Here is a 115,343-nt window from a genome sequence, read left to right on the forward strand (position 1 = left end):
AACGCGGGACCAATGGATTAAAAGTCCACTGCTCTACCAACTGAGCTAACGGCCCGAAACCAACATTCAAGCATTGCCTGAATGCACAGTGTAAGAAAATAAGGAATTTCCAACACCACTTCGTTTTGATGGGCGTATTGTAGCAAGTTATTAAACGAGCGCAAGTAAAAATTAGCAAACTTGTTGATGTTTGATTATAAATGCAACAAATTTGCTATATCTACTCAAAAAACAGCCATTTTGAGCTAGAAACGGTATTGATAAGCTTGAATATTGTCGAATATTTCTGCTGTTAAGTCAGAGTATCCCGTGGCACTCGGCAGTAAAACCAGCAAGCGTTCGTCTGTTTTATGGGGATCAAAAGCTTGTTCTTTTAGCTTGTTCTTTTGGTATTTAAAAGTACCTGTGGTTTCCACCTGCGCTTGAACACGCAAGAACACCGGAACAGCATAAGCAGGCAAGCATTTTTTAAATTCGGTTACCATCTGCTGTAAATCTTCTGCAGTTAATTGTGCACCCTCTGCCAAGGTAATTGCTGCCATACCTGCACGACCATTGGTATTTGGGATTTCTACTCCGTATACCACGGCTTCAGCAATTTTCTCATATTCACTAACTGTATTTTCAACTTCAGTGGTCGATACATTTTCACCTTTCCAGCGGAAAGTGTCACCTAAGCGGTCTACAAATTGGGCATGACGGAAGCCAATATCACGGACCAGATCGCCAGTATTAAAGAATGCATCACCGCGTTTAAACACATCTTTCATAATGACCGATTTGTTCTTTTCAGGATCGGTGTAGCCGTCAAAGGGTGAACGACGGGTAATCTTGCCAATCAATAAGCCGACTTCACCTTTTTTAACTTTCTTACACCAGCCTTTGGCGTCTTTTACCGGTGCATTGGTTTCTTTATCAAACTCAACAATTGCATAAGGGGTAGGGGAGAAACCCACGGTATTGTCAAAATTAAACACGTTACTGAAACCGACATTACCCTCACTGGATGCATAGAGTTCAAGAATTTCTTCCACTCCAAAACGTGCCTTGAATTTATCCCAGATATTGGGGCGCATGCCATTGCCAATCATTTTTTTAACACGATGGCCCTGTTCAAGTTCAGAAACCGGAGCATCCATCAGATAACGGCACAATTCACCGACATAACCAATTACCGAGACATCAAATTTCTGCACATCTTTCCAGAAAGAAGAAGTGGAATATTTGCGTCGTAAGGCCAGTGTGGCATTGCCGGCAATGACACCGCACCAGCAGACCACGATACCGGTTGCATGATATAGCGGCAAGGTCACGTACATGACGTCCTCTTTATTCAGATTTAACACATGTCCATAGGTGCCATAGGCCAAAGTCCAGCGGCTATGCGTGAAAATGACTGCTTTAGGCAGACCGGTCGTACCTGAGGTATAGATATAAAATAAGCCATCTTTACCTTGAATGGTGTGCGTGGTTGGTGTGTTGAATTTGGGAAAGTTATCGATTTTATTTGCAAGATTTGCCCAGCCTTTCGGGGCTTGACCTGCATCAATTTGAGTGGCTTGATCAGCAAACCAGTGAAAACGATCTGCTGCGAGCGCTAAGTCTTGACGTACTTCTTCTACAGCAGGACGGCATTCTTCTCCGGCAATAAGGGCGATTGGCTTAACCAAATTAATACTATGCGTGAGTGCTTTACCTGTTTGTGAGGTATTGACTAAAGCGGCCGTCACGCCAATTTTCGCTAAAGCAACAACAGTCGCCACCAGTTCAGGACGGTTTTCCACCATCACCGCGATGACATCGCCTTTACGGGCGCCAAGGGACAGATAAAAGTGCCCGATTTGGTTAGCCCATTCATTTAGTTCTTGATAGCTGAATTTTTGATCTTCGAATAATAATGCTATACCGCGAGGATTACGCTTGACCGCTTTTTCAAAGGCAATACCTAATCCTGCAGGGGTGTCGGATGTGCGTAAATAGGCTTGCTTGAGACCACTCAATAGGTGGGGGACTTTGCTCATAAATTTAGGTAGTTTTGCTGCAACATCAGCAATGCCAATAAGATCGCTCTGTGGGGTGTGGTTCATAAGAATCCTATTTATTTTTCATAATCCAATATGTCTATTTGTTTGCGACTATCTGTACAGGTGTCTTTTTAATCGTTTAATCCTAGTGCAATCAACCTAATTTGACAAAAGTAACAAAAAAAACCTAGTCACCGAAATGACTAGGTTTTTTTTATTCGCTGCATTAGAGCTAATTATGACTCATTGGCAGGAGTTGCTTTCTTCGGTGGACGACCACGAGGACGACGAGGACGGACAGGTTTGTCAGCATCATCATCAGCATCTGGGTTGTCTAGATCAGCTTTTGGATCAGCCTGTGCTGGTGCATTTTGAACACTCTCTACCGCTAACTCAGGTTGAACCGGTTTTGGCTTTACTGCCTTTTGAGCAGGAGGAGCTTGAACAGCTTCAGCTTGTTTGATCGGTTCAGCAACCACTTCAGGAGCTGTGACCACATCAGGCTTTTCAGTCACTGCCGCTTCTTCGATCACAGTTTCTGGTGCTGTAGCCGGAGCAACTTCAGCAGTTGTTGTTTCCACTACTTCCTTGGTGGCTTCAGGTTCGCTATGTGCTTGCTTAGCTTGCTCTAAAGCCTGTTCCGCAGCAAGTTTTGCCAAACGACGACGTTCACGTGGATCATTAGCAACACGGTTATCCGAAACAGCAGGAGGTGGGGTTAAGTCCAGCACGGGTGCAGGTTCAGCCTCATGCGCAGCTTTGGTTACAGCAACATCACGGGTAACCGGCTGTGCTGGTACTTCCGCTTCAGTTGTGTGATGCACGAGAGTTGCCGCATATTGCTCGGTAAATTTCACCAATGCACGGTTGAAGGTTGGGATTAAACCAAATTGTTCAATCAGCACTGAACAGTCTTCACCATACACATGGCGAATGAGGCTGCCCACGGTATATTGACCCAAAGTTGGAACCTGAGATGGATTCAATTTTGGAGCTTGAGCCTGTTTTACTTGTGCTTCACGCTTTTGGCGACGGCGCATACGCGGATCATTGCTCGCACGTTGGTCAGCAGAACGCGGTTGGTGTGGCTCGCGAGTTTCAGTTGCTGGTGCAGGTTTTTCTTCCTTCGCAACCACTGGTTTTTCGATTACAGGCGCTTTGGTTTCTGCAACAGCCACAGGTGCGGTTTGAGCGATCGGTGCTTCAACAACAGCTGCTGATGCATTTAACGCAACAATTTCACTTTTCGCCTGATCGACATTCACGACCAATGCAGTTGGAATCACATCCTGGCGAGGCGTATCAATCACTTCGACTTTAGGCTGTTGTTCGTTAACTACCGGAGCAGCAATGGCTTGCTGAGGAACAGCTTGTTCGTTCAATACACTTTGATCGCGGTGACGATTTGGGCGGTTTGGACGTTGTGGGCTATTACGGTCACGACGTGGAACAGCATTTTGCTCTGTTTGAGCTTCAGAAGCCTGTTGTTCAACGTGGTGACGTCGAGTCGGGCGCTTGTTGTCACGTTGATCTTGGCGCTGTTCATGGCGCTGATCTTGACGTGGTTCTGGGCGCTGTTCCTGACGTGCTTCTTGACGCTGCTCATGACGCGGAACTTGAACAATTTCCTCATGCACTTGATTTTGTTGATTGTCGTGCTGAACTTGTTCACGTTGTTCTTTAGGCTTATTACGCTTTTTATTGTGACGTTGCGCTTTTTCTTCTCGATCAGAGTATTTGTCCGCAACTTCACCCTGTTCCTGTTTTGGTGTTACAGGCACAGTTGGCGATAAGTAAGCATTGTTGTTTGTAGTTGCAACAGGTGGTGCACTCTGAGCAGGTGCAGAGGTTGCAACCTGACCGAATTGACCACGGCTTACTGCACCGCCATTCACCATTTGCTCAATCGCAGCAGCAGCATTGTTTGCAGTACGGGATTGATCAACAGTTTTGGCCTGCTTTTGTACAAACAGGTTTTCTAGCCATGCACATGGGCTTGCTGAAGCTTGAGCAACAGGCGCAACTTGAGTTGGCTGTGGTTGCTGTACTTCTTGAGCTGCTGGTTGTGAACCACGTGGTTGCTTGTTGTTTTGGTTTTTAGCTTGTTGCTGAACAGGCGCTTGCGCAGCAGCTTGAGCTTGTTGCTCGCCTTCTAAATGCCATTCAGAAGATTCGTAACCCAACTCTTTTTCACTTGAACGTGTTGCTTCAGTACGTTCATAGCTGGTTGGTGCAAAACCTTCAGCATTATAAGTGATTTCGTAATGCGGTGTTTCCAAGTGCGGATGAGGTAACACGGTTACACGTACATTTGAAGTTTGTTCTAAATATACCAAAGTATGACGCTTTTCATTCAATAAGAATGCTGCAATTTCAACAGGTACTTCAACCTGAACTTCACCATGACGTTCACGCAGTGCAATTTCTTCCACTTTACGCATGATTGAAAGTGATAAAGAGCGTAAGTCACGCACCATACCGGTACCATGACAGCGCGGGCAAACATAACCGGTTGCTTCTTCAAGCGATGGACGTAAACGTTGACGGCTCATTTCCATTAAGCCAAAACGTGACAATTGACCGAATTGGATGCGGGCACGGTCGCTTTGGGTTGCTTCACGAAGTTTTGCTTCAACCATACGTTGATTGCGGTCTTTAGTCATGTCGATGAAATCGATCACCACCAAACCACCGATATCCCGTAAACGCAGTTGACGTGCAATTTCTTCCGCCGCTTCCAAGTTGGTGTTTAGCGCTGTATCTTCAACATCGTGACCACGTGTTGATTTAGCCGAGTTAATGTCAATCGACACTAAAGCTTCAGTTTGATCGATCACGATTGAACCGCCGGAAGGAAGTTTTACTTCACGTTCATAAGCAGTTTGAATTTGGCTTTCAATTGCAAAATGAGCAAATAAAGGCTCATTTAAAGTATAAGTTTTAAGTTTTTCTAACTGACGTGGCATCACGGCTTTAACGAAGTTGTAAGCTTCGTTATAGGCTTGTTCAGAGTCAATTAAAATTTCTGCAACATCGTCACGTAAATAGTCACGAATGGCACGAGTGACCACACCCGCTTCCTGATGCACCAACATTGGTGATGGACCAGAACTTGCTGTAGTTTGAATTTGTGCCCAAAGATCCATCAAGTGTTGCAAGTCAAGTTGCAATTCTTCTTGTGAACGACCAATACCGGCAGTACGAACAATCACGCTCATGCCGCGTGGAATATTCAGTGACGACAACATTTCTTTCAACTCTTCACGAACTGAACCTGAAATTTGACGACTGATACCGCCACCTTTCGGGTTGTTTGGCATAAGCACCAAATAACGACCGGCAAGCGAGATAAAGGTAGAAAGCGCAGCTCCTTTATTGCCACGTTCTTCTTTTTCCACTTGAACCAGAAGTTCGGTGCCTTCAGTAATCAATTCGCGGATATTTGAAGTTTGGCGAGGGTCTGCCTTGTAGTATGAATTTGCGATTTCACGCATAGACAGGAAGCCTTGACGACCTGCACCATACTCAACAAAAACAGCTTCTAGAGAAGGTTCGACGCGAGTCACGTGACCTTTATAGATGTTGGATTTCTTCTGTTCACGGGTACGATTTTCTAAATCAAAATCGTAAAGACGCTGACCAGTGACAAGTGCAACGCGAATCTCTTCGGCATGTGTTGCATTAATCAACATACGTTTCATGGGTGTAACACCTAATAGTGATACACAGCAAAACATCGCTATTCACGTAGCGAACATCACACATTACGGATCAATACTCAGATCTCAAATAAACGCTTGTGGTCTGAGCTTTTTTACCGGCCTTTTTTTGGGCTTCGGTTTTTGATTCATGTATTGATGATGACCAATACGGCTTCAATCTTTAAACGATTAAAGTCACCTGAACAATTCACTGGCGGACAAACGGTGCATTAGATGTGAGTAACTTTCACTGTCACGTAGCTTGAAGATCATCCCTTCATTAAGATAGAGCGTCTTGATACGGAATTATCATCGTATCGTTGCTTTAGGTGCAGATCCAATGCATCAACGTTGTAGCCTGAATGCGACTTCAGGGTGCGACTAATCTGATGTGTATCAGTTTACGTTTAAAACCAACTTTAAGTTGGCGACATATTTTTTAGGGCAGACTGATTTATGTACCGAAGTACAATTAAACGCAACAGTTTGCTTTTTTGCCGATATAATAAGCCTTCGGCGTCGGCATATTCTTTAGGGACCTTTCCGTATTTAATGTGAATTATGAAATTTAATTTTGAGCTTCAAAAATATTGAAGGAATTAAATTTTTTCACACTAACGGTGGTATCCGTGCGCTGACTATATCAAACCTTGCAGCATCTGCCTATGGGTTAAGCTTATGTTTCTTGTGTAAAGCATAGCCTAAGTGATCAGTTTTTAATCAATTTTAGTATTTTTTTGGGTCATAGTAACTGTATGAATTCTACGCAAGAATGGCAAAGTGTCACTTGGTTTGAAGTGGACGAGCATCAATCAGGCCAACGCATTGATAATTTTTTATTTTCCCGACTTAAAGGCGTGCCTAAAAGTCGTATTTATCGTTTGATGCGTGAAGGGCAGGTTCGGGTCAATAAAAAGCGTATCAAAGCCGAAACCAAACTGAATATTGGTGACCAGATTCGCGTGGCACCAATTCGTTATGAGCCTAAAGATGAAACACCTGCACCGGTATCGGACAAAGTGGCTCAAAGCCTGCTCAGCCGCGTGATTTATGAAGATGAAGGCTTGATGGTGGTCAATAAACCTTCTGGCATTGCCGTACATGGCGGCAGCGGCGTGGCCTATGGTCTGATTGAAGGCTTGCGCGCAGCAACCGGCAAGAAATATCTTGAACTGATTCACCGTATTGACCGTGATACTTCCGGTCTGGTGATGATCAGTAAAAAACGCAGCACTTTAAAAACCCTGCAAGATTTACTGCGTGAACACAAAATTAAAAAAACCTATGCGGCAATTGTAAAAGGCAATGTCGTGATCGATCGTCAACTGATTGATGCACCATTGCATCGTTATGAGCTTGCCAATGGCGAGCGTCGTGTATGCGTATCTAAAGAAGGTAAAGAGTCTAAGACGCAATGGAATGTGGCGGAGCGCTTTATGCATGCAACGCTTGTCTATGCATCGCCGCTTTCAGGTCGTACTCACCAGATTCGTGTGCATGGTTTAAGTATTGGTCATCCTTTAATTGGCGATGAAAAATATGGTCATGAAACTGCCTACAAAGGTCCGAAAGCACGTCGTTTATGCTTACATGCACTGCGCCTGGAAATTCCGGGTTATGAAACCATTGAAGCACCATTGCCTGAAGATATGCAGAGTCTGGTGGCGCAGTTACGTGCGCAGAAGAAAGATAAGGAACCGGTTCTAACGGATCGTGACCAAGACTGAATTTTCTTCTCTCAAGCAGCGGGAGTATTCGATGAATAGTCCCGTCACCCAAGAGTAATTAAAAAATTTATGATGCGAAAACGATATGCATAAGGCGACATCCATGTCGCCATTGCATAGCAGATACTTGTTTTAAATTTTCTATGAAAATTTTATTCCTCTTTCATGGGTACAGAGGTAGGCCGAGAGATTTAAAGATAAATGCTAGGTTTTGCGTTGAATCAAATATTGGATTAATTCATGAAAAAAGCAGTAGAACTTGTCATTTTCGATTGGGATGGCACTTTATTTGATTCAGTCGGTCAGATTGTAAAAAGCTTGCAATTTGCTGCTCAAGAATATGAACAGCCTTTAACGGATGAAGCTGCGAAAAGCATCATTGGTTTAGGTCTGCCGGAAGTCGCGCAAGTGTTATTTCCGGATGTACCTGAATTGCACGCTGATATTTTGCAATGTTATGCGACTCACTATGTTGAAAACTCGAAAGGTGATGCATGGTTTGAGGGTGTGGCGGAATTGTTGAATGATCTAACGCAGCAGGGTGTAAAACTTGCGGTTGCCACAGGGAAAAGCCGTAAAGGTTTAGACCGTGTGTTAAGTCAGACCCAGAGTCATGAGCTTTTTGTCGTGACTCGTGCAGCAAGCGAAACCAAATCTAAACCTGATCCACTGATGCTTACAGAAATTTTGCACATTACTGGCGTAAACGCTGAAAATGCGATTATGGTCGGTGATACCTCTTATGACTTGGAAATGGCACAGAACATTGCCATGCCCCGTATTGGAGTGAGTTATGGGGTGCATACACCTGAGACGCTGGCACAATTTAATCCGTTGGCTATTGCAGAGGATGTCGCAAGTTTGCATCAGGTTCTCTTAAATCAGGTGAATTTAAAACAAGCAGTTTAAGATCTATCGGATGCTCAAAAGGGTGATTTCAAATCACCCTTTTTTATACGTAGTAAATTCTAAATTGACTTATTGAATTCTAAATTTTTTGCACATCAGGTTTGTGATTACCCCAACCGGTCCAGGAATTGACCACAATGACGGTTTTATTTTGGATACTCATAATTTTATAAAGATCATTACGCGGTGGTGAAATTTCATTGGGACGAATGACTTCAGTCATCATAAAAATCTTTGGTGTAATCCAGCTAATACGCCATGCATCGGTATTGGAGTAGCCACGACTACATTTCATTTCATTTTGCCAGGCCGCAGCGGTCGCTTGAGGATTAAATTTTAGTCCCGGACAACTTGCGCCGCTTAAAATTAAATATTTGTTTTTGTTTTGATAATTTTATGCAAGGGCTGTATGACATAAAGGGGTGAGTAAAGCCGTTAATAGCAGTGTCCTGATTTTCATTACTCATATTTTAAGTTCTTGTTTTTAATTATTTAAAAATATCATTTTGATAAAACAATGAATATGTCGTTTTTCTTCAAAATGGAGCAATAGTCTCATCTTTTAGTCGTAGGCGGGATTGATTGTTAAAATGAATCACCTGCATTGCAGAGCTGCTGACTCGGATATCATAGAATATCTAGGCTAACTGCTTTGTATCACTCAAAAAAGTAGAATTCCTTTTATAGGTAATAGCTATTGTAAAAAATAAAATAAGTATTGGCATAAAAAGCGCATTTTTCAGATTCTAAATTAGTTTATACATATACACGTTTTCCCAAGATGGGCAGCACCCATTTGCTGATGGGTTTGATCATTTGCATAGAATTTTTCTGATTGTTCATTCCATTTCCATCGATCACGGTATAAGTCCAATTTTTTGCAGTTTAAGGAAACATTGATGTCGAATTCTGCTGTTGTTGAATCAGTCGCCTTAGCGCTTAGAGAAGCTGAGTTGTCACAAACTGCGATTGCACCGATTCGCCCGCAACTGGGTGGTGAAAGTGCGGATGTAGATATTGCTTACGCAGTTCAAGAAGTAAATACCCAACGTGCCCTAAGCGAAGGACGTCGTTTAGTCGGCCGCAAAATCGGTTTGACTTCAAAAGTTGTACAAGCTCAACTCGGTGTAGATCAGCCTGACTTCGGGATGTTGTTTGCCGACATGTCGTATGGTGATGGCGAAGCAATCCCGGCAGGTCTCTTGATTCAGCCTAAAGTTGAAGCAGAAATCGCATTAATCATCAATAAAGATCTTACCAAAGAACATCATACCTATGCAGACATTATTAGTGCGACTGAATATGCCTTGCCAGCGGTAGAAGTGGTGGATAGCCGGATTGAAAACTGGAAAATTTCCTTGATTGATACCGTTGCCGATAACGCCTCTTCAGCTGCATTTGTTTTAGGTTCACGTCCAGTGAAACTTGAAAACCTGGACTTGGTGAACTGCAAAATGACCATGACCCGCGGGGATGAAGTGGTCTCTCAAGGTGTAGGTAAAGCCTGCCTTGCAAATCCACTCAATGCTGCGGTTTGGTTGGCTGATGAAATGGTTCGTCGTGGCCGTCCACTGTTGGCGGGTGACATCGTTTTAACCGGTGCATTAGGCCCGATGGTTGTTGCAAACCCAGGTGATGAATTTAAAGTTGAAATTGAAGGCTTTGGTTCAGTGACAGCAGCGTTTGCAGCTGAATAAGCATTGAGCTAAACACAGAATTTTTGAGAGTACACATTCATGAAAAAGATTAAATGTGCATTGATTGGTCCTGGGAACATTGGGACTGACTTGCTTTACAAACTTCAACGTAGCGAATGGTTAGAGCCAGTTTGGATGGTGGGGATTGACCCGACATCGGAAGGTTTGGCACGTGCTGCGAAAATGGGCATTAAAACCACTGCTGAGGGCGTAGACGGTTTATTGCCTCACGTTTTAACAGACAATATTCAAATTGCCTTTGATGCAACGTCTGCTTATGTCCATGCTGAAAACAGCCGCAAGTTAAACGAACTTGGCGTACAGATGATTGACTTGACGCCTGCAGCGATTGGTCCATTCTGCGTACCACCGGTCAACCTAGAAGCTTTGCTTGAACAAGGTGAATTGCCGAACGTAAATATGGTGACATGTGGCGGTCAGGCAACTATTCCTATGGTAGCAGCGATTTCACGTGTTCAACCTGTGAACTATGGTGAAATTATTGCCACTGTGTCAACGAAATCGGTTGGTCCAGGCACACGTAAAAACATTGATGAATTTACACGCACCACTGCCGGTGCAATTGAGCAAGTGGGCGGTGCGAAACAAGGTAAAGCCATCATCATTATCAACCCTGCTGAGCCACCGCTCATGATGCGTGACACGGTGCACTGTCTTGTTGAAGGTACGCCGGATCAAGCTGCAATCACAGCATCTGTGCATGCCATGATCAAGGAAGTTCAAAAATATGTACCAGGTTACAAACTTGTAAATGGTCCAGTCTTTGATGGCAACCGTGTATCAGTATTTATGGAAGTTGAAGGCTTAGGCGATTACTTACCTAAATATGCTGGCAACCTGGACATTATGACTGCAGCTGCTGCACGTACTGCAGAAATGTTTGCAGAACGTCTCATCGCTAACCAAGCAGCGCACGCTGAAGCAGAAGTTTAAGGAGCAGACTATGTCAAAAATTATTATTAATGATATGACGTTACGTGATGGTATGCACCCGATGCGCCATCAAACTACACCAGCTCAAATGGTTGCGATTGCAACTGCCCTTGATGATGCTGGGGTACCTTTAATCGAAGTAACCCATGGTGACGGCTTAGGCGGCAACTCTGTGAACTACGGTTTTGCAGCTGCAACGGATGAAGAATATTTAACTGCGGTAATTCCAAAGCTTAAACAAGCCAAAGTATCTGCACTTTTAATTCCGGGTATTGGTACGGTTGACCACTTAAAAATGGCACACGATGTAGGTGTAGCAACGATTCGTGTTGCAACACACTCTACAGAAGCTGACGTTTCTGAACAGCACATTACTGCTGCGCGCAAACTGGGTATGGACACTGTGGGCTTCCTGATGATGGCTCACATGGCATCACCTGAGCATCTTCTTGAAGAAGCGAAGAAGATGGTGTCTTACGGTGCAAACTGTATCTATGTGACGGATTCTGCCGGCTATATGTTACCGAATGATGTGACTGACCGCGTGGGTATCTTACGTGCCAACCTGGCTTCAGAGATCGAAATCGGTTTCCACGGTCACCATAACTTGGGTATGGGCGTTGCCAATTCTGTTTCAGCGGTTCAAGCCGGTGCAACGCGTGTCGATTTGGCTTCTGCCGGTTTAGGCGCAGGTGCAGGTAATACACCACTTGAATTGTTTGTTGCGGTTGCTAACCGTATGCAAATGGACACAGGTGTGGACCTGTTTAAAGTTCAGGATATTGCTGAAGAACTGATTGTTCCAATGATGCAGCAACCGATTCGTGCCGACCGTGATGCAGCAACTTTAGGTTATGCTGGTGTTTACTCTTCGTTCCTGTTATTCGCTAAACGTGCTGAAGCGAAATATGGTGTTTCCGCGCGTGAAATTCTGATGGAATTGGGTCGTCGTGGCACGGTAGGCGGTCAGGAAGACATGATTGAAGACCTTGCTTTGACCATGTCTAAAGCAAAAGAGCTTCAAGCTTAATTAAAGTATTAAGTTTCAAAGAAAAAGCACCCGAATATGGGTGCTTTTTAATTTTGAATAATTTGATTTAAAATTATTTAATTTAATCAAGTATTTGATTGGTGTTTTCGATGTGATTTAATCAATAATCCTGAATTGTTTTGCTCATTGCTTTATTGGAATGAGCGCTAGATTTACCTTTACTGTATTTTATTCTGAGTATCTAGCGTGTAAAACAGCTGAATAATTCAGCCGTTTTTATCATGGATTTTAAAATTTGAAGGTATACATGGTATAGACCCGATTCTCGTTATAATCTCGACCATACTTGGATTTATAATCAATATTGAGCCATGAGAAACTTAAACCTTGGAACAGACCGTCGTTAATGGTATAGCCAAAACGATAGTTAAACTCTGTTTCATTGTCGTCCTTGCCTTGGGTCTTAAAGTTTTCACCGCGAATATATTTGGTGTCTAATTGTAAACCGGGTATGAGGGCATCAAAATCATAACTTAAAGTTAGATGATATGATTCTTCATCTTTTTTAATGAACGAGCCTTGAGTCCAGTTAATAAAATCAAGTACAGGAATAGGACCATCAATTAAAGGATAATCATTGTCGCCAAATATTTTTTGGTAGCCGATACCTACTTTCAATTTTGGCAATACTTCTGCATAGTTGATAATGCCAATGTTGTTGCTGTCTACTGAACCTAGTTTTGCATCTCCAATATCTGTGTTATTAAAGTAACGCAGGTTGGTTTGCATTTTCGTGTCAAAAAATTGCCATTTATAATCTAACCCCAGCATACTTTGGTTATAAAGGTTTTCCAGATAACCATTGAACACATGTAATTTTAAATTAGGTGATATTGCATGCTGAATGTCTAAATAAGTTAAACCATCAGATTCAATATTTTTTACACTAATTTTTTTGAAATGTTCAGCACTACGACGTGAATACTTATCAATTAAACCTGCTGAAACGGTTGTATCCTTAAATTTCCCTGTATATACCGCACCATGAAATGATGGGAGTAATTGTCGAGATGGATCAACCACCAGCATTGGATTGTTAATCCATTGTTCACCATAACTTAGAGTATGATTTTGAAATGAAGCCTCAAAATTAATCCCTTGCTTGTGCTGATGTTGTTTTTGCTCTTGAGCGATTGGATCAAAAGGCAAAATAGTATCTGCAAGACCCTTATCATTACTCAGTCGGTAAGCATATTGAAAAGAAGGATTTAACGCGACATTCCAGTCCTGATTCAGTTTATAGCTAAATTTTCCTCGATAAATCAGCCCTTGTGTCCAACTGCCTAGGTCTGCATCACTCTGACTATAATCCCGCTCTGCATACAGGTTTTTTAAAGTAACGGTATTGCTTATTTTCAGGTCTTCTATTGCATGTGCATTTCCTAGGCACAAAAGTAACCCTGAAAAAATAAATTTTTTCATTAAAAATCAATCCTTGTAAATTTAAAGTTTATTTTCGTAGTACGGTTCTGAAGCCAACATGGGAAGTGGCAAGATCAAATTCTTGCGGGTGTCGTGCAGCAGCCCTGTAACGTGCACAATAATTATCTGCACATAAATAGGAACCGCCTTTGATGGTCATCGTCATGACCTGTTCTGAGTGGTGACGGGTCATTTGTGGATTGCCCATATGCATATCGGAATGAGGGCCTTTGTATGCAGAATTTGTCCATTCCCAAACATTTCCAATCATGTCATGTAGGCCAAAAGGATTGGCTTCAAAACAGCCGACAGGTGCTATACCTTTAAATCCATCTTGATTAGAGTTTGAATAAGGGAATTCACCCTGCCAATAATTAGCGGTAATTTTGCCATGCGATTTTGGGCCGATATCTTCCTGATCACTAAACCCTTTGGAGAGGTATTCATTTTCTAATTCGGTAGGCAGATCACGACCCAGCCATGTTGCATATGCCAATGCATCATTATAAGTCACATAACGAACTGGCTCATTCAGCGCAGGAAATTTCTCATCAATGTTTTTCCATGAAACATTTTTCAAAAATTTCCACCAGGACATCATGGCAACATTATCTGTTTCAGGCTTGATGAAAACAGCTGCGCCACCTTGTTTTTCAGCATCGGTAATATAGCCAGTTGCATCTACAAAACTTTTAAACTGGGCAACAGTAACTTCTGTCTGATCAGCCCAGAAAGCGTTTACTTTGAGTTTGTTTTGATAGAAAGGGCGTTCGTCTTCATAACCCGCGTTTGAGCCAAAAAGAATTTCACCTGCCGGAATTTCAACCATACCGGATGTTTTGGATTTTCCCCAAAGCGCAGGCAAGCCTGAATATTGCTTACATTGACTGACACTTCCAAGAGTGACAGTTTCTGTAGCTTGCTCAGATTTTGAAGAGTCGCATCCTGCAAGGCTGAACACGAGCAATACCAGACAACTCCCTTTCATCAAATTTGACATGGGGTATTACTCCGCGAAATCCTGTACACCTACACGTTGAGTATATTTCACATATTCTTGCTGGAGCTGTTTTACAATTTCAGGATGTTTTTTACTTAGGTCAGTGGTTTCTGTACGATCATTTTCTAGATCATATAACTTCCAGTCCGGACCACTCAGGTTTTTGGTAATGGTGCGCGTGAGTTTCCATTTCTTGTTACGCACATAGGCATCGCCATGCAATTCATCTGCATAGATAAAGTTTTCGCCATATACGGAATTGGTTTTACCCTTAAGATAACTGATCCACGATTTACCGGAAAGCTGGTTGAACTTGCTAGGATCCTGATAATCTGGTTTTAATGAAGATTGGGTAACTTCAAGAACAGTTGGGAAAACATCTTTTACATTAACAAAGCTATTACTGATTTTAGCTGTGGTGCTATTTGGAAGTTTAACAATTGCAGGCGCACTGACGCCGCCTTCAGCTGCAGTTCCCTTCCAAAGTGAAAATGGTGCACTGCTCACTTCAGTCCAACGCGGACCAATAAGTTCATAAGATTTAGTTTTACCTAAATTATTATAACTATTGTCATAACCTGGAAGTGGGCGATAAAACCCTTCTGCGCCATTATCTGACATAAAAATAAACAGAGTATTGTCGTATTGCTTAATATTTTTCAAATGTTTAATCAGTTTTCCGACATTGTCATCCATATTTTTAATCTGTGCCGCGTAAATTTCCATCTTACGCGCTTCGATTTTTTTCTGTTCAGCCGTTAGATTGTTCCAGGTATCTAAATTCATTGGAGCAAGTTCTTTACTAACGACATTGGCTGTTTTTGTAGAATTAATTAGCTTTAGCTTAAGCATTTTTTCTAAACGCTTTTGTTTGATTGCATCGTAACCCTGGTCATAGTGGCCCTTATAAATATTCAAATAATTTGTCGGTACCTGAAGCGGCCAATGTGGGGCGGTGAGAGCAACATACGCAAAGAAAGGTTGGCTTGGCTTCTTATCATTACCAATATATTCAATCACTTTTTGAGTAAAGAAATCTGTTGAATAAAAATTATCTGGTAATTCGACCTTCTGACCATTTTCAGTGTAAATGGTTTTACGTTCGATACCATTAGGCAGGGTTTTGAAATGTGAGTCTGCACCATTTAATAATGCATAAGAAAAATCAAAACCTCTCTTTGCCGGATTGGTTTCGGGGGTATAACCAAGATGCCATTTACCTGCCATCAGTGTTTTATAACCATTGTCTTTTAATACTTGAGGCAAGGTCATTGAGCGAGTATTTAAATAACCTTCATAACCAGGTTTACCTAAAAATTGTGGACGGGGCATTAAATCAAATTTTGCTGCATCTTCCCGCATAGTCTCCGCCATTGCACCTAACCCAGCTTGATGATGATCTGTACCGGACATCAACTCGGAACGCGTGGGAGAACACGTGCTAGGGGTATGGTAATTGGTAAAGCGGGTTCCTTGATGAGCAAGACTATCAATATTGGGAGTCTTGATTTCACTACCAAATGAACCTAGATCAGAATATCCCAAATCATCTGCCAGAATGATGACCACATTCGGCTTTTGAGCGAATAGCTGAGTAGAAACTAATAATGATGTAATTAAGGCCAATTTGTTTAATTTCATTTCACTCATCCTTGATTATGATTTACAACTATTAGAGTAGTGTAAATGGTTTAAGGTCAACTGATATTAGACAAAACGTTATTTTTATAAAAATCAAATATATAGGGTGTAATTGGATGGGGTATTGGTGATAATTAATACATTTTAAATATTAAGTCATACTATTTATGTATTTATATATTAATTTTTTAATTGAGTTCAATTATTGGATATTTATTATAAATACCGCTTATAGATTTAAGATCTTATGAGACTGCTTAATTAAAAAAACACTTAATAAATCGATATTAATTCATTTCTAAAAAAAAAGAATTTAATTAACAGTATTTTAAATGGATCGTAATAGCAGTAAGCAAAAATCAGTTATTGTTAAAACATATTAAAATTTTGAATTAAATGTTAGAAAAAAGAAAAATAAAGTTATATAAGTCGCTCTTTAATACTCTGGTCTGATTTTTTTTAGCGGCATGGTTGAGCATGATGGTGGCATAGCTTAATTTGATTACAGGAATAAGCCATGCGTCGTCAAACTTTATGGAAAGCCATCTGTGCTGCGACTCTAGCATTAGGTACAACTGCAACGAATGCAGATTTTATCGACGATAGCCAAGTCCAATTAAAATTCAAAAATTTCTATCTTGATCGCCAGATTGCAGAAACACCAGACAGAAACTGGGGTTCATGGTCACAAGGCATTACCCTGGATGCAAAATCCGGTTATCAGGATATTGGCGTTGGCATTCAAGTGGGTGCAGATCTTTTGGTACAGCACGCATTTAAATTGAAGGGCCGTGATAAAAATCCGGACTTTGTGTTGCCACATGATGGTAAAGAGTCCAAAGATAACTTCGGTAAAGTCGGCGCGACCTTAAAAGCCAAGGTTTCACAAACCGAATTAAAAGTAGGGGAGTTATTACCGGTATCTCCAGTATTGGTCTTCGATCCATCGCGTCAGTTGCTGACTACTTTTAGCGGTGCATGGTTGGAATCGAAAGACATTAAAGATACCAAGTTAACTCTTGCGTATATTGATGGCATTAACAACCGTTATGACAACCAATTTCGTGACTTAACCAAATTTGCTCCGCCTGCATATGATAATGGTGCAACAGCAGACGGTATGTATATTGCAGGTGTGGATCATCAATTTAATAAAGAGCTGGGTGCAAGCTACTGGTATGCAGATGTAAAAGATATCTACCAACAGCATTATGTAGGTATGAATTACAAAACTACCTTAGGGGAAAAGGCCAAACTGGATAGCCATATCCGTTATTTCGATAACTCGGATTCAGGCAACAAACTGTATGGCCGAATTGATAATCAGGCATTATCTGCCGGTGCAAAAGTTAATTACGGCGCGCACACCGTCGGTTTGGGCTATCAGCAAATGTTTGGGGACAGTGCTTTCCCGACATTAGGCGGCTGGGTGCCACAGCCTTATTTAGTTAACTGGGGTGTTGCGACCTTCACTGCAATCGATGAGAAATCCGTAGGTTTAACTTATGGTTATGACTTCTCTGAACTGGGCGCAAAAGGCTTGAATGCTACTGCGGTCTATATGATGGGTTTTGATGCTGAAGCAAATGGTAAGAAAAACCAGGATTCGGATGAGCTTAATTTAATCTTGAACTACACAGTGCCTGAAGGTCAGTTGAAAGGTTTAGGCTTCCAGGCGATGTATATCGATGCTGACTTCGATTATAAATCTGACCTTAAAGAGTATCGTGTAGCAACGACCTATACTTATAAGTTCTAAATCGTTTAATTTAAAAAGAGCGGCTGCTGAGCAGTCGCTCTTTTTTGTCTTTAGAATAGTTTGGTTTTAAATACCTTAAGTAAATTATGGGTATAATTTTATTTTTATTATATAAAAAACAAATACTTAAATAATAGTTTTTTTATAGGGTTTGATCGTAAATTTGTATCAGTTTGCAGGTCTTGAACGGTTAATATAAAGATGTAAAAAGTCATTTTAATGAGTCAACTTGACGTCGAATTCTTGTAATAGAGGGACACGCAAGCTAAAGACTGTAAGAGGAATCAATATGAGCACTGTTCAAATCCCTGACTATCAAACAGATCCATTCTTTGGCTTAGAAGACAAATGGATTGAAACCGCGGAAGGCGAGTTGACGCATTACCACGAAATTGGTGAAGGTACACCTATTCTATTTTTACACGGTTCAGGTACAGGCGTATCTGCTGCTGCAAACTGGTGGTTAAACTTGCCACAAATTGGTGAGCAAGCGCGTTGTATCGCAATTGACACCATCGGTTATGGTCAAAGTGTGGTTGCACCAAAAACTGCTTACGGTATCCGTGCCTGGGTAGATCATGCAGTCCGTACTTTAGATGCTTTGGGTATCGAAAAGACCTGGGTAGTAGGCAACTCTTTGGGTGGCTGGTTAGCTTTCCAGATGGCACTTGATTACCCTGAGCGTGTTCTCGGGATCGTTTCTATGGGTACTGGCGGTGCGAAACAGACTGCTGCACTTAAAGCGCATGCTAATCCAGTGCTTACTGAAGAAGGAATCAAGAAAACCCTGTCTATGTTTGTGGTGAACAAAGACTTGATCACTGATGAATTGGTGAAAGTACGTTTTGATTCTGCGAAAAACGATTACGCCTCTGACCGTCTAATGGACGTGGTTGGCGCACGTGACCGTGACCGTTTCGAATTCCCGCTAGACTTCGAAAAAATGAAAGAAATCAAAGTTCCTGTGCTGTTGATTCATGGTGTACAAGACGTGGTGATTCCTGTGTCTCGTTCATGGGATATCTTGAATATAGTTCCGCATGCTGATGCACACATCTTCAGCCAATGTGGTCACTGGTCTCAAGTTGAAAAATCTGAAGAATTTAATACTGTGATCAAAAACTATTTAACAGCTCGTGGTGTTTAATCGCGCTGTATGAATAAAATGAAAAAGGATGACTGAGGTCATCCTTTTTTATACCGTTAATTAAGGACTCATAATTAAGTGTCAATAATTAAGTGCTAATAAAGTTAGCCGTAACATTGATACTGATCGCCAGAATAGTGGTATTGAATCCATAGGCCAACAGCAGGTGCAAGGTATTTAATACCCGCATGGAGCGTGAAGTGACGGATACATCTGCGGTTTGCGCTGAGGTTCCGACCACATAACTGAAATAAATAAAATCTGGGTAAGTTGGGCGTGGTGTCTTGGGAAAATCCAGGCCGCCATCTGCGTGTTTTTCTAATGCCAGATAAAAGTCATGGGTATAATGAATGGCAAAAATGGTATGCATAAAAAACCATGCAGAAACAAGGGTGAGAACCGATAAGGTTAAGTGTCCTATGCGAATGGTGGTACCTGGGGGTAAATGATTAATTTCAATAACGATGGCAATGAAACACATGATTAAAGTCAGGATCACCAACAGTAAAATCAGCCATTTACTGGCATCTTGTTGTTGTGCGCGCTGTAAAATATTTTCATGTTCTGTACGCCATAATTTCTTCAGGGTTAAGAGCAAATAGCTATAGATCGCGCTATTCCAGCTGATTAAAAGACAGGTAGACCACCCCCATTGGGTCAGCCAGTGTAGAAAATAATAAAACACCGCAATAGCAGGAAAAGTAAAAAAGAAATAAGGATGGTATTGAAGAGCTGTTTTTATTCGATGCAATGGGTGTATTTTCATTATCTTCTCTACAGTGGTGTTTATTTTTTACAAGCATTTTAAAAATATTGTGATCAGCTTATTAGACTTAAGTTGTAATTTAATCATTATGAGATATTTTTATAAATTAGATAAGAAAAAGTTATACGTTATTTCCCATCAAGACGGGATTTAAAATGGTGAATTTTTATAAGACTTCAGTCTAATCTGAGGGAGAAATAACCAAAAAGGTGCATAAAAAGCCACCACTATTTATCAGGAAAATAATGAGGGCCGAATTGAGAGAACGTGTGGGTAAAAATTAATCAATCACGATTGATATTCAGATAAAAAACCCGAGTCAGTAATTCAATAAATTTCTTCACCACCATAGAACTGCTGTTTTTATGGTAACTGACATACAAGTCGAGGTAAGGAAGCTCAACGTCTAAAGGACGAATGACAGTATTGTTCATGGTCAAGGGTGCTACATAGCCCGGTAAAATCGTACAACCTAAACCCATACCAATCGAGTTGATATTGAACAAGATATTGTCGGCTTTCTGCACAATATTGAATTCAATGGCATTAGATTTGGCAAAATCCAGAATGGCATTATGTAATGTCAGGGACTGTTCAGCAGCAGGAATAATAAAATCTATTCCATTCAACGCCTTAACAGGGATACGTTCATACTTCGCCAAAGGATGATTTTCGGGCAAAATAAAAATCAGCGGTTCGCGTAAAACAAATAAACTTTCGATGTCTTCACTATTCGAATTATGCCGGGTAAACGTGACATCCAGTTCACCTTTTTTCAACAGTTTCATTTGCTCATTGTTATTGAGGCTGAGCAATTCAATTTTTACATCAGGGTTTTGCACACGTAAATTTGGCAAGACATAAGGGAAAATCTTCATTTCCGCGACCGGAACGAAGCCAATACGCAGCATTTGCTGTTTCGCTTGCGAGACTTGACGTGCCATGGCAATGGCTTTGTCTGCTTGAGCCAGTGTTAAGCGTGCCTGTTCAAGAAATACAGCCCCTTCTTCCGTGAGTTCAACTTTTCGTTTGGTGCGATACAGCAGTTGTACGCCTACATCTTCTTCAAGGTCCTTGATTTGCTGACTTAAAGAAGGTTGGGCGGTATAAAGCTTTAACGCCGCTTTACTAAAGTTCAGTTCTTCTGCAACGGTGATAAAATATCGAAGGTGTCGTAATTCCATATAAGCAGTCCCATGAGTAATCCAAAAAATGTCTTACTATAATTTTGGGAGAGTATAATCTATAAACAACTATGCCGTGAAGATGATTCTTCCATTTAGAAAATAAATGGTCTCGCTTTTTTCATGACGAAATTAATATAGAAAATAATACTGCTAATAATCCATAAAATATCTTAATTGAAACAAAAAAAATATTTCACTAAAAGTCGCTATAAAACCATTATCCACTAAAAGTTGAGTCTATTTACTTTGTGACTGAGTCCGTCACAGGAGAGCTTCTCATGAGTGGAAAAATTGATGTGCGCGAAATCGATGCTTTGGTCGATGCACAAAATGGTCGTATCTCGCCATCGATCTATACAGATCCAGATTTATATGAATTAGAGCTTGAACGCGTTTTTGGCCGTACTTGGTTGTTCCTTTGTCATGAAAGCCAAATTCCTAAATCGGGCGACTTCTTCAATACCTATATGGGTGAAGATCCAATTATTGTGACACGTCAAAAAGACGGCTCAATCAAAGCATTCTTAAATCAATGCCGTCACCGTTCTATGCGTGTGAGCTTCGCAGACTGTGGTAATACGCGTGCATTTACTTGCCCATACCATGGCTGGTCTTACGGTATTGATGGTTCATTGAAAGATATTCCATTAGAAGAACGTGCTTTCCCGCAAGGCGCATGTAAAGAGAAATGGGGTCTGGTTGAAGTGAATCGGGTTGAGTCTTATAAAGGCCTGATCTTCGGCTGCTGGGATGAAACCACACCAGATTTAATCGAATACATGGGTGATATCGCATGGTATTTAGATGGTGTATTAGACCGTCGTCCAGGTGGTACTGAAATCATTGGTGGCGTGCACAAATGGGAAATTGAATGTAACTGGAAATTTGCAGCTGAACAGTTTGCATCTGACCAGTATCACGCACTGTTCTCTCACGCCTCTGCCATTCAAGTATTGGGTGCAAAACCAGATGATGAATCATCGAAAAAATTAGGCGCAGCGCAAACGGCTCGTCCAGTTTGGGAAACCGCGAAAGACGCGATCCAGTATGGCGCGCGCGGTCATGGTTCAGGTTTCTTCTTTACTGAAAAACCAGACGCTAACGTTTGGGTAGACGGTGAAGTTGCCAACTACTTCCGTGAAACTTTCGAGGAAGTAAAAGAACGTCTGGGTGAAACGCGTGCACTTCGTCTTGCGGGTCATAACAACATGTTCCCGACCATGTCCTGGTTAAACGGTACTGCAACACTTCGTGTTTGGCATCCACGTGGTCCAAATAAAACTGAAGTGTGGGCATTCTGTATTGCCGATGCTGAAGCATCGCAAGAAGTGAAAGAAGCATTCGAACGTTCTGCAACCCGTGCCTTCGGTCCTGCCGGTTTCTTAGAGCAAGATGACTCTGAGAACTGGATTGAGATTCAAAAAGTATTACGTGGTTATAAAGCACGTAATAACAAACTGATTATGGAAATGGGCTTGGGTAACGAGAAAAAACGTGAAGATGGTATCCCAGGGATTACCAACTACATTTTCTCTGAAACTGCTGCACGTGGCTTATACCGCCGTTGGGCAGACCTGTTGATCCATGAAAAATGGGAAGACGTAGAGAAAGCCGCTGACGAATACGAGAAGGAGCTAATGAAATGAGTCAGATCAGTTTAGAACTTCATCATCAAATCAGTCAGTTTCTGTATCGTGAAGGCAAAGCACTGGATGACTGGAAATTCCGCGATTGGCTGGACATGTTGGCAGAAGATATTTCTTATACGCTGCGTACCACGCCAAACGCTCAAACCCGTGACCGTCGCCGTTCAGTTGAACCACCGACAACTTGGGTATTTAACGACACCAAAGATTTGCTTGAACGCCGTGTTGCGCGTCTTGAAACTGGTATGGCTTGGGCTGAAGAGCCTCCATCACGTACCACTCACATGGTGAGCAACGTGATTGTAGAGCCGACTGAAGTGGAAGGCGAATACGACGTGTACGTAACTTATTTGTTATACCGTACCCAAAAAGAGAAAGACGTAACGATTTACTGTGGTAAGCGTCACGACAAGATCCGTAAAGTTGAAAGTGATTTGGGCTTCCAGATCTTCAACCGTAAAATTACGTTAGATCAAGTGACCTATAACTCACATAACCTGAGTGTATTCTTCTAATGAATAAGATTTTTGTTTGCCAAGTTGACGAATTAGACGAAGGCGAAGCGCTAAAAGTAGATTGCGGCGTGAATGGTATTGAAGCGCTTGCAGTGTTCAACAATGGCGGAGAATTCTTCGCAATGAATGACCGTTGTTCACATGGTAATGCGTCTATGTCTGAAGGTTATCTTGAAGATGATGGTACAGTTGAATGCCCACTGCATTCAGCACGTTTCTGCTTGAAAACAGGTGAAGCTTTATGTCTACCTGCAACTGATCCAATCAAAACTTTCCCAGTGATTGTTGAAGATGGTCAATTGTTTGTAGAGATGGCAGGAGAATAATCATGGGTTGGCTACAAGGCGAAGTTGCACTTATTACGGGTGGTGGTTCAGGTTTAGGCTGGGCTTTGGTTGAGCGGTTCTTGGAAGAGGGTGCACAAGTTGCGGTTCTTCAACGTTCAAAAACTAAAGTGGATGCATTGAACGAACACTTCGGTGGTAAAGTTCTTGCGATTGAAGGTGATGTAGCCAACTATGCAGATAATGTCCGTGCGGTAAATGCAACCGTTGAGCGTTTTGGCAAGCTGGATTGCTTTGTTGGTAATGCCGGCATTTGGGATCATTATGCCGATATCGTCAATACTTCAGGTGAGCAGCTGGAAAAAGCCTTTGATGAAATCATGGGCATTAACACCAAGTCACTCATTTTGGGTGCCAAAGCTGCGCTGGATGAATTGGTCAAATCTGAAGGTTCAATCATCTTCACCCTGTCTAATTCTGCGTTGTATTCAGCGGGTGGTGGTCCAGTTTATACCGCATCTAAACATGCGGGCGTGGGTATCATGAAAGAATTGGCCTATGAACTTGCACCGAAAGTGCGAGTCAACGCAGTTGCACCATCAGGCATGAACGTCAATATCAAAGGTGCGGCATCACTGGGTCAAGAAAACATAGGTCTGCTGGATGCACGTGATCCTGAGAAAATTGCCCGTGGCATGCCGTTAAATTTTTTACCAGAACCTGAAGATATGACCGGTTCGTATGTGTTGCTGGCGTCTCGTGCCAATAACCGTACGCTGACTGGTGTTTTAATTAATGCTGACTGTGGTCTGGGAATTCGTGGTTTACGTCAGCCACGTGCAGGTTTTTTTGAAGACTAAGTCTAAAGTCTTCATCAAACCTTATTCTGAAAAACTCAGAATCACACTCTGGCAGCCATTTGGCTGCCTTCGTTTAGGAGCGACTCATGTCCGTTAAACTGATTTGTGCGTCACATAGTCCACTTATGGAATTTGCTGCACCTCAAAATGCAGAACAAGAAAAAAGTGTTCGTGCTGCGTTTGAAAAAATGGCGGCTGAAGTCAAAGCCTTTGATCCAACTTTAATTATTACTTTTGGACCCGACCATTTCAACGGTTTCTTTTACGACTTGATGCCAAGTTTCTGCGTGGGCATTCGTGCTACAGCCGCAGGCGACTGGAATTATGGTGCAGAGAACAACAAGATTAATGTGCCGGAAGATACTGCGCTTGCTCTGGTGCGCCGCGTATTGGATGAAGGTGTGGATGTTGCTTATTCTTACCGCATGCAGGCTGACCATGGCGTGACTCAGCCTTTGCATTTCCTGTGCGATGGTCAACTTGATCGTTATCCAACCATTCCGGTGTTTATTAATGGTGCAGCAGCACCGATGCCAACCACCAAGCGTACCGTGGCTTTAGGTCGTGCGATTGGGCAGTTCATTAAATCTTTAAATCTTGAAAATGAACGGGTTCTTATTTTAGGTACGGGTGGTCTTTCGCATGATCCACCGACACCGCAAATGGGTTCTGTGCCACCTGAAGTGGAAGAATTCCTGATTTGTGGCCGTAATCCTAGTCCTGAAGCACGTGAAGTACGTCAGTCAAAAATTATTGCAGTCGGTCAAAAGCTGGCAGCAGGAGATACTTCTGTTGCCGTACCTTTAAATGCTGAATGGGATATCGCATTGCTTGAAACCTTCAAGAATGCCAATTTCGCAGCGATTGAAGCCATGACTGAAGCAGATATTCGCCGTGAAGGTGGCCGTGGTGGTCAGGAAGTTCGTTCATGGATTGCCGCATTTGCAGCACTGTCTGAATTGGGCGAATACGAAATGACCACGCAGGTCTATGAAGCAATCAGTGAATGGATTGCAGGCTTCGGCATTGTATCTGCAGAATTAAAAGGGTAAAGCACATGAGTAACATCGAAACCATCGTTATTGTAGGTGCAGGTCAAGCCGGTGCCAGCGCTATTTTAGAACTTCGTGGCAACAAGTACGAAGGCAAAATCATTCTTGTAGGCGATGAAACCCATCTTCCTTATGAACGTCCACCGTTATCTAAAGATGTGATTCTTAAACCTTCCGATACCAAAATTGAAATCCTGTCAGAACAAAAACTGGCTGATTTGAATGTTGAAGTAATTCGTGGCAATGGCGTGGTTACAATCAACGCTGAAGATCACAACGTGGTTCTGAAAAATGGTGATGTGATTGCCTACGACAAGTTGCTTCTTGCAACCGGTGGTGCAGCGCGTCGTTTGCCAAATTTCGATGCTTTAGGTAAACACATTTATACCTTGCGTAACCTAGAAGATTCTCAAGCGCTGGTTCCTGTGCTTCAAGCCGGTCGCCGTCTGATTCTGATCGGTGGTGGTGTGATTGGTTTAGAGCTTGCGTCATCTGCACGCTTCAAAGATTGTATCGTTACCGTGATTGAAATGGGGCCAATGGTGATGGGCCGTTGTTCACCACGCATCCTCAGCGAATTCTTGCTTGAACAGCACCGCGCGAAAGGTGTAGATGTTCGTCTTTCAACCTCTATCGCGAATTGCCGACTTGATGGTGAAGAAGTTGTGGTGACTCTTGCAGGTGGCGAAGAACTTCGTGCAGATGCGGTGGTTTACGGTATTGGGATCGTGCCCAATGCTCAGCTTGCAGTAGATGCTGGTCTGGATGTGGATGTGGCAATTAAAGTCAACGAAAACTGCCAGACTTCCAATGCTGATATTTATGCAGCAGGTGACGTAGCCACTCAAATTCGTGATTGTGGTCATCACCGCCGTGTGGAAACCTGGGAAAATGCCAACCTGCAAGCCGGTATTTTCGCGCGTCACGTAATGGGTGTTGAACATCCGAAAGCCAGTCCAGCCTGGTTCTGGACGGATCAACTGGACATCAATTTCCAGTTCGTGGGTGATATGGCAGCAGAGCAATGGCTGGTCCGCGGTGAAATGGATGCAGCCAAAGGTGCAGATAATTCATTCGTGATGTACGGTGTGACGGATGGTCAAATCGTTGCCGGTATTACCGTCAATGCGGCGAAAGAAATGCGTCATTTGAAAAAAATGATCAGCAAAAATACTGCTTTTGAAGCTGAAAAACATTTAGATTTGGCACAAGATTTACGCAAAATTGCTTAAATTTGATTGAGATATCTTTGGACAGACCTATGTTTTCATAGGTCTGTTTTTTTATGGTTGTTATATCATTGAGGCCATAGCCTCAAATTACATTATCAATTGAAATGTCTTTGCACAGGCATTTGTTAATTTTCAAAGATGAGCCAAATATGGCGCAAGGTAACAAGAATCTTTTGCTGATCTAGAGAAGTGTATCTCGCAAGATGTCCATATATCCGAAACGATCGGGCGACACCCATGCCGTCAGTCACGATACTCTCTACAGATCTGAATAACAGGTTTCAGGTTTACTATTTACAACAATCAGATTTGAGAATGATATGAAATCTTCATTGCCGGTCACGGCAAGTATTTACGCTTTACTGGTCCTAATCTGGGCGACTACGCCACTGGCAATTGTCTGGAGCGTGCAGGAAGTCCATCCGATGTGGGTGCTGATCATCCGTTACTTCGGGGCATCCATCATTGCGCTGTTTTTATTGAAGCTGATGCGTGATCCGTTGCCATTTGACCAGACTTCAATGAAAAGCTATCTGGCGGGGAGCTTAAATTTAATTGGTGCGCAGCTGTTTATTTACTTGGCCGCAAATTATTTAACTTCAGGATTAATGGCATTGATTTTCGGTTTCTCACCGTTAATTGCCGGTCTGATTGGGCATGTGATTCTAAAAACCCACAAATTGATCTGGCTACAGTGGTTGGGGATGGCGATTGCCGTCGCTGGTTTAAGTTTTGTTTTTGCCGATTCCGCCGATAGTAAAATTAACCCGATTGGTGTGGTATTGATGCTGATCAGTATCGTGTCTTATATCAGTTCGATCTTCTGGGTCAAACAGCTTAATGCGCCTTTAAGTCCAATGTCACAAGCCACAGGTTCACTGATTATTTCAGCGCTAGGCTCGTTGTGCTTATTGCCCTTTATCTGGCAGCACATGCCGACTCAAATGCCGGGTATGCACACCATGATTGGTTTTGTCTTTACCATGATCATGTCATCCATTGTGGCAATGCTGTGTTACTTCTGGCTGATTCGCCGTTTGACGGCTTCAACCGTATCGCTGAGTAACGTGATGACGCCCCTCATTGCTCTGGTACTGGGAGCAACCTTAAATCACGAGCATATCAGCCCAAATGCTTTTGTCGGTATTGCAGTGGTGATGTTCGGGATTGTGATGTATTTCTGGAAAGAATGGCGCGAGCAGTATTTTTCTAAACTTTGAATTCATCTCAGGAAGTATAAAACGAAGTTTAAGCCGCCTTTTTGTCATTGATTTGAGATGCAAAATCGAAAACGGATTCGTTTCAATTTTCGTTTCGGGCGGTTATGTAGTTTAAAGTTACTGGCAATTTCTAAAATCAGTGAGTGCTCTAAGGCATACAACAACAAAACGTAAAGAATTTATCCGCGTAGTTTGGTTAATATGAACTTGGATAAACAGAAAAATCAAATCAATCTATTTGAGAACAATAAATTTAGGACCAATTTGCATGTCTGATTCGAATAAAGTCGTGGTCTATGCTGCCTTATTGGGCAATCTGGCAATTGCTTTGGTCAAGTTTGTCGCGGCCTATATTACCAATAGTTCGGCCATGCTGAGTGAAGCCATTCACTCGGTCGTCGATACCCTGAATGAAATTTTATTGCTCTATGGCATGAAAAAATCGCAACAACCGGCCAATGTCAGGCATCCCTTTGGTTATGGACGTGAACTGTATTTCTGGGCGTTTATTGTTGCCTTGATGGTATTTGCTTTAGGTGCAGTTGTGTCAATCTATCAGGGGATTCAGCATGTGCGCCATCCCGAAGAAATGCTGAATCCTACCTTAAATTATATTGTTTTAACGATTGCGATTGTATGTGAAGGGATATCCTGGTTTGTGGCTTTAAAAGCCTTTCGGAAGATTAAAGGCCAGCAAGGTTATTTTGAAGCTTTTCGCCGTAGTAAAGATCCGACCACCTTTACCGTTCTGTTTGAAGATACCGCCGCGTTATGTGGTCTGTTTATTGCCTTGATCGGGATTTATCTGGCCCATGCCTTAAATATCCCGGAGTTAGATGGTGTAGCATCAATCTTAATTGGTGTGGTATTGGCCATCTCTGCTATTTTACTGGCGCGGGAAACCAAGGGTCTATTATTGGGGGAATCCGCAGATCCACAATTGCGCAATAATATCTTGATGATTGCGCAGGAAGACCACGCTGTACTTTCTGCCAATGGCGTACTGACTGAACAGATGGGGGCCCATCAAGTTCTGGCATCTTTAAGTCTTGAGTTTGAAGACAACTTGAGTTCTGATGACATCGAAGCCTGCGTCAACAGAATTGAAGCGAAAATCAAACAGATTCATCCTGAAATTGTGGCATTGTTTATTAAACCGCAAACTAAAAAGGTGTGGTTGGAACGTATGAAAGGACGTTTGGAATAAAAACGTGATATATATGGCGTAATATTCAAAATATCGGATTTTGAATGTTTAAGTCACACTAAGAAATTGAATGTACATGAAGCAAATGCCTGAGCAATTACACTTTCGACTCCCGACTAAAGAATGTTGGTCACATACCTGGCGTCAGCCTTCATTTCAATTTATGCATTCGAATCATCATGATGGTGAAAGATTCTTCAATGCACTACCACGTCCGGAAGGGCATGGCCGTGCAGATTTGTTTAAATGGCTGTTAACCCGTAAGTCATCGACCTGGAATGTGGATATTGATAAAGAATATGCAGAATTCCATGCGACTAAACGGGCACTTCCTCAAGATCGTCCAGAGGCTAGCATGGATGATTGGCAAGTGTGGTTTGTGGGACATGCCACCGTACTGTTACAGATTGGTCCGTATAACTTGCTCACCGATCCGGTATGGTGTGAACATGTCAGTCCGAAGCAGGGTAAAGGTCCGAAGCGGGTCATTCCTGCGGGAATTGCTTTAGAAGAGTTACCGACCATTCATGCGGTACTGCTCAGCCATAATCACTATGACCATATGGATTTAGCCAGTCTGGAATGGTTACATGATAAATTTGCCATGCCGATTTATACCGGATTGGGCAATTCATGGTATTTACCGAAAAATTTTCATGTGCTGGAAATGGAATGGTGGCAATCGTCTTTATTGCATGATTTAAAAATTATCTATACCCCGGCGCAGCATTTTTCAGGTCGAGGCTTACGCGATCACAACCGGGCGCTTTGGGGCGGTTTTTCAGTGTTTGCTGGAAAGGATCATTGTTTCTTTGCCGGCGATACTGGTTATTCACCGCATTTTAAGGAAATTCAAAACCGTTTGGGGGCACCGCGTATTTCATTGTTACCAATAGGTGCCTATGAGCCACGTGAGCTGATGAGCTATATGCATATGAATCCGCAGGAAGCTTTTCAGGCGCATCAGGATTTACATTCAAAATGTTCGCTGGCGATTCATTACCGAACCTTTCAACTGACCGATGAAAGTCGTGAACAACCGGAAATCGATTTAAAAGTGGCAATGAAGAACAGCTCAAAGCTGATGAATCCTTTTGTCTGTATTCGTGAAGGACGGCGTTTGGTGGTCTGATTTTGTTTAAGCTTGCTGTTGGTTAAGCTTGAAAAGTTGAATGGCAAGCATTGAAAAGGCGATCATGGCAATATTCATCACCACGGGATTAAATGCAGTGGTGAGTTGTAAAGGATCTGTGAGCATAATCAGCAGTAATAAACCACTCAAGCCCAGAATATTAAGCTGATGGATGAAGACCGTTCTTTGCCAAATCAGAAAAGTACAGCCAAACATCATCTCGATCAGGCCTGATAGGGTAACACAAATTTTTGCCAACTCTTGTTCGAAACCCATGCTCTGCCAAATGGCGATTTCCGCAGCCGACTGAAACAGTATTTTGGGTATCCATCCCTGATAAATCCAAAGTACAGCAAGCGTGATCTGAATAAGTTACAGTGGTCTTTCTAATTGAAGCTTATGATTCACGAATGCAATGTTCCAAAAAATGCTGCTTGTTTTCAGCAGACGGAATCAGGCAATCATGGGTTTGACCAAAGAGCCTATAACGGTTGAGTGCGACACGCCGGTAGAGAAAATCCCGGATTGGGCGAGGAATGAGATAGCCTGCATTCATTAGCGAGAAAGGTAGCCCCAAATGCTGCATGACTTTGAGTAAAGCTGTCGATTCGGTATACAGCTGTCCATTCAGGATCACTACCATGGTGGTATAATGCGTGGTGGACATGCCGTAATATTGCAGAATCTGTTCACCCAACGCAGATTGGGCGGAAGCCAGTTTGAATTTCGAGTTTTGATCATGCGTGATCAAAAAATTTGCCCAGCCATTACAGATCACACAGACGGCATCAAATAAGATAATGTCATGTTTTTGAATCATTGCGGCAATGTGATGTTTCATGACTTGATTTATTCTTGCTTGTTATAACGCCACTATAGCAAATTATTCTTGATAAGAAATATTGTCAAAAAATCAGATCATGCTTCTTTTTTCATGCAGTGAACATGTTGTTTTAAATTTTTATTTCATTATTTAAAAATATATTAATCCTATTTTTAAGCTGATCTTGAATAGGCTTTTTCGATCGTTCCCATTCATATAACTTGCTTTATATTGTCATAGAAAACAGCTATTTTGATTATGAATTAAATTTTTTAAACGGTTCCTCACAATAATCATTTGAACGTATTTTTGGGAGTTCAAACATGTCACAAGATCAACAAACTTCAGGTTGCCCATTTCATAAAGCCGGCGGCCATACAAGTTCCAGCGGAACTCAGAACTCAGACTGGTGGCCGAATGCACTTAATCTCGATATTCTTTCCCAGCATGATAAAAAAACCAATCCGATGGATCCTGACTTTGATTATGCCAAGGCATTTAATTCCCTGGATTTAGAAGCAGTCAAACAAGACCTACGTGAACTCATCAACAGCAGCCAAGACTGGTGGCCATCAGACTACGGCAGCTATATTGGCATGTTTGTACGTACCGCATGGCACTTGGCGGGTTCTTACCGTAAGCAGGACGGTCGCGGTGGTGCCAATACCGGTAACCAGCGTTTTGCACCATTGAACAGCTGGCCAGATAATGTCAACACCGATAAAGGCCGTCGTCTACTTTGGCCTGTTAAACGTAAATATGGTAATAAAATTTCATGGGGTGATTTGATTGTCCTTGCAGGTACAGTTGCCTATGCAGAAGCGGGTCTGAAAACCTTCGGTTTCGGCGGAGGACGTCAAGATGTCTGGCATCCTGAAAAAGACATTTACTGGGGTGAGGAGCGTGAATGGCTAGCACCGACTGAAAACCGTTATGACAATGACCAAGACCGTAAATCACTGGAAAATCCACTTGCTGCAGTGCAAATGGGCCTGATCTATGTGAACCCTGAAGGTGTGGATGGTGTGCAGGATCCGCTGCGTACTGCACAGGATATGCGTGTGACATTCGACCGTATGGGCATGAATGACGAGGAAACTGTTGCATTGACTGCGGGTGGTCACACCATTGGTAAAGCGCACGGTAACGGTAAAGCTGAATTGCTGGGTAAAGACGTTGAAGGTGCAGATGTTGAATTCCAGGGTCTAGGCTGGCATAACCCTGAAGGTACCGGTAATGGTGCCAATACTATGGTCAGTGGTCTGGAAGGTGCCTGGACTACCCATCCAACCCAATGGGACAACGAATTCTTTTATTTATTGTTCACCTACGAGTGGGAAAAAACCATCAGCCCGGCAGGCGCGAAACAGTGGGAACCGATCAACATCAAAGAGGAAGACAAACCTGTTGATGCACACAACCCGAATGTACGCCGTAACCCAATGATGACAGATGCCGATATGGCACTGAAAGTCGACCCTGAATACCGCAAAATTGCTGAGCGCTTCTATCAAGATCCTGCGTACTTCTCGGAAGTGTTTGCGCGTGCATGGTACAAGTTGACTCACCGTGACATGGGGCCAAAATCGCGTTACCTCGGTGCGGATGTGCCCGTTGAAGATTTAATCTGGCAAGACCCGATTCCATCTGTGAACTACGTTTTGTCCGAAGCAGAAATTGATGAACTTAAAGCGAAACTGTTAAACAGCGGTTTAACGTCTGCCGAGTTGATCAATACCGCATGGGACAGCGCGCGTACTTTCCGTGGTTCAGATTACCGCGGTGGTGCAAACGGTGCGCGTATCCGCTTGGCGCCGCAAAAAGACTGGGTAGGTAATGAACCTGAACGTCTGACTAAGGTGCTGGCGAAATTTGGAGAAATTCAGGCAGGTCTTGAGAAGAAAGTCAGCATTGCCGACTTGATTGTACTTGGTGGTACAGCTGCGGTGGAAAAGGCGGCTCAGGCTGCGGGTGTGGACATCAAGGTTCCATTTACACCGGGCAGGGGGGATGCAACGGAAGAACAAACCGATGCATATTCATTTGAAGATTTCGAGCCTAAAGCAGACGGTTTCCGTAACTGGTTGAAAGACGATTATGTGGTACAGCCTGAGGAAATGCTGTTAGACCGCGCTCAGTTATTGGGCTTAACTGCACCTGAAATGACGGTACTTGTTGGCGGTATGCGTGTGCTTGGTACTAACTACGATGGCGCGAAAGAAGGTGTGTTCACAGACCGGGAAGGCGTATTAAGCAATGACTTCTTTGTGAACTTGACCGACATGAAGTACAACTGGAAACCAGTGGGCAAGAACCGCTACCAGATTGTAGACCGTGCAACCGGTGTACCGAAATGGACTGCAACACGTGTGGACCTAGTGTTTGGTTCCAACTCGATTCTTCGTTCATATGCAGAAGTGTATGCACAAGATGATAATAAAGAAAAATTCGTGAAAGACTTTGTTGCCGCTTGGACCAAAGTAATGAATGCAGACCGTTTTGATGTGAAGAAATAATTTGCATTGAGAAGTAAAAAACCGCTCGAAAAGGCGGTTTTTTTAATGAAACGTTAAAATTTCATGCAAAACCTGAATTTTTAGCCCCTCAGGCTTTTTTACAGATTTCAAGGGATTGATATCATTTAACTTATATTGCATTTCGTATAAGGTGTATTATGGTAATTTCAAAAATACTTAATAATCATTGAAGTCTAACAAGCATTAACTTAGCTTCAGTATGTCCATTATTTGATGCTTTTTTTAGCCAATTCAGTGCTTGTCCTCGATTCTTTAGTAATCCATTATCACCATTTAAATATTTCTTCCCAATATTGAATTGTGCCATTGCATTACCATTATTAGCCGCCTTTAAATACCATTTATTTGATAGTGCTGTACTTTGTGCTATTCCATGACCATTTGCATACATTGATCCAAGATCATATTGCGCACCTGCATGTTCTTGAGCTGCTGCCTTACTAAACCATTCAAAGGCTTTGGTATAATTTTGACTTACACCCTGCCCATAGACATACATTAAACCAAGGTTATGTTGTGCAGATGCAAGCCCTTGAAGTGCTGCCTTGCTATACCACTCAAAAGCTTTGGCATAACTTTTGGTTACGCCCTGACCATTGTCATACATCCTACCAAGATTATATTGCGCAAATGCCTCTCCTTGAACCGCTGCCTTGCTATACCATTCAAAAGCTTTGACATCACTTTTAGTTACGCCCTGACCTTTTTCATACCTTACCCCAAGGTTATGTTGTGAAAGTGCATATCCTTGATTGGCTGCTTTGCTATACCATTCAAAAGCTTTGACATCATTTTTAGCTATACCCTCACCATAAGCATACATCATCCCAAGATCATGTTGTGCACCTGCATGCCCTTGCTGAGCTATTTTTTGAAGCTGTTGAAAATTATCTGTATTAGCAAATGTAGGATTCATAAATAGAGATAAAGTGAGTGGTAATAATATTTTTTTAGTGAATTTCATTATCAAATATCTATTTTATTAAAGTGAGAAAATTGTAGTGTAGCTTTGAATCTTTATTAAATAACATTACTAAATTAATTAAATCTCTACCCATTTAACATAAGGTTGCTTAAACGAAACACGGTTGCAATAATAATTTAATATCAATTGGTTATATTAAAATAGAAAACCTGAAAAACAGTAAAAGGCCAATTCTGAAACAAGTTGGTTTTTTATGAGCTAATTTTGTATGTGTTTCCCATTCCAAACGGATCTTTAACTTCAAAAAAGGAGATTTTTATTAAAAATCAAGTTGTTTAAATTATGAAAAATATCCCTTTCCAGTATTTTCCACTGGCCAAATTCAGGCTCCACTAGCAACGTCTGTGACACAAAGCCATAACAGATCCGTTGCACATTTAAACTCATCCGTTTGAGTTGCTCAGTATCCTGAATAAATGGCGCAAGAATGCTTTGCCACATCTGTAGCATCATTTCATAACTCTTGCGATAACTCTCAATATTGGAAATCTGCCGTTCCAGCAAAAACGTCTGCGCCCATAAGAACTGCTGAGCCTGAATCTGCTCAAGCTGATAATGAATCACTAGCTTTAAATAATTATCTAGAACCAGATTTGGGGATAACTTGATCAGACTGTGTGCATAAGTTTTTAAGTCCTCGGCATTGTTTTTCACATGTCTGTAAATGGTCAGCGCAATCAAATCTTCCTTTTTGGAAAAATACTCATAAAACGTGCCTAAACCCACGCCTGCAAGATCAGTGATTTCTCGAATGGGAATTTTATTCGCCGAACGTTCATGCAAAAGCCGAACAAAACTGTCCTGCAAGGCTTCCTGAGTCAGCTTGGCTCTGGACTGGCGTGGCTTGCGCCGTACTTGAATCTCGGGATTTTTCATAAAAATTTTGATCCAGTAAAGCCGAACATCCTGTGGCTATTTTTTCTTTATACTGGAATGAAAAGCCTAGAACAACAAGCAGGAAGTATACACAATGAATTCATGGATGACCCATCAGATCAGCAACCAGTTTGACGAACTGCAAGACTACAATCTGTTTGAAACCGATCAGGTCTTGCAGGAAATCCTGTTCCGTTATGGCAGTCAGGATCAGACAAGATTATCTGAGATGGGCAAAGTCGTAGGCTCGTCTGAATATTATCAATATGCCGATTTAGCCAATAGACACACGCCCATTTTGCATGCCTTCGATGCTCGCGGCTGCCGTAAAGACTGCATTGAGTTTCATCCTGCTTGGCACAAATGGATGGAACTAAATCGCAAGTTCGATAGCCATGCTTATCCATTTATTCATACAAAATTGTCTTCCAAATGGGTGGAATGGGCAGCGCGTTTTTACTTAAGCGGGCAGGTGGAATGCGGCAGTTTGTGCCCCACATCGATGACGTTGGGCAGCATTGCATTAATTCAGCGTGAACCTGAACTGTGGGCCAAGGTTGGCGAGAAACTGCTATCTACTGAATATGATGAACGTGACTTGCCGATTGCCCAGAAAAAATCGATCTGGTTGGGTATGGGCATGACCGAAAAGCAGGGCGGCTCAGACGTACGTGCCAATGAAACTTTTGCCATGCCTGTGGCTGAGTCAGGTCGTGGCAAGGCTTACTTGCTGACTGGGCATAAATGGTTTTTCTCGGCTCCGATGTGTGATGCGCATCTGGTGGTGGCAAAAACCGAGCAGGATGGCTTGGCCTGTTTCTTTGTCCCGCGTTGGCTAGAGGATGGCAGTAAGAACAATATTCATGTGCAACGCTTAAAAGAAAAAGTCGGCAACCGCAGCAACTCCAGTTCGGAAGTTGAATTCAAAGATGCTTGGGGCATCATGATGGGGGAAGCAGGACGTGGCATTCCCACCATTATTGAAATGGCGAATTACACCCGCCTGACCTGTTCAGTTGGCAGTACGGCGATGCTGCGCCAAGCATTGGTACAATGCGTCGCCTATACCCGCCAACGTAAAGCCTTTGGCAAGCATTTGGCCGAACAGCCTTTAATGCGTGCTGTACTGGCAGATTTAGCCTTGGAAACTGAAGCAGCATTGCACTTAAGTTTTCATCTGGCAAATTGTTATGAATCTGATGATGCTCTGTCTCTGGCGTGGAAAAGAATCATGACACCTGCCTCCAAGTTCTGGATTTGCAAGCGGGCAGTCGAGTTAACTGGTGAAATGATGGAAGTCTTTGGCGGTAATGGCTATGTCGACAACGGCATTATGGCGCGTATTTTTAAAGAAGCACCGGTGAATACCATTTGGGAAGGTTCGGGCAATGTGATGTGCCTCGATGTACTGCGTGCGATTGGGCGTGAACCTGAATCTATTGAACTACTCTTTAAAGATCTGGCATCCATTGCCACGCAAGATGAAAGGCTGAATCATGAATTACAGGCTTTGTTCAAATTATTTCATCAATCCGCAGAGGACTTGCAGTTTATGGGGCGTAGTCTGGTCAGTCGTTTGGTAATTTTAGCTCAAGCAGTCTTGTTAAAACGCTATTCGCCTGATTATGTGGCAAATGCTTTTATTCAAAGCCGTTATAGTCAGTTTTATGGCCGCGTGGTGGGTATGCTGGAAGCGAAGCAGGTGGAGGTAGATCGCTTGTTGGAGCGGGCCTTAGCTCATGTTAACTGATATTTTCAGGATAAAAGCAGTTTCTGCTTTCAGGATAAGAAATACATTTCGCAAGAGAGGGCGAATTAAATTATTAAATGTTAAAACCTCTCCCTTGCGCATTTAAAATATATTTTGAGAGTGCTCATCTGCTAACAGAAGGGAGAATTTTCATTTTGAATGGAAGATACAATTATAAATTAATCAGATGTCTTCTATTTTTTCTCAATTCTACTTGGCTAACGCTTCCACAAACATAAGGTTGAAACTGGAAAATTTATATTTATTTAAGAAAACTTATTTAATATGGTCTAGAAAGTTTTGATGATCGCGACCTGTATGTATCACCAAATTAAACAGTGGGCCAAAACACTTAAAAAAGATATTGTGGTCGTCTGGCTAGTGGCTAAAGATGAGCGAACACCTGTCTGGATCAAAATATTGGCACTGATTACTGCGGCATATGCGCTATCGCCCATTGATTTAATTCCTGATTTTATTCCAGTGCTGGGATATCTGGATGATATTATTATTGTGCCCTTGGGGCTGTTATTGGTGATTAAGCTTACGCCAAAAGAAATTATAGACGATTGCAGAATGCGTACTTCGCTATTGGCGGAACGGCCTGTCAATCGCTGGGCGGCAGGCGTGATTATTTTAATTTGGTTGCTTTTTCTGGGCTATTTAGCCCTGTATTTTATCAATAGACAGACATTGTAATAATGGGTTTATATAAAGATTGAAGATTTGAGATTAAGTTGTTGAAATAAATACTTTTTATATAGAATTGATTTCACCAGAAAAACCGCTTGAATTCTGTACAAAAAAGCGTAATATCACTTTGCTATCCACTCTGGATGGTGAATGAAAACAGGTGAGTAAAATGGCAAAGAAAAAAGCTCTGCCAGAGGTTGTGATTCACAACTTTGTGGCAAAACACATGCATGAGGTCAACAAAAGCCAAGTGTTTGTAGATCGAAAGAAAAATGCAAAACGTGGCTACGACAAGCACAAAAAAGGGAGATACTCAAATGACTATCTCCCTTTTTCTTTCCCGGTAGTTGCTATTCTATAAAGCTGTTTTAAGCGCCGACAATGCGTGTTGCAGATTTCACCATATCCGCCAGACCATGGGTCTTAAAGTAATACTCCATCCAGCTTTTTACGATCAATGGGTTATCCATTTTCAAGACATGTTCCAGTTGTTGCAGTGCCTCGGTCATCGGAACATGACAAATCGCTTTACGTACCCGCAGAATATTACTCGAACTCATCGACAGGGTATTGAAGCCCATCGCCATCAATAACACGGCAGCCAATGGATCACCGGCCATCTCGCCACAAATGCTGACCGGTTTATCGTACTTATGACACTCTTTAACCAAACGTGTTAAAGCACGTAAGACTGCAGGGTGGAAATGTGAATAGACGTTAGCAACACGTGGATTATTACGGTCAACCGCCAGTAAATATTGGGTTAAGTCATTTGAACCCACCGAGAAGAAATCGACTAATTCTGAAAATTCTTCAATTTGTAAAAGTACGCTGGGTACTTCGACCATAATGCCTATTTTCGGCTTGGTGATTTTAACCTGCTCTTCTTCCTGAACCGCTGTCCAGTCGCGCTCTAGCAAATATAAAGCTTCTTCAACTTCGCTGACGCTGGTCACCATCGGCAACAAAATGTGCAGGTTGTTTAAGCCGATACTGGCCTTAAGCATGGCACGAATTTGCGATGAGAAAATTTCCGGATGATCCAGTGTAAAGCGAATACCACGCCAGCCAAGTGCCGAATTCTCTTCTTCAATGGAGAAATAAGGCAGATCCTTATCTGCACCGATATCTAAAGTCCGCATCACCACCGGTTTATTGGCAAAGTGACTCAGCTGCTGACGGTAAATGGCGCGCTGTTCTTCTTCACCGGGAAAGCGGTCACGTAGCATAAATGGAATTTCAGAGCGATATAAACCGACTCCTTTGGCCCCACGTTGCACACCCCGAACCACATCAATCATTAGACCGGTATTCACAAAGAGTTTAACCGAAACGCCATCAGGGGTAATGGCATCTTTGGTTTCATATTGCTTTAAATCTTTGGCAATTTGCTCTTCTTCTTTTTGAATTTCTTTATAGCGGGTACGCAAGCGCCGCGGCGGGTTGATAAAGACCCGGCCTTGATGTGCATCGACAATCATCTCGACATCATCAAGTGTGTTAACCGGCAGTTCAGTTACACCCACTACGGTTGGAATGCCAAGTGCACGCGCTACAATCACCATGTGCGAATTCATCGCACCTTCAGTGGTAACAATGGCGGCAATTTTATCTACCGGCAATTCAACCAGCGCCGCAGTGGAAATTTCCTCACCAATCAGAATGCTTTCATCCGTTAATTCCCGATGACTGGCATCAGCTTCTTGCAAGAACGCTAAAATGCGCCGTCCAAGATCTTTAAGATCTGAAACACGTTCGCGCAAATAGTCATCTTCCATTTGAGAAAACAGGGCAATATGGGTATCAATCACGATACGAACCGCGCCTTGTGCCCAATTACCATCTCGAATTTCAGCCTTAATTTCGGCAGGCAGGGCATTTTCATCCAGCATACGCAAGAACACACTAAATAGTGCGCGTTCTTCTGCCATCAATGCATCTTGCATTTTGTCATCAAGCGATTGAATTTCCTGACGCACTGAACTGATGGCATGATCAAGCAATTGCAGCTCTTCGCTAATGTCATCGGCTTCACGATCAGGAACAGATGCTAAATCGGCAGGGGGATACAGGATGACTGCACGCCCTAGGGCAATGCCACCTGAACCCGATACACCTTGGAAGGTTTTATAAGCCGGCAAGCTGTTGGGTTTGCGAAAGACATCAATATTTCCGACCGCATGTGCATGAGCAATCACTCCAGAAAGCTGTGCACATAAGGTCACCAGAAAAGATTCTGCTGCTTCACTAAAGTCTTGAGATTCTTTATTTTGAACGACCAGTACACCCATCACCTTACGACGGTACATCACTGGAACGCCAAGAAAAGAGTTATAAATCTCTTCACCTGTTTCCGGCAGATATAAAAAGCGTTCATGTTTGGGTGCATTGTCTAAATTGACGATTTCTTCACGTTGCCCGACCAGACCGACCAAGCCTTCACCGGTATGCAGTGAAACGTGTCCTACAGCTTCTGCTTTTAAACCTTTAGAGGCCATCAGCAAGTAGCGCTGGTTACGTTCGTCCAGCAAATAAATAGAGCAGACATCAACGTGCATGGCATTTGCCACCTGATTGACCATAATGTCGAGCGATTCATGCAAACTGGTGGACGCATTGATTTCTTGTACAATACGTCTTAAGGTGTCCAGTTGCATATTCGACATAAAATCTGCTCCAAAAAAGTCTAAATTCGTTTTATTTATAACAATATGCTACTAAAAAATCTGCATTTTCATACGATTTTTTTATGCTTATATAGACGGTAACTGGTTACACAGTTCCACCATCGCTTTTCGGTATACATCGCGTTTAAAATTCACGACCTGTCCTAATGGATACCAGTAACTTACCCATTGCCATTGGTCAAATTCGGGTGGATCAGACAAATCCAGCTGAATGTTTTTTACGGATGCTGTGAGTTTGAGTAAAAACCACTTTTGTTTTTGGCCAATACACACGGGGTCTGAATCCGAGCGTATATACCGTTGTGGCAAACGATAACGCAGCCAGCCTTTTGTCTGCGCTATAACTTGAACATGTTCGGGCAATAAACCAATTTCTTCTCTCAGCTCTCGATAAAGTGCCTGTTCAGGGGTTTCTCCATACTGGATACCTCCTTGTGGAAATTGCCAAGCATTGTGTCCAATGCGTTTTGCCCATAAAACTTGTCCAACGTCGTTTGCCAAAATGATCCCGACATTCGGTCGGAAACCTTCTGAGTCGATCATTTGGCTACCTAAATCTTCTATAATGTATGGCTTTTTCTCCGGGGATTGTTATTTCTATATCCATCTCGAAAAAAAGCACAGCTTAAATGTTAAAAATTGCTATGATCTTAACGAATTTCTATCGACTAGCGGAGATAGATTTACAATTTTTTTCTTAAATTGCAGTTTTTACGAGTATTTTCATGAAATTGGCTTTATTTGACCTCGACCATACCCTCCTAAATACCGATTCAGATTATTCATGGGGTGAGTTTTTAGTTAACGAAGGTTTAGTCGATCCAATCCGACATCGTCGAATGAATGACAAGTTTTATGAAGACTATAAAGCAGGTCAACTTGACCCGATTGCCTATAACGAATTTGTATTTGAATTTTTAACCCAGCATGAAAATGAGTATTTGACTGAATTACATGAATTATTCATGAAAAAAGTGATTCGTCCACAAATGCGTCCAGCAGGTTTTGCTGCCATTCAAAAACATCGCGATGCCGGACATGAGCTGGTCGGCATTACTGCAACTTCTGATTTTATTACTGCACCGATTTTTCATGAGTTTGGCATTACTGAAATTATTGCTACCAATGCAGAAGTCATTGACGGGAAATATACCGGTAAAGTCATCAATACTGCCTGTTACCAAAAAGGTAAATTGATCCGTTTAGAACAGTGGCTTTCAGGACGCAATGTGGAAGAATCTTGGGCGTATTCGGACTCCATCAATGACCGTTTTTTGCTGGAACATGCCGACCATGCGATTGCGGTTAACCCAGATGACCGTTTAGCGGTTTTAGCCAAACAACAAAACTGGGAAATTCAGGACTGGTCTATTTAGTAAAATTTTAAATCTTTTTTAAATAAATGCTTAAGACCTGACTGATTGAAAGATGAGTCAGGTTTTTTTTTAAAACCTGCCGCCAGGTTATACATTTTAAAATCATCCAGGATGCTTTTAAAGTTTTTGAATGATGCTATGCTGATGCGATTAATTAATAATCAGTGGAGGGGGAGAATGATTACTGTAACACCAAGAATGACCAATCTTTTTGAGCAACTTGGACTCGAATCAAGTGATGAAGCCATTGCGCAGTTCATTGCCACACATCAACTCAGCGCTCATATTAAAATTAGCGAAGCGAGTTATTGGACAGAATCCCAACGCCAGTTTTTATCGGAAAAAATTAAGTCAGATGGTTCTTGGGCCATTATTGTCGATCAGCTGAACGAATCACTGCATGAAGACTCAGTTATGAAGTAAAGATCAAAGCCAATCAAATGATTGGCTTTTTAAGCTTGAAAGGATTATTTCACCCGTTTCCATAGCGTTACTTGCGATAAAGTATGTTGATATTTACGTGCGGTTTCACGAATGACAAAGGCAACCTCCTGAGGGTCAGCCAGCATTTCAAAATGCTCTTGTAACAGCTCAGTAATCCCATCTAGCGTGTTCAAGTTTTCCCCGTCTTTTTTAAAGCCACCCAGCCATTCACTATGTGCTGTATGTTCCTCTAACCAAGTATAAGGTGAGCTCAGCATTAAAATTCCGCCCAGAGTTAATCGGGTGTGAATCTCGGCTAAAAAATCTTTTGGATGATGCAGGCGATCAATCAGATTCGCTGCAAGAATAAAATCATAGCCGCTAAAATGCGCTTTCAAGTTGCAGGCATCGGCTTGAAAAAAATCTACACGATTGGCATAGGCATCCAACCCCAGTTCTTTTAAGTTGCAGGCTTTATAGTCGAGCAGTTCGCCTTCGACTGGAAGGGTATAACGTAACGTTTCACCTTGCGCCAACTGTACCGCTTGCTGAATAAAGCGCGCGGAAAAATCCAGTCCGTTGACCTGATCAAAATAGCGTGCCAGTTCAAAGCTGGCACGCCCCGTAGCGCAGCCGATATCCAAGGCTTTATGGGTTGCAAGATGCTTGAAATGAGGTTGGGCAAGCTCAACCAGGCTTTTGGCAAAATTGGGAACATTAAAATATTCGGCACCGTACTGAAATTCTAAATACTGAGAAATCAGCTGGTCAGTTTCATACTGGGAGTGGAACTGTTTCAATTCTTGTGCTGTAGAAACATAGCGGAACCCAGCATGCTGGAAGAAATGCCGCCGAAAGGCATAACGTGCACTATGCAAAGCCTCATTGCCGGCAGAAATCCAGGAGCCGCCTTTGATCAAATTATGTCGTTCATCAAAAGTGGGTGTACTGAAGTCATCATAAATGGCATGCACCTGAAAACCTTCAAAGGCATAAATCGGGGTTTCAGTCCATTGCCAGACATTGCCCTGAATATCGAAAAAATCCCCTTGTTGAAAATAGTCGACCGGATAGGGCTGTGCCCCATATTTCAGTTCAATATTGGCATGGTCAGGACTGGGCAGCTCAGCTTCTAAACCGGCAACATCATATAAACGGTACCATTCATCTTCGGTAGGCAAGCGAATACTTTGACCGGTTTGCTGTGCCTTCCAGTTGCAAAAAGCTTTGGCCTCATGGTAGTTGACTTCTACTGGCCAATCCCAGGGCATTGGAATTTCTTCCAGCATAATTCGGAGTGACCAGCCTGAAGCAGTTTTAAGCCAAAAACCGGGATGTTTGACTTGGGTAAACTGTAACCAGGCCAGTCCTTCTTCGGTCCAGTAGTTGTCAGTTGAATAGCCATTATCTTCAACAAAACTTAAGAACTCCTGATTGGACACCAGATATTGCGAGGCTGCAAAACTAGCTACTTCAGCTTGGTGCTGACCATATTCATTATCCCAGCCATAAAAGCAGCTATCTAAACGCTTGTTCAAGCTAACTTGCCCTTCGGTAACGGCAATTAGGGTGTTTTCTGGCGCAATACCGGTGATGATATTGGCACGCCATTGGGGATGATTTTGCACATGCTCCAGCTGCTGCTGACGAATCAGTACTGATGAGGTTTCAAGATGAATCCGTTCATGTTCAATACTCATGATGATGGACCACCATGGATTCTGCCAGTTGATGGGCAAGCTCAACGGCGCATGTTCAATCACATTTAGCACCTCTGAACGAACCCGATGCCGATAAGTACGAACCTGTTCTACGCTTGGCCACTCATAATGGGCATCATTCAAGTCATCCCAGCTCATTTCATCGACACCCACCGCAAAAATACTTTCTAGCTGCGGATTTACACGTTCACTCATCAGTTTGCTTAACAGCAGCTTGTTGATAAAAAAAGTTGCCGTATGACCAAAATAGAAAATCAGTGGATGTCGTAAATTAATGGGTCTGAGGGAATAAGCTTCCTGATCTTTCAGGCATTCAAACAACAGCTCATAGGTATCAAAAGTATTCAGGAAATATTCACGCAATGTACGTCGTGCAGCCGCTTCGTCTGGAAAATTTAAATTCGGGGTAGGCAGTAGGGAGACATGGGCAGTTTGCCAGAGACCAGGCTTGCGCTGTGAGCTTAAAGCTAGGTTTTTCTTGGAAGTTACAGATAATGAATCCATCAACATATGGCCATACTCCGTTGAGTTCTTTTTTTAGATTTGAAACTACATTCTTGATGTGCTCTGTCTAAAAGTACTCGAAAGCAAGCTGTCTGTTCTCAGGATTTAGGTAACAAAATGCTGCATCAGTTTAGATGCAGCAAGAGCAACTTAGATTTAAATCGATTGTTGCATCATGGCAACCAGTTCCTGTACTGCACGTGACTGGGTGCGTCCAGGATGCCAGACCATGCCCAATTGACGGTTCATCTGCAGGTTAATATCCAGTTGTTTTAAATCATGATTAACCAGCGTCTTGGGCAATACCGACCAGCCCAGTCCAATCGAAACCAGCATCCGAATGGATTCAAGCGGATTGTTACTCATGGTGATTTTCGGTTTAACGCCTTGCTTTTCAAATTCTGCCAGGGTGATTTGCGTGGTATAGGTTTGGGCCGCCGGCAATAGGCTCGGATATTGAATCAGATCTTGCAGTTGCAAATCTTTCTGATTGGCTAAGGGGTGAAAAGGTGCTGCCACAAAAACCAGAGGATCATCCCAGATGGTGACATAGCTGAGACGAGCATCACCTTGAGGAGGAAGTGTCAAAAATGCCAGTTCCAGGTCACCGGCTAGCACTTTTTCATGCGCCTGTTCAGAGTCAACAAAATGCACATCCAAAGTCACATTTGGAAATTCTTGCACATAATTACGCAAGTGACTGGGTAAATGATGCAAGCCAATGTGATGACTGGTGCCAATTTTGAGTTTACCCTGAACTTGTCCTTGTTCATGACTGAGGGTATGGTGAATATCGCCCAGTTCATTTAACCAGTTTTTCACTTTTGGTAGTAAGGAATGTGCGGCATGGGTGGCTTGAACGCCACGACCCGCAGATTCAAAAAGTTTCACACCAAAATATTCTTCTAAACTATGAATACGTTTGGTAACAGCCGGCTGGGTAATAAACAACAGATCGGCAGCCATTGAAATAGAGCCGGTTTCCATGACTTTAACAAACGCTTCAAAGGCAGCAAGATTCATAAGGGTAGTCTGGTTATGAAATATTGAAATAATTATAAAATATTTTTATATTAAAAGTGAATCAAATCATAAAAAATCTATACATAAAAATGTATAAAGATGTGAATTTAAGTCGTGGCCATAAAAAAATCACCCCCTATAATTGAAGTGATTTTGATCAAGAAGAGAACACCCAGACCCAAGATTTATAGGATTTAACCTACGTTGAGCTGTCCATATTCCTGCTGTTCGTTATTTTTTGAAGGTTTAGCTTCCCAAATTTTTTCATGGAAAAAGAAGGCAAAGGCCTGAATGGTTGGTTCAAGCAAGCTTAGGGTTAAGGCCATCCAGATACTTCCTGTCACGAAATAGCCCACCAACATGGCAATCGTGATGTGCATAATGTAATAGCTAAAAGTTTTCTTAAACATGCGTTGGTTGTTATCAACGAATTTTTGAATCTGAGCCATGGGTTAAGTCCTCAATCTTTAACAGGATATGGCTAAATGATAATCAGTCTTATTTGATTTGTAAAAGCGAATATTTTGAATTTTTTAATCGGTTTTATGAATTTTAAGGTGAGTCAATCACAAAAATAAATAAACAGTATCAACTACTGATGTGCGACTAAAAGGATGTAAATTATGGACATTAAACATATTAAATTCTTACTCGATATTTTCGAAGAAGCGGTCGAAAAGCGGATGGGTGTCTACGAGATTGCAGATGATGAAGGTGATGAAAACAGAGCCGCTGCTGAGTGTAATATTGCGAAAGCAGAATTAATCAGGGCCATTGAGCAACTAGCAGCAGACAAACCGAACTCTTCTAGTTAAAAAGCTGAGTCTCAAGAGTTCAATATTTTTGGGACTAAGTAAATTTGGGTAAATAAGGGTTGCGTGAGCAGCACAGATTCAGTTGTCTTATTAAAATCTAAACGTTCTATAGAGCCATCCTGAATATGGGGCTGTTCAAAAATGATGTAGAAATAGCAGGTTGGTCGAAAAAATTGAGCAGATAATTGAGTAAATATATCGGATTGTATCGACTAAAAACTAATTCCAAAAAGTTTTCAAACTAATAAAAATGATAAATTAGATTTATGCGAATACGTGGTTATAATCGAAGTTAATGAAAGCATTACCCAGTTCTATGGAGCGCGTCGACATGGCAGGCAATACCCAAAAAGCAAAGACTTTGTATGACAAATTGTGGGATGACCATTTAGTAAAACAACGAGATGATGGTTCAGCCTTACTTTATATTGATCGTCATTTATTACATGAAGTCACGTCGCCACAAGCTTTTGAGGGTTTACAGCTTGCAGGTCGTAAACCTTGGCGTTTAAGTGCCAATGTTGCAACTCCAGACCATAACGTACCGACCTCAAAAGCTGAACGTGATCAGGGGATTGCCGGTATTGAAGATGAAACTTCACGTATTCAGGTACAAACTTTGGATGATAACTGTGATGCTTTCAATATCGTTGAATTTAAAATCAATGATATTCGCCAAGGGATCGCGCATGTGGTCGGCCCTGAGCAAGGTTTGACTTTGCCGGGTATGACTGTGGTGTGTGGTGACTCACATACGGCAACGCATGGCGCATTTGGTTGTTTGGCACACGGGATTGGCACTTCAGAAGTTGAACATGTATTGGCAACCCAATGCTTGGTTCAAAAGAAAATGAAGAACATGTTGGTGCGTGTTGACGGCATATTAGGTCAAGGTGTCACTTCAAAAGATGTGGTGTTAGCGATCATTGGTAAAATTGGTACTGCTGGCGGTACAGGTCATGCGATTGAATTCGGTGGTCAAGTGTTCCGTGATATGTCGATTGAAGGGCGTATGACCGTGTGTAACATGGCGATTGAAGCTGGTGCACGTGTCGGTATGGTGGCTGTCGATGACAAAACGATTGAATATGTCAAAGGTCGTAACTACGCACCAAAAGGTCAAGACTGGGATCAAGCAGTTGAATACTGGAATACTTTGCATTCGGATGAAGGCGCACACTTTGACACTGTAGTCGTGTTAAAAGGCGAAGAGATTGAACCGCAAGTGTCTTGGGGAACTTCTCCTGAGATGGTAATTCCTGTTTCAGAGTCTGTACCAACTTTAGAACAGGCCAAAGATGACGTACAACGCAATGACTGGACACGTGCTTATCAATATATGGGTTTGAATGAGGGTCAGGCATTGGCAGATATTCCGTTAGACCGCGTATTTATTGGTTCGTGTACCAATTCTCGTATTGAAGATATTCGTGCTGCTGCTGAAGTGATTAAAGGACGGAAAGTTGCCGGTTCAATTAAACAGGCGATGGTGGTTCCGGGTTCCGGTTTGGTGAAACAGCAAGCTGAAGCTGAAGGCTTGGATCAAGTATTCTTGGAAGCTGGCTTTGAGTGGCGTGAACCAGGTTGTTCAATGTGTTTGGCGATGAATGCCGATAAATTGCAACCGGGTGAGCATTGTGCCTCAACCTCTAACCGTAACTTCGAAGGTCGTCAGGGTAATGGCGGTCGTACCCATTTGGTGAGTCCAGCTATGGCAGCTGCTGCTGCAATTGCAGGTCACTTTGTTGATGTTCGTTCATTCTAAGTTTAAGCCTTCATCCCCGCCTTCTTCCTGAGCCATGAATGGTGTAAGAGAAGGGGTTCCCTCTCCTGAGTGAGTTTTAAGCACTGCTTTAAAACGAAGCACAATTGAGGACTAGGGAGAGGTTACGGATTCATTGGGAAATAATCATGAAAAAATATACCGTTGAACAAGGTATCGTTGCACCATTAGACCGTGCCAATGTCGATACAGATTTAATTATTCCAAAACAGTTTTTGAAATCGATCAAACGTACCGGTTTTGGTGAAAACCTGTTTGATGAATTGCGTTATTTGGATGAAGGTTATTTGGGTTTAGATAATTCTAAACGTCCAAAAAATCCAGATTTTGCTTTGAACCAGCCGCGTTATCAAGGTGCTTCAATTTTGATTTCACGTGCCAACTTTGGTTGTGGTTCAAGCCGTGAGCATGCGCCGTGGGCACTTGAAGAATACGGTTTCCGTACCGTAATTGCGCCAAGCTATGCAGACATTTTCTTTAACAACAGCTTTAAAAACGGCATGTTGCCTGTGATTTTATCTGAACAGATTGTGGATCAGTTGTTTAAAGAATGTGCTGCAACTGAAGGTTATCAACTGACGATTGACTTGGACGCCCAAGAAGTACGCACACCATCGGGTGAAAGCTTTAAGTTTGAAGTTGATCCGTTTCGTAAACATTGTTTATTGAATGGTTTGGATGATATTGGTTTAACCCTTCAGGCCGCGGATGATATTCGTGCCTATGAAGAAAAAACCAAGCAATCGCGTCCTTGGGTGTTTCACGAAATTCGCGCTTAATTATTTGAATTTTCAGCCCTAGTAGTATCGGAGCCTAACTCTTGCTAATATCGAGTCCATAAAAATATCTCGTTGGCTTGAATTGGTGAGGGGGCTCGAACAATGGCAAAAGTTTATGGTCGGCTTGCTGTACTCAGTCTTATGGTCGCATCCTTAAGTGCATGCCAAAGCATTGATACAGTACGTATTAAACAGGTAAAAGAAACAGAATCGACGGAATTAAATGCGTTGATTTTCTGTGCCGGTACAGAACAATGTGAATTTGAGCGTTTCGATCAAATTCACATTGTCGATGCTAAAAGTCATCGGGTGAGTCGTGAAGCAATTCAACAAGGTCTGGTTCGTCTGCAAGCCAAGTCTTTAAATGATGCTAATCCTTTGTCTTTGTCGGTACCTGCCGGGCAGCATGAATTAGTGATTCGCTTCTATCCTGTGTCCAAGGACCGCGCTGAAACGCTGCATGTATTCCACAATTTTATTTCGCAAAAAACCTATACCTTTAAGATGTATCGTGACCGAAGCAATCATAAAGGTAATTTGTTGAACGCATCTGCACCAGATCCACTGTGTGTTGAACTTCATCAAGAACAAAAGACCATTCGGCGTTTCTGCAAACCGTATAATGTCCTGAATGGCTTAGGCGAGTTTGTAGAACAAAAAAATTTAAAATCCCCATCAGTCAAATGACTGAATTGAAAAATGGAAAAACTCATGTCTAAACATATTTTGATTTTAGCTGGTGACGGCATCGGTCCTGAAATTGTTAAAGCCGCAGAGCAAGTACTCACACGCGTAAATGAAAAATTCAATTTAGGTTTGACTTGGGAACAAGGTTTATTGGGTGGTGCCGCGATTGATGCACATGGTGCGCCATATCCGGAAGTGACGTCTGAACAGGCAAAAAAAGCAGATGCAATTTTACTCGGTGCGGTCGGTGGTCCTAAGTGGGATACGATTGAGCGTTCAATTCGCCCTGAACGCGGACTATTAAAATTGCGTAGCGAACTGAATTTGTTTGCTAACTTGCGTCCTGCGATTTTATATCCGCAATTGGCAGACGCTTCGAGCTTGAAACCGGAAATTGTATCCGGCCTAGATATTTTGATTGTGCGCGAATTGACAGGTGGCATTTATTTCGGTCAACCGCGCGGTATTCGTGAATTAGAGAATGGTGAGAAACAAGGTTTTAACACTGACGTTTATTCAGAATCTGAAATCAAGCGTATTGCTAAAGTGGCGTTTGAACTTGCTGGCTTACGTGGTGGTAAAGTCTGTTCTGTTGATAAAGCCAATGTCCTTGAAGTGACTGAGCTTTGGAAGCAAACGGTGACTGCAATGAAAGAAGCAGAATATCCTGAGATCAATTTGTCACACATGTATGTGGATAACGCAGCAATGCAGTTGGTCCGTGCACCAAAACAGTTTGACGTGATTGTAACTTCTAACTTGTTCGGTGACATTTTGTCTGATGAAGCGGCAATGTTGACTGGTTCAATCGGTATGTTGCCATCTGCATCACTCGATGAAAATGGTAAAGGTATGTATGAACCTTGCCACGGTTCTGCACCAGATATTGCAGGTCAAAACCTGGCAAACCCGCTTGCAACGATTCTTTCTGTTGCCATGATGCTTCGTTATACTTTCCGTGAAGAAACGGCCGCACAAGCCATTGAACAGGCTGTAGGTCAAGTTCTAGACCAAGGTTTGCGTACAGCAGATATTATGTCTGAAGGCATGAACAAAGTCGGTACAGTTGAAATGGGTCAAGCTGTGGTTACAGCTTTGAACTAAGTTTTAGTTAAATAAAAAAACGCAGCCAAAGTGCTGCGTTTTTTTATTCTGTTTAACAAGTACGACCTGTGTAATGAACAGATTTTGCAATGTTCTGCTCTAAATAATAGACAATTTTGCATTGCAAGTTCACATCATAGCTTTGTGCTCTAGGAGTGATTTGTATGGGGATAGCGCCCGAATCAATATCAGCAGGATTTTGTACCATGGGTACCGGAATGGTCATGGGACGAATCACTGTATAAGTGAGTGTCTGGTCATTTACGGTAGGCGATAATACTTGCTGATACCCAATACTTCCCAAATCTAGATTGGCTTGAATAGCTTGGCTGCTCTGTCCAATGAATTGCTGTAAATAGGCATCACGCTGTATAGTAGTTGTGGTAGGTGTGGTAGTACACGCAGTAACTAAACCAAAAGCGGTACAGCAGCCCAAAATCAGTGTGAATTTCATGAGTTATCCTCACACCAAATAAAATCAGTTTAAGCAAATTACAGGCAAAAATACTGTTGTAATTTGATACACGGTACAGATGGATAGTCATGATAAGATCCGATCTGATCCTTTAAAATTTGTTACCGGCTATTCTCGCTGTTTAACAAGCTCTACCGCTATAGCGAATGGATTGAACAATCTCATCTTTCAAATTAAACCAGACCTGACATTTCATCTCGATGTTATACCCACCATTTGAGGGGGTAGGCATGGGTGCACCCATCGAAATACTGTGACTAATATTGGGCGTGCCTATCGGAATATTCATATCACGAATAATAGTGTAGCTGAGCGATTCTACTGTTTGAATAGGCTCTTGAGTGGTTCTAAATCTCATTGCACGAAGGTCAAGTTGGCTGCGAACTTGTTCTGCAGTTTGACCTACATATTGTTGTAAAGACTTATTAAGACGATGATGACCACCTGTCGCGCAAGCTGCTAGGACTAAACTGCAAAGTAGGGCTAAATGCTTTAGTTTTATCATTTTTAAAGATATCAATTTAATTTTAATTCAATTGATAGTCGTGAATTTAAAGACTCCTGTCGAATTTATTTTACTGAATAATAAAAAATTAAGGGAATAAAAAAGCCACTTGAAAGTGGCTTTTGCTTTCGCTAAAACTTAGCGCGCACGATAAGTAATACGACCCTTGGTCAAATCATAAGGGGTCATTTCTACTTTAACACTGTCGCCAGTTAAAATACGAATATAATGTTTACGCATTTTACCAGAGATGTGGGCAATCACTTCATGACCGTTTTCTAAACGTACACGGAACATAGTATTAGGAAGCGTCTCGGTGACAACGCCTTCGAACTCGATGAGTTCCTCTTTATTGGCCATAGCCTACCTGAATGAATAAATTGGAAAGGCGCAAATTATAGTCAATTTTTTTGCATAAAACAAGGCACAATGCGGCTTTGCCCGATCATCTGTCAGTTAAATAAGCGAACCGCCGGTTTAAATTTTTTCTACAAAAAAGCGTATTGTTCTGTTGTCAGTTTGGTCAATCACAGTTAATCTAAAATTAATCTTTTTAAGTATAAATAAATAATATATAAGGAAGGTCTTTGCGTGGGTCAGTTAACTGATGCATCGGTTGTTTTGCGATTGGGCTACCAAGCCATTCGTCGTTCAGGTTTGCCAACTGAAGAAATTTTAACCAAAGCTGGTGTGGCCTTAAATCAGGTCGAAACGAATGATCGTACTCCGCTCAGTGCCCAATATGCGTTTTGGGTGGCTGCAGAGGAAGTAAGTAAAGATCCTGACATCGGTTTGCATTTAGGTGAACACCTGCCTTTATATCGCGGCCAGGTGATTGAACATCTGTTTATTTCGAGTGAAAACTTTGGTGAAGGGCTAAAACGGGCCTTGGCCTACCAACGACTGATCAGTGATGCCTTTCATGCCAAACTGATTATTGAAGATGATCGTTGTTATCTCACTAATGGTGAGCAGGGCGCCTGGGCGGACAATTTGGTCAATCGTCATTTTTCTGAATGTGCGATGTCTGGAGTATTGCGCTTCTTTAAATTTATTACTGAAGGCCGTTTTCAGCCCATTTATATCGATTTTAATTTTAACCAAGGTGCTTTTGACGAAGAGTATTTCCGGGTTTACGAATGCCCGGTGAGTTTAGGTCAAAAGGAAACCCGCTTATATTTTGATCCTGCTATTTTGGATTACCAGTTATGGCAAGCTGAACCGGAGCTATTGCAGTTGCATGAACAATTGGCGCTTGAAAAGCTGCAAGAGCTGGCGCGCTATGATTTGGTGGGTGAGGTTCGCCGTGCGATTGGTTCGACGCTAGAAAGTGGTGAAACCACTTTAGAAACTGTTGCGACGCATTTAAATATTACACCGCGCCGTTTACGCACACAGTTGAGTGAAGCCAATACCAGTTTTCAGCAAATTCTGTCCGACTATCGCTGTCGTTTGGCGAAAAAATTACTGGCCAATACTGCTGAAAGTGTAGAACGAATTGTATATCTCACCGGATTTTCTGAGCCGAGTACTTTCTATCGTGCCTTTAAGCGTTGGACCAATGAAACGCCTGTGGAATATCGCAAAAGAAAGCAGCGTTAAGTTTTATAAAAACCCCTTCCTAAGCCCCTCCTGAAGGAGGGGTTTTTTCTCATCCATTTTAAGTGACAGTAAAATTTCCCTTCTTTGAAAGGATAAGAAGCACAGCTTCGCAAAAGGGGATGATTATAGAAGTAAATTATTCCGGCATATTTAACCAATGTGGGCCAAGCGGTGCTTTGGGTAAATCAAATTGTTCTGGATAATCAGCGTGAATAAAATACAAGCCATCGGGTGGGGCTGTGATGCCCGCCGCTTTACGGTCTTCGGCTGCAAAAATTTTGTCAATATGGTCAATTTCATACATCCCCTGACCAATTTCAAGTAGACATCCCATGATGTTGCGCACCATATGATGTAAAAAACCATCTGCCTGAATGTCGAGCACCAAATAACAACCATGACGGATTAAACGGCAATGGCTGACATGACGAACCGGTTGATTCGATTGACAGGAGGAGGCGCGAAAACTTTCGAAATTATGTGTGCCTTCAAATTTCTTTGCAGCCTCAATCATCTTGTCGGCATCAAGCGGATAATATACATGGGTGACTTGTTTATAAAGTAACGCAGGACGCACCGGATTGTTATATACCACATAACGATAACGTCGTGCTTGTGCTTTGAAACGGGCATGGAATGCCATATCCATTTCTTTAATCCATTGTATTGAGATATCTTTAGGGAGTTGGCTGTTTGAGCCCATCAGCCAACCATCAATACTACGGATGGCTTGAGTATCAAAATGCGCCACCATATTGGTAGCATGCACGCCGGCATCGGTACGCCCTGCGCCATGTAACAAGATCGGTTCATTTGCTACTTTGGACAGTACTTTTTCGATGGTTTCCTGTACGCTACGCACGCCGCTTTGCTGAGTTTGCCAACCTCGATACTCAACCCCAGAAAACTCAATACCGACCGCAAAACGCTGCATATTTACCTCTATTTACAATGAATCATGCCAGTGAGCATGCCACTGGTCTACGCTGTCGTATTGTAAATACATTTTCAGTGCTTTTGCATAAAGATCTGCATGTCCCAGACAATCACTGATCAGGATGTTGGCATAGTGTATCCATTCGCTCACGGCATAGCGCTGGTCAATAATACCGAAAGGCACTTGAGTGGTGAGAATAATGGCACAGCCTTGTGCACGTATATCTTGAAGTGTGGCAATGAATTCCTGATTCACTGCCAGATTACCTATACCGAAACCCTGCAAGATCAGAACATGAGGAAGATGTTGCTGTAAGTTTTTTAAGTTTTTAATTTGTTGTTCTATGACTATGGGCTGTGTCATTAAACTTAAGCAGTTAAATGATTGTGCCTTTTCAATATCATGTTCATGTACGACGTAGCTTTGCTGATGGGTAACCAGGTTCTCTTGGGCGTTTAATCCAGCGAATGCATCTAATTCAGTCGTATGTTGTTTCAACGCTGTTTGGGCATGAATAAGCTGGTGATGAAAAGCTAAATATACACCGACGGAACTAGTTGCTACCGCATCAAGGGCAAAATTAAGATTATCGATGGCGTCGGTAAATTCACGGGTATTGGTTCCGCTTATATTGAGTAGTGGGTATTGGCTACCGGTCATGACCACATGTGCAGATTGTCCCAGAAATCGGGCAAGTGTAGCACTGGCATAGCTCAGGGTATCAGTGCCATGTATTACGACAAAATGTTGATAATTTTTAAGTTGTAAATTTTGAATTAACTGAATAAGTTGCAGCCAGTCAGTTGCTGTGCAGGCACTGCTGTCTTTTATACTGGGTGCGACAAAACATTCGATATGAAGATGTAAAGGAAGAACGCGTTGTAATTGGGGAATAAAGTTTTCAGCCGGCATAGGACTCAGTGGCTCGCGAATGCAACCAAATGTTCCCCCCATATAAATTAAAGCTATTTTTTTCATAATAAAAAAGCAGTCAATGATGACTGCTTTATAGTAGATCGAAATACCTTAAGAAGCTATCTGATTACGCAACTGATCCGCTTGTTGGCGTTGTTCAGCCGTATATTCAGCTTCTTGCTCTGCTAATAATTCCCGTGCCGATTCAAACGCACCCAATTGAATATATTGCTGTGCAAGATCTAAATTAAGACTGATTTCATTGACTTCAATCAGTTCAGGAAAGGATTGAGCCAGCGGATCATTTTGATCTGCTTTAGATGCAGATGAGCTGATATTGCTAATATCAAAATTCACACCTGAAACTGGTTCTGCAGGCAGTTGTTCAGTAACTGTTACTGGTTCTAAATTGAAGTCTAAATCTAGACTTGGTTTGGTTTCTTCAACCGCAATTTTTACTTCAGTCGGTGTAACAGTTTCTGTCGCTGAAAAATCAAAATTAAATTCAGGTTTCTCATCAAGCACAGGTTCAGCAGTATTCGCTATTTGCTCTGTTGCTGAGGTATCCAAACTAAAAGAGAAATCTAAAGGTTTGATTTCTTCTGCTAAAGGAATTGCTTCTTGCTTCGGAGTGACTGCTACAGGACTCGGATCTAAAGAAAGTGTACTGAAGTCTAAAGGTTTGATTTCTTCAACAGTAGGGGGTGGTACTTCTGCTTTTTTTGTATCGAGGGCAAAGGTATTGAAATCTAAGGGCTGGATTTCATCCACTGCTTCTGTCTTGGTCAAAAACGAGTCTTGCTGTAATTGATCGAAAGATTGATGAGGTACTGTCGCAGAAGCTGCAGTAGGACTCATCAATGCATCAAAATCAGCAATATTTTTTTGTTCAAGCGGTGCTGTATGAGCAGGTGTTGGAACTGTAGATTCTAATTTGAAATCAATGGTATCTCTAGAACCTTCTGCTTCTTTTTCATACGCGGCTTTTTTAGCGAGCGCTTGTTCTAAAAATTCATCCAGTTCTAATGAACGTAGATGATTAATCAGTTGGCTAATTGCAAACTCATCTTTTTGTAAGATGTGAATATCTAGCAACAGCAAATACAACTCATGCTGAGAATTGTCTTTATTTAAGGCTTGATTAATCTGTGCTTCAGCCGAGAAAAAGTTACGCTCACGGATGAGCGCTTCAATTTTATTGTGGACATCAACAGACAAAGGGGTGGTTTTTTTCTTCTCAACAACAGTACTTGCCACAATTTGAGTTTTTTGCGAGGGCTTTTTTGTTGAGCTTACTTTTTTAGCTTTAGCCTTCGATGCGGATGTTTGCTCTGCCTGTTTATTTGCGTCACGCTTTTTTAATACAACTGCGATCACTAATAATAATATAAACGGAATCACATAAAGCAGCATGTTGTTACCCCTTACAGGATTGAGTTTCTATCAATGAAACTCATCCAAAAAATCAAATTGTATAACACCTTAGTGTGTTGGCTTTTTCTCTACTTGTTGTGCTTCCAATTGTTGTTGCAATTGGGCAAGACGAGTATTTAATAGTTGAATTCTGTGATCCTTATGACGTAATGCAAATTCTAACTGTGTTACGTTTCTCTGTAATTTAACGGTTTTTTCACGCGATGTCATAACTTTTAATGATAACTCGTTCGATGTTTGATTTTTTTCTGTGTTCTTTTTAGCAGAACCGCTGGCTGAATCTTGTTCTTTCTCTGCAACCAGACTCATCTCTGCTTGATTTAGGCGATATTTGGCTTTACCCGATTGGTTGGACGGTGTATTTGCCAAGTTTGCAACACTGACCTTCTTATCTTCTTTTTGACTATTGGTGGTGTTTAAATTCAGTGCCGCGCCGCGCCGTAAACGATTCATATCACCTTGAATAAAAGCATGTTCATTATTCGCTTTGATCTGTTTCATGACCTCACCGACCGGGCGATTTTGCTCAGTTGCCACACGTGTAGCGATTGCCCAAAGAGATTCATTAGATTGCACCACATGTTTAGTGGTTGGTGCAGTAGCTACACTTTCATTTTGTTGTTTGGGTGGTTTAGGAGTAGGTTTAGGCGCTTCCGGTTTGGTTTTTGCAGTCGCTTGTTCTGCAGGTTTATTCGCTAGTTTATTTTCGGCTATTTTTTGAGTGGGGGAGGCTGCATATTTTTTCACTAAGGGGTCTGCAGAAAAAATTGCATTGGATGCCGTTTTGTTAGACGCAAGCGGAATGTCTTTGATCTCACTCTTTGTCGTAATTTGTTCTGGTATAGGTTTTTTTATTTCGGCTAAAGCAGTTTTATTCGGTTGAGCTGCTGGCATACTCATTGATGAGATGGCCATAGGTGCGGGACTCATGGTATTTAAGCGTGGTGGCGCTGCTTTTTTTACCATTAACGGAGCTTCAAAGGATTGATAAGCGGCTGGTGCTTTTGCAACCTGATATTGAGTGCTTTCAGGCAAGTGCAAGGCAATATCTTTTTCACTAACAATCGTGATAGGCGTTAAAGGTTTTTCATTGTTTGGAATACGGGCCTGAGTATTTGTGTTACCACGTGGTAGCGGTGTTTTAATATGTTTTAGATGCGTCCTATTGCCTTCTTGAATTTTAATAATAATATTCAGTTCTGCTTCAGTCAGTGGACGGGAAGAGGTAACAGTAATCACGCCATTACCAGAGCTATCACGACGGGTAAAAAAATTAAGATGTCCAGGTGGTTGATGGACTACGCCTAAAGTGGTGATATCTGATGCACTGGCTAAGCTGGCCTGTATTTGCGCATTAGCATCCGCCTGGCGGAAATTCATTTCTGCATAGAGTAATTCGCCCGGTGCAGATTGAATGTGAATAGGATCAATAGTAATCGCATGAATATTCTGTGAAGCAATAATAGCTAAAATGGCAATCTTTAATTTGTTATATGCAGTCATCTTAATTTTTAGCTCGGTCTTATATCGCATTGCGAAAGTTGTAGATTAACGAGATGTTGAATAATTGTAAAATACTAACATAAAGGATACATAAAAAAGCCGGTCAATTGTGACCGGCTTTTTGTTTTCTTGACTTAAAAAATTAAGAATTTTTATATTCAATAAGGATGCGAAGCATACGGCGTAAAGGTTCTGCAGCACCCCAAAGTAATTGGTCACCTACAGTAAAGGCACCGAGGTATTCTTTACCCATATTCAATTTACGCAAACGACCTACAGGAACAGTTAAGGTACCTGTTACCGCGACAGGAGTCAGATCAGTCATTGACGCTTCACGGGTATTTGGCACCACTTTCGCCCATGGGTTAGATTGACGAATCATATCTTCAATTTCATCAAGTGGTACGTCTTTCTTAAGCTTCAAAGTTAAGGCTTGAGAGTGACAACGCATTGCACCAATACGCACACAGTGACCATCAATCGGAACAATTTGTTGATTGCCCAAAATTTTGTTGGTTTCAACTTGCGCTTTCCACTCTTCTTTAGACTGACCATTATCAAGTTGTTTGTCGATATATGGAATCAAAGAACCAGCTAAAGGCACACCAAAGTTGGCAGCAGGGAAGCCTTCACCACGTTGCAAGTCCGCAATTTTAGAGTCGATATCTAGAATTGGGGAACGTGGATCATCTAGCAATTCTTTGGTATTGTTATATAAATAACCCATACCGGTGATCAGTTCACGCATATTTTGCGCCCCTGCACCAGATGCTGCCTGATACGTCATTGCAGTCATCCACTCAACCAAATTGTTTTGGTAAAGTGCGCCCATGCTCATCAACATCAAGGAAACGGTACAGTTACCGCCCACAAATGTTTTAGTCCCATTAACTAAGCCATCTTTAATCACGTTCATGTTTACTGGATCAAGTACAATGATCGCTTCATCATCCATACGCAGGGTAGATGCTGCATCAATCCAGTAACCGTTCCAGTTTTCTGCTTTTAATTTAGGGAAAACGTCCGAAGTATAATCACCACCTTGGCAGGTAATAATGACATCCATTTGCTTCAGACTGTTAATGTCTGATGCATCCATAAGTGCTGGGGCAGTCTTACCACCAAACGCAGGGGCTTCACCACCGGCATTACTGGTAGAAAAATAGAATGGCTCAAAGTGAGCAAAATCATTCTCTTCAACCATACGTTGCATGAGGACAGAACCAACCATCCCGCGCCAACCGACCAGACCTACTTTCATGTCATTTTGCCTCGGTGCGTAAAAAAATAAAAAGGGGGCTTGAGTGTATCAAAAGAGACCACAACTGCAAGTGCTACATAATCAAAACATCAATATTATTGAGGAGAATATCTTGTTTATGTTACATACAAAATTGATAAACTTTTTTAAATCTAAATAAATTAAAAACATACACAAGAGTAAATGGCTATGGTTTGGGTGGAAATAATCGCAGTCATTGTGGTTTGGCTGACTTTCTGGTCGCTGATCCCGCGTGATGAATGGTGGATTCGAGGGGCGGATTTTCCACGCTTGCAAATTTTGGTTTTGGGACTGATCGCTTTTGTCTTATTGGTGGTCTGGGATCAGCCGTGGGATCTATGGCGTGAAATTATCTTTATTGCCTTGATTGCGGCACTCGCATATCAACTGAAAATGGTACTGCCTTATACTTTTATTTGGAAAAAACAGGTCAAAAAAGTCCATAAGAATCAGCTCATCCCCGATAAGCAGATCTCTTTGATTGTTTGTAATGTATTGACTCCAAATCATAAATATCATTTGTTGATAGAGCAGATTCAAAAACATCAACCTGATGTGATATTGACATTAGAATCGGATCAGATCTGGCAAAATGCGCTTTCAGTGATTGAAAAAGATTATCCATACCGTGTGCCGGTACCGTTGGATAATTTATATGGCATGCATCTGTATAGTCGTCTTGAGTTGAAAGATACCGAAGTGAAATTCATTTTAAGTGATGAGATTCCTTCCATTCATACCACTATAATTTTACGCTCAGGCCAACCTGTACAACTCTATTGCTTGCACCCTAAACCGCCAAGCCCAACTGAAGCCAAAGATTCCACCCTGCGTGATGCGGAGCTTTTATTGGTGGGTGATCAAATTAAAGATTTGGATGAAAGCTGTATTGTGATGGGGGATTTGAATGACGTGGCTTGGTCAAGAACCACACGCTTATTTCAGCGGATTAGTGGACTGCTTGACCCACGTGTAGGGCGGCATTATATCAATACCTTCCATGCAGATTATCCGTTGTTACGCTGGTCACTGGATCATATATTTCATAGTACCGATTTTTCTCTGGTTCATATGGAACGATTGCCGCATATCGGTTCTGATCATTTTCCGGTATATGTGGTGCTACAAACTGGTCGTGTTTTCGAACAGGTTCAGGACGAGCTGGAACAAACTGATGCCGATGAACAAGAAGCTCAAGAGGCGATTCAGGAAGGTATTCAAAAAGCAGAAAAAGAAGAAAAATTAGTCACTGATGAAATTGCACAGGACTATAAAAATGGTGCGAAAGTACCTTAAGACAATTAGAGGAAAAGTGTACGAAATGGCTTACAAGGATAGAGGTTAATTGCGAATAGTTCTTTTTTCCATTTCCACTTAATCTAGACTCATCAGCCAAGGAGCTGGGAATGGAAAATCCCATTATGGAAGACGGTATAGGCTGATAGTGAGTCATCATGGATATGATGCAGCAATGGATAGCAACACTATAATAAAAATATGATTTGGAAAGCACAACCTTATATACCCGAGTTTTGCAGGATGCAGAACTCGGGTTCTACTTTTATAGCGGGTCTTAAAAATGGAAATTCAGCTACGGATTTATCCCAATTCCAAGCATTTAAAATATATCTTTAACTTTACTGATTTAACATGTGATGCTGTACATCTCTATAACTGTGCTATGACTTTTAAAATATCCACACATGATCAGGTTGCTGAAGCAGAAGTCTTAAAAATTTATCCAGTAAATCATTGGTCATGAGCGCAAAAGTCAGTTCAGCTGATGGCAGCATTACATCATTCGTATAGTCTGGTTACAGCCAGACGAGATGGAGTACTTATTCGTCTGGGAAATATAATCTCTGATGGACATCGAGTGGTGTATTTCCGCATTTATTGGTATCTCCCAATTTTCCTTTTATCTTTAACAAAGAGATTAAAAGCAGCTGGGAGAAAGAAACTTGGGTTTATTTCAAAACCTGTTTATACAAAGCAATGGTTTGATCACACATCTCTTTTAGACTAAACATTTCAACAGGTTTTACTGCTTGAGGCTGATCAATATGTTGCTTGACTGCATTTAATAGTGCAGATTGATCATCAACATCAATTAAACCTTGCGGATAAATCTTCGATAAAATCTCTGCGACACCGCCACGATTCCAGCCAATTACGGGTGTTCCCACCGATAATGCTTCTAATGCCGTACGGCCAAATGTTTCGGCCTGATTGGACAGCGAAAGCACCACATCGCTGAATGCTAGCCACTCTCGAATGTCAGAACGATGTCCAACAAAAGTGATTTTTTCTCTTAGATCCTGGGCTTGAATGCTGTTTTCTAATTCTTCCAAATAAGCCTGTTTTTTCGCATCTGCGCCACCCACCACTACAGCATGTACATGAGGGTACTGCTGCACGAGCTTGCCCATCAAATCAATCAAGGTTTCATGACCTTTTAAGCGAGTAATCCGTCCAGGAAGACAAACTAAAAACTTATTTTCCAGTTGAGGGAAATCTTTAAAGGTTTGATTAATCCATTGTGCAGAAGGTTGATAGCCGTGAGGAAACTCTTGCGGTGAAATACCGCGATAAATGCGCACAATATTTTCAGGCGGACAGTTTTTATAATGCTCGGTAATGTATTGCACCACGCTGTCCGAGACAGCAATGACTTTTTCAGCTTGCGTCATAATGGCACTATAACGATTGGTTGAATAAAAACCATGTACCGTTGAAATGAGATGTGGGCGTTTATCTGCCGGGATGCCTTTTAATGCAAAATGAGTTAGCCATGCAGGGACACGTGAACGAACATGTACGATGTCTGGTTGATGTTGCTCAATCAGTTTACGCAAAGGGCGTATTTGCCAAAGACTGGATAATGATTTTTTATGAATGGCTAAACTGAGATGCTGTGAACCTTCTGCTTCAAGTTGTGCGACCAAACGTCCACCATTTGAAACCACCAAAGATTCGTGACCATCTGCAATAAGCGCACGTGCAATTTCTAGTGTGCCACGTTCAACACCACCACTGTTCAATTCAGGAAGAAGCTGCATAATTTTCATCGGTATTATCTTCATTATTTTAAAGGGTGGGGGAATTGATTAATAAATCTCGTCATAGCCTTCAGGGCGAGTTTTAAAGCGGCGGTGAAACCACATATATTGAGTGGGTGCGATACGTAGCTGATTTTCAATAATCTTATTAACACGCGTCGCATCATCAACTTCATCTTCGCTCGGCAGATTTTCTACGGCAGCTTCAATCAGTACTTTATATTGTGGATTAGCAATATCACCAGCCCGATAAAAATACAGTGGAATTGCAGCAGCTTTGGTCATTTTAATCAAACGACGATGTGCGGTCATCGTTGCAGCAGGTGTACCAAAAAAGGGTGCCATCACGCCTTGTTTTAGACCGTAATCTTGGTCGGGACTGTACCAAATGGCACGCCCATTTTTTAAATGACGAATTAAACCACGCATATCATCATGATCAATTTGGTGGGTGTAAATAGTGGCTCGACAGCGGTAGATCAGCATATCCAGCAGTGGATTATTCTGCGGACGGTAAACCACATCTGGTTCAAAATACTGGGCACATAAATAACCACCGGCATCCAATAATGTTGAATGTGTGCCTAGCAATAAAACTCCTTTGCCTTCGGCTTGTGCTTTTTGCAGATGTTCTAAGCCTTCAATAGTGACACGCCCTTTAAACCATTGTGGACAATACCAGGCATTTAAGGTTTCAAAAATCCCAATCATTTGGTCCACAAAAACCTGACGTGCATGCACTTGTACCTGTTCAGGTGTCCATTCAGGAAAACAGACTTCCAGATTACGTACTGTAGTTTTACGGCGAGATTTCAGTTTGTTGAACGCCAGATTGCCAATAAAGGTGGCTAAACGGTGTTGAATGGCCCACGGTAAAATTGCCAGAATCATTAAAAAGATGATTCCAATCCAAATGCCCCAGTATTGAGGCAGCAGGAAAGACCATTGAAACTCGCCCGGTTTGTAGTCTGGCTTTTTACTCATAATGACTGTTTATACCAAAAATTATCTGCAGTTTAACATGAAGTTATTTTTTAAATAAAAAAGCACCTGCAAAATACTTTACAGGTGCTTTTATAACGCGGCTAAATTACTCGCCTTTACTAAGATTGTCTAATTCTTCCCAACGTTCTAATTTTTCAAGCAATTGCTCGTCAATTTCCGTCAGGCGATTAGAAAGTTTCATCGCTTGATCAGCATCTGAAGTAAATAAAGAACCATCGGCAAGTTGTGCATTGATGTGGGCTTGTTCTTTCTCAAGTGCTTCCATTTCAGCGGGTAACTGCTCTAAAGCACGCTGGTCTTTATAGCTGAGTTTTACTTTTTTAGGTGCTGCTGCGGCAGCCGCTGCTTCGGCTTTTGCCAAGGCTTTTTTCACATCACTTTTTTGATCTACAGCAGTTTGATCAGGACGTTGTTCCAGATAATCCTGATAACCGCCGATGTATTCGTCGATATGACCTTTACCATCAAATACCCAAGTTGACGTGACTACATTGTCCATAAATGCACGGTCATGCGAAATTAAAAGTAATGTACCGGTATATCCTCCCAACATTTCTTCTAATAGCTCTAGGGTCACCATATCCAAGTCATTGGTTGGCTCATCCATAACAATTAAATTCGATGGTTTAAGGAGTAGTTTTGCCAGCAGAATCCGGTTACGTTCACCACCCGACAATGCTTTGACTGGCGTACGAGCACGTTCAGGAGAGAACAGGAAATCCTGAAGATAACTGTAGATATGACGACGACCGCCGTTAACATCAACAAAGTCCGAACCTTCAGACACGTTGTCTTTAACCGATTTCTCCAGATCAAGTGCATTACGCAATTGATCGAAATAAGCGACTTCAAGCTGGGTACCGGTTTTTACTGTGCCGCCATGCTCAAGCTCACCCAAAATGGCTTTGATTAAGGTGGTTTTACCGACACCGTTATCACCGACCAACCCAATACGATCACCCCGAAGTACCAAAGCAGAGAAATCTTTGATGATCAGTTCCTGATTGCCGAAAGCAACACTTAAGTGTTCAATATCAAAGACAAGCTTACCAGAGCGATTGGCATCTTGCGTTGCCATGCTGACTTTGCCCTGTTGCGAGCGACGCGCTTTTGATTCTTCACGTAAATCTTTCAGCGCACGAACACGACCTTCGTTACGGGTACGGCGGGCTTTAATGCCTTGACGAATCCAGACTTCTTCTTCAGCTAAACGTTTATCGAACAACGCATTTTGCTTTTCTTCCGCTTCCATTTGCTGTGCTTTAAGGTCAAGGTAACGTGTGTAGTTGCCTTCATAGCTGCGCAAAGTACCGCGATCAAGTTCAACAATACGCGTGGCAATGCTGTCGACAAATGAACGGTCATGTGAAATAAATAATAAAGTTAAATTATTCTGATCGAGGAGGAATTTTTCTAACCATTCAATACTTTCAACGTCCAAGTGGTTGGTTGGTTCGTCAAGTAAAAGTACATCCGGTTGGGTCAGCAATGCGCGTGCCAATAGCACACGACGTTTACGACCCCCCGATAAATCGGCTAAATCAGCATCTGGGTCTAACCCCATCTTGCTTAAAATAGAATTTACTTTAGTTTCTAAAGCCCAACCATCTACTTGATCAAGTTTGTGCTGGAGTTCACCCATGCGGTCACAGGCGTCCATATCGCCCAAGACACATGCGTCACTGGCTTCATGATAAGCTCTGAGGACTGTAGCAGCTTCCCCTGCACCATCAGCTACAATATCAGCAACTTTACCGGAATCCATGGGTACATCTTGAGCCAGCATGGAAATGGTGATGCCATTTTGTATAGAAACTTCACCACGATCCGGCAGTAAACTTCCCTCAATGAGTTTAAGTAAAGTAGACTTACCTTCACCGTTACGGCCAATCAAACACACTCGTTCACCGCGTTCCAAATTGAAGTTCGCGCCGTCGAGCAGGGAAGGTCCGCCAAACGCGAGTTGGACATCCCTTAACGTAATATAGGCCATACTGTTTCCTGAAATCCAAAATGAGGACTTAAAATGACTAAACAAAAAAATCTTAATGATCAGGCGTCATTTTCCGCACCCATAGAAGATTTGCAAGTGCGAATTACATTTTTAGATGATTTAGTTGAACAATTAAATGAGCAGGTGTCTCTGCAACATGCCGAAATAGCTGATTTGAAAAAACAAATGCAGTTTTTGTATCAACGCATTGAGTCTTCCGATTTATCCGATGGAATTGCCAATTTTGATCCAATGACCAATCGACCACCGCATTATTGAGTCAATATTTATTGGTCTTTTTGCTGAATTGATTTGACCTTTTTATTCAGGCTCGCTCTAATGCGGGCTCAAAGTCTACTTACTTGTCTATTGAGATTATGTCCAACAAAGTCGTTCTTCTTGATCTTGAAAATAATATGCCGAGCGCTCAATTGCTGCGTAAGATTATTCAACACTACGCTGTAATTTACTTATTTAACTGCCAAGGAAAGTTTGAATACTCACTTGAAGATTTAACCGAGTTTTCAAGTTGGGTCAGTAGTGGACAAGTGGTGATTTTAGAAACCGCAGAAATCGATCAAAAAGAATTTGAATATGCAGTTGTAGTTGGACAATTGATTGCATTGTTAGACCCTGAAACGACGATTGAAGTCATTTCTGCCATGCCAAGCAGTGAAATTCTGCTTGAAATGATGCAATCCTCAGACATGAACTGTCACTGGATTCAAATTCAGCCAGAAAGCTCTTCTTTAAATTCAAAATATAAACTTCCAAGTGTTGAAACGATTAAGCAAAAACCAGAGTTGTTATTGATCAAAAAATATTGTGATGTTTTGGGTAAAATGAAGGGTAAACCTAACTCGATTGAGAAACTTAAAAACTCGATCAGTAATATTTTGCAAATTGAAAGTGATCAGGCTCAGCAGCTGATTGCTTTACTGATCAATCTAAAAATTGTGAAACGTTATGATGAGCAAATTAACTTCCGTAAAAAACTGTTGAAACAATGGGCGGAACTTAATTTAGAGCAAGCAATGCCTTTAGAAACAGCAGACAACATTTCCCCAATTTTTGCTCAACTACAAACAGAACTTCCTGTAGATGAAGAGCCGAAGCAGTCAAATCCCATTCATCAGGCACAAAAAGATTTATTTAAAAACTTCTCTAAAATTGATCCGGTGCAGGTCATTGTTGCGCGTAAATTGCGTGAATTAAAATCGGATAAACCTAAAGATATTTATGCTTTACGTGATTTGCTGGAGCAAATGTTTCCGAAATCGGATGTCAGATTATTGCTTAAAGAGTTGATTGAAAAGGGATATATCTACTGGAATGGCAGTGAAGTGCTGTATAGTCACGAGATGTTCTTGAATTAATTTCATCGTTGTAACTTGCGTTTTATATTCAGCTTATGCAACTCTAATAAAGGAACAGACAAGGTTGTACTATGGAAAATACCGGTATTTGGGTCATTGGCTTCATTATTGTATTTGTTTTGGGCTCAATTTTGGGTCTTCGCGTTAGTCCGCGAGAAAAAGCATTAGGGATAATGCGTGAGAAGGCACGCAAAATGGGGCTGCACCCACGTTTAGTGGCCGCTCCCGATTGGACCAAAATTCCTATGGCAACAGAAAGCCGTGCCAGTATGGTGGCTTATTACAGCATACTGATTCCAGATGCTCGCCTGCCTTTAATGCGTGCGCGTGTTGAAGATCAAAAGCTAAAAATTGTGCAGGGTGATGATAAGTTTAACGATTTGCCCATTGCATTAAAGGGCATTTATGCTATTGATATGCAGGCAAACTGTGTAGGACTCTATTGGGAAGAAGAATCTGACCTTCGAGCGACACAGTTAGATGACATCAAAACCTATTTACAGTCTTTAGCTGAAATTTAATTTATATACGAAACAAACAGGATTAACGGTTAACTATGGCGAACGCTCCTCGGTCTACATCCAAAAGCACCACAGCAAAATCACCGAGTGCTGCGAAAAAGCGTGCCTTAGTGATTGTGGAGTCGCCTGCAAAAGCGAAAACAATCAATAAATACCTAGGTTCGGATTATATTGTGAAATCATCCGTTGGTCATGTCCGTGATTTACCGACTGGTGGTTCTAAAAGTACAGAAAAAAAACCTGTATCACGTGCCAAACTGACCGATGAGCAAAAAGCTGAAAAAGCCCAATCAGCGTTGGTTAATCGTATGGGCGTCGATCCTGAACATGATTGGAAAGCTCACTATGAAGTGCTTCCGGGTAAGGAACATGTCGTTGCTGAACTGAAAAAGCTGGCATCACAAGTCGATGAAATCTATCTTGCAACGGATATGGACCGTGAAGGGGAAGCCATTGCCTGGCATTTAAAAGAAGTGATTGGTGGCGATGATTCACGTTATCAACGTGTAGTCTTTAACGAAATTACCAAAAATGCGATTCAGGAAGCTTTTAAACAGCCTTCACGTTTAGATATTGATAAGGTCAATGCCCAGCAAGCACGCCGTTTCTTGGACCGTGTGGTGGGCTTTATGATTTCGCCATTGCTGTGGGAAAAAATTGCCCGCGGTTTATCGGCAGGTCGTGTGCAATCAGTTGCCGTAAAACTGGTGGTGGAACGCGAACGTGAGATTCGCGCTTTTATTCCTGAAGAATACTGGCAAGTGTTTGCAGATACCAAATCTTCAAGCGATGACATTCGTCTGGAAGCAGTGAAACAAGGCGGAAAAACCTTAAAACTGCAAAATAAGGCACAAACGGATGCTTTATTAAAAGTCTTGAATAATGCCGAATATAAAGTGTCGACGCGTGAAGATAAGCCGACCAAGGTTAATCCAAGCGCACCTTATATCACCTCGACCTTGCAACAGGCAGCAAGCACACGTTTAGGTTTCTCTGTGAAGAAAACCATGACGATGGCGCAGCGTCTATATGAAGCAGGTTTTATTACCTATATGCGTACTGACTCAACCTTCTTAAGTGATGATGCAGTCAATATGGTTCGTAATCACATTGAACTTGAGTTCGGAGAAAAGTACTTACCTGCCAAGCCCAACCGTTATGGTAATAAAGCAGGCGCGCAAGAAGCCCATGAAGCAATTCGTCCTTCAAATGTGGCCCTGAAAGGTGATCAGTTGGTCGGTGTCGATCGTGATGCACAGCGCTTGTATGATCTGATCTGGCGTCAGTTTGTTGCCTGTCAGATGACATCGGCAGAATACCTGTCTTCAACCATTTTAGTTGATGCCAATGGGGTGGAACTTAAAGCCAAAGGTCGTACTTTAGTTTTTGACGGTTTTACCAAAGTCCGCGGTGCCAACAAAGCCGATGATGATATTTTGTTACCGGCAGTTAAAGTGGGGGAAATTCTCCAACTTGAGAAGCTTGATCCCTCTCAACATTTCACTAAGCCACCGGCTCGTTTTACCGAAGCTTCATTGGTTAAAGAACTAGAGAAAAAAGGCATCGGTCGTCCATCAACTTATGCAGCAATTATTTCAACCATTCAAGATCGTGGTTATGTAAAGCTCGACAATCGTCGTCTATATGCTGAGAAGATGGGTGAAATCGTGACGGATCGTCTCGATGAAAACTTTAACAATCTGATGAATTATGCTTTTACCGCAGATCTTGAAGGTCAGCTCGATAAAGTGGCTGACGGACAGCGCAACTGGAAGGAATTACTGGATAACTTCTACGGTGACTTTAAAAACCGCTTAACCACAGCACAGGGTGAAAACGGCATGCGTCGTAATCAGCCTGTTGAAGTTGAAGCAGTACATTGTCCTGAATGTTCCCGTCCAATGCAGATTCGTACCGGTACCACAGGCGTGTTCTTGGGGTGTTCAGGTTATAACTTGCCGCCAAAAGAGCGTTGCAAGGGAACCTTGAACCTGACTCCGGTTGAGTCACTTGCGGCCTTGTCTGACGATGATACAGCAGAAACAGCTGATCTCATGTCGAAAAAACGTTGCCCAATTTGTGAAACGGCAATGGACAGTTATGTGATTGATGGCGGGCGCAAACTGCATGTCTGTGGTAATAATCCAGATTGTGCCGGTTTTGAGCTTGAAGAAGGCGAGTTCAAGATTAAAGGATACGATGGTCCAACCATTCCATGTGACAAATGTGATGGTGAAATGCAACTTAAGACCGGTCGTTTTGGACCTTACTTTGCATGTACCAGCTGTGACAATACGCGTAAAGTATTAAAGAGTGGCCAGCCTGCACCTCCGCGTGTCGATCCAATCCGAATGGAACATTTACGTTCAACCAAACACGATGACTTCTTTGTCCTTCGTGATGGTGCAGCAGGCTTATTCCTGGCAGCCAGTAAATTCCCGAAAGTTCGTGAAACGCGTGCACCGAAAGTCGCTGAACTACGTTCTGTGGCTGAACAGCTTGACCCGAAATACCAGTTTATTTTACAAGCACCAGATACAGACCCTGAAGGTAATCCAGCATTGGTGAAATTCAGTCGTAAGAATCAAGTACAATATATTGGTTCTGAAAATGCTGAAGGCAAACAAACCAAGTGGAGCCTTGTTTACCAAGATGGAAAATGGGTTGAAGCCTAATTTTAAGAAGTGAAAATAAGAAGTAAAAAAATGCTGACGAAAGTCGGCATTTTTTATTTGTTGATATTACGTAGTTCAGCGGAGTCTTTTCGGCATTCAATTTAATGCTTGGAGCCCATCTGTTACTTTCGTTTCGCCCAAATGAGAAGCCTCAAAATATATTTTGAGTTCGCAAGAAAGGCATGTGTCATCCGTAAAACTCGTCAGATTCCTTATTTTATCTAAAAATTCGCAGAAACATTATCTATAATAATGCAGTCTGCCTCGGACAGTTGCGGATGACTTTTTGTGTATCCAATTTTTGGATGGATTTTGAAAATGTTATTGCTTAATAATGAGAAAAACTAATGTGGAAAAAAATTCGGGTACTGTGTTTACTCATCATTTTATTCATCGTGGCAGTCAACGCTTACCGTGACCAAAACCAGGATTGGTCTAAACCCATTATTGTCATGCTGCATCCCATCAATGCAGACGGACAGGTTGCTACCCAAAACTATATTCAATCTTTGAATTTGTCTGAGTTAACTGCTGCACAAGAATATCTCAAATATATGTCGGCACAATACCGTGGACAACCTATCTCTCTGTATTTTCAAATGGGACGCGAACTCAAAAAAATGCCTCCAAAAGTACCTGAGCATGCAAATATGCTGGATACTATTCTATGGAGTTTAAAGTTCCGTTTTTATGCCTGGAAACAGCATGAAAGCAAAGATGGCTCACCCAGTGTGACGTTATTTTTAAATTATTATGATCCAAAGCACAGCAAAGAATTAAAGCATTCTACAGCCTTACAAAAAGGCCGGATTGGTTCAGTCAATTTATTTGCCTCTAAAAAACAGTCGCAACAAAATAAAATTGTACTGGTACATGAATTACTCCATGCTTTCGGTGCGAGTGATAAATATGATTTGACTACAGGACAACCGTTGTATCCGGTGGGTTATGCTTATCCAAATCAACAGCCTTTATTTCCCCAAGCCAAAGCAGAGTTAATGGCAGGACATATTCCTGTGTCAAGCGACAAAAGTAAGATGCCGGACACTTTGCAACAGACATTAATCAATGAAATTAGTGCGCTTGAACTGGGTTGGAAAAAATAAAAGCTGTAGATAATGCCTGATTTATCCACAGTTGAGCTTGTTGATGTGGGTAAAAATGTCGCATATTTCTAATAGAAATCAGTTTTAAAAGCTTGAAAAATAAATTTGTTCCTCATCAAAAGACTTGAGAAGAAACATGAAAACAGTAGGAAATGATTTAGTTCGACATCAACTGCATGAAAATCGGAAATGGTATTTAGGTTTGGGCATTCTGCTGATCCTATTCGGAATGGTGTTGCTGGCATCTTTACCGTTTGCAACTTTGTCGGTGGTTTTCCTGTTTGGAATACTGATGATGATTGGCGGCGTTCTACACTTCATTGCAGCATTTAAAATCTTTGATGGAGGATATCGTTGGTTGTGGGCATTGTTCGGCTTGCTTTATTTGGTGGCAGGCTATTATGCATTTACTACGCCAGTAAAAACTGCAATTGTCCTGACCAATCTTTTAGCCATCGTTTTGATTATTGCGGGTGTAATTCGTATCTTTAGTGCTGTGATCTTTAAGACATATCAAGGATGGGGCTGGACACTATTCTCAGGCATTTTAACCTTGGTGACAGGGATTCTCATTTTGATGTCACCTGATGCACCATTCTGGGTATTGGGTTTATTTCTTGCCGTGGATATTTTATTCCAAGGGATTAATTATCTCACTTTAGCTTCTTATATCAAACACGATGTGCCCAAAAGTTCTGCTGATATATAAAGCACAATTTGACAAAAGAGCGCTATATGCGCTCTTTTTTATTGTATAAAAGATTTATTCATTTCATTTTTTGAAGATCATGCCTAAAACTTTTGTTCTCGCTCCCGATTCCTTCAAAGAAAGCATGACTGCTGAACAAGCTTGTCAGGCAATGCAACGTGGTATTGAAAAGGTATGTCCAGATGCAATTTGCATTTCGGTTCCTATGGCAGATGGGGGTGAAGGGACAGTCGATGCCTTGATTTCAGCTTTAAATGGGCAAAAAATTTTATGTGAAGTGACAGGACCTTTGCCTGCACAGAAAGTAAAAACTTATTTTGGATTGCTGAATGAAGGCAAAACAGCAGTCATTGAGATGGCGAAAGCTAATGGCATTCATCTGATTGAACCTGCTCAGCGTAATTCTTTGCTCACCACCACTTTGGGCACAGGAGAGATGATCAAAGCAGCACTGGATTTAGGCGTTTCTAAAATCATTATCGGTTTGGGCGGGAGTGTTAATAATGATGCCGGTGCAGGTATGGCACAAGCTTTAGGGGTAAAATTTTTAGATGACAATAATATTCAGGTTGCAGTAGGTGGCGGGCAACTTGATCAAATCAGAATAATTGATACTGCAAGTTTGGATAAGCGTTTAAAAAAAGTAGAAATCATGATTGCCAGTGATGTGAATAATCCTTTATGTGGAGTAAATGGCGCATCGTATATTTTTGGGCCACAGAAAGGGGCCACGCCTCAAATGGTACAACAGCTTGATCAAAATCTTTCACATTTTGCCGAGGTGGTTGAATCAGCTTTAAAACTCAGCAAACAAAATATCCCAGGTGCAGGTGCTGCGGGGGGATTAGGTTTTGGTTTAATGGCATTTGCAGGTGCAAGTATTCATTCAGGTGTCGAAATTGTCATTGAACAAACTCAGTTGGCAGAGAAAATTGCTCAGGCAGAGTATGTATTTACCGGTGAGGGTAAAATTGATTTTCAGACTAAGTTTGGCAAAACGCCGTTTGGTGTGGCGCAGGTCGCGAAGAGACTCAATAAGCCTGTGATTGCTTTTTCGGGTCTAGTTGGCGATGGTATAGATGAATTATATGACTTGGGCTTTAGTCAAATTATAGGGATTAATCCACCTAATTTTGATTTAGAAGATGCAATGCAAAATGCAGAAAGACATTTAGAGGATGCGGTAGTTGAGGTTCTAAGCAACTTCTTGGAAAAAGATTCTTAATTTTTTTATGAGGTTCATATTAAATAATAAACTGGATAATAATCTACATATATTCACGGCCTCGAATGAATAGCTTTAGCATCAGTTTTGGGGTAGGCACATTTACTTTTCATGGATGAAAAGTAACAAAAATCCTTTGTTGGATTGAGGGTACTTCCCTATACCCCAATCCAACTGACGGCATCCATGCCGTCCTAGTCGTGAATTTAGATGAGTCGTGATAGCAACAAAGCGGTTCTGCATTGCGCTGAAAATATATCGTCATGTTTGCTCATCAAGTTTTCTATGGAGAGCTCTGTTAAACTATTCGTCTACCGAACACGATGAGACACCATGAGTTTAGCCACCCTGATTGATGAATTAAACCCTCAACAAAAGCAAGCTGCAACCACCGAATCTAAGCACAGTTTGGTACTTGCAGGCGCAGGCTGTGGCAAGACCAAAACCATTGTGGCGCGTGCAGCTTATCTGATTGATCAAGGTGTGCCTGCCAATCAAATCCAGATTCTGACCTTTACCCGTCGTTCAGCCAGTGAAATTGTGGCACGTGTAGAACTGGCTTTAGGTGAACAGGCCAAAGGGCTTCGAGCATCAACCTTTCATACCTTCTGTATGTACTTGCTGCGCCGCATTCCGAAAGCGTTTGGCTTGGAACAATTCTCGATTATCGACCGTGATGATCAGTTAATGATGTTTCGCCTGATTCGGGGCAAAGATGATAAGAAAAATCCAAATGCCCTGCCAAAGCCGAAAGAATTATGTGACCTCTATTCTTTTGCACGAAATACGCGGCAAAAATTAAGTCTGGCGCTAGAAAAGCAAATGCCAGAATTTCTGGAATATAAAGATCAAATTGCTGAAATCATGAAAGAGTATGAAGCCCGAAAACAGGCACGTAGCTTTCTGGATTATGACGATATCTTGGCCGTGGTGGCTTCAGCTCTGACACAATCAGAAGGCTTGGTGGATTATGTTTCATCGATCTGTCAGCACATGCTGGTGGATGAAATGCAGGATACCAATCCTTTGCAATGGGCTTTACTTGACCCCCTCAAAGATAAAACCCGCCTGTTCTGTGTCGGTGATGATGCACAATCCATTTATGGTTTCCGCGGTGCGGACTTTGAAAATATTCATCATTTTAAAGAGCGTGTGTCCGATGCACAGATTTTTAAACTGGAAAAAAATTACCGTTCTACGCAAGAAATTCTAGATCTATCCAACTGGTTGCTCGATCAGAGTCCAATTCAATATGACAAGCATTTGGAGGCTTATCGCGGTGAGGGCATCAAACCGCGCATGCATATTTTCCCGAATGAGTTTGATGAAGCAAAATGGATTGCCATCGACATTAAAGAGCGTCATTTGCTGCAAGGTTCGGCATGGCATGAACACATGGTGCTGGTTCGTTCAAGTTTTGCCGCGCGCCATATTGAAGCGGCTTTTATTCAGGCCAATGTACCTTACCGTTTTATTGGCGGTATGAAATTGCTCGAGACTGCGCATGTAAAAGATTTGCTGAGCCTATTGCGTGTGATTGCCAATCCTTTGGATGATATTGCCTGGATGCGCTTCCTGACGCTGTGGAATGGTGTGGGTGATGTCGGGGCAAGTAAACTGGCTCAACAGTTATTGCTTGAGTCTGAGACCGACCGTATTTTTGAAAAGTTAGAACAATTTGGCCGTATTCCAGACAATACTTTGCTGATCATGAAACAAATGCTGGTGTTGAAAGATCATGTGCAGGCTTGTGTATCGCTGGGTATTGAAGCGTTAAAAGATCAGCTTGAAGAAAATTACGCTAAAAAAGACTGGTCAAAACGTTTAGGCGATTTTGATTTAGTAAAGCAACTCGCCTCTAAACACGATCAACTGAGTGAGTTTTTGGAGGAATATGTGCTCGATCCCGTGTCGATCAGTGAAATTGAGCGTCAGTCACAGGATGATGTGGTCACACTTATCACCATCCATTCTGCTAAAGGGACAGAGCAGAAAGTCTGTTATGTAGCGAATGTCTCTGCAGGACAGTATCCGCATGCAAGGGCACAGGGTAATTTCGATGACGTCGAAGAAGAACGCCGTGTGTTGTATGTGGCCTTAACCCGAGCCAAAAATGAATTGATTTTAACCAAGCAGAATCTGAATTTATGGGCGCGTGATCAGGTCGATGATCAAGGGCGTAAGATTGAAAGCTATTTTCTGAATGAATTAAGCCGAAATTTGTGTATTAGCGAAACCCATTACAAACAACGCCAGCAAACCGTAAAAAGTGCTTTAATTGAACGACAGTCGATTAATTTAGATTTTGGCATTGATCTCGATTAAACTATCACAATTGCGTCATTCTGTTTTTTATTGCGAAGTTCAAAAAGTCGAGTAGGCGAGTGCTTTTTGATGATTTTGCCTATTTTAAGGTTGTAAGATGAAAATTTTAGTTCGTAGTTTAGAACGTACAGTAACAGAAGCTGAATTATTGAAGCTATTTCAAGATTTTGGCACAGTTGAGTCATGCAAGTTGGTGCTTGATGCGACGACAGGTAAATCGAAAGGTTTCGCTTTTATTGACATGCCACATGCTCGTGAGGCGATCAAAGCAATTAAGGGCTTAAATACCCTTCGTTTGCACGGACATGGTATTCGTGTAAAACAGGCTGAAGATAAGCCTGAAGCGGCAAGTAAAGCTGAAGATAAATAATTAAAGGAGCGAAAGCTCCTTTTTTATAAATAAAAGAAATGTAAGGGATCAGGCATAATTTTTATTGTGAATTGACTAAAATAAAGTTTAAGCTTAAGCATGTAACAAACGCCAAAATTTAGGAATATCGCTATGTCCCGTGTTGCTCGTTTCCATGCTGATCGTACCAATCAAAAACTGTATTTTGCACGACTTTCATGTCAGCAAGCTGAGCAAACCGATCATATTCAACAGGTACAGGCACATCGTGAAGCTGCTGTATTCCATTTACATGGTGCAGTCTTGGCATTTTTACAGGAATTAGTACGTTACTATCGCTTAAATGACTTTATGCCGACACTCAAGTCGATTGAAGACGGCATGGCAGAAAAGGGGCAAGTGTCTCCTGAAGTAAACGTGATGCAGCAATTGGCAAAACAAGGTTTTATTGCAGAATTGAAGCGTGCTTATCGTATGTGCCAGTATGCGCCAGAACCGAGTGCGCCAGAACCTGAGAGTGAGACATCTTCAAATCTAATTATTAAAGTGACGCAAACGCCTCAGGCCTGGCTGCCAGACACCAAAATTATACGTGAATGGCATCGTGATTTAACTCAGCTGATTGACGGCTTTCGTAATGAGATGGTTGAGTTTTAATCTTTTTTATCTGCTCTTGAAGTTTTTAGCATCGACCCGATATAAATAGTCTATGTAATGCAAAGTGCAAACGCCTTTGCCACCATGTTGAACATGGAGGAACTATGTCTATAGAACAATTGAAAGAATTATTTGGTAATCAAGAAGCTATTTTAGAATTGGTTCAACTTGAAGGTGGTGAGTTGGCATTACGCAATGCAGGCTCTCAAAAAGAACCCTTGGTTAAAATTCAGTTTAATGATGAAGTAAAGTCATTATTAGGTGATCAAATGCCTGAAATTGCACAACATATGGTGCAAGCTGCTTTATTCGCCATGATGGAAAAGCAAGTCAATGAATGGCAGGCAGAAATTGTAGATGAGCAACCGAAGTATTTGAGCTGATCGTTCATCGAAGCAAGCTAAAAAACGCACTCATGAGTGCGTTTTTTTACGATGCCAGATTAATGCGTCGGTTCTTGATGATGAGCAATCTGGATCTGATTGAGAATATGATTGGTCATATTCTTCGCCATTTCCTCTTTGGCAAAATAGACTTCACCAATATTGTCACGCCGAATCACTTCAGCTTCTTCCTTGCTTTCTGCACAGACTAGAACCTGAATTTGAGGATTCAGTGTTTTGGCAATATCGACAATTTTATGAATATCTAAAATATCCATTGGGGATAGAACTAAGAGCCGCGCATGTTGAATATGCGCTTGAATTAATACACTCGGTTCGGTGGCATGACCGGAAACCGCTGCAATCCCTTTTTGTCGCAATCTTTCTACAATTTCACGGTTTTCTTCGGCAATGACCACCTTAATATTTTGCGCCATTAATTCTTTGGTAATACGACGACCGACTTCACCATGGCCTACCAGCACTACTTGATCACGTAAATACTCTTGAGATACTTCGTCAGGCAGCATGGAAAGAGGATCACCGCTTCGTTCCAGCAAACGCGCCAGATGCGAGCGTTCACGAATCCAGTTTTGCACGGGTTCAATAGCAGAGAATATAAATGAATTAAGTGTAATTGAAATAAGCGCACCTGCCAGAATCAGGTTTTGTCCCTCTATAGAGAGTAAATTGAGTGAGAGACCCAAAGTCGCCAGAATAAAAGAAAACTCGCCAATTTGTGCAAGGCTAGCCCCGACGGTTAACGCAGTGTTAATCGGATAACGGAAGAATAAAACCAAAGCCATCGCTGCAATAGTCTTGCCAATCATGATAATGCCAATTACAGCAAGTACATGTAAGGGTTGCTCAATCAGAATGCGTGGATCGAACAACATACCGACAGAAACAAAGAATAAAATCGAGAAAATTTCACGTAAGGGTAAAGTTTCTTCTTCGGCCCGGTGACTAAAGTCGGATTCTTTGACCACCATACCGGCAAAGAATGCACCCAGTGCCATTGAAACGCCAAAAACTTTATAGGCACCAAAGGCAATTGAAACCGCAGCTGCAACAACGGTTAAAGTAAACAGTTCACGCGAACCCAAGCGTGCGACCATTTGCATGATCCAAGGAACTAAACGTTTACCGACAATCAACATAAAGGCAATGAAGCCTGTAACTTTAAGTAGAGTCACACCTAAAGTGAGCCAGATGTTTGCATTTGGATCTGTTCCGGCAATGGGTGTACCACCAAGTAAAACTGCCGTGGCAGGCAATAAAACCAAGACCAGCACCATGACCAGGTCTTCAACCAGCAGCCAACCCACGGCAATTTTACCATTTACGGAATTCAGTAAACCGCGGTCACCTAAAGCTTTAAGTAAAACCACTGTGCTGGCACAAGAAAGACTTAAACCAAACACCAGTGCAGAACCAAAACTCCAGCCCCACATCATGGAAACGCCTATACCTAATAAGGTCGCGACAGCAATTTGTAAAATAGCACCCGGTAAAGCAATTCGACGCACCTGCATTAAATCACTTAAGGAAAAATGCATTCCGACACCAAACATGAGGAACATTACCCCAAGTTCAGCCAGTTGATTCGCAAGTTGAATATCTCCGACCACACCGGGCGTGTTCGGACTAATAAGGATACCGGCAATTAAATAGCCGATCAGAGGGGGGAGGCGTATACGAGCCGCAATATAGCCAAAAATAAGCGCCAGTCCAAAGCCAACTGCTAATAATATAATGAGATCTACGTCATGAGGCACTAAAAACTCCTTAAGCCTAGTTAAGGGTAAAATACAAAAGCACAAGTGGTGCCAAAAAAAGTAGCTAAAGTGTATCAAGTCGGATAAAAAAAATGCAAAAAAAACGACCTAAAAGGTCGTTTTTTTAAGAAGGCAAAATTATTTAATTTTAGCTTCTTTGAAAATCACGTGTTGACGGATTTTTGGATCAAATTTTTTGATTTCCATTTTTTCCGGCATAGTACGTTTGTTCTTAGTCGTAGTATAGAAATAACCTGTACCAGCTGAAGAAACTAGACGAATTTTATCACGCATGGTTCGAACTCCTTAGATCTTTTGACCTTGAGCACGAAGGTCAGCAACAACCTTTTCAATACCCAATTTGTCGATAATACGCATACCTTTAGTGGTTAAACGAAGACGTACGAAACGTTTTTCGGTTTCTAACCAGAAACGGTGGTGATGCAGGTTCGGCTCGAACCGGCGTTTGGTTTTGTTATTGGCGTGCGAGACGTTGTTGCCAACGACTGGACGCTTGCCGGTAACTTGGCAAACCTTAGACATGGTGAACTCCATTGCTAGACAGCACCGATTGTGCGGCTAGTCATTAAAAGTAAACGGATGAAATCATTCAAGGGGCGTTTTATACCAAAAATGCGCTTAAAAGACAAGCGAATTTAATAAAAACCCGGCATGAATATGTACAATAGCTCATGCCTTGATCAGTTAGCGAAGAAGGGTCTTCGAAATCAATTTATGAATCGGCTTGTTAAATGGTGGGAGAATGAATTTCAAGCTATAGAGCTTAGGATTCGACATCACCGACCGTTCATGAGACAAACTGAAGAAACCTTCTGGACCATGATACTTGCCCATACCTGAAGCACCTACGCCACCAAATGGTAAATCGTCTTGTGCCACATGGGTCAATACCGTGTTTTGCCCGAAATGCCCTGAATGAGTATGCTGTGCGACATAGTCGGCACGCGCTTGATCAAAGTCGAAATAGTATAATGCAAGTGGACGCGGACGGCTATTAATAAAGTCAATAACATCGTCAATTTGATCATATTCTAGAATTGGCAGGATTGGCCCAAAGATTTCTTCTTTCATAATCCGCATTTCAGTGGTTACACCGGTCAGTAAAGTCGGCGCAATTTTTCGAACTGCTGTTAAATCTTCATGTTCAGGATTGATTTCGATTATTTCGGCACCCTGATTAACGGCATCTTCCAAATAACCTTGCAAGCGATTGTACTGTTTGTCATTAATAATCGAGGTGTAATCTTGATTATAGGCAAAATTTGGATACATCTCTTCCACACACAGCCTAAACTGCTCGATGAATTCGGCCGTTTTACCTTTAGGCAGGAACATATAGTCAGGTGCCACACAGGTTTGACCTGCATTCCAAAGTTTACCGGCAGCCAGACGTTGCGCGACATCTTCTAAATCAATTGATGGATGAACCAGAACAGGAGATTTCCCGCCCAATTCTAGAATTACAGGCACTAAATTTTCTGATGCAGCTGCCATCACGGTTTTACCAATTTCTGTAGAACCGGTGAAAATAATTTTATCAAAAGCTAAGTGGCTAAAGGCATCAGAAATAGGACCACCCCCATTGATGACTGCAACCAATTCGATCGGAAAGGCTTCGCTTAAGGCTTTTTCCAGGGCACGACCAAAATTACTTGATGCACTGGAGATTTTGATCATGGCATTGTTGCCGGCAGCAATTGCACAAATCAATGGACCAACCGACAATAATAAAGGATAGTTCCAAGGAGCAATAATTCCCACTACCCCGAGCGGTTGATACTGAACCCAGGCTTTTGCCGGTTGATGAATAATTCCGACATGGCGTTTCGAAGGTTTCATCCAATTGGTCAAATGCTTGCTATAATATTTAATCTGTTCAAGACAGGTGAGTAATTCACCGATTTTGGTTTCGCCAATAGAACGGTTACCATAGTCTTGGTTAATTGCTTCGGCGAATTGATCTTGATATTTAACTAAGATACGTTTTAAACGTGCTAAACGATCAATACGTTCTTTTGCGCTTGGCAAAGAATGACGTTGATAGGCATGTTTTTGCTGTTCCAGCACATTATGCAAGTGCTGAATATCGAAAGAATGTGGTGTCATTGAAGTTGTTTTTGTTTGACTATTCATGACCTGCTACCATTAAATAAAAAGCGATTAAGTTAGTTTTTAGAGTAAAAGCTCTAAATAGTCAAGTTACTTTATGTGTTAGCTCGCTAACCTATTGAATAAATGGTCACTTCAGGATGTCTCACTCCAAAACGGTGAAAACCAAAGAGCGTATTTTACAGCTCAGCTTACAGTTGTTTAATGAGCGCGGTGAGCGTTCAGTTACAACCAATCATATTGCAGCTGAACTGAGTATGAGTCCGGGTAATTTGTATTACCATTTCCGTAATAAAAACGAAATTATCAAAGAGTTGATGGAGCAGTATCAAAAAGAAACTCTGGAAATGCTTGCATTGCCGGATGATCGCTTGCTCGATGCCAATGATAAGATTCGTTATTTTCAAGTGCTGAGCAGCCAGCTGTGGGCTTATCGCTTTTTGCATCGTGATGTTTATCATTTGGTTGAAAATAATGATGATTTTCGAAAAATGTATCCACGTTTTGCCGGTCAGGTGATGCAGCAGGGGCAAAAAATTTATAAAGCCTTTGTCAATGCAGGGTTAATGCAAATGACGGACTCGGAAATTGAGGCTCTGATTATTAACTTGTGGATTGTGTTGACCAACTGGACCAACTTCTTATATATGTCGGGTCATATTACCGACTCCAATACTTTAGAGGAAAAGTGGGTTTGGCAGGCATTACGTCAAATGGTGTTCCTGGAAGGGGCGTATTTGCGTGGTGAAAGTCGTCAAACGTATGAACATCTGCTTGAAACGCTGGGGCCTTCAGAACTTTTTGAAAGTCTGTCTTCAAGTAAAAATCACGATGCGACATAGCCTATTTAGAAAGCCTTAAAAAAGCGTTAGAATGCTCGGCTTGTTTTTCAATTTAACTGATTAGTGATATAAACCAACATGAATATGACCACTGCCAACACAGCACGTTTACTGATTACTTGCGAGGATAAACCGGGAATCGTGCAAGCTGTATCGAGCTTTTTGTATCATCAGGGAGCAAATATTACCGCACTTGATCAATACGCGACTGAAGCTCAGGGCGGGCGTTACTTCATGCGTGTTGAGTTTGAACTGGATAACTTGCAAAGCCGCAAAGAAAATTTGACTCAAACTTTTGCGACCAATGTTGCAGAGCGCTATAACATGAATTGGCGTTTGGCTTTGGTCAGCGATGTCAAAAAAGTCGGCATTTTAGTCTCTAAAGTCGATCATGCCTTGCTTGAGCTTTTATGGCGTCATGCGCGTGGCGGTTTACCTTGTGAAATTACCAAAGTAGTGTCCAATCATGAAGATTTACGCGAGTCAGTGGAAAACTTTGGTATTCCATTTGAAGTTGTGCCAGTCAATAAAGAAAACAAACGTGAAGCTTATGCAAAAATTGATGAATTGATGCAAGGTAATGATTTGTTAGTTCTTGCACGTTATATGCAAATTCTGGATGAAGAATTTGTCAAAAAATGGGAAATGAAAGTGATCAATATTCACCATTCATTCTTGCCTGCTTTTGTTGGTGCAAATCCCTATAAACAAGCTTATGAAAAAGGTGTGAAACTGATCGGTGCTACAGCGCATTATGTGACTGCGGATCTCGATCAGGGGCCGATTATTGAGCAAGATGTAGAACGGGTAAATCACGATTTTACAGTCGATCAACTGCGTGAACTGGGACAAGACGTCGAACGAAACGTGTTGGCTCGTGCGGTAAGATGGCATCTTGAAGATCGCATTATTGTGGATGGCAACAAAACAGTTGTTTTCCAATAATAATTGTTAAAATAATTCATTCAAAAGGCGTGCTTTAGGCATGCCTTTTTTGTTTTCGATTCAAAAAACTCATCAAAACTTACGATTTAATAGTTGCAAATGAAAACACTTCTCATTTATTATTGCGTTGCTTTAATTGTATTAACCGATGAGCTTGATTGCTTAAATTTGTATAGACCTGCAATCGCTTTAATTAGGTAACTGATTTTAATGAGTCAATCTCCCGCTCTAAATATGCAAACTCCCAATCCGATGAAAAAGAAAATTATCACAGCGCTTATCGCCGTTGTGGTCGGTCACATGGGCGTATTGTGGGCGGTGGGGCAAATGAAAACCCCAGAACTGAAACCGATAGAAAAACAACCTTTAAAAGTTCGTTTTGTTAAAATTCAAGAACCTCCAAAACCTTTGCCGCCGAAGCCAAAAGCTGAACCAAAAAAAGAGCAGCCAAAGCCTAAAGAAGTGAAAAAAGTTGAAATTGTAGAAAAACAACTTCCACCACCGCCGAAAAAGGTAGAGAAGGTTCAACAGGTTAAGAAAGCAGAAACACCCAAACCTGTAGTAAAGCCGGTTGAAGCACCACCTAAACCGACTGTCACTACAACGATTTCTGAAACTAGAGCTGTGAAACCGGCACCGGTAGCGCCACCCGCACCGCCAGCGCCAGTAACACCACCGGCACCTGCTGCACCGCCATCGCCAAAAAGTGTATCAATTGGCGGTTCAGGCGTGCAATGGAGTCGTTCGCCAAAGCCTTCTTATAATAACAATGATTTAGAAGGGCAGACGCGAACTATTGTGGTTCATATTGAAGCGAATGAAAAAGGGGTAATCACTTCTGCCCGCATTTCACGTTCAAGTGGCATTCCTGCTTTAGATGACAAGATTTTGCGCTCAGTGCGTAGTTCCAAATTCAAACCGTACAAAGAAAATGGCGTGGCTTACCCAATTAGTGCTGACCAACCATTTGAATTGACATTGAATCCACACGGCTAACATTTTTTAGGAGTTCGAGTATGAACTTTTCAGTTTATTGGCAACACGCCGATGCAGTGAGTAAAACACTGTATTTCGTGTTATTGGCAATGTCGATCACGACATGGACAGTCTTCGTTTTACGTTTAATGGGGACTCGCCAACTGAAGCAACAAGCTTATGCTCAACTTTCTCAAGCGTTAAGCAAGTTAAAAGCGAAATTTGCCCCACTCAGTTTTGAACAGCGTAAGGCTGTTGCAGAACAAGCTTTATTGCGTCAAATTTCTGCTGAAAAATCGAGTGCAGAAAAAGGTGTAGCAGTTCTCGGTACTATTGCTTCACTTGCACCGTTTGTGGGTTTGTTCGGTACAGTTTGGGGTATTTTCCATGCCTTGGTCGCAGTCGGTAAAAGTGGTCAAGCCGGTTTGGCACAAGTTGCGACCCCTGTGGGTGAAGCCTTGATCATGACCGGTTTAGGTTTGGCCGTGGCAATTCCTGCAGTATTGGCTTATAACATTTGTACCCGTGTAAACCGTGGTTTATCGCATGAGTTACAAGACCAGGCACACAGTCTTTTAATTGATACCATGTTGCAACAAGATAGCACGGCTCAAGTGACTGAAGCTAAAGCAACCTCGAATCATTTGGTTGGAGGTCAAGCTTAATGGGCTTTCAATTGGGCGAAGACAACGATGTAGGCATGAATGAGATGAATCTCATTCCGCTGATCGATATTATGTTGGTATTGATGATCATCTTTTTGGTGACAGCAACCGTTGCTAACCCATCAATTCCATTAACCTTACCAAAAACCACGGCAGATATTATTGATTTGCCTCCTAAAAATGTGACCATCAGTATTAATGCGGGTGGAGAAGTTGCGTGGAATGGCAAGGTGCTCACGCTTGACGAGTTACAGACAAAATTTAACCTAGCAGGTCAGGAAGAGCGTCAGCCGACCATTGTGCTGAAAGCAGATAAAGAATCACGTTATGACGCTGTTGCACAAGTGATGTCTCGTGCGAGCGAAGCCGGGCTCAGCGATATTGCTTTTGCAACTGATAACTAAGAAAAAATTTAAAAAAAGCGACCGAGAGGGTCGCTTTTTTTATGTCTAACGTTTGCTGAAAAAATGGAGTTACTCAGATTTAAGCAAATCTTGAAACTTGCTGCGTAATTTCATCAGTTTCGGTGGAATGGAAAAATTACAGTAGCCTTGAGATGGATTTCGGGCAAAGAAATTCTGGTGATATTCTTCAGCCGGATAGAACTTGGGTGCAGGACTCAGCTCAGTCACAATATTCAGGCCTTCTGCTTTTAAAGCGTCAATGGTTTGTTGTGCCTGCTGTTGCTGTTCATCATTCAGGTAATAAATCACGGAACGATATTGAGTGCCAACGTCATTACCTTGACGGTTTAATGTAGTAGGATCATGGGTAGTGAAAAATACATCCAAAAGCTGGGTAAAGCTAATTTGCGTTTCATCATAATCAATTAAAATTACTTCTGCGTGATTGGTGTCTCCACGGCAAATATCGTCATAACTTGGATTGTCGGTGTGACCACCCGCATAGCCACTGACCACTTTTTCTACGCCTTTCAACTGTAAAAATATGGCTTCAACACACCAAAAACATCCACCACCAAATAATGCCTGTTGCATGGTTTTATCCTATATTTGTTTATTATTTTTAATATATGGGTTTTTTATGAAGCTACAATGTATTTATTTATGTATTTTAAATACAAAAGCCTGCATTTTCAGGCTTTTTATCTGCATTATTTAACGGAGAACCGGACTGGTAAATTGGATGAGAAGATTTCCATGACGATCAAGCAGCTTGAGTGTTTTACCAAAGACTTGATAGTTTGCCACTTTAGTCAGTGCTTCATTAAACTGTTGCGATACATTGTGACTATCTAGACATGCCATTCTGGTGCCTGCCATTGGGCCAAGAACCAAAGTATCCCGTCCTGCCTCATAGCTCCCCATAATACGGTTACAACCATCTGCACCACTGACGCGTTTCGTTGCAGCATCAAACTGTAAGCTTGGAATATTATGTCCAGTTGGGGCTGTTTTTATTTCAGTATTGCCAATATGTGTTGCAATCCAGGTGCGGTTTTGCAGTTGCACTAAATTTGCAGTTTCAATCGTAGTAGAGGCGCTCGGTGTAGTTTCACAACCGCTAAAAGCAATAGCAGCACCCAGTATGCCAACAGCAAATAATTTTTTTAACATATTGGAATTCTCGTTGTTGATTTAACTTATGTTCTATATAAACAAAAAAATAGCCAATTAACTAGCGTTAAATGTATGTTTTATATATTTTTTAGATTACCTGTTAGGGTTTATCTACAGTTATAGGGTGTGGTAAACCCTGACGAATAAGGGATGAATATTGAGTGCTGGAGATATGCTTTAATTTACTGACCCGAGGGTTAATATAAGCAACCTCATACCATTGTTGCATGGTTAAATCGTGTGAAATCGCATTTAAATCATATAGGTAATTAGGCAAGTATCCTGAAGCCAACAGTCGGTAATCAGCCGGTAAGTGTCTTTTAGATACTGCTTGTACCATATCAAAAACCAGCGTAGTACAGTTACTGGTGAGGCTGTTATACCATTTCGGCTGATTTTTTAATTCATGGGCTTTACGCAGATATTCTTCAAACAAGGCACGTCTTTCAGTTTTGGACATATTGACCGGAAAGAAATAGACATGTTCACCACGGACATTACTGCGGGTATAAATCAGATCCTTTTCATCTGCTGCAATCAGGCTGAGTTCATATTTTCTAAAAAAGCCACCATAAGTCGAAAATTCTTCATTTTTTTGTTTGCGAACTTCAATCGAGAAGGTCAGTGGCTTGCTATTGGCAAAATCAAAGCTAACCAAGGTATGTGCAATTTGTGGTCCCATCCAATAGGAGGTGATGATATTCACACCGGTAATTTGGTTTAAATCAAAATCACGCGTTTCCCAGCGTTCATCATAACTCCCATCAGCACGCCAATTAAAATTACGTACATTGTGCAAGATGATCTTGTCACCCTCTTGTTCATAGAACAGCATTCGGGCTACTTCCGGATTCCATTCACGATCTTGTTTGGCTTCCAGGTTAAAATACCAAAATAAGCCCAGTAGAAAAACAAGGACATAAATCAGCACATCCGTATGACGGTTAAAGAAATGCTGGGTGATATAAATGCCGAGAATGCTTAAAGCAAAGATAATCCAAATGCCAATCAGTAGCCGGGTGACTAACCCACCAAAAGGTTCTTGAAACCATAAAGCAAGACACAGCCAAATAGAGGACATAATAACGAAGAGACTGAACACGGAATGGAGTAAAGCCATGCCCAGTGCAGTGAAAAATTCCCTTTTTCCAATATTATGCATATTTGACTTTATAAGTAATTATTGTCTTTATTTTCTGTAAGTTGCGAACTCAAAAGCAATCCCAGTTTTGTCGTCAATATGTTGTTCAGAAGCGACCTTTTTAAATTCAGCTGGAATTTCCGGATAATAGGCATCGCCTTGAACGTCAAGCTCGACATGGGTCAATTCCAAACGGTCGGCAATATTCATAGTCTGTTTGAAGATTTCACCGCCACCAATCACAAAGATCGCATCTGGTTTTTCTGAAGCTTGCACATCCGCTACAGCTTGAGCCAAAGCATCTTCAATAGAATAGGCCACTTTAGTTCCTTCAAATGACCAATTCATGTCCCGGGTAATCACCCAATTGACACGTTTCGGCAGAGTGCGTCCCATAGACTCTAAAGTTTTACGACCCATGACCACGACACCACCTTGGGTGATTTCTTTAAAGTGCTTGAGGTCAGCAGAAATGTGCCAAGGCAAGTCATTGTTTTTACCAATGCAGCGCTGTTGATCCATGGCTACAACATGTACAACTTCTAAGTTTTGGAAGGTCATAATTTTCCCTGTATTTTTTATACTCAGATACGTTTTCCCCCTTTGCAAAAGGGGGAATTAAAGGGGGATTTTAGAAATTAAACCGCAACCGGTGCTTTAATCCCTGGATGTGACTCATAGCCAACAATTTCGATATCTTCAAATTTAAAATCGAAGATGTCTTTCACTTCTGGATTCAGTTTTAATTGGCAAAGCGGTAATGGTTCACGACTGAGTTGCAATTTTGCCTGTTCAAAGTGGTTGGTATATAAATGGGTATCACCACCAGTCCAGACAAAGTCACCTACAGCTAAACCACACACTTGCGCAATCATATGCGTGAGCAGGGCATAGCTGGCGATATTAAATGGCACACCCAAGAATACGTCCGCACTGCGTTGATAGAGCTGGCAAGACAGTTTGCCGTTCTGTACAAAAAACTGGAACAGGGTATGACAAGGCGGAAGAGCCACAGTTCCTGCTTCATTTGGATTCCATCCCGACACGATTAAACGGCGTGAATTTGGATTGGTTTTAATTTCATTAATCAACCATTCAATTTGATCAAAACCATCTTGCTCATATAAACCATTTTCTTTTTTGGTAGCACCAAAGTTACGCCATTGATGACCATAAACTGGACCCAATTCGCCTTCAGGACGACCAAAACTGGCAGTTTGTTCTGCAGTTGCCCATTCATCCCAAATTGAAACTTTGTTGTCCTGTAGATATTTGACGTTGGTATCACCCTTTAAGAACCATAACAGTTCAATCACGATAGAGCGGAAATGGACTTTTTTGGTGGTCAATAAAGGAAAACCTTTGGAAAGATCAAAGCGCATTTGATGACCAAATACAGAACGTGTACCTGTACCGGTACGGTCGCCTTTGTCACCACCGTTGTCGAGGATATGTTGTAAAAGGTCTAAATACTGACGCATGTCTCTCTCATTAGAATCTGGTTTATGTCTCTATCATTAGAATCTGTTTGATAACTCTAATTTTAGAATCTGTTGGCTAACCCTACATATTAGCCTTTTTTTACAGAAAACTGTATCTCATCAAATCTGAGGAAATTAAAAATACATTTAGATTTATTTTAAGTTAGTGATTTTAAATTTTTTTAGTATTTTTTTTGAATCTGAGATGAAGGATTGATCTTCAGCCTAATAATGTTTGACTAAAAATTATAACGAACAATAGAAATCTATAAAAATTTCTGCGGATTGTATTTCAGCAGGCTATTTTTAAGTTCGAGCGAGAAGAATCCTTTGAAAGACAAACTGAAACATAGGTATTAGGAAATGGATTATCTGAATACAGAAATAAATTCATAGGTGAGCATACTCACAGTTCCTATTTATGGTTTCTTAAAGTAAAAATTAGCTAAACAGAATATCAATCTAATCTTGAACTATATGGATGATAGAAGGATTTAAAACTGATTATTTTTTTATTTTAAGATTCATTAAAGTTTGAATGATTTAAATATGACTTTAAATTACGGGCAAGAATTACAAATATAAAAATTAACAAAAAATAATCAGTTAAGTTAATTTAAAGCGATTTATTTATATTTAATTACATTTATTGCATGAAAAATCACATTTGACAAGGTACTATCTTTGCCGTCGAAATGAGTGAAAAGCCCGAATTATAAGGGTTAGGAGTAGTTGTAAAGAATGGTGTATGATCATAATGTAAACATGAATGAAGTCTATGCTCCTGTCCAGACAAATATCGTAATTCGTTCCCAATCTGGTAACAATTCTAATAAAAATACAGAGTCCAAATCCGTTCAAGCCTTTCCGAAAAAGAACATCGTTGTAAGCAATGGGCAGCGAATTGATGTTGATAAATTTACGAATTTCTTGCAAGGTATTAGTTCATACAGCAGTTCACAAAAATGTGCCAAAAGTATCCGACTTGCTTTGGAGTCAGCAGGGGCAAGGTTCCAAAGTCATCCCGTTGCTGCCGCAGACTGGGGCAATACTTTAACGAAAATTGGCTATCGACAAATTAATCCTAAATTTGATGCTCCGAAAGAAGGCGATATTTATATTATCGATCGAACCGGAAAACATGTTTATGGACATATTGCAGGGTTTAATGGCACGCAATGGGTATCCGACTTTAAGCAAAAAAGTTATGATGTTTATAATGAAAAAGGTTTGACCTATAAATATTATCGTCCGAGTTTTTAAAGTTTTTCTATAAACATTAGATCTCTTTCATAAATCAAAAAGTATTCAATATTAGATTTTTTAAATCAGCACGGTCTCATTTAATTGATTTAATTTTTTTTACCTTTTTGTAGGCATTCATGTCACGCTCATGACTCTAATATTTGCTAAAAATCTATTTTCGGTTTTGGTTTTTAAAATGATTTATGGAAGAAGTTTATTGATTCAATAAGAAAAGCCTTCGTAGGATAATGCTGATTAGTTAATGTCCTAATATATAAATATTTTTATATTTTAAAATATTATGCTGGAGTCTTTTTTTATTAAGTCAAACAGTTTGCAGCTCAAATGCTATTTTTCTTTCGGAATGAGCAACATTGTTGTGCAAGGCCAAACCATTTTGCGAATAGGCGAAAAAATATTTTCGGCTATTCTCACCGTCAAAACTCGTTCACTACCCTCTTATGACAAATCTATCGCAGAAACAGTTTCTTTTAAGATAGTCCTGACTCAAACAGTTGCGGATGACCTTTCTGTGTATCTAATAATATTTCAAGTTTAAAAATAGAAAATGCCAGTCAATTTCTTAATTGACTGGCATTGCTTCGCAGAGGCTTTTTATGACCTGAGTTAAGGTAGCTGTTTGATTGGACTACCACCCAAGGCTTGCATCAAGGTCACATAGGCATTGTATTGACTCTGCTTGGTTTGTACCAAAGACAAACGGGCATTACGTGTGGTTTCCTGGGCATCGAGCAGGTTTTTAAGTGCAATTGCGCCGTTACGGTATCGTACTTCAGTTAATCGCTCAGTTTTCTCGGCCAGTTGTACATTACGTTCTTGTAAGGCCACCTGTTTGTTTAATTCGGTACGTGCCGAGAGTGCATTTTCAACATCTGCAAAAGCCTGATACAAGGTTTGACGGTATTGAATAATCGCTTTTTCATAATCCAGATCACTAATCGCTAAATCTTTCTTCATATCGTTATATTGCAAGAAAGGTAAGCTGAGACTGGCACCCAAAGTTAAAGCCGGATTCTGTAATAGATTGGTTAAAGAGGTACTTGAAGCACCTAAATTTCCGGTTAGATTAATTGAAGGGTAATAACTGGCTTTGGTGGCATCTTTGCTGGCCAAAGCCTTACGTAAACGTAGTTCAGCGGTCTGTAAGTCTGGGCGACGTGACAGCAAGTCTGCTGGCAAGCCGGCTGCAATGCTCGGCAAAGCTATACGCGGTAAGCGCTGCGGTTCGGCTATATTCAGTTGCTGTACAGGTTGATTCATCAAAACAGCTAAAGCCGTTCTGGTTTCCACTTTTTGCTGCTCAATCTGGCTCAACGTCGCTCTCTGGCTTTGAACAGATTGTTCAGCAGAAGTTAAATCCAGACCAGAAACTGCCCCGGCACGATACTGTATGCGCACCAGTTCATACGTCTTTTGCGTACTGGCCAGGTTTTGCTGTGCAACGGCGTAACGCTCGTTCAGATAACCCAATTGCCAGTATAAATTGGCAGTCGTTGCCACCAGACTTTGTGCAGTACTTTGCAAATCCTGTTCAGTTGCTAAAGCTTCCCATTTAGTTGCTTCAGTTTGACGAGCCAGTTTTCCGAATAAGTCCAGTTCATAGCTTACACCGCCACTTAAAGACAAGCCACGTGACGAATCATCACCTGAATTTAAGTCAATCGTATGTCCTGCCGATACGCTTGAACTGACACGTGGACCTTGCTGATTTTTTGCCAAACCAGCTTGTAAACGAGCTTGCTGCAAGTTAATCCCCGCCACTGCTAAATCACTATTGCTCGCTAAAACTTGATTAACCAGTTGATTCAGCTGAGTATCGCCAAATAAGGTCCACCATTGATCGGCATAGACATCGGCATGCACTTGTTGGCTCAGTGCTTTACTGTTCTGGAAATTGCCTGGAATATTTACGGCAGGTTGTTCATACGGCGTTTTGACGACCGCAGCACAACCGACCAGTGACCCAGTTAAAATAAGACTAGCGACAAGTTTGGTAAAATTTATTTGCATTCTAAGTATCCTTATTCGCGAGAAAGTGCATCGACAGGATTAAGCTGTGCTGCATTACGGGCCGGGATAAAGCCGAAGATAATCCCGATCATGCTGGAACAGACAAAGGCGGCAATAATTGAGGTGGTTGAATAGGCCATCTGGAAAGTACTGCCAGCAAAATGACTAATCAGCTGTCCAATGCCTAAGGATAGAAGTACCCCCAAGATCCCGCCTAAAATACACACCAACACCGCTTCAATCAGGAACTGCTGCAAAATGTCACTTTGACGTGCACCGACCGCCATACGCACCCCAATTTCTTGGGTTCGTTCAGTCACCGAAACCAGCATGATGTTCATGACTCCAATACCGCCCACAATCAGGGAAATCACCGCAATCGCAGAAACCAGTAAGGTCATAGTTTGCGTGGTTTGCTGAATGGTTTCACGGATACTGTCGGAGTTTTGGGTAAACACATCTTGCGCACCGTGACGTTGTACCAATAAATTTAAAATGGCATTTTCAGCGGCAGCACTTGGGTATTCATCTTTAATCCGTACAATAATGTTACGCACATTGGACTGACCCAGCATGCGGCTCATGACCGTCGAGTAGGGCAGATAAACATTTAGGCTGTCTGAGTTACCCATCATCGATTTTTGCGCTTCAATCACGCCAATAATACGACTCGGTACACTGCCCAATAAAATGACCTGACCCACCGGATTGGTGCCATCATTAAAGAAAGTATTCTTGGTGTTGTTATCAATTACAACATCCTGGGCACGTTCAGTGACTCCTTCTTTGTCAAAAGGTTGTCCGGATTCGAAGGTCATGCCTTTTACATAAAAGAAATCTTCACTGACGCCATTCACGGTAGCTGAAGCTTCGGTATCTTTAAAGCGTGCAGTAACACTACTGGTGACCGACGGACTGACCCCGTCGACATAGGGTTGTTCAGCCAAAGCTTCAGCATCGGCAGGAACCAAGGTTTTGACTTGGGCTGTTTTGGAGTTGTCACCAAAGCCACGTCCTTGGAATACGGTAATGGTATTGGTGCCAAGGCTACTGATATTTTCCAGAATCTGTTTCTGCGAGCCATTTCCTAGTGCCACCACTGAAACTACCGATGCAATCCCGATAATAATCCCGAGCATGGTCAGGAAGGTACGCATACGATGAGCATTCATGGCAAGCAGTGCCATGCGGAAGGCTTCGGCCAGTCGGTCGGCAGCAGAACGCCAAGACGGGGTTTTCTTTTGTGGGGTGCGGTCAAGCTGCTGCTTTTCCAGCACTTCGCCGTCCGTTTCAGGCACATTGGCCCGATCCGAAATAATATTCCCGTCACTGATTTCAATAATGCGTGAGGCATTTTTCGCCACATTATGATCGTGGGTGACTAAAATGATGGTATGACCTTTGGCATTCAGTTCACGTAAAATACGCATCACCTCAATACCACTGTTTTTATCCAATGCACCTGTTGGTTCATCGGCCAGAATCACATCTCCGCCGTTCATTAGGGCACGTGCAATCGAGACACGTTGTTGCTGACCACCGGAAAGCTGGCTGGGACGGTTCTGGGTTTTTTCAGCCAACCCTAGGTCCGAGAGCAGTTCGGTTGAACGTTGCTGACGGGCTGAAGCATCTACACCGGCGTAAATGGCCGGAACTTCAACGTTACCTGCTGCAGTTAAATCACCGAGTAAATGATAGCGCTGGAAAATAAAACCGAAATATTCACGGCGCAGTTGTGCCAGTTCATCTGGTTCCAATTTGCGTGTTTCACGCCCTTTAACCTGATAGCTACCGGCAGTCGGTTGATCTAGACAACCGAGGATGTTCATGAGGGTTGATTTCCCCGAACCGGATTGCCCGACAATGGCCACCAGTTCTCCGGGGTAAATCTCTAAATTAATGCCCTTCAGAATCTGAATGGTGTTTTCCCCGGCAGGGAATTCACGAGTCAGATCTGTGACCTTGAGCAAAGGTTGTTGATCTTGACTCATCATTACATTCTCATTGGACCAGCACCACCGCCAGCACGGTTACTACGTTTTGCAGAATCATTCGAAGTGTCGGAACCATCTGCAATCACCACTTTGTCACCTTGTTTCAAGCCTTTAATCACTTGAGCGGTTACACGGTTATTTAAACCGACCAAGACAGGTTGCGGTTTTGCAGTACCATCGGCCTGAACCACGCGAACCATTGACATAGAGGCTTTGCCTTGTTCAATCAGTGATTTTTCTTCAGCAGACAGTTCCAGACGTTTTGGACGTTCAGTTTTAGCTTGATCTGTATCCGTTGGTTTTTGTTCTTTAGCTTTATCTGCATTACGATCAGCACGTTTACCTTGAGGACGGTTTGAGCTTTGTAAGGCCGCTGCAGGAACTGTTAAGGTGTTTTTTGCTTCACTGAGTACGATATAAACCTGTGCTGTCATATCAATACGTAACTTGCCATCTTCATTTGGTACATCAAATAAGGCGTTGTAATACACTGCAGAACTTGAAGATGAAGTTGAACTGTTATTGGTTTCAGTATTAATTGAATTTGGTGCAGGTTCTACCTGGCGTAGTTTTGCATAATGTTTTTTGTCGCTATTTCCCAAGGTAGTGAAATAAACGGTTTGTCCTTCTTCAACTTTCATCACATCGGCTTCTGAAATTTCAGCCTTAATGGTCATAGTGTCGAGTTTGGCCAATTTAACAATAGTCGGTGCACTTTGATTGGCATTTACGGTCTGACCTTCTTCGGTCACAATCGCCACAATAGTGCCATCCATAGGCGCAACAATCTGGGTGTAGCCCAAATCTTCTTTGGCCGTTGCCAAGGTTAAGCGAGATTGTTCAATTTGTGCATTAATCGCCAGAATTTCGGCTTGAGCTGTTTTATAGCTGGCCAATGCTGATTCTAATTCAGCACGTGAAGTTGCATCTTGTGCATACATAGCTTGCTGCCGTTGATATTCAGCTTGAACTTTGGCTAAGTTTGCTTGTTTGACTGCGAGTTGCGCTTGTTGATTTTTAATACTCGCTTCAGCCGTTTTAAGATCATTTTCCTGGCGAATTGAATCAATTCGAGCAATCAGTTGACCTTGTTTCACTTGGTCGCCCAATTGCACATACATTTTCTTAACCTGACCGGAAACCTGTGCACCAACGCTAACCATTTTGGTGGCTTCAAGTACACCTGTTGCAAGTACCGAGTCTTCAATATCGCCGCGGCTGACTTCGCTGGTAATGTATTGAGGGGGTTGCTCTTTGGGTTTTAAGAAATACCAGGCGGTAAGAGCGATAGCAAGAATGCAAACCACCGCGACAACGATTTTGGACGGTTTTATTTTTGGCATGGTGAGCAGGTAAATGAATAGAATTGAACAGATTATAAAAGCTAAATGAGGATAAAACGTGAATTTTTTAATAATAAATGAGAATTGTTATTGATTTCTTGGACAAATTTTTATGTGTAAACTGAACTTTTTTGATTGAAAAAGATATTAAAAGGTAAGTGTTAAGGCTGAAAAACAACCAGCGAAACAGTCAGCATTTGGCTTTATTCTGAAAATAAACTTTGACCACACATGCTGCTAATGGCTTGCAAGACCAGATGTTCAGGATTCTCTTTTCCCAGACCTTTAATGGATGCATCAATACGTAACAGCAACGAAGGCCAGGTTAAAAAGTTATTTGGGTTCAGTCGTCTTAAAGCCTGTTGATATTGACTGACCTTATTTTTCCAAATCCCGAGTTGCAAGGCATTTTGCGGTTGTTCAAACAGCTGCATCAGTAGGCGCATTTCTTTACTGATGCTCCATAAAATCAGACTCATCGGCTCACCTGAGGCAATTAAATATTGAAAAATTTTAATTGCCTGAGCCAGATTTCCGGCAAGCACGGCATCGTTTAAGTCATAAGTGGTGTAACGGGATTGATCTTGTAAACAGGAATACAAATGCTCAATCTGAATTAGATCGACATCGGCAAAAGTATCACTGACGCGCATTAAACTGTTTTTGGCTGCGAGCAAGTTGTGCTCATGATGTTGTTCAAGCCACTGCCACGCATCATTGGCGAGTTTAATCCCGAGCTTTTCTGCCTCAAGCCCTAAAATCCGTTGTCGGTCTTGTGGATAATTGGCTGTGAGAGGAACGGTCACCCCGTTGGCATCCACCACTTGGAAAAAACTTGATTTTAAGCTGCTACTGTCCTGTTTGGGCATCACCACAAGCAACAGGTTTTGTTCATTGTGCTGAATATAGCTTTTCAGTTGCTTGATGCCATTCGCATCGGGTTTAATATTGCCATGCACTTCAATGGCAAGTTGATTAGAAAAAAGCGATAAACTATTTAAAGCATTAAAGACAGTTTTCCAGTCGCTGACATTGTTAATGTCATAGCGTTGACGTTCAATTTCCTGTGTATGCCAGCTTTTTCGAAAAGCATCCAGTAAGTTTTGCTCAAGCAATGGCTCTTGACCATACATAATCCAGGCACCGCGAGCTTCATCAACACGTTTTAGTGCTTGAGGATAGTCAAGTTTCATAGCGCTTAATTTCTATTTTTAAGGTTGGGTGGTTGAAGCTGCTGGTTTGGTCACGACTTTCGGTAAACGGTTCGATGAAATCTGACGCACAATTTGCTGTGCAATATCATCAACAATAACTTGATTGAGATATTTCTGTTCTTGGTCATCGGTGTTTACGGTTGCGACATCATATTGATAGCTGCGTGAAGCGGTCAGGGTACGTGGTTCAGTCACGGGATTACCTTGCGCATCTTCAATACGGAAAGTCACAGTTAAGCGAAGCAAGGTTTCAATCAATTTACCGTTTAGTTCATGACGTTGAGGCGTGTACTCGAGTACATGTAACACATAAGCATCTGGATTGTTGCTGAGTTGTATACCGGTTGCACCCAAATAAATGGCAAGTTTTTCGTGTAATTCTTCTGTGTCATTTGGAAGTGCTAAACTCATTTTTGAGTATGCAACAGGGGCTGTGCTCGGGTTAGTCCCTTTTAGGTGAAAACCGCAACCGACTAAGCTGGCACTTAGACCCAAAGTTAATACAACTGCTGCAACACGTTGAACTAAATGCATGCTTATTCCTCTGTTTATCCCAAAGATGGGTAAATGAATTTCTGAGTTGATTGTAAAGTCAAAGCCCGTTGGCTGGCAACGGGCTTTGTTTAGCTTTTGTTTTATCTTAAATTTTAATCTCCCTTTTCCAAAGGGGGGCTGGGGCTTCCCATGCTTTGAATTGGTTCTAGCCAGTACAGCTCCTCCCTTTATCAAAGGTGAGGAGCATGCTCCGCAAGGGTAGGGATTTTAAATAAGAATTAAACCACCAAGTTCACTAACTTATTTGGAACAACAATTTCTTTCTTGGTTGGACCAGTCAAGAACTGTTGAATTTCTGGTAATGCTTTTGCTTGCGCCAAGATATCATCTTTCGATGCATCGACAGACACTTCCAATTTACCACGAAGTTTACCATTGACTTGAACCACAATCGTTTGAGTATTGCGGGTTAACGCAGATTCATCAACGACAGGGAATAAAGCAGTGGTGAGCTCAATGCCAAATTCATTCAATAAGGTTTGACTTAAATGAGGCGCAAATGGCGCTAACAAAGTCAGAAGGGTGGTGATAGATTCACGTGCTACAGCAGCATCATTATCATCTTTCGCTTCAAACTTGTTGTTGGCATTTAACAGTTCCATCATTGCTGCAATAGCCGTATTAAATGCATGACGACGATCTAGGTCATCACCGACTTTTTGAATAGTTTCATGCGTTTTACGGCGTAAATCTTGTGCATCTTTTGATAAATTTGCTTTATCAATCGTGCTAGCGCTATTGCCTTGTTCAAGGAAACCTGTCGCTAAACGCCATACACGTTTCAAGAAACGGTGCGCACCTTCAACGCCTGCATCAGACCACTCTAATGATTGATCCGGCGGTGCAGCAAACATCATGAATACACGTGCAGTATCTGCGCCGTATTGATCAATAATGGCTTGCGGGTCGATACCGTTGTTTTTCGATTTCGACATTTTCTCTTGACCGCCAACCACAACTTCCTGACCGTCACCTTTATATTTTGCTGAAAGAACACGACCTTTTTCGTCTTTTTCTAACTCGATTTCCGCTGGGTTAAACCAGGTTTTCTTACCAGATTCTGCTTCACGGTAGAATGTATCTGCAAGTACCATCCCTTGAGTGAGCAAGTTGGTGAACGGCTCGTTACCTTGTACCACACCTTCATCACGCATTAATTTATGGAAGAAACGTGCGTACAGTAAATGTAGAATCGCGTGTTCAACACCACCGATGTATTGGTTCACTGGAAGCCAAGATTGTGCAGCCTCGGGTTTCACCATACCACCCGTAAAATCTGGAGATGCATAACGTGCGTAGTACCAAGAAGATTCTACAAAGGTATCTAAGGTATCTGTTTCACGACGAGCATCCGCGCCACAGCAAGGGCAAGCCGTTTCATAGAATTCAGGCATTTTGTTGAGTGGGTTACCTGAACCATCAGGAACCACGTCAGTCGGAAGAATCACTGGAAGCTGTTCTTCAGGTACAGGCACCTGACCACACGTTTCACAGTTGATCATTGGAATTGGACAACCCCAATAACGCTGACGCGACACACCCCAGTCACGTAAACGGAACTGAACTTTGGTATTTGCCAGATTTTGTGGTTCTAATTTTGCAATAAAGGCATCAAAAGCACTCTGGAAATCTAAACCGTCAAACTCACCCGAGTTAACCAGTTTGCCTTCTTTAGAACCGTACCATTCTTGCCATTGGGTTGAGTCAAAGTCTGCATCGTCTGCGCCTTTGGCATCAATCACTTGCTTGATGGTTAAACCGTATTTATTGGCAAATTCGAAGTCACGTTCATCGTGTGCTGGAACTGCCATTACCGCGCCTGAACCGTATGACATCAATACATAGTTAGCAATCCACACTGGAACAGCTTCACCCGTTACAGGATGCTTAACAGAAAGACCTGTTGCCATACCTTTTTTCTCGGCAGTCGCAAGATCTGCTTCGGCAACAGAACCCATACGGCATTCTTCAATGAATGCAGCCAATTCAGGGTTACCTGCTTCTGATTGAAGAGCAGCAGCTTTCAGTGCCATTGGATGTTCAGCGGCAACCGCAACATAAGTTACACCCATCAAGGTATCGCCACGTGTGGTATAAACTGTTAAATCATCGGCATAGATTTCTGGATTTGTTGACGGGAAAGTGATTTCCATACCTTGAGAGCGACCGATCCAGTTACGCTGCATGGTCAACACTTGTTGAGGCCAGCCGTCTTTAAGTGAATCTAAATCGTCTAGTAATTCTTGTGCATAATCGGTAATGCGGAAGTAATACATTGGAATATCACGTTTTTCAACCAATGCACCTGAACGCCAGCCCCGACCATTTTCAACCTGTTCATTTGCCAGAACGGTTTGATCAACCGGATCCCAGTTCACTGTTGAAAGTTTGCGATAAATCAAACCTTTCTTATAGAGTTGTACGAATAACCATTGTTCCCAGTGGTAATACTCTGGCGTACAGGTTGCAAATTCGCGATCCCAATCGACTGAAAGGCCAAGCTTTTTCAATTGATCGCGCATGTATGCGATATTTTCAAAAGTCCATTTTGCAGGAGCAACCTGGTGGGCAATCGCTGCATTTTCTGCAGGAAGACCGAACGCATCCCAACCCATTGGTTGCAGTACAGTTTCCCCTTTCAAACGGTGAAAACGGCTGATCACGTCACCAATGGTATAGTTACGCACATGACCCATATGCAGCTTGCCGCTTGGGTAGGGGAACATCGAGAGGATATAACGATGTGGACCTTCTACAGTGTCGGCAACTTTAAAGGCTTTGCGAGTTTCCCAGTCTTGTTGGACATTTGGCTCAATCGCACTAGCTTGATATTCAGGGTCAATGTGAGTAGTCATAAACGTAATTAAGAACAACGGTTAAAAGTTTGTTGCACAGCATAGCGCAAAATGCACCTAAAAGTGAATTTTGCGGCGATGGATAAATAAGAAAAATATTGAAGTTTTTGGATAAATATTAGCAGTTGAATTTATATAGCCAAATCGGTCATCGTGCCGAAGGTACTGAGGTGTCAGTTGACGTTGGAGTGGATGTTGGGGTAGGTGCTTGGATAACTGGAGTTGTAGTGGGTGGCGGTAAAACAATAACTTTTTCGCCTGACACTATGGTGGTGTTTTGAGTCGGCTGTTCTATGGTCTTGATATTTTCAGGTGCCGGTTGGCTAGGCGTTGAAGAAGGAGTAACACCATAGGTATCCACTTTCCCTTTTTTCTTGGCCGATTTTGGTGGAGGAGTGGTGGTATAGTGCGTAGAGCCTTTGGCATCGACCCATTTATAATATTCTTTGGCAAAACTAGTGGTGGAGCTTAGACTGAAGGTAACGCATGCAGCCATGAATCCAGTTTTAATGAAAGATGATGACATAATGAATAAGTTCCTAGAATAATCAGTCGGTTATAAAGTATAAAATATAGTCATATTCTATGTGTTCTATTTTATATGATTTTCATTTAATTGCAGAAAAAAAAGATAAGCTGACGAATGATATGGGTTGTTGAGTTCTGCACGAACATATTCTATTTTGGCAGTAATTTTTTAAATATAAGACTGTTCTATGTTGATTGATTTATGCTCTTTTGAGTACTGTGGCTAATATAAAAATAAAGACAAAATATTAGGTAAATGACAGCATTACTTTAAATTTTTATTAATGAGAAGGAATTTGCAAAGCAATAACATATTAAAATTATTTATTTAATTTATAATATTTTTTTATTACTAAGTGATCAGGTGTAATAAAGTGATTGGTTTTTCTCATTAAATCTGCAATAAACAAATAAACTGTAAAATCATGCATAAAGCTTAAAAAATAGACGGTCTGTAAATAATCAAGAAAAAGCTAATTTTTAAACTTGACTTTAATAGTCGAAACCACAAAAATGCTGACTGTAGTTTTATATGCGTTGATTTGATCACCCTTCGAATCAGCGTCATTTTAGCAGTGGACTTCCTCTCTAGCCGAGAAGTTGAACAAAGCCAACAAAATGTGTTTATCCCAACATGTTTTAGACCTCATATTGCTCAAACAGCAGTCAGGTCAGATTTTTTTCCTATTGCTATGAAAACTATGAAATTTGTGTGCTATAACAGTGCAGACAGTTAATGAATTAACCACTACAAATGCCCTCCATTTGTTAGTGAAAAGATTAGGGTGAATCACGTTGGAACTTTTATCTGGTGGTGAAATGCTCGTTCGCGCATTGGCGGACGAAGGCGTTGAACATTTATTTGGATACCCAGGCGGCGCAGTACTACATATTTACGATGCGCTCTTTCAACAAGACAAAATCAATCATTACCTCGTGCGTCATGAGCAAGCTGCTGGTCACATGGCAGATGCCTATTCACGTGTAACAGGTAAAACTGGTGTCGTTCTCGTTACATCAGGTCCAGGTGCAACTAATACAGTAACGCCTATTGCAACCGCATATATGGACTCAATCCCGATGGTGATTTTGTCTGGTCAGGTTGCAACACATCTAATTGGCGAAGATGCATTCCAAGAAACAGACATGGTTGGTGTTTCTCGTCCAATCGTGAAACATAGTTTCCAAGTGCGTCATGCCAGTGAAATTCCTGGAATTATTAAAAAAGCATTCTATATCGCCTCTTCAGGTCGTCCAGGTCCTGTGGTTGTTGATATTCCTAAGGATGCAACCAATCCTGCAGAAAAATTTGCTTACGAATATCCTGAAAAAGTGAAGATGCGTTCGTATCAACCACCGCATCGTGGTCACTCGGGTCAAATCCGTAAAGCGATTGAAGAATTGATTAGTGCTGAACGTCCAGTCATCTATAGTGGTGGCGGTGTGGTTCAGGGTAATGCATCTGAGTTACTTACCGAGCTTGCACATCTTCTAAACTTCCCGGTAACCAATACCCTTATGGGCTTAGGTGCGTTTCCGGGTAATGATGAGCAGTTTATTGGTATGCTGGGCATGCACGGCACCTACGAAGCCAACATGACCATGCACAATGCAGATGTAATTTTGTGTATCGGTGCGCGTTTTGATGACCGTGTAACCAACAATCCAGCAAAATTCTGTCCAAATGCTAAAGTGATTCATATTGATATCGATCCAGCGACGATTTCAAAAACCATCATGGCGCATATTCCAATCGTGGGTGCAGTAGAACCTGTACTTCAAGAGATGTTGGTTCAATTGAAACAAATGAATGTTTCTAAGCCAAATCCTGAAGCGATTGCTGCATGGTGGTCTCAAATCAATGAATGGCGCAAAGTACATGGCTTGCGTTATGAACCAGGTGTTGACGGTGTAATGAAACCACAACAAGTGGTTGAGGCACTTGATCGCGTCACCAACAGTGAAGCCATCATTACTTCAGACGTAGGTCAGCATCAAATGTTTGGTGCAAACTACTATACATACAAACGTCCACGTCAATGGATCAATTCTGGCGGTTTGGGAACAATGGGTGTGGGCTTGCCATACGCCATGGCGGCGAAACTTGCATTCCCTGATCAGCAAGTGGTGTGTATTACTGGTGAAGCCTCGATTCAGATGTGTATCCAGGAATTATCGACATGTAAGCAATATGGCTTAAATGTAAAAATCCTCTGCTTGAATAACCGTGCTCTAGGTATGGTTAAACAGTGGCAGGATATGAACTACGAAGGTCGTCATTCAAGCTCTTATGTTGATTCATTGCCAGATTTTGCCAAATTGATGGAAGCATACGGTCACGTCGGTATTCAAATTGACCATGCAGATGAGCTTGAGTCTAAGCTTGCAGAAGCAATGGCAATCAATGATAAATGCGTATTCATCAATGTTATGGTTGATCGTTCAGAGCATGTGTATCCAATGCTGGTTGCTGGTCAGTCTATGAAAGATATGTGGTTAGGAAAAGGAGAGCGCACAAAATGAGACACATAATTTCTGTACTCGTTGAAAACGAAGCTGGTGCGCTTTCTCGCTTGGTGGGTTTATTTTCTCAACGTGGTTATAACATTGAGACTTTGAACGTTGCACCGACTGAAGATCCAACCATGTCGCGTTTGACTCTGACCACGTATGGTGATGATCATAAAATTGAACAAATCACCAAACAGCTCAACAAGCTGGTTGAAGTTGTAAAGGTTGTAGATTTGTCGGAAGGTGCACATATTGAGCGTGAACTGATGTTGATTAAAGTGAAATCACTTGGATCAGCACGTGCAGAGATCAAACGTACGGCAGACATTTTCCGCGCTCAAGTTGTTGATGTAACACCGACAACCTATACCATTCAAATTGCGGGAACCACTGAAAAGCTAGATGGTTTTATTGATGCTCTAGCGGAAAATACCATTCTTGAAGTGGTACGCTCTGGCGTTTCAGGTATCGCACGCGGCGAAAAAGTTTTAACTATTTAACAGATTTTAATTTTATTCACACATTCTGCTCATCTTGTAGGTGAGGTTCTAAGCCAATGAATACCAATAACATCATTGGCTTGGATAAAAGGAAACAAAAGCATTTAAGCGGAGACAGCAATGCAAATTTTTTACGATAAAGACTGTGACTTATCTATCATCCAAGGCAAAAAAGTAGCGATCATCGGTTACGGTTCACAAGGTCATGCACATGCGCTTAACCTTAAAGACTCTGGCGTTGATGTAACTGTAGGCTTACGTGCTAACTCTACTTCTTGGAAAAAAGCTGAGAATTCAGGTCTTAAAGTTGCTGAAGTTCCTGCTGCTGTAGCGCAAGCTGACGTAGTAATGATCTTGACTCCAGATGAATTCCAATCACAACTTTACCGTGACGTGATTGAGCCAAACATCAAGCAAGGCGCGACTTTAGCATTTGCTCATGGTTTCTCTATTCTTTACAACCAAGTTGTGCCACGTGCTGACTTAGACGTAATCATGGTTGCTCCAAAAGCACCTGGTCATACAGTACGTTCTGAATACCAACGTGGTTCAGGTGTGCCTGACTTAATCGCGATTCACCAAGATGCGTCTGGTAATGCACGTAACGTTGCGCTTTCTTACGCTTCAGGCGTGGGTGGTGGTCGTACAGGTATCATCGAAACTTCATTCCGTGAAGAAACTGAAACTGACCTTTTCGGTGAGCAAGCAGTTCTTTGTGGTGGTGCGGTTGAATTGGTTAAAATGGGCTTCGAAACTTTGGTTGAAGCTGGTTATGCGCCTGAAATGGCTTACTTTGAATGTCTACACGAACTTAAATTGATCGTTGACTTGATGTTCGAAGGCGGGATCGCGGACATGAACTATTCAGTATCTAACAATGCTGAATATGGCGAATACGTAACCGGTACTGAAGTAATCAACGAACAGTCTCGTGAAGCGATGCGTAATGCGCTTAAACGTATCCAGTCTGGTGAATATGCGAAAATGTTCATCCAAGAAGGTGCGTTGAACTACCCATCTATGACTGCACGTCGTCGTCAAAACGCGGCTCACGGTATTGAAGTAACGGGTAACAAACTTCGTTCTATGATGCCTTGGATTCAAGCAAATAAAATCGTAGACAAAGAAAAGAACTAAGTTCTAATTTCTAAGTCAAAAAGCCTTTGTTTTATAACAGAGGCTTTTTTTATACAAAGTTGTGCTTTTCCTCCTTGCACTTTGTTCAAAGCAATGCCTTGTCCTCGTTCATATCTTGGATTCAAGCAAATAAAATCGTAGACAAAGAGAAAAACTAAATTTTCTTTCTGTTTCAAAGATACAAAAAGGCCGCTCAATTGAGCGGTTTTTTTGTGATACAGTACTCATAATCGTCTGCATTATTGAGTGTGCTGAACAATGAAAACTAAGTTATTGCTTTGTATTGCTGCGTTGGCTTTTTCCAATCTCAGTACTGCTGAAACAGTTTTAAATGCTCCAGAATACAAACCACTCAATAACGTTCGTGTTTCCATGCAACGCATGTTGCGTTCAAGTGAGGGAAGATATTTTCTCAGCTTATATGCAGGTGTCTGGAATCCACATGCCACGCTATATGACCTTGTTGAAGAGCAGACAATCAATTTAAAAGGATCGCAAAAAGGAGATCAGCTGAATTTAAAATCTGTTGATGTTGATTCTGAAAATAGAATAAATAAGACTTATCAATTATCAGGAATACTTAATGCCAATAGTGGGGATTTTAAAGCGATATTTGCCGAAGGTGGCGACGCTGTGGGAAAATCTATTCAGTTTGAGCCTGCAATAAGGGTTTCTGATAAACCTAATTTCATTTTTAAATTTTATGGTCTAGAAGATATTAACCAGCCCTATGGTTCATTACTCAAACGTTTAGATATAGTGAATAAAAATAATAATAATGTTGTACAAACTCTAACAGGATTTACCGCATTTCCGAAAAGTATCGGTTATATGGATGTTAATTTCGATGGATATTACGACATCGTTTTATCCGATATTTCAGAGGAACACACTATTCAGGATAAGCGTTATATTTACTGGATGTATAACCCTAAAACCCAACAGTTCCAGCGCTCACCACAACTTGAAAAAATCGTGGGATTTCCAAAATTACATGGAGAAAAACAACAAATTGATTTTGGGGAGGGGCAGTTATATCAAGTGAAAAATGGCTTATTGAATCGGATGGAATGAGCGGAAATTTTTAACAGTTTAATAGAGAAAATGGATTTAAATCAAATTAAGTGTTTAAGCTAAATAATTTATAATATTAAGTTTTATATAAAGCAGATTGAAAATTCATTTTTATTAAAAACATTGGTTTTAAAAATTTAATCATTTAAAATGATTGGTTACTCTTCCAGGCTTATATAAATGATAAAATAGTCTTAATTAAATAAATATTAACAAGATATTTTATATAAATATTTATTTAATATAATAGATTTTTCTAGAGAGAAATGATTAAATGTTATCTGCCTAATTAAAATAAGTACGGTTACTTATTGCCTTTAAAATCTTGGAATTAAATAAAAATAACCAATAAAATAAAATCATAATAAATATTTTTTATTAGGTTGACATTTATTAATTATTTAAGTTGTTCGTGTCTTTTTGCTTTAAGAGTTGAGCATGAGTGCATAAAATTAAAATAATATAGAGTTGTTTGAAAATGAACATAAAAACAATAACTGGATCACAAAATAATTGATAAGTATGCATTGAATTACAGTATTTTGTAAATTATGTAACTTTGTTAATAATTTGCGTAAGAATATAATAATTTATTAAATATATATTAATCATATGCTTATATAGCTAAAGATGTTTTTAATATTTTTTGCTAATTATTTTAGACATGATTAGAAACAAATTAAAATTGTATCTCAATATTTTATAAAATAAAACTTAATGAAAATAGGATATTAGATATATTTATGGTGATAACTAAAAAATTAAAAATATATTGTGAATAATAATGCTTTTTAATATTTTTAAATTAAAAGTAATAAGATAACTCTACGGTTACGTAACCTTACTCATAATAAAAAGAGTTACAAACGTAACTGTTAAAACTACTATGCATATACATTCTTTTAAAAAAGAAATGGAGAAAAACATGAATAAAATGACTCAGGCTGCATTAGCAGCATTGGTACTCGGTGCTTGTTCAACAGCAGTTTTTGCAGAAGATGATGCAGCAAGGGGTGGTTACAATCCTAAACCTCCTGTGGATTGGAGTAAGTGTAATACTTTAGGCTGTGAAAAAGAAATTCCAATCACACTGGATATTAAGAAAAAATGTGTTGTTACTGGTGGTCAAGGAATAGTGCTTAGTGCTGCAGGAGGAACTCAGACTACTAACTATTCAATTACAACAAATACTCCTTATGTTTTAAATTTACAAACAGCAAATGCTGGTACTAGTAATACCACCTTTGTAAAACATGAATCAGATCCAACTGCGAAAGTTTCTACTACGATTGTTACTACTAAATCAGGTCAGGTAGCTGCTGTTGGTTTAGGTAATTCCAATCATGCGGGTGAAGCTACTGACGTATTTACTCTTAAAGTAACTAATGCAGCAGTAAGTGCTTCACAAAAAGCAGGTATTTATAATGATAAATACCTGATTAAAGCTTACTATTAATAGTTAAATGAACCTAGCCTGACGAAAATGTTGGGTTAGGTTTTTATTATAAAAAATAATAAGGATATAATTAAATGAAAAATATAAGTATGTTTTTAACCACTTTTATTTTTTTTATATCGGGTGTGCAGGCAGATGTTTCAATAGACCCTGTTCAAATGTATATATTGAATGATGCTAAGCAAAAAACTACGACTTTAACCCTTGAATCTATAAATGAAACTGAAAAAAAAATTTTTGAAGTAAAAGCATTTAAATGGGATCAGAATAAGAATGGGGAAGATGTATTGGAGCCAGAAGATGCATTAATTATTAATCCTAGAAGTTTTATCCTGCAACCAAATGGAAAACAGGTCATTCGGATCGGATTTAATCGTCCTACGCAATCTATATTGGCCGGTAAGCAAGAGGGTACTTGGCGAATTTTGGTAGAAGAAATACCTCAAACTGTAAAAGAATCATCGATTACTTTTTTACTTAATTTTAATTTACCTTTGTTTATTGGGAAACAAGATGATATTAAATTAAAATTCAATATTGAAAATGATAAGTTGATTGTATTGAATAAGGCAAACTCCCATATTCAAATTGCCAATTTGAAAATTATTGACTCGAATAAAAAAGAAATTTTTAAAAGTGATACATTGGGCTATGCACTTGCTAATAAAAGTCTTTCTTATGACCTGAAGGGGTTAAAAATACAAGATCCTAATAAGTATTATGTTAAATTACAGACAGATAAATCAAATGAAATGATAGAACTTAAATTTATGGAATAATTTTTATTTAGGGGGTTTCTATGAAATCAAATCAAGGGGTCTTAATATTAATAAATATATTTCTCATTTTTAATGTTAATGCAAGTGAAAATAATTTAGAAGAAAGTTTTGCGAACTTATGGATCAATGATTTAGATCACAATGCCGATATAGTTTTGTTGAAATATAATGAGCAATTTTATGTTGAATGCAATGAGTTATCAAACCGAAATATTAATATAAATAACTTATTGCGATTAACATCCCGAAATAATTTTTGTTTGGTTTCAGGTGACTCTATTCAATCTCAATTTGATAGTTCTATTCAGGCTATTAAACTAACAGTACCTTCTACACTTTTTACATCTTCTTCAAATATATTAGAGACGAATACGGTACCAGAAAAAGCAAGTTTCGGAGGTTTTATAAATTATGATTTAACCTATTTAAACAATCGTATGGATGGTGAAATAGATAATTCGTACAATGGTTTAGCTGATTTAGGAATTTTTAAAGATTATTGGATTTTTAGAAATTCAGTTGCTTATCAAAATACACCAGCAGGTGAGTTTTTTAATCGATTAAGTACAAATATTGATTTTGAAATTCCCAGTAACATGACACGTCTTACATTGGGTGATACTACCACTGTATTTAATCCACTTATTAATTCATTACGGTTTGCGGGTTTGAGTTGGGGAACTAATTATACAGAAAGACCAAATTTTATTTATTGGAATACTCCTGCGCTACAAGGAAGTGCTCGTCTTCCATCAACCGTTGATTTATATATTAATGGTGTAAGTATTTATAGTCAAAAGGTCAGTCCAGGTGAATTTAATCTTCAGACCGGTGCGCAAATTCAACAAGCCGGAAATGCACAAATTGTTGTCGAAGATGTTTTAGGAAATAGAAGTGTCCAAAGTTTTCCTATATTAGTCACAAACCGTTTATTGCGTCCTGATTTAAGTGAATATAATATTTCATTAGGTAAGTTACGTTACAATTATAATATTAAAAGTGATGATTACCGTGATTTTTTTTCTAATTTCTATTATAGGCGCGGTTTATCAAATGCAACGACGCTGGGTTCTAATTTTCTCTACAGTGATAAAATACAAAACTTGGGGTTAATGTGGACTCAAGCTATTAGTCATTATGTTGTATTGGATAGTATAGTTCAGACATCACATCATGATAATCAATTTAATTATTCATATGGGTTATCAGCCAGTAAGGACTTTGGTCGATTTTCATTAGGTGCTAGTTCAAAATATACAGAAAGAAATTTTAAATTTTTAGGGGATGATCTAAATGGGGTATCTGTTTATCCTAAATTTGAGCATTTAATTTATGGTGGAATGAGTAATGTGCCTGTCTTAGAAAATATTTTCTTTAATTATGCAGAGCAAAATTATCATAAAGGATCAATAATTACTGAAGATAATTTTGCTTTTTTACAGGAAGATCGTAAAACATTTAGTATAGGTTTTAATCGACGTTTGGGTAGAAAAGCGACACTCGGGTTGAGTTATTATAATTCATTTGGTGAAGAGAGAGATGCCAGTGCCATATTAACTTTTAGTTATAGTTTTGATGATAATAAGGCTATTTATTTTAGTCATGCAACAGATGATAATACTAAATTACAATTTGTTAAAAGTAATGTTAATCAAGTTGGTTTTGAATATGAAGCAGGAATGAATCGAAGAAATGAAGAGAATTTTTATAACCTGAAAGGCCGATTAAAAACCAATGTCGGTGATTTAAATTTTTATCATATAGAAGGTGAACATGAAGGGGAATCACAATTAAATTATCGTGGGGGAGTGGTTTGGTTGCAAAATAGTTTAAGTTTTACAAAACTTGTAGATAATGCTTTTTCTATTGTGAGTGTAGGTGATTATGAAGATGTTGATATTTTACGCTCTTTATCAGTAGTAAATAAAACCAACAAAAAAGGTTATGCATTTATTCATGATATTATTCCTTATGTAAATTACGATATTGGATTTGATCAAAATCAATTGCCGATAGAGGATAAAATTCCATATTTAAGTAAAAAGCTTACCGCTTTTAATCAGCGCGGCTATATTATTAATTTTCCGGTTTTTCATGCGAAGCAAGTTACAGTTCGTCCTTTAGATATTAATAATAAAAAATTTATAGCAGGTTCTGAATTACATATTGATAATGATGGAGGGGAGGTATATCCAATTTCATCAGATGGTACGGTTACTTTGTATGGCTTAATTCCTAAAACTTATAATGTAAAAATAAAAATCAATGATTCAAAAACCTGTTCAGCACAGTTAATGGTTACTGAAAATCCAAATACGGCGGATAAGGTGGTAAATCTTAATTGCAAATAAATGGAGAAATAAAATGAAATTTAAATTAGGTCTATTTATATTAGCCATGTGTTTTAATAACCTTAGTTATGCTGGCCGATGTCAGATTGAAAAAGCCACAGCATCACAACTTCAACTAAGTTCCTCTTACTTAAGTCAGGCAGCTACATCATTTTCAGTGGCATGTGATAGGAATTATGCGATTAAATTCAGTTCTCGAAATTTAACCAGTCCTGCTGGAAATAGCTATCTGGTTAGTGACCGAAATCGTAAAATAAGAACACAAATGTTTATTTCGGGTGCAACATCTTCAAGATGGAATACCCCTATCTCACAACCCGCAACCGATCAAACTAAATTTGTCGTGCTTGTGCAATTGGCTGAACAACCCACTGCCTCTACGCCAGCAGGGCTTTATAAGGATAGTTTATATGTCAGTCTTATATATTAGGTAGGCAGGGGAATATGTTAGTAAAGGCCTATAAAGTTATCTTAGAGTAGGGAGTATTTTTTCATGGAAACAGATAAGTTCAATAAAGAAACATATTAATTATTAAATTTGAGGTCTTATTATCATCAAACTGAAAGAAACAGCATCTAAGCTAAGTTTAAAATAATGACATAGGTGTTGTATGACAAATTCGTATGCGACTAGTCTGCTAAAACAACAAGATTTTCCAGAAAGTTTTCAATTTTATTTTAAGCAAAAAAAACAAGACGTTATTTATAGCGACAGCCAAGTTTTAAATGACCTGGTTCGTCCACGTCTAAAAATAGCGGTTGTCACTGAAACTTGGCCTCCAGAAATTAACGGAGTGGCCCTCTCTTTATTACAATTATGTAAAGGTCTGCAAAAACAAGGTCATAAAATTTTATTGATTCGGCCAGAGCAACAACAGGCATGTTACGACTTCTTACCGACTAAGGAGTGTCTAGTCAAAGCGCAATCTATTCCTAAGTATCCTCATCTTCAATTTGGTTGGCCACAATTTTTAAAAGTATCACATGCGCTGGATGAATTTGTACCGGACGTTGTGCATATTGTTACCGAAGGACCTTTGGGTTTAAGTGTTTTACAAACTGCAAAAACCAAAGGAATTCCTGTTTCAAGTGGTTTCCATTCACCTTTTCAAGAATTTAGTCGCTTCTTCGATTTGGCTTTTTTAGTTAAGCCTATCCAGCACTATTTACGTTGGTTTCATAACAATACACAACTGACATGTATTCCCAGTAAAGATACGGAATATATTTTAAGAAAGTTTGGTGTTCGTTGTCCTTTGGCTATTGTTGGGCGTGGCGTGGATGTTGCATGCTTTTCTCCAGACCATAGCTCAGATGCTTTACGTCAACAGTGGAAGGCTACTTCAGAGACTAGGGTCATGCTCTATGTAGGACGGTTATCTCCCGAGAAGGAGGTTGAGGTAGTGGTGAATGCCTATATAGCAATGAAGCAAACATCCCAACAGAATATAAAACTTGTGATTGTAGGGGATGGACCAGATCGAAGTCGTCTGGAAGTGCTCTGTGAAGGTCATGATGTCATTTTTATGGGGAATTTAACCGGGTTAAATTTAGCGCAGGCCTATGCAAGTGCCAATGTTTTTGTATTTGCTAGCCAAGTTGAAACCTTTGGTAATGTGGTACTTGAGGCGATGGCCAGTGGTTTGCCTGTGATTGCTTATGATTATGCCAGTGCGCATTTGCATGTGAAAAATGGTGAAACTGGTTGGTTAAGTCCTTTAGGGCAAATAGATAAACTGATTCAGTCAATTCATCACTTACCGAATAATCAACAGTTGAAAATTATGGGAATTCAAGCCCGCGAAACAGTGTTAAATGTAGGATGGCAGCATCCGGTCCGGCAGTTCGAGCAGGCACTGTATGGTGTTGCTAGAGAGATAAAAATGACATCCTGAATTTAAAGCAGAAGCTTAAAGGAGAATCATCATGAAATTAAAAAAAGCAATAATAACGATGTTAGATCTCGACTTAAAAGGATGTATGTATCTGAATCATTTTTCACATTCACATACGGTTGCCCATTTTTTTAAGATCATTAGTCGTCTTGGCAATGGTTTGTTTTGGTGCCTGATGTTGGCCAGTCTGTGGGTATTGGAAGATAAATTCTATATTGAGCAGTTGCTATATATCCTGATCAGTGGATCTATAGGAACTGCAATTTACAAAATCTTAAAACAAAAAACCACACGCCCCCGTCCTTACCAAGTTCATCAAGTGGTTCTATTGCAAGAGCAACCGCTAGATCACTTTAGTTTCCCGTCTGGACATACCTTACATGCTGTCATGGCGAGTATAGTGATGGGCTATATTCAGCCGATGTTATTGGTTTTAATGTTGCCTTTTACGTTTTTGGTTGCAATATCCCGTATGGTTTTAGGATTACATTATCCAAGTGATGTGATTGTGGGTGCACTAATTGGGGTGTTGGTCGCAACTGGTATCATTTTCACTGCGCCATTATTAAATATCGTGTTATAAAAATGTCTTTTAAGAATCGAAAAACTATCTCTCGATTTTAGGAATTTGTTAAAGTAGGACATTTATTTAGCGCTTAGGAATACCCATGGGTTTACGTTGGACTGACACCATTGATCTTGCCATTGAACTTTCTGAAGCACATCCCGAGGTCGATCCACAATGGATTCGCTTTACAGACTTACATGCATGGGTTTGTGCCTTGCCAAACTTTAAGGATGACCCGCAAAAATCGACAGAAGGCTTGTTGGAAGGGATTCAAATGGCGTGGATTGATGAAGTTCGTTAATCAGTAAATTGAAAAAAGCAACTTTTTACATATCAAAAGCTGATACTTGCTGATTATCTCGGTATAATGCGGCAAAATTTTCTCGTCAAATTGACATAAGGAGCCAATCATGGCTATTGAACGTACTTTATCTATCGTTAAACCAGATGCTGTTGGCAAAAACAACGTTGGTGATATCTTTGCTCGTTTCGAAAAAGCTGGTCTTAAAATCGTTGCGACTAAAATGAAACACCTTACTCAAGCTGAAGCTGAAGGCTTTTACGCTGAGCATAAAGAACGTGGTTTCTTCGGTGACCTCGTTGCGTTCATGACTTCTGGTCCGGTTGTAGTATCTGTTCTTGAAGGCGAAAACGCTGTTCTTGCTCACCGCGACATCTTGGGCGCAACTAACCCTAAAGAAGCTGCTCCTGGTACTATTCGTGCAGATTTCGCTGTAAGCATCGATGAAAATGCTGCTCACGGTTCTGACTCAGTTGCATCTGCTGATCGTGAAGTTAACTACTTCTTCGCTCAAACTGAGATCTGCCCACGTACTCGTTAATTCGAAGTATTCAAGCCAGATAAGTGTTATTATACTTATCTGGTTTTTTTATTCTCTGAATAATACTTTGCTCGATTATTGAGCTTCTCCTTTCATCTTTAGACATGGTTTAGGTAATTACACATGAGTACTGAAGTCGTCGCTGTCTCTGCAATTTCAGCTGAACAGCAACCATCTCTATCCACTCCGACACAGCAAAATGCCGTGGAAAAAGTGAACTTACTCGGCATGTCACGTCCGCAACTGGAAAAATTCTTCGAAGATATGGGTGAGAAGAAGTTCCGTGCTGGACAGGTGATGAAGTGGATTCACCAGTTTTTCGTGACTGATTTTGCCGAAATGACCAATATTTCTGGCAAACTGCGTGAAAAGTTGGAAAAGATTTGTGTCATTGAAGCGCCTGAAGTGGTGCATAAAAATTATTCGAAAGACGGTACTCGTAAGTGGGTATTCCGTGTCGGTGAAGGCGAAGGTTCACTGGTCGAAACTGTACTGATTCCTGCTGAACATCGCAGTGGTTTACGCCGTACTTTGTGTATTTCTTCACAAGTGGGCTGTGCGCTGGATTGTTCATTCTGCTCAACCGGTAAACAAGGCTTCCAACGCGATTTAACCCCAGCTGAAATTATTGGTCAGTTGTGGATGGCAAACTATTCTTATATGGAAGATGTACCTGTATTAGAACGTGAGCGTTCAGTGACCAATGTGGTCATGATGGGTATGGGCGAACCCTTATTGAACTACGATGCTGTTCTGAGTTCAATGCGCATCATGCTGGATGATTTTGCGTATGGTATGTCTAAACGCCGTGTGACTTTATCGACCTCAGGTGTGGTACCGAAGATTGACCAATTGACGAAAGATATTGATGTGGCACTCGCCATTTCTTTACATGCGCCAAATGATGAACTGCGTAACGAATTGGTTCCAATTAATAAAAAATATCCATTGGAGCAATTGATTGCCGCATGTCAGCGGTATATTGGCAAAGATGGCAATGAAAGTTCACGTAAACATGTGACCATTGAATATGTAATGTTGGATGGCGTGAATGATCATCCTGAACATGCGCAGCAAATGATTAAGTTACTCAAAAATTTACCAAGTAAAATTAATTTAATTCCGTTTAATCCGTTCCCGCATGCACCATACGGTCGCTCAAGCCGTAACCGCATTATTTCTTTCCAAAAAACTTTGTCTGATGCCGGTTTTGTGTGTACGATTCGTCAGACGCGTGGTGATGATATCGATGCAGCATGTGGACAGCTCGTGGGTCAAGTGGCCGACCGTACACGTCGTGCGGAACAGTGGAAAAAGAAAATTGCGCAAAGTAATGAGATTATGCGCTCTCAAGGATAATAAAAGGGGACGCCAATTGAGAAAGCCCACATATAAATTAGCTTTTATTACAACGATTTGTATGTCTGCTATTTTTATCACTGCTTGTCAATCACCGACGACAATGGTGAAGAAAGATCCAGAAAAAGCAGTTAAAGTTCGTACTCAATTGGCTGCAGAATATATTAAATCGGGTGATCTGGATTCTGCAAAGCGTACTTTAGACCAGGCGCTTGAAATGAATTCCCGAGATTCCGCTGCGAATATGATGATGGGAATTTTACTGCAACAAGAAGGCAGTAAAGTCAGTATGGATAAAGCAGATGCATATTTTAAACGTGCGATTTCTGCTGATCCCAAAAATGCCCAGGCGCGTAACAACTACGGTACTTATTTGTATCAAATTGAGCGTTATAATGACGCGATTGAGCAGCTCAATGTAGCCGGGACGACGCTGGGGTATGATCAACGCTATAAAGCACTGGAAAATGTAGGGCGAATTTATTTAAAACTAGGTGACATGTCGAATGCTGAAAAATCATTCAAACAGGCCCTACAAGTCAATCGTGATTCCTATATTTCAATGTTAGAGTTGTCCGAAATTTTTTATTTGAAACAGCAGACCGCTGCTGCAACACAATTGTATGAACAGTTCGTGCGTGGTGTAGGTCAAAAGAATCAAGGTGCGCGTGCGCTCTGGATTGGTATCCGAAATGCACGGGCAAATAGCGACACGATGGGAATGCAGGCGCTTGTTAATCAATTACGTGCGCTTTTTCCGGAAAGTCCAGAATACCAACGTTATCTGCAATTACAGTACAGTACTGAGGCCGTATGGAAGTAAATCCTAATTCA

105 protein-coding genes (1 of these 105 running past the window's edge) are annotated in these 115,343 nt (G+C 41.2%); 61 read left to right on the plus strand and 44 right to left on the minus strand.

The genetic code is table 11. From position 1 onward, the window contains the following. Window positions 1-245: 245 nt before the first annotated feature. Together AC3CAU_RS08495 and AC3CAU_RS08500 are read right to left on the minus strand one after the other, a co-directional pair. A complete protein-coding gene (locus tag AC3CAU_RS08495; protein ID WP_447053948.1) occupies window positions 246-2,087 on the minus strand; it encodes a long-chain-acyl-CoA synthetase in 1,842 nt (613 codons plus the stop codon). 173 nt (window positions 2,088-2,260) lie between these two features. Further along, window positions 2,261-5,725, minus strand: coding sequence for an Rne/Rng family ribonuclease (locus tag AC3CAU_RS08500; RefSeq protein WP_447053949.1), 3,465 nt, complete (start codon window positions 5,723-5,725; stop codon window positions 2,261-2,263). A gap of 755 nt (window positions 5,726-6,480) precedes the next feature. Here AC3CAU_RS08500 and AC3CAU_RS08505 point away from each other — a divergent pair. Then, window positions 6,481-7,452 (plus strand): RluA family pseudouridine synthase, encoded by a 972-nt coding sequence (locus tag AC3CAU_RS08505; protein WP_131216322.1) that lies wholly within the window; start codon window positions 6,481-6,483, stop codon window positions 7,450-7,452. 240 nt (window positions 7,453-7,692) lie between these two features. Next, on the plus strand, window positions 7,693-8,361 hold the full coding sequence (locus AC3CAU_RS08510) for an HAD-IA family hydrolase (protein ID WP_447053950.1): 669 nt from the start codon (window positions 7,693-7,695) through the stop codon (window positions 8,359-8,361). A gap of 79 nt (window positions 8,362-8,440) precedes the next feature. Here the strand turns inward: AC3CAU_RS08510 and AC3CAU_RS08515 are convergent, their stop codons facing one another. Further along, on the minus strand, window positions 8,441-8,656 hold the full coding sequence (locus AC3CAU_RS08515; RefSeq protein WP_131216320.1) for a hypothetical protein: 216 nt from the start codon (window positions 8,654-8,656) through the stop codon (window positions 8,441-8,443). Window positions 8,657-9,260: 604 nt separating this feature from the next. Between AC3CAU_RS08515 and mhpD the strand changes: the two genes are divergently transcribed. The 3 genes from mhpD to dmpG are packed head-to-tail and all read left to right on the plus strand — an operon-like array spanning window position 9,261 to window position 12,042. Continuing rightward, window positions 9,261-10,058: a 2-keto-4-pentenoate hydratase gene (mhpD, locus tag AC3CAU_RS08520; protein WP_447053951.1), complete on the plus strand. Its 798-nt coding sequence runs from the start codon at window positions 9,261-9,263 to the stop codon at window positions 10,056-10,058. Between the two features lie 39 nt (window positions 10,059-10,097). Continuing rightward, on the plus strand, window positions 10,098-11,012 hold the full coding sequence (locus tag AC3CAU_RS08525; RefSeq protein WP_447053952.1) for an acetaldehyde dehydrogenase (acetylating): 915 nt from the start codon (window positions 10,098-10,100) through the stop codon (window positions 11,010-11,012). Window positions 11,013-11,022: 10 nt separating this feature from the next. After that, on the plus strand, window positions 11,023-12,042 hold the full coding sequence (gene dmpG, locus AC3CAU_RS08530) for a 4-hydroxy-2-oxovalerate aldolase (protein WP_424621244.1): 1,020 nt from the start codon (window positions 11,023-11,025) through the stop codon (window positions 12,040-12,042). Window positions 12,043-12,291: 249 nt separating this feature from the next. Here dmpG and AC3CAU_RS08535 read toward each other — a convergent pair whose 3' ends face one another. The 3 genes from AC3CAU_RS08535 to AC3CAU_RS08545 are packed head-to-tail and all read right to left on the minus strand — an operon-like array spanning window position 12,292 to window position 16,126. Further along, complete coding sequence (locus AC3CAU_RS08535) at window positions 12,292-13,485, minus strand: OprD family outer membrane porin (RefSeq protein WP_447053953.1); 1,194 nt, start codon at window positions 13,483-13,485, stop codon at window positions 12,292-12,294. A 28-nt stretch (window positions 13,486-13,513) separates the two neighbouring features. Next, on the minus strand, window positions 13,514-14,485 hold the full coding sequence (locus tag AC3CAU_RS08540; protein WP_447053954.1) for a formylglycine-generating enzyme family protein: 972 nt from the start codon (window positions 14,483-14,485) through the stop codon (window positions 13,514-13,516). Between the two features lie 6 nt (window positions 14,486-14,491). Beyond that, window positions 14,492-16,126 (minus strand): arylsulfatase, encoded by a 1,635-nt coding sequence (locus AC3CAU_RS08545; RefSeq protein ID WP_447053955.1) that lies wholly within the window; start codon window positions 16,124-16,126, stop codon window positions 14,492-14,494. Window positions 16,127-16,643: 517 nt separating this feature from the next. Here AC3CAU_RS08545 and AC3CAU_RS08550 point away from each other — a divergent pair. After that, a complete protein-coding gene (locus AC3CAU_RS08550) occupies window positions 16,644-17,885 on the plus strand; it encodes an OprD family outer membrane porin (RefSeq protein WP_447053956.1) in 1,242 nt (413 codons plus the stop codon). Between the two features lie 289 nt (window positions 17,886-18,174). Further along, window positions 18,175-19,032 carry an alpha/beta fold hydrolase gene (locus AC3CAU_RS08555; protein ID WP_424620007.1) on the plus strand — a complete coding sequence of 286 codons (858 nt, stop codon included), beginning with the start codon at window positions 18,175-18,177 and terminating at the stop codon, window positions 19,030-19,032. A gap of 88 nt (window positions 19,033-19,120) precedes the next feature. Here the strand turns inward: AC3CAU_RS08555 and AC3CAU_RS08560 are convergent, their stop codons facing one another. Together AC3CAU_RS08560 and hcaR are read right to left on the minus strand one after the other, a co-directional pair. Beyond that, entirely contained in the window at window positions 19,121-19,798 is a 678-nt protein-coding gene (locus AC3CAU_RS08560; protein WP_424620004.1) for a DUF1345 domain-containing protein, read from the minus strand. Window positions 19,799-20,082: 284 nt separating this feature from the next. After that, window positions 20,083-20,982 carry a DNA-binding transcriptional regulator HcaR gene (hcaR, locus tag AC3CAU_RS08565; protein ID WP_131216311.1) on the minus strand — a complete coding sequence of 300 codons (900 nt, stop codon included), beginning with the start codon at window positions 20,980-20,982 and terminating at the stop codon, window positions 20,083-20,085. Window positions 20,983-21,263: 281 nt separating this feature from the next. Here hcaR and hcaE point away from each other — a divergent pair, with 281 nt between their 5' ends. From hcaE to AC3CAU_RS08610, 9 genes are all read left to right on the plus strand, one after another. Beyond that, window positions 21,264-22,631 (plus strand): 3-phenylpropionate/cinnamic acid dioxygenase subunit alpha, encoded by a 1,368-nt coding sequence (hcaE, locus tag AC3CAU_RS08570; RefSeq protein ID WP_131216310.1) that lies wholly within the window; start codon window positions 21,264-21,266, stop codon window positions 22,629-22,631. Beyond that, window positions 22,628-23,146 (plus strand): 3-phenylpropionate/cinnamic acid dioxygenase subunit beta, encoded by a 519-nt coding sequence (gene hcaF, locus AC3CAU_RS08575; protein WP_067722174.1) that lies wholly within the window; start codon window positions 22,628-22,630, stop codon window positions 23,144-23,146. The genes hcaE and hcaF overlap by 4 nt, the downstream gene beginning before the upstream one ends. Further along, window positions 23,146-23,472 (plus strand): 3-phenylpropionate/cinnamic acid dioxygenase ferredoxin subunit, encoded by a 327-nt coding sequence (gene hcaC, locus AC3CAU_RS08580; protein ID WP_067722172.1) that lies wholly within the window; start codon window positions 23,146-23,148, stop codon window positions 23,470-23,472. The genes hcaF and hcaC overlap by 1 nt, the downstream gene beginning before the upstream one ends. Window positions 23,473-23,474: 2 nt before the next feature. Beyond that, window positions 23,475-24,290 carry a 3-phenylpropionate-dihydrodiol/cinnamic acid-dihydrodiol dehydrogenase gene (gene hcaB, locus AC3CAU_RS08585; RefSeq protein WP_424620000.1) on the plus strand — a complete coding sequence of 272 codons (816 nt, stop codon included), beginning with the start codon at window positions 23,475-23,477 and terminating at the stop codon, window positions 24,288-24,290. 86 nt (window positions 24,291-24,376) lie between these two features. Next, on the plus strand, window positions 24,377-25,342 hold the full coding sequence (locus tag AC3CAU_RS08590; protein ID WP_424619998.1) for a 3-carboxyethylcatechol 2,3-dioxygenase: 966 nt from the start codon (window positions 24,377-24,379) through the stop codon (window positions 25,340-25,342). A 5-nt stretch (window positions 25,343-25,347) separates the two neighbouring features. Next, on the plus strand, window positions 25,348-26,574 hold the full coding sequence (gene hcaD, locus AC3CAU_RS08595; protein ID WP_447053958.1) for a 3-phenylpropionate/cinnamic acid dioxygenase ferredoxin--NAD(+) reductase subunit: 1,227 nt from the start codon (window positions 25,348-25,350) through the stop codon (window positions 26,572-26,574). 320 nt (window positions 26,575-26,894) lie between these two features. Further along, entirely contained in the window at window positions 26,895-27,794 is a 900-nt protein-coding gene (locus AC3CAU_RS08600) for a DMT family transporter (protein WP_447053959.1), read from the plus strand. A 268-nt stretch (window positions 27,795-28,062) separates the two neighbouring features. Further along, window positions 28,063-29,001, plus strand: coding sequence for a cation diffusion facilitator family transporter (locus AC3CAU_RS08605; RefSeq protein WP_131216305.1), 939 nt, complete (start codon window positions 28,063-28,065; stop codon window positions 28,999-29,001). A 76-nt stretch (window positions 29,002-29,077) separates the two neighbouring features. Further along, window positions 29,078-30,133, plus strand: coding sequence for an MBL fold metallo-hydrolase (locus tag AC3CAU_RS08610; protein WP_424619991.1), 1,056 nt, complete (start codon window positions 29,078-29,080; stop codon window positions 30,131-30,133). Window positions 30,134-30,139: 6 nt separating this feature from the next. Here AC3CAU_RS08610 and AC3CAU_RS08615 read toward each other — a convergent pair whose 3' ends face one another. Both AC3CAU_RS08615 and AC3CAU_RS08620 read right to left on the minus strand, forming a co-directional pair. Then, complete coding sequence (locus AC3CAU_RS08615) at window positions 30,140-30,502, minus strand: DoxX-like family protein (RefSeq protein WP_447054359.1); 363 nt, start codon at window positions 30,500-30,502, stop codon at window positions 30,140-30,142. A 28-nt stretch (window positions 30,503-30,530) separates the two neighbouring features. Continuing rightward, window positions 30,531-30,974: a thiol-disulfide oxidoreductase DCC family protein gene (locus AC3CAU_RS08620; RefSeq protein WP_424619989.1), complete on the minus strand. Its 444-nt coding sequence runs from the start codon at window positions 30,972-30,974 to the stop codon at window positions 30,531-30,533. 305 nt (window positions 30,975-31,279) lie between these two features. Here AC3CAU_RS08620 and katG point away from each other — a divergent pair, with 305 nt between their 5' ends. Then, window positions 31,280-33,472 carry a catalase/peroxidase HPI gene (gene katG / locus AC3CAU_RS08625; protein WP_447053960.1) on the plus strand — a complete coding sequence of 731 codons (2,193 nt, stop codon included), beginning with the start codon at window positions 31,280-31,282 and terminating at the stop codon, window positions 33,470-33,472. 184 nt (window positions 33,473-33,656) lie between these two features. Here the strand turns inward: katG and AC3CAU_RS08630 are convergent, their stop codons facing one another. Both AC3CAU_RS08630 and AC3CAU_RS08635 read right to left on the minus strand, forming a co-directional pair. Beyond that, the gene (locus tag AC3CAU_RS08630) at window positions 33,657-34,457 is read right to left on the minus strand and encodes an SEL1-like repeat protein (RefSeq protein WP_131216300.1); all 801 of its coding nucleotides are present in this window, start codon (window positions 34,455-34,457) and stop codon (window positions 33,657-33,659) included. A gap of 261 nt (window positions 34,458-34,718) precedes the next feature. Next, a complete protein-coding gene (locus AC3CAU_RS08635; protein WP_447053961.1) occupies window positions 34,719-35,354 on the minus strand; it encodes a TetR/AcrR family transcriptional regulator in 636 nt (211 codons plus the stop codon). Between the two features lie 94 nt (window positions 35,355-35,448). Between AC3CAU_RS08635 and AC3CAU_RS08640 the strand changes: the two genes are divergently transcribed. The 3 genes from AC3CAU_RS08640 (at window position 35,449) to AC3CAU_RS08650 (ending at window position 38,158) form a co-directional block, all read left to right on the plus strand. Next, window positions 35,449-37,104: an acyl-CoA dehydrogenase family protein gene (locus tag AC3CAU_RS08640; RefSeq protein ID WP_447053962.1), complete on the plus strand. Its 1,656-nt coding sequence runs from the start codon at window positions 35,449-35,451 to the stop codon at window positions 37,102-37,104. A gap of 318 nt (window positions 37,105-37,422) precedes the next feature. Then, complete coding sequence (locus tag AC3CAU_RS08645; protein ID WP_447053963.1) at window positions 37,423-37,803, plus strand: YkvA family protein; 381 nt, start codon at window positions 37,423-37,425, stop codon at window positions 37,801-37,803. Window positions 37,804-37,966: 163 nt separating this feature from the next. Further along, on the plus strand, window positions 37,967-38,158 hold the full coding sequence (locus AC3CAU_RS08650) for a DUF7230 family protein (protein ID WP_131216296.1): 192 nt from the start codon (window positions 37,967-37,969) through the stop codon (window positions 38,156-38,158). A gap of 7 nt (window positions 38,159-38,165) precedes the next feature. Here the strand turns inward: AC3CAU_RS08650 and ptsP are convergent, their stop codons facing one another. Next, window positions 38,166-40,463 (minus strand): phosphoenolpyruvate--protein phosphotransferase, encoded by a 2,298-nt coding sequence (ptsP, locus tag AC3CAU_RS08655; RefSeq protein WP_131216295.1) that lies wholly within the window; start codon window positions 40,461-40,463, stop codon window positions 38,166-38,168. Window positions 40,464-40,550: 87 nt separating this feature from the next. After that, window positions 40,551-41,027, minus strand: coding sequence for an RNA pyrophosphohydrolase (locus tag AC3CAU_RS08660; protein WP_131216294.1), 477 nt, complete (start codon window positions 41,025-41,027; stop codon window positions 40,551-40,553). Window positions 41,028-41,209: 182 nt separating this feature from the next. On the opposite strand from AC3CAU_RS08660, the gene AC3CAU_RS08665 reads away from it, so the two are divergent. Together AC3CAU_RS08665 and AC3CAU_RS08670 are read left to right on the plus strand one after the other, a co-directional pair. Then, window positions 41,210-41,860 carry an HAD family hydrolase gene (locus AC3CAU_RS08665; protein ID WP_131216293.1) on the plus strand — a complete coding sequence of 217 codons (651 nt, stop codon included), beginning with the start codon at window positions 41,210-41,212 and terminating at the stop codon, window positions 41,858-41,860. 177 nt (window positions 41,861-42,037) lie between these two features. Next, window positions 42,038-42,283 (plus strand): DUF2789 domain-containing protein, encoded by a 246-nt coding sequence (locus tag AC3CAU_RS08670; protein ID WP_131216292.1) that lies wholly within the window; start codon window positions 42,038-42,040, stop codon window positions 42,281-42,283. Between the two features lie 44 nt (window positions 42,284-42,327). Here AC3CAU_RS08670 and ovoA read toward each other — a convergent pair whose 3' ends face one another. From ovoA to AC3CAU_RS08685, 3 genes are all read right to left on the minus strand, one after another. Then, window positions 42,328-44,514 carry a 5-histidylcysteine sulfoxide synthase gene (ovoA, locus tag AC3CAU_RS08675; protein ID WP_447053965.1) on the minus strand — a complete coding sequence of 729 codons (2,187 nt, stop codon included), beginning with the start codon at window positions 44,512-44,514 and terminating at the stop codon, window positions 42,328-42,330. Window positions 44,515-44,664: 150 nt separating this feature from the next. Then, window positions 44,665-45,531 carry a LysR family transcriptional regulator gene (locus tag AC3CAU_RS08680; protein WP_424620238.1) on the minus strand — a complete coding sequence of 289 codons (867 nt, stop codon included), beginning with the start codon at window positions 45,529-45,531 and terminating at the stop codon, window positions 44,665-44,667. Window positions 45,532-45,725: 194 nt separating this feature from the next. Continuing rightward, on the minus strand, window positions 45,726-45,980 hold the full coding sequence (locus tag AC3CAU_RS08685) for a DUF2061 domain-containing protein (protein WP_447053966.1): 255 nt from the start codon (window positions 45,978-45,980) through the stop codon (window positions 45,726-45,728). A 174-nt stretch (window positions 45,981-46,154) separates the two neighbouring features. Between AC3CAU_RS08685 and AC3CAU_RS08690 the strand changes: the two genes are divergently transcribed. The 5 genes from AC3CAU_RS08690 to leuB all read left to right on the plus strand — a co-directional run bounded on the left by AC3CAU_RS08690 (window position 46,155) and on the right by leuB (window position 50,699). Continuing rightward, window positions 46,155-46,346: a hypothetical protein gene (locus tag AC3CAU_RS08690; RefSeq protein WP_131216288.1), complete on the plus strand. Its 192-nt coding sequence runs from the start codon at window positions 46,155-46,157 to the stop codon at window positions 46,344-46,346. Window positions 46,347-46,677: 331 nt separating this feature from the next. Continuing rightward, a complete protein-coding gene (gene leuC / locus AC3CAU_RS08695) occupies window positions 46,678-48,111 on the plus strand; it encodes a 3-isopropylmalate dehydratase large subunit (RefSeq protein ID WP_424620241.1) in 1,434 nt (477 codons plus the stop codon). 146 nt (window positions 48,112-48,257) lie between these two features. Beyond that, window positions 48,258-48,908 (plus strand): 3-isopropylmalate dehydratase small subunit, encoded by a 651-nt coding sequence (gene leuD, locus AC3CAU_RS08700; RefSeq protein WP_447053967.1) that lies wholly within the window; start codon window positions 48,258-48,260, stop codon window positions 48,906-48,908. A gap of 102 nt (window positions 48,909-49,010) precedes the next feature. Further along, on the plus strand, window positions 49,011-49,595 hold the full coding sequence (locus AC3CAU_RS08705) for a hypothetical protein (protein ID WP_131216285.1): 585 nt from the start codon (window positions 49,011-49,013) through the stop codon (window positions 49,593-49,595). 24 nt (window positions 49,596-49,619) lie between these two features. Further along, window positions 49,620-50,699 (plus strand): 3-isopropylmalate dehydrogenase, encoded by a 1,080-nt coding sequence (gene leuB / locus AC3CAU_RS08710; protein WP_131216284.1) that lies wholly within the window; start codon window positions 49,620-49,622, stop codon window positions 50,697-50,699. A gap of 52 nt (window positions 50,700-50,751) precedes the next feature. On the opposite strand, the gene AC3CAU_RS08715 is transcribed toward leuB, so the two are convergent. The 3 genes from AC3CAU_RS08715 to infA all read right to left on the minus strand — a co-directional run bounded on the left by AC3CAU_RS08715 (window position 50,752) and on the right by infA (window position 52,039). Then, window positions 50,752-51,153 (minus strand): hypothetical protein, encoded by a 402-nt coding sequence (locus AC3CAU_RS08715; RefSeq protein WP_131216283.1) that lies wholly within the window; start codon window positions 51,151-51,153, stop codon window positions 50,752-50,754. Between the two features lie 142 nt (window positions 51,154-51,295). Continuing rightward, window positions 51,296-51,679 (minus strand): hypothetical protein, encoded by a 384-nt coding sequence (locus AC3CAU_RS08720; protein ID WP_250697853.1) that lies wholly within the window; start codon window positions 51,677-51,679, stop codon window positions 51,296-51,298. A 138-nt stretch (window positions 51,680-51,817) separates the two neighbouring features. Continuing rightward, entirely contained in the window at window positions 51,818-52,039 is a 222-nt protein-coding gene (gene infA / locus AC3CAU_RS08725) for a translation initiation factor IF-1 (protein ID WP_001284370.1), read from the minus strand. 231 nt (window positions 52,040-52,270) lie between these two features. Here infA and AC3CAU_RS08730 point away from each other — a divergent pair, with 231 nt between their 5' ends. Then, window positions 52,271-53,281 (plus strand): AraC family transcriptional regulator, encoded by a 1,011-nt coding sequence (locus AC3CAU_RS08730; protein WP_131216282.1) that lies wholly within the window; start codon window positions 52,271-52,273, stop codon window positions 53,279-53,281. 136 nt (window positions 53,282-53,417) lie between these two features. Here AC3CAU_RS08730 and truA read toward each other — a convergent pair whose 3' ends face one another. From truA to asd, 5 genes are all read right to left on the minus strand, one after another. Then, on the minus strand, window positions 53,418-54,215 hold the full coding sequence (truA, locus tag AC3CAU_RS08735) for a tRNA pseudouridine(38-40) synthase TruA (protein ID WP_447053968.1): 798 nt from the start codon (window positions 54,213-54,215) through the stop codon (window positions 53,418-53,420). A gap of 12 nt (window positions 54,216-54,227) precedes the next feature. Then, complete coding sequence (locus AC3CAU_RS08740) at window positions 54,228-55,196, minus strand: asparaginase (RefSeq protein WP_447053969.1); 969 nt, start codon at window positions 55,194-55,196, stop codon at window positions 54,228-54,230. 48 nt (window positions 55,197-55,244) lie between these two features. Next, window positions 55,245-56,546, minus strand: a complete 1,302-nt coding sequence (locus tag AC3CAU_RS08745) for a hypothetical protein (RefSeq protein WP_447053970.1) — start codon at window positions 56,544-56,546, stop codon at window positions 55,245-55,247. 69 nt (window positions 56,547-56,615) lie between these two features. After that, window positions 56,616-58,070 (minus strand): FimV/HubP-related protein, encoded by a 1,455-nt coding sequence (locus AC3CAU_RS08750; protein WP_447053971.1) that lies wholly within the window; start codon window positions 58,068-58,070, stop codon window positions 56,616-56,618. 142 nt (window positions 58,071-58,212) lie between these two features. Further along, window positions 58,213-59,331, minus strand: coding sequence for an aspartate-semialdehyde dehydrogenase (gene asd / locus AC3CAU_RS08755; protein WP_131216277.1), 1,119 nt, complete (start codon window positions 59,329-59,331; stop codon window positions 58,213-58,215). A gap of 189 nt (window positions 59,332-59,520) precedes the next feature. Here asd and AC3CAU_RS08760 point away from each other — a divergent pair, with 189 nt between their 5' ends. Next, complete coding sequence (locus tag AC3CAU_RS08760; protein ID WP_447054360.1) at window positions 59,521-60,648, plus strand: endonuclease/exonuclease/phosphatase family protein; 1,128 nt, start codon at window positions 59,521-59,523, stop codon at window positions 60,646-60,648. Window positions 60,649-61,319: 671 nt separating this feature from the next. Here the strand turns inward: AC3CAU_RS08760 and AC3CAU_RS08765 are convergent. The 3 genes from AC3CAU_RS08765 to AC3CAU_RS08775 all read right to left on the minus strand — a co-directional run bounded on the left by AC3CAU_RS08765 (window position 61,320) and on the right by AC3CAU_RS08775 (window position 65,409). Continuing rightward, window positions 61,320-62,420 carry a glycosyltransferase family 4 protein gene (locus AC3CAU_RS08765; RefSeq protein WP_131216276.1) on the minus strand — a complete coding sequence of 367 codons (1,101 nt, stop codon included), beginning with the start codon at window positions 62,418-62,420 and terminating at the stop codon, window positions 61,320-61,322. Between the two features lie 39 nt (window positions 62,421-62,459). Beyond that, window positions 62,460-63,395 carry an LpxL/LpxP family Kdo(2)-lipid IV(A) lauroyl/palmitoleoyl acyltransferase gene (gene lpxL / locus AC3CAU_RS08770; RefSeq protein WP_447053972.1) on the minus strand — a complete coding sequence of 312 codons (936 nt, stop codon included), beginning with the start codon at window positions 63,393-63,395 and terminating at the stop codon, window positions 62,460-62,462. A 106-nt stretch (window positions 63,396-63,501) separates the two neighbouring features. Beyond that, entirely contained in the window at window positions 63,502-65,409 is a 1,908-nt protein-coding gene (locus AC3CAU_RS08775; protein ID WP_131216274.1) for an ATP-binding cassette domain-containing protein, read from the minus strand. Between the two features lie 33 nt (window positions 65,410-65,442). On the opposite strand from AC3CAU_RS08775, the gene AC3CAU_RS08780 reads away from it, so the two are divergent. From AC3CAU_RS08780 to AC3CAU_RS08830, 11 genes are all read left to right on the plus strand, one after another. Continuing rightward, window positions 65,443-65,688: a SlyX family protein gene (locus AC3CAU_RS08780; protein WP_131216273.1), complete on the plus strand. Its 246-nt coding sequence runs from the start codon at window positions 65,443-65,445 to the stop codon at window positions 65,686-65,688. A gap of 98 nt (window positions 65,689-65,786) precedes the next feature. Continuing rightward, a complete protein-coding gene (locus AC3CAU_RS08785; RefSeq protein WP_131216371.1) occupies window positions 65,787-66,785 on the plus strand; it encodes a hypothetical protein in 999 nt (332 codons plus the stop codon). 71 nt (window positions 66,786-66,856) lie between these two features. Next, a complete protein-coding gene (locus tag AC3CAU_RS08790; RefSeq protein WP_131216272.1) occupies window positions 66,857-67,306 on the plus strand; it encodes an ammonium transporter in 450 nt (149 codons plus the stop codon). A 35-nt stretch (window positions 67,307-67,341) separates the two neighbouring features. Continuing rightward, on the plus strand, window positions 67,342-69,981 hold the full coding sequence (gene topA / locus AC3CAU_RS08795; RefSeq protein ID WP_424621882.1) for a type I DNA topoisomerase: 2,640 nt from the start codon (window positions 67,342-67,344) through the stop codon (window positions 69,979-69,981). Window positions 69,982-70,328: 347 nt separating this feature from the next. Next, a complete protein-coding gene (locus AC3CAU_RS08800; protein WP_447053973.1) occupies window positions 70,329-71,087 on the plus strand; it encodes a hypothetical protein in 759 nt (252 codons plus the stop codon). Window positions 71,088-71,223: 136 nt separating this feature from the next. Then, the gene (locus tag AC3CAU_RS08805) at window positions 71,224-71,796 is read left to right on the plus strand and encodes an HdeD family acid-resistance protein (protein ID WP_447053974.1); all 573 of its coding nucleotides are present in this window, start codon (window positions 71,224-71,226) and stop codon (window positions 71,794-71,796) included. A gap of 79 nt (window positions 71,797-71,875) precedes the next feature. Further along, a complete protein-coding gene (locus AC3CAU_RS08810) occupies window positions 71,876-73,021 on the plus strand; it encodes a glycerate kinase family protein (protein ID WP_447053975.1) in 1,146 nt (381 codons plus the stop codon). Between the two features lie 333 nt (window positions 73,022-73,354). Then, a complete protein-coding gene (locus tag AC3CAU_RS08815; protein WP_447053976.1) occupies window positions 73,355-75,346 on the plus strand; it encodes an ATP-dependent helicase in 1,992 nt (663 codons plus the stop codon). 97 nt (window positions 75,347-75,443) lie between these two features. Further along, on the plus strand, window positions 75,444-75,716 hold the full coding sequence (locus AC3CAU_RS08820; protein WP_447053977.1) for an RNA recognition motif domain-containing protein: 273 nt from the start codon (window positions 75,444-75,446) through the stop codon (window positions 75,714-75,716). A 132-nt stretch (window positions 75,717-75,848) separates the two neighbouring features. Then, complete coding sequence (locus AC3CAU_RS08825) at window positions 75,849-76,352, plus strand: DUF6586 family protein (RefSeq protein ID WP_131216264.1); 504 nt, start codon at window positions 75,849-75,851, stop codon at window positions 76,350-76,352. Between the two features lie 104 nt (window positions 76,353-76,456). Then, window positions 76,457-76,735, plus strand: a complete 279-nt coding sequence (locus AC3CAU_RS08830; protein ID WP_131216263.1) for a hypothetical protein — start codon at window positions 76,457-76,459, stop codon at window positions 76,733-76,735. A 59-nt stretch (window positions 76,736-76,794) separates the two neighbouring features. On the opposite strand, the gene AC3CAU_RS08835 is transcribed toward AC3CAU_RS08830, so the two are convergent. The 4 genes from AC3CAU_RS08835 to AC3CAU_RS08850 form a co-directional block, all read right to left on the minus strand. Beyond that, the gene (locus AC3CAU_RS08835) at window positions 76,795-78,513 is read right to left on the minus strand and encodes a cation:proton antiporter (protein WP_447053978.1); all 1,719 of its coding nucleotides are present in this window, start codon (window positions 78,511-78,513) and stop codon (window positions 76,795-76,797) included. A 138-nt stretch (window positions 78,514-78,651) separates the two neighbouring features. Then, entirely contained in the window at window positions 78,652-78,807 is a 156-nt protein-coding gene (rpmG, locus tag AC3CAU_RS08840) for a 50S ribosomal protein L33 (protein WP_001205031.1), read from the minus strand. A 12-nt stretch (window positions 78,808-78,819) separates the two neighbouring features. Beyond that, a complete protein-coding gene (gene rpmB, locus AC3CAU_RS08845) occupies window positions 78,820-79,056 on the minus strand; it encodes a 50S ribosomal protein L28 (protein ID WP_053578814.1) in 237 nt (78 codons plus the stop codon). A 162-nt stretch (window positions 79,057-79,218) separates the two neighbouring features. After that, window positions 79,219-80,667, minus strand: coding sequence for a coniferyl aldehyde dehydrogenase (locus AC3CAU_RS08850; protein ID WP_447053979.1), 1,449 nt, complete (start codon window positions 80,665-80,667; stop codon window positions 79,219-79,221). A gap of 116 nt (window positions 80,668-80,783) precedes the next feature. Here AC3CAU_RS08850 and AC3CAU_RS08855 point away from each other — a divergent pair, with 116 nt between their 5' ends. The 5 genes from AC3CAU_RS08855 (at window position 80,784) to AC3CAU_RS08875 (ending at window position 84,474) form a co-directional block, all read left to right on the plus strand. Beyond that, window positions 80,784-81,485 carry a TetR/AcrR family transcriptional regulator gene (locus AC3CAU_RS08855; protein WP_131216260.1) on the plus strand — a complete coding sequence of 234 codons (702 nt, stop codon included), beginning with the start codon at window positions 80,784-80,786 and terminating at the stop codon, window positions 81,483-81,485. A 78-nt stretch (window positions 81,486-81,563) separates the two neighbouring features. Continuing rightward, window positions 81,564-82,430 carry a formyltetrahydrofolate deformylase gene (purU, locus tag AC3CAU_RS08860; RefSeq protein ID WP_131216259.1) on the plus strand — a complete coding sequence of 289 codons (867 nt, stop codon included), beginning with the start codon at window positions 81,564-81,566 and terminating at the stop codon, window positions 82,428-82,430. A 210-nt stretch (window positions 82,431-82,640) separates the two neighbouring features. Continuing rightward, the gene (locus AC3CAU_RS08865; protein ID WP_447053980.1) at window positions 82,641-83,426 is read left to right on the plus strand and encodes a TonB family protein; all 786 of its coding nucleotides are present in this window, start codon (window positions 82,641-82,643) and stop codon (window positions 83,424-83,426) included. 20 nt (window positions 83,427-83,446) lie between these two features. After that, window positions 83,447-84,070, plus strand: a complete 624-nt coding sequence (locus tag AC3CAU_RS08870) for a MotA/TolQ/ExbB proton channel family protein (protein WP_131216257.1) — start codon at window positions 83,447-83,449, stop codon at window positions 84,068-84,070. Continuing rightward, window positions 84,070-84,474: an ExbD/TolR family protein gene (locus AC3CAU_RS08875; RefSeq protein WP_447053981.1), complete on the plus strand. Its 405-nt coding sequence runs from the start codon at window positions 84,070-84,072 to the stop codon at window positions 84,472-84,474. Before AC3CAU_RS08870 ends, AC3CAU_RS08875 begins: the two co-directional genes overlap by 1 nt. A 69-nt stretch (window positions 84,475-84,543) precedes the next feature. Here the strand turns inward: AC3CAU_RS08875 and msrA are convergent, their stop codons facing one another. The 5 genes from msrA to thyA form a co-directional block, all read right to left on the minus strand. After that, a complete protein-coding gene (gene msrA / locus AC3CAU_RS08880) occupies window positions 84,544-85,068 on the minus strand; it encodes a peptide-methionine (S)-S-oxide reductase MsrA (RefSeq protein WP_131216255.1) in 525 nt (174 codons plus the stop codon). Window positions 85,069-85,188: 120 nt separating this feature from the next. After that, the gene (locus AC3CAU_RS08885; RefSeq protein ID WP_131216254.1) at window positions 85,189-85,647 is read right to left on the minus strand and encodes an META domain-containing protein; all 459 of its coding nucleotides are present in this window, start codon (window positions 85,645-85,647) and stop codon (window positions 85,189-85,191) included. 103 nt (window positions 85,648-85,750) lie between these two features. Beyond that, a complete protein-coding gene (locus AC3CAU_RS08890) occupies window positions 85,751-86,812 on the minus strand; it encodes an Lnb N-terminal periplasmic domain-containing protein (RefSeq protein ID WP_447053982.1) in 1,062 nt (353 codons plus the stop codon). 27 nt (window positions 86,813-86,839) lie between these two features. Next, window positions 86,840-87,352, minus strand: a complete 513-nt coding sequence (locus AC3CAU_RS08895; protein WP_131216252.1) for a dihydrofolate reductase — start codon at window positions 87,350-87,352, stop codon at window positions 86,840-86,842. Window positions 87,353-87,429: 77 nt separating this feature from the next. Next, window positions 87,430-88,272: a thymidylate synthase gene (gene thyA, locus AC3CAU_RS08900; RefSeq protein ID WP_131216251.1), complete on the minus strand. Its 843-nt coding sequence runs from the start codon at window positions 88,270-88,272 to the stop codon at window positions 87,430-87,432. A gap of 741 nt (window positions 88,273-89,013) precedes the next feature. Between thyA and AC3CAU_RS08905 the strand changes: the two genes are divergently transcribed. Then, window positions 89,014-89,535, plus strand: a complete 522-nt coding sequence (locus tag AC3CAU_RS08905) for a CHAP domain-containing protein (protein WP_447053983.1) — start codon at window positions 89,014-89,016, stop codon at window positions 89,533-89,535. Between the two features lie 609 nt (window positions 89,536-90,144). Here AC3CAU_RS08905 and AC3CAU_RS08910 read toward each other — a convergent pair. The 7 genes from AC3CAU_RS08910 to AC3CAU_RS08940 all read right to left on the minus strand — a co-directional run bounded on the left by AC3CAU_RS08910 (window position 90,145) and on the right by AC3CAU_RS08940 (window position 100,035). Continuing rightward, entirely contained in the window at window positions 90,145-91,548 is a 1,404-nt protein-coding gene (locus AC3CAU_RS08910) for an efflux transporter outer membrane subunit (RefSeq protein WP_447053984.1), read from the minus strand. An 11-nt stretch (window positions 91,549-91,559) separates the two neighbouring features. Beyond that, a complete protein-coding gene (locus AC3CAU_RS08915; RefSeq protein WP_447054361.1) occupies window positions 91,560-93,539 on the minus strand; it encodes a MacB family efflux pump subunit in 1,980 nt (659 codons plus the stop codon). Window positions 93,540-93,541: 2 nt separating this feature from the next. After that, window positions 93,542-94,885 (minus strand): MacA family efflux pump subunit, encoded by a 1,344-nt coding sequence (locus AC3CAU_RS08920; RefSeq protein ID WP_447053985.1) that lies wholly within the window; start codon window positions 94,883-94,885, stop codon window positions 93,542-93,544. Window positions 94,886-95,088: 203 nt separating this feature from the next. Beyond that, entirely contained in the window at window positions 95,089-96,078 is a 990-nt protein-coding gene (gene holA / locus AC3CAU_RS08925; protein ID WP_131216247.1) for a DNA polymerase III subunit delta, read from the minus strand. 18 nt (window positions 96,079-96,096) lie between these two features. Beyond that, a complete protein-coding gene (locus tag AC3CAU_RS08930) occupies window positions 96,097-96,633 on the minus strand; it encodes an LPS-assembly lipoprotein LptE (protein WP_447053986.1) in 537 nt (178 codons plus the stop codon). Between the two features lie 239 nt (window positions 96,634-96,872). Beyond that, window positions 96,873-99,509 (minus strand): leucine--tRNA ligase, encoded by a 2,637-nt coding sequence (leuS, locus tag AC3CAU_RS08935; RefSeq protein WP_447053987.1) that lies wholly within the window; start codon window positions 99,507-99,509, stop codon window positions 96,873-96,875. 148 nt (window positions 99,510-99,657) lie between these two features. Next, window positions 99,658-100,035, minus strand: coding sequence for a DUF4124 domain-containing protein (locus AC3CAU_RS08940; protein ID WP_447053988.1), 378 nt, complete (start codon window positions 100,033-100,035; stop codon window positions 99,658-99,660). Between the two features lie 797 nt (window positions 100,036-100,832). Between AC3CAU_RS08940 and AC3CAU_RS08945 the strand changes: the two genes are divergently transcribed. The 15 genes from AC3CAU_RS08945 to AC3CAU_RS09015 all read left to right on the plus strand — a co-directional run. Further along, window positions 100,833-102,560, plus strand: a complete 1,728-nt coding sequence (locus tag AC3CAU_RS08945; protein ID WP_447053989.1) for an acetolactate synthase 3 large subunit — start codon at window positions 100,833-100,835, stop codon at window positions 102,558-102,560. Then, window positions 102,557-103,048: an acetolactate synthase small subunit gene (gene ilvN / locus AC3CAU_RS08950; protein WP_131216242.1), complete on the plus strand. Its 492-nt coding sequence runs from the start codon at window positions 102,557-102,559 to the stop codon at window positions 103,046-103,048. The genes AC3CAU_RS08945 and ilvN overlap by 4 nt, the downstream gene beginning before the upstream one ends. Window positions 103,049-103,168: 120 nt before the next feature. Then, window positions 103,169-104,185 carry a ketol-acid reductoisomerase gene (gene ilvC / locus AC3CAU_RS08955; protein WP_131216241.1) on the plus strand — a complete coding sequence of 339 codons (1,017 nt, stop codon included), beginning with the start codon at window positions 103,169-103,171 and terminating at the stop codon, window positions 104,183-104,185. Between the two features lie 258 nt (window positions 104,186-104,443). Next, window positions 104,444-105,259: an XAC2610-related protein gene (locus AC3CAU_RS08960; protein ID WP_447053990.1), complete on the plus strand. Its 816-nt coding sequence runs from the start codon at window positions 104,444-104,446 to the stop codon at window positions 105,257-105,259. 925 nt (window positions 105,260-106,184) lie between these two features. Beyond that, entirely contained in the window at window positions 106,185-106,715 is a 531-nt protein-coding gene (locus tag AC3CAU_RS08965; RefSeq protein WP_424620420.1) for a hypothetical protein, read from the plus strand. A 74-nt stretch (window positions 106,716-106,789) separates the two neighbouring features. Then, entirely contained in the window at window positions 106,790-107,494 is a 705-nt protein-coding gene (locus AC3CAU_RS08970) for a fimbrial biogenesis chaperone (protein WP_447053991.1), read from the plus strand. Between the two features lie 20 nt (window positions 107,495-107,514). Then, window positions 107,515-109,845, plus strand: a complete 2,331-nt coding sequence (locus AC3CAU_RS08975) for a fimbria/pilus outer membrane usher protein (RefSeq protein ID WP_447053992.1) — start codon at window positions 107,515-107,517, stop codon at window positions 109,843-109,845. A 13-nt stretch (window positions 109,846-109,858) separates the two neighbouring features. Beyond that, window positions 109,859-110,275 (plus strand): hypothetical protein, encoded by a 417-nt coding sequence (locus AC3CAU_RS08980; RefSeq protein WP_447053993.1) that lies wholly within the window; start codon window positions 109,859-109,861, stop codon window positions 110,273-110,275. Between the two features lie 181 nt (window positions 110,276-110,456). Continuing rightward, on the plus strand, window positions 110,457-111,740 hold the full coding sequence (locus AC3CAU_RS08985; RefSeq protein WP_131216572.1) for a glycosyltransferase family 4 protein: 1,284 nt from the start codon (window positions 110,457-110,459) through the stop codon (window positions 111,738-111,740). Window positions 111,741-111,771: 31 nt separating this feature from the next. Further along, the gene (locus tag AC3CAU_RS08990; RefSeq protein WP_131216570.1) at window positions 111,772-112,323 is read left to right on the plus strand and encodes a phosphatase PAP2 family protein; all 552 of its coding nucleotides are present in this window, start codon (window positions 111,772-111,774) and stop codon (window positions 112,321-112,323) included. Between the two features lie 85 nt (window positions 112,324-112,408). Next, complete coding sequence (gene iscX / locus AC3CAU_RS08995; protein WP_131216568.1) at window positions 112,409-112,609, plus strand: Fe-S cluster assembly protein IscX; 201 nt, start codon at window positions 112,409-112,411, stop codon at window positions 112,607-112,609. Between the two features lie 109 nt (window positions 112,610-112,718). Beyond that, window positions 112,719-113,150, plus strand: a complete 432-nt coding sequence (gene ndk, locus AC3CAU_RS09000; RefSeq protein ID WP_131216566.1) for a nucleoside-diphosphate kinase — start codon at window positions 112,719-112,721, stop codon at window positions 113,148-113,150. 123 nt (window positions 113,151-113,273) lie between these two features. After that, window positions 113,274-114,509, plus strand: coding sequence for a dual-specificity RNA methyltransferase RlmN (rlmN, locus tag AC3CAU_RS09005; RefSeq protein ID WP_131216564.1), 1,236 nt, complete (start codon window positions 113,274-113,276; stop codon window positions 114,507-114,509). A gap of 61 nt (window positions 114,510-114,570) precedes the next feature. After that, window positions 114,571-115,332: a type IV pilus biogenesis/stability protein PilW gene (pilW, locus tag AC3CAU_RS09010; RefSeq protein WP_165494041.1), complete on the plus strand. Its 762-nt coding sequence runs from the start codon at window positions 114,571-114,573 to the stop codon at window positions 115,330-115,332. Next, window positions 115,323-115,343: the 5' portion of a helix-turn-helix domain-containing protein gene (locus AC3CAU_RS09015; protein WP_131216560.1), read on the plus strand. Its footprint extends 768 nt past the window's final position; only the first 21 of its 789 coding nucleotides appear in the window; the start codon lies at window positions 115,323-115,325; its stop codon lies off the right edge, out of view. The genes pilW and AC3CAU_RS09015 overlap by 10 nt, the downstream gene beginning before the upstream one ends.

This window comes from Acinetobacter sp. GG23 (assembly GCF_057766365.1).

Coding starts and splice junctions, on each gene's coding strand:
- AC3CAU_RS08660 (WP_131216294.1), bottom strand. CDS start 41,027: ATGATCGACTCAGAAGGTTTCCGACCGAATGTCGGGATCATTTTGGCA.
- AC3CAU_RS08855 (WP_131216260.1), top strand. CDS start 80,784: ATGTCTCACTCCAAAACGGTGAAAACCAAAGAGCGTATTTTACAGCTC.
- AC3CAU_RS08505 (WP_131216322.1), top strand. CDS start 6,481: ATGAATTCTACGCAAGAATGGCAAAGTGTCACTTGGTTTGAAGTGGAC.
- AC3CAU_RS08670 (WP_131216292.1), top strand. CDS start 42,038: ATGATTACTGTAACACCAAGAATGACCAATCTTTTTGAGCAACTTGGA.
- AC3CAU_RS08750 (WP_447053971.1), bottom strand. CDS start 58,070: ATGACTGCATATAACAAATTAAAGATTGCCATTTTAGCTATTATTGCT.
- leuD (WP_447053967.1), top strand. CDS start 48,258: ATGAAAAAATATACCGTTGAACAAGGTATCGTTGCACCATTAGACCGT.
- AC3CAU_RS08740 (WP_447053969.1), bottom strand. CDS start 55,196: ATGAAAAAAATAGCTTTAATTTATATGGGGGGAACATTTGGTTGCATT.
- AC3CAU_RS08850 (WP_447053979.1), bottom strand. CDS start 80,667: ATGAATAGTCAAACAAAAACAACTTCAATGACACCACATTCTTTCGAT.
- AC3CAU_RS08805 (WP_447053974.1), top strand. CDS start 71,224: ATGAAAACAGTAGGAAATGATTTAGTTCGACATCAACTGCATGAAAAT.
- AC3CAU_RS08590 (WP_424619998.1), top strand. CDS start 24,377: ATGTCCGTTAAACTGATTTGTGCGTCACATAGTCCACTTATGGAATTT.
- ndk (WP_131216566.1), top strand. CDS start 112,719: ATGGCTATTGAACGTACTTTATCTATCGTTAAACCAGATGCTGTTGGC.
- AC3CAU_RS08800 (WP_447053973.1), top strand. CDS start 70,329: ATGTGGAAAAAAATTCGGGTACTGTGTTTACTCATCATTTTATTCATC.
- AC3CAU_RS08830 (WP_131216263.1), top strand. CDS start 76,457: ATGTCTATAGAACAATTGAAAGAATTATTTGGTAATCAAGAAGCTATT.
- hcaB (WP_424620000.1), top strand. CDS start 23,475: ATGGGTTGGCTACAAGGCGAAGTTGCACTTATTACGGGTGGTGGTTCA.
- AC3CAU_RS08990 (WP_131216570.1), top strand. CDS start 111,772: ATGAAATTAAAAAAAGCAATAATAACGATGTTAGATCTCGACTTAAAA.
- AC3CAU_RS08760 (WP_447054360.1), top strand. CDS start 59,521: ATGGTTTGGGTGGAAATAATCGCAGTCATTGTGGTTTGGCTGACTTTC.
- pilW (WP_165494041.1), top strand. CDS start 114,571: ATGTCTGCTATTTTTATCACTGCTTGTCAATCACCGACGACAATGGTG.
- rpmB (WP_053578814.1), bottom strand. CDS start 79,056: ATGTCTAAGGTTTGCCAAGTTACCGGCAAGCGTCCAGTCGTTGGCAAC.
- AC3CAU_RS08875 (WP_447053981.1), top strand. CDS start 84,070: ATGGGCTTTCAATTGGGCGAAGACAACGATGTAGGCATGAATGAGATG.
- AC3CAU_RS08680 (WP_424620238.1), bottom strand. CDS start 45,531: ATGAATCTTGCTGCCTTTGAAGCGTTTGTTAAAGTCATGGAAACCGGC.
- AC3CAU_RS08910 (WP_447053984.1), bottom strand. CDS start 91,548: ATGCAAATAAATTTTACCAAACTTGTCGCTAGTCTTATTTTAACTGGG.
- AC3CAU_RS08970 (WP_447053991.1), top strand. CDS start 106,790: ATGAAAAATATAAGTATGTTTTTAACCACTTTTATTTTTTTTATATCG.
- ilvN (WP_131216242.1), top strand. CDS start 102,557: ATGAGACACATAATTTCTGTACTCGTTGAAAACGAAGCTGGTGCGCTT.
- AC3CAU_RS08715 (WP_131216283.1), bottom strand. CDS start 51,153: ATGAAATTCACACTGATTTTGGGCTGCTGTACCGCTTTTGGTTTAGTT.
- AC3CAU_RS08975 (WP_447053992.1), top strand. CDS start 107,515: ATGAAATCAAATCAAGGGGTCTTAATATTAATAAATATATTTCTCATT.
- leuS (WP_447053987.1), bottom strand. CDS start 99,509: ATGACTACTCACATTGACCCTGAATATCAAGCTAGTGCGATTGAGCCA.
- mhpD (WP_447053951.1), top strand. CDS start 9,261: ATGTCGAATTCTGCTGTTGTTGAATCAGTCGCCTTAGCGCTTAGAGAA.
- AC3CAU_RS08510 (WP_447053950.1), top strand. CDS start 7,693: ATGAAAAAAGCAGTAGAACTTGTCATTTTCGATTGGGATGGCACTTTA.
- AC3CAU_RS08500 (WP_447053949.1), bottom strand. CDS start 5,725: ATGAAACGTATGTTGATTAATGCAACACATGCCGAAGAGATTCGCGTT.
- AC3CAU_RS08930 (WP_447053986.1), bottom strand. CDS start 96,633: ATGCATTTAGTTCAACGTGTTGCAGCAGTTGTATTAACTTTGGGTCTA.
- rpmG (WP_001205031.1), bottom strand. CDS start 78,807: ATGCGTGATAAAATTCGTCTAGTTTCTTCAGCTGGTACAGGTTATTTC.
- AC3CAU_RS08705 (WP_131216285.1), top strand. CDS start 49,011: ATGGCAAAAGTTTATGGTCGGCTTGCTGTACTCAGTCTTATGGTCGCA.
- holA (WP_131216247.1), bottom strand. CDS start 96,078: ATGAAACTTGACTATCCTCAAGCACTAAAACGTGTTGATGAAGCTCGC.
- AC3CAU_RS08965 (WP_424620420.1), top strand. CDS start 106,185: ATGAATAAAATGACTCAGGCTGCATTAGCAGCATTGGTACTCGGTGCT.
- asd (WP_131216277.1), bottom strand. CDS start 59,331: ATGAAAGTAGGTCTGGTCGGTTGGCGCGGGATGGTTGGTTCTGTCCTC.
- AC3CAU_RS08600 (WP_447053959.1), top strand. CDS start 26,895: ATGAAATCTTCATTGCCGGTCACGGCAAGTATTTACGCTTTACTGGTC.
- AC3CAU_RS08605 (WP_131216305.1), top strand. CDS start 28,063: ATGTCTGATTCGAATAAAGTCGTGGTCTATGCTGCCTTATTGGGCAAT.
- AC3CAU_RS08540 (WP_447053954.1), bottom strand. CDS start 14,485: ATGTCAAATTTGATGAAAGGGAGTTGTCTGGTATTGCTCGTGTTCAGC.
- truA (WP_447053968.1), bottom strand. CDS start 54,215: ATGCAGCGTTTTGCGGTCGGTATTGAGTTTTCTGGGGTTGAGTATCGA.
- hcaR (WP_131216311.1), bottom strand. CDS start 20,982: ATGGAATTACGACACCTTCGATATTTTATCACCGTTGCAGAAGAACTG.
- AC3CAU_RS08820 (WP_447053977.1), top strand. CDS start 75,444: ATGAAAATTTTAGTTCGTAGTTTAGAACGTACAGTAACAGAAGCTGAA.
- AC3CAU_RS08690 (WP_131216288.1), top strand. CDS start 46,155: ATGGACATTAAACATATTAAATTCTTACTCGATATTTTCGAAGAAGCG.
- hcaE (WP_131216310.1), top strand. CDS start 21,264: ATGAGTGGAAAAATTGATGTGCGCGAAATCGATGCTTTGGTCGATGCA.
- AC3CAU_RS08790 (WP_131216272.1), top strand. CDS start 66,857: ATGGAAAATACCGGTATTTGGGTCATTGGCTTCATTATTGTATTTGTT.
- ilvC (WP_131216241.1), top strand. CDS start 103,169: ATGCAAATTTTTTACGATAAAGACTGTGACTTATCTATCATCCAAGGC.
- AC3CAU_RS08720 (WP_250697853.1), bottom strand. CDS start 51,679: ATGATAAAACTAAAGCATTTAGCCCTACTTTGCAGTTTAGTCCTAGCA.
- thyA (WP_131216251.1), bottom strand. CDS start 88,272: ATGCGTCAGTATTTAGACCTTTTACAACATATCCTCGACAACGGTGGT.
- AC3CAU_RS08985 (WP_131216572.1), top strand. CDS start 110,457: ATGACAAATTCGTATGCGACTAGTCTGCTAAAACAACAAGATTTTCCA.
- AC3CAU_RS08550 (WP_447053956.1), top strand. CDS start 16,644: ATGCGTCGTCAAACTTTATGGAAAGCCATCTGTGCTGCGACTCTAGCA.
- msrA (WP_131216255.1), bottom strand. CDS start 85,068: ATGCAACAGGCATTATTTGGTGGTGGATGTTTTTGGTGTGTTGAAGCC.
- hcaC (WP_067722172.1), top strand. CDS start 23,146: ATGAATAAGATTTTTGTTTGCCAAGTTGACGAATTAGACGAAGGCGAA.
- rlmN (WP_131216564.1), top strand. CDS start 113,274: ATGAGTACTGAAGTCGTCGCTGTCTCTGCAATTTCAGCTGAACAGCAA.
- AC3CAU_RS08535 (WP_447053953.1), bottom strand. CDS start 13,485: ATGAAAAAATTTATTTTTTCAGGGTTACTTTTGTGCCTAGGAAATGCA.
- AC3CAU_RS08785 (WP_131216371.1), top strand. CDS start 65,787: ATGTCCAACAAAGTCGTTCTTCTTGATCTTGAAAATAATATGCCGAGC.
- purU (WP_131216259.1), top strand. CDS start 81,564: ATGAATATGACCACTGCCAACACAGCACGTTTACTGATTACTTGCGAG.
- ovoA (WP_447053965.1), bottom strand. CDS start 44,514: ATGTTGATGGATTCATTATCTGTAACTTCCAAGAAAAACCTAGCTTTA.
- lpxL (WP_447053972.1), bottom strand. CDS start 63,395: ATGAGTAAAAAGCCAGACTACAAACCGGGCGAGTTTCAATGGTCTTTC.
- AC3CAU_RS08825 (WP_131216264.1), top strand. CDS start 75,849: ATGTCCCGTGTTGCTCGTTTCCATGCTGATCGTACCAATCAAAAACTG.
- AC3CAU_RS08525 (WP_447053952.1), top strand. CDS start 10,098: ATGAAAAAGATTAAATGTGCATTGATTGGTCCTGGGAACATTGGGACT.
- hcaF (WP_067722174.1), top strand. CDS start 22,628: ATGAGTCAGATCAGTTTAGAACTTCATCATCAAATCAGTCAGTTTCTG.
- AC3CAU_RS08870 (WP_131216257.1), top strand. CDS start 83,447: ATGAACTTTTCAGTTTATTGGCAACACGCCGATGCAGTGAGTAAAACA.
- AC3CAU_RS08780 (WP_131216273.1), top strand. CDS start 65,443: ATGACTAAACAAAAAAATCTTAATGATCAGGCGTCATTTTCCGCACCC.
- AC3CAU_RS08745 (WP_447053970.1), bottom strand. CDS start 56,546: ATGCTGCTTTATGTGATTCCGTTTATATTATTATTAGTGATCGCAGTT.
- AC3CAU_RS08630 (WP_131216300.1), bottom strand. CDS start 34,457: ATGAAATTCACTAAAAAAATATTATTACCACTCACTTTATCTCTATTT.
- AC3CAU_RS08815 (WP_447053976.1), top strand. CDS start 73,355: ATGAGTTTAGCCACCCTGATTGATGAATTAAACCCTCAACAAAAGCAA.
- AC3CAU_RS08905 (WP_447053983.1), top strand. CDS start 89,014: ATGGTGTATGATCATAATGTAAACATGAATGAAGTCTATGCTCCTGTC.
- AC3CAU_RS08980 (WP_447053993.1), top strand. CDS start 109,859: ATGAAATTTAAATTAGGTCTATTTATATTAGCCATGTGTTTTAATAAC.
- AC3CAU_RS08645 (WP_447053963.1), top strand. CDS start 37,423: ATGTATCACCAAATTAAACAGTGGGCCAAAACACTTAAAAAAGATATT.
- AC3CAU_RS08960 (WP_447053990.1), top strand. CDS start 104,444: ATGAAAACTAAGTTATTGCTTTGTATTGCTGCGTTGGCTTTTTCCAAT.
- AC3CAU_RS08810 (WP_447053975.1), top strand. CDS start 71,876: ATGCCTAAAACTTTTGTTCTCGCTCCCGATTCCTTCAAAGAAAGCATG.
- dmpG (WP_424621244.1), top strand. CDS start 11,023: ATGTCAAAAATTATTATTAATGATATGACGTTACGTGATGGTATGCAC.
- AC3CAU_RS08555 (WP_424620007.1), top strand. CDS start 18,175: ATGAGCACTGTTCAAATCCCTGACTATCAAACAGATCCATTCTTTGGC.
- katG (WP_447053960.1), top strand. CDS start 31,280: ATGTCACAAGATCAACAAACTTCAGGTTGCCCATTTCATAAAGCCGGC.
- AC3CAU_RS08865 (WP_447053980.1), top strand. CDS start 82,641: ATGAGTCAATCTCCCGCTCTAAATATGCAAACTCCCAATCCGATGAAA.
- AC3CAU_RS08635 (WP_447053961.1), bottom strand. CDS start 35,354: ATGAAAAATCCCGAGATTCAAGTACGGCGCAAGCCACGCCAGTCCAGA.
- AC3CAU_RS08665 (WP_131216293.1), top strand. CDS start 41,210: ATGAAATTGGCTTTATTTGACCTCGACCATACCCTCCTAAATACCGAT.
- hcaD (WP_447053958.1), top strand. CDS start 25,348: ATGAGTAACATCGAAACCATCGTTATTGTAGGTGCAGGTCAAGCCGGT.
- leuC (WP_424620241.1), top strand. CDS start 46,678: ATGGCAGGCAATACCCAAAAAGCAAAGACTTTGTATGACAAATTGTGG.
- AC3CAU_RS08885 (WP_131216254.1), bottom strand. CDS start 85,647: ATGTTAAAAAAATTATTTGCTGTTGGCATACTGGGTGCTGCTATTGCT.
- AC3CAU_RS08640 (WP_447053962.1), top strand. CDS start 35,449: ATGAATTCATGGATGACCCATCAGATCAGCAACCAGTTTGACGAACTG.
- AC3CAU_RS08545 (WP_447053955.1), bottom strand. CDS start 16,126: ATGAAATTAAACAAATTGGCCTTAATTACATCATTATTAGTTTCTACT.
- ptsP (WP_131216295.1), bottom strand. CDS start 40,463: ATGTCGAATATGCAACTGGACACCTTAAGACGTATTGTACAAGAAATC.
- AC3CAU_RS08940 (WP_447053988.1), bottom strand. CDS start 100,035: ATGTCATCATCTTTCATTAAAACTGGATTCATGGCTGCATGCGTTACC.
- AC3CAU_RS08685 (WP_447053966.1), bottom strand. CDS start 45,980: ATGGCTCAGATTCAAAAATTCGTTGATAACAACCAACGCATGTTTAAG.
- AC3CAU_RS08775 (WP_131216274.1), bottom strand. CDS start 65,409: ATGGCCTATATTACGTTAAGGGATGTCCAACTCGCGTTTGGCGGACCT.
- AC3CAU_RS08890 (WP_447053982.1), bottom strand. CDS start 86,812: ATGCATAATATTGGAAAAAGGGAATTTTTCACTGCACTGGGCATGGCT.
- AC3CAU_RS08895 (WP_131216252.1), bottom strand. CDS start 87,352: ATGACCTTCCAAAACTTAGAAGTTGTACATGTTGTAGCCATGGATCAA.
- iscX (WP_131216568.1), top strand. CDS start 112,409: ATGGGTTTACGTTGGACTGACACCATTGATCTTGCCATTGAACTTTCT.
- AC3CAU_RS08920 (WP_447053985.1), bottom strand. CDS start 94,885: ATGCCAAAAATAAAACCGTCCAAAATCGTTGTCGCGGTGGTTTGCATT.
- AC3CAU_RS08495 (WP_447053948.1), bottom strand. CDS start 2,087: ATGAACCACACCCCACAGAGCGATCTTATTGGCATTGCTGATGTTGCA.
- AC3CAU_RS08515 (WP_131216320.1), bottom strand. CDS start 8,656: ATGAAATGTAGTCGTGGCTACTCCAATACCGATGCATGGCGTATTAGC.
- leuB (WP_131216284.1), top strand. CDS start 49,620: ATGTCTAAACATATTTTGATTTTAGCTGGTGACGGCATCGGTCCTGAA.
- AC3CAU_RS08650 (WP_131216296.1), top strand. CDS start 37,967: ATGGCAAAGAAAAAAGCTCTGCCAGAGGTTGTGATTCACAACTTTGTG.
- AC3CAU_RS08620 (WP_424619989.1), bottom strand. CDS start 30,974: ATGAAACATCACATTGCCGCAATGATTCAAAAACATGACATTATCTTA.
- AC3CAU_RS08765 (WP_131216276.1), bottom strand. CDS start 62,420: ATGAAAATTATGCAGCTTCTTCCTGAATTGAACAGTGGTGGTGTTGAA.
- infA (WP_001284370.1), bottom strand. CDS start 52,039: ATGGCCAATAAAGAGGAACTCATCGAGTTCGAAGGCGTTGTCACCGAG.
- AC3CAU_RS08915 (WP_447054361.1), bottom strand. CDS start 93,539: ATGAGTCAAGATCAACAACCTTTGCTCAAGGTCACAGATCTGACTCGT.
- AC3CAU_RS08560 (WP_424620004.1), bottom strand. CDS start 19,798: ATGAAAATACACCCATTGCATCGAATAAAAACAGCTCTTCAATACCAT.
- AC3CAU_RS08610 (WP_424619991.1), top strand. CDS start 29,078: ATGAAGCAAATGCCTGAGCAATTACACTTTCGACTCCCGACTAAAGAA.
- topA (WP_424621882.1), top strand. CDS start 67,342: ATGGCGAACGCTCCTCGGTCTACATCCAAAAGCACCACAGCAAAATCA.